Origin of the sequence: Extensimonas perlucida (assembly GCF_007655255.1) — a bacterium.
In the GTDB taxonomy this organism is placed as follows: Bacteria; Pseudomonadota; Gammaproteobacteria; order Burkholderiales; family Burkholderiaceae_C; genus Extensimonas; species Extensimonas perlucida.
In genome coordinates this window covers 1-109,932 of sequence record NZ_VMYE01000010.1, presented here as the reverse complement: position 1 = coordinate 109,932, position 109,932 = coordinate 1, and the positions used below count along the sequence as shown (strand labels likewise).

Sequence of the window (109,932 nt, the reverse complement as noted above, 5' to 3'; positions counted from 1 at the left end):
CTCTACAACCACCACTTGCCCCAATCAGCCCTGCAGAGCAAGACGCCTATGCAGGCTATGAGTGGGTGGTACGATTCATACCCTCATTTGTTCCATCGGCGGCCTTATGATCGTCCGGGACTGGACACCTAGCTGCATTGCTTGCCCTGCAGCGCGCGGAGGAGCCCGAAGTTTTTATGGAATTTAATGAGGTTACGACGAGCGATCTCATTACAGGCCTCTACAAACGGCGCTTCGACGTCGGCCTTTCTCTGAAGCAGGTGAGCGATTCTTCGCTGAAGAGTCTTTCTCTTTGGTTTGAGGCGACAGCTCTTGCCACGCCGCTGGGATACCCACTGCTCCGGCAGCAGTCAATCAGAATAGACGAACTTAAGGAGCACTCCGTGTTTCGATGGAAGGCCGAATATTCTCCTTCGCTGGACCAGTACCTGTCCTCCATGTCATCAACGGAAAGGCCGAATGTCCAGCATGTCAGTTCTTTTGAGATGTTGTTGCTCTGGGTCGCAGCTGGATATGGCGTAGGGATTTCTTCGCGATCACGCATCGAAACCGCTAGCCAGTGCGGAATCTGCACGCGTCCAATAGCCGATGGCCCCTACGAGGTCATTACGCACCTGCAGCGACTCTCGGGACAGACGAATCTTGTAGCTGATCGATTTGAGCTTAGAGCCTTGCGAGTTGCCGAGGCGCGTAAAGCATGACAGCCACGTGCGGTGCCCGCCCTTGCCGGTGGATTTGCAGTGGATGCCGGTTCGGGCCAAGGCGCCGTCCAGACGCATCAATTCATCCTGGAAACTGACCTTGATCAATTCAACTCCCCACAACTTCCAATAGTATGTCCACATGATCGGCTTAAGGCGCCTTCTCGCAAGATGGAGCCGCTGGATTACCAGCGGCCTAGTCGTAACCTTGCTTTTCTCGCAGGTTGCGATGGCGATGTACGTCTGTCCCAAGCCAGACCCGAGGGCATCTGTGGAAACCACGCAAATGCGTGCCACGATCTCGATGCAGCAGGCTGACAAGTTGCCAATGTCGGATTGCACCGGCATGCCTGATTCCATGGACAGCGAAGCGCCACAGTTGTGCCACGCTCATTGCAGTGGCGATCGGGAGTCGGCGCTTTCATGGCAGGGGCTGGACATTCAGTTTCTCGCGGCGCACGTGATGTGGCTCGCCAACTCGCTGCCCGGGTTGGTTCTCGACCGGGTAGCCCTCAGGCGGCACGTTACCTACATTCCTCCCAATCCCCGCGCGGGCTTTCCGCCGATCTACCTCACGTTCCAAGTCCTGCGGAATTGATTTATGTGTCCGTGCTCGCCGCGCACCGATGCGGCAGACCACGTGATTTCGTGAACACCAATTCCGAGGACAACCATGTTTACTCCCTTTTTTGGCGCCCCCGAGGGATGCTCTGAACAATTCCTCGGCGACAATAGCGCAAGGTTCGACGGATGACGACGATGCAGCTGAGCTTCGGGGACGCGGAACACACGGGCAAGCGGAAGAAGACGCGACGCGAGATCTTCCTGGCGGAGATGGAGCAGGTTGTGCCGTGGAACGCATTGCTGGCGCTGATCGCACCGCACTACCCGAAGATGGGCCAGCGTGGCCGGCAGCCGTACGCGCTGGCGACGATGCTGCGCATCCACTTCCTGCAGCAGTGGTACGCGCTCAGTGACCCGGCCATGGAAGAGGCGCTGTACGACACGGCGGTGATGCGCCGCTTCGCCCGCCTCAGCGGGCTGGACAACATTCCGGACGAGACCACGATCTTCAGCTTCCGCCGGCTGCTGGAGACGCATGATCTGGCGCCGCAGCTCCTGGAGCGCGTGAACGCGCACCTGGCGCGCAAGGGCCAGAGCTTGAAGGCCGGCACGATCGTGGACGCCACGATCATCGCGGCGCCGAGTTCGACCAAGAACAGGGACGGCAAGCGCGATCCGGAGATGCACCAGACGAAGAAGGGCAACCAGTGGCACTTCGGGATGAAGGCGCACATTGGCGTGGACGAGGAGTCGGGCCTGGTGCACCACGTGGAGTGCACGGCGGCGAACGTCAACGACGTGACGCAGGTGCACAAGCTGCTGCACGGCAAGGAAGACACAATCTGCGGCGACAGCGGCTACACGGGCGCGGACAAGCGCGAGGAGCTGCAAGGCGTGGAGGCTGCGTTCTGGATCGCGGAGAAGCCGTCGAAGCTTCGTGCGATGAAGAACAAGCGTGATCGCAAATACGCCGAACGCTGGGAGCACTTCAAGGCCAGCCTGCGGGCGAAGGTGGAGCATCCGTTCCGAGTGGTGAAGCGGCAGTTCGGTTACACCAAGGTGCGCTATCGCGGGTTGGCGAAGAACACGGCGCAGGTGTTGACGCTGTTCGCGCTGTCGAATCTGTGGATGGCGCGGCGACGTCTGTTGCTGCCGACGGGGTAAATCCGTCTGTTGGACGGGGAAAGCCGTCGAAAAGCGTCAGAAACGGCGCAAAATCCATCATATCGAGGTCGACTTGGCGCCTTGACGCTGAAATCCAAGCATCAGAGCGCTTTGATCAGACCTTCCCGAGGGGCGCCCGTCAGCGTACGGCCGAGGCACAACGCCGGCCTCGATGCGATTGCATCGTCTGAAAGCTATCAGCATCGCGTTGGCAGGCAGTGCGCTTGTTTCGCCTGTGGCCTACGCCCTCGATTTTGCTGAGGCACGCCTTATCGCGGAGCAGCAGAGCCCGCGCATAAGCGCGCAGCAGTTGCAGGTCAACGTCGCCGAATCCGTGCAGAAGGCAGCAGGCTCGCTGCCCGACCCCAAGCTCTCGCTCGGCATCGAAAACTATCCCATCAGCGGCATGGATCGCTGGAGCATGACGCGCGAATCCATGACGATGCAGCGCCTGGCGCTCATGCAGGAAGTGCCCAACAGGGCCAAGCGCGACGCCCAGGTCGCCAGTGCGCAGGCGCGTGTGGATCGAGAGCGCGCGGCGCTGGTTTTGCAGCGATTGCAGATCCGCCAGGAACTCAGCCTGGCGTGGATCGCCGCGCAGGCGGTGGAGCAACGGGAGATACTGCTGACGGAACTGCTCGCGGAGAACCAGCGCCTGCAAGACAGTCTCCCCGCTCGCGTCGCCGGCGGCACGGCCCAGACTGGCGACCTGTTGGTCGCGCAACAGGAGGCGCTGACACTCACGGACCGCCGTGACGATCTACAGCGGGACCGGGCCAAGGCCAGGGCCGCATTGCGGCGCTGGGTGGGCTCCAGGGCCGACGAAGCACTGCAAGGCGATCCAGGCCCGCTCACTCACCCCGTCGCGCAACTGCGCACAGAACTGGCGAATCACGCGGAGCTTGAACTCTATCCGGCGATGCAAAGCATGGCCCGGGCCGAGTCCCGCGAAGCCCAATCAGAGACCCGCGGCGATTGGGCCTGGGAGATTGCCTATAGCCGGCGGGATCGCCGATGGGGCGACATGGTGTCATTCCAGGTGACATTCGATCTGCCATGGCAGAAGGATCGACGCCAAGTGCCCATGATCGAGGCAAAACGGCACGAGTTGGAGCGTCTGGACGCCGAACGCGAAGACGTGGCGCGGCGTCATTTGCAGGAGCTGGACGACAGCGCCGCCGAACTCCAAGCGTTGAACAGCCAGATCGACCGCCTGCAGACCGCAGGCTTGCAGCTGGTACGGAACCGAGCGGCGCTTGCGTTGAGCAACTACCGATCCGCCAAGGGGGACCTGAGCGCTGTGCTCAGTGCACGCGCCCAGGTACTGGAGACGCGCATGCGTCTGATCGACCTCGGAGCGCAGCGCGACAGCCTCGTCGCCCGACTGAACAGCCTGATCGCGGACTGAGTGGAGACCCTCGCCATGAACACCTCTTCGAGAAACATCCTTGCCGGCTTGACGCTGATTGCTGCCGGTATTGCCGTTGGATGGAGCGTCGCCCAATGGCGCGCCGGCCACCTCAGCGGCTCCCCCGCTGCCACCATTGCAAGTGCTCCGACCGAGCGCAAGGTGCTGTATTGGTACGACCCGATGGTGCCGGCCCAGAAGTTCGACAAGCCCGGCAAATCGCCCTACATGGACATGGCGTTGATGCCGAAGTACGCAGATGAAGACACTCAGGACAGCACGGGCCTGAGCGTGTCGGCGCAAGCGGTGCAAGCCCTGGGCCTGCGTACAACCGAAGTCGTGCAAGGCAAGATCGGCGCAGATGTGAACGTCGTGGGCACCGTGCTGCTCAACGACCGCGACGTCAGCATCGTGCAGGCGCGGACCGCTGGCTTCGTCGAGCGTGTCTACGCACGGGCTGCGGGCGACGTGATCGCAGCAGGGGCACCGCTGCCTGACCTATTGCTGCCGGAGTGGATCGCCGCACAGCGCGAGTTTCTCTCGGTTCGCGCGATGGGCGACGCACCGTTGACCGCAGCTGCCCGCCAACGGCTGCTGCTGCTCGGCATGCCGCAAGCCCTGATCGCCCAGGTGGAGCGCACAGGCGAGCCCAAGGGGCTGTACACGGTCACAACACCTCAAGGCGGCTTGGTGGCCGAACTGATGGTGCGTCAGGGCATGACGGTTTCCGCCGGGGAAAGCCTGGCCCGGGTGAATGGCTTGGCCACGGTGTGGATCGAAGCGGCTGTCCCCGAAGCACAAAGCGGGCCATTGCAGGTCGGCCAAACGGCGCAGGTCCGGCTGGCGGCGTTTCCCGGTGAAGTGCTCCAGGCGCGCATCGTGAGCATCCTGCCCGAAGCCAACCGCGACACCCGTACGGTGCGAGTGCGGCTTGAAATGGCCAATCCCGGCCAGCGCCTGAAGGCCGGCATGTCCGGCCAGATCGCGCTCAAAGGCAACGAACAGCCCGCGCTGCTTGTTCCCAGCGAGGCGGTCATCCGCACCGGCAAGCGCGCACTGGCCTATGTGGTCGATGGACCCGGCAAGTTCCATCCCGTGGAGGTCCAGGTGGGCGCGGAGGTAGGCGATCAACTGGTGGTCAACGGCGGGCTCGCGGCGGGACAGCAGGTGGTGGCCTCGGCGCAGTTCCTGATCGATTCGGAAGCCAGCCTGCGGGGCGTGCTGCCTGCAGGTGCCGCGGCGTCCGCGCCTGCATCGCCGCACAACGGGCACGGCACCTCGTCGCCACCGGCCGCGGCCACCAACGCTTTCGTGGTGCGCGGCGTGATCGAGGAGATGTCGCCCACCGAGCTGACGCTGGCGCACGAGGCCGTGCCAGCCCTCCAATGGCCGGCCATGACCATGGGCTTCAAGCTGAGCAGCCCGCAGCTCGCCGCGGGTCTTTCGGTTCGGCAGCAGGTGCAATTCACCTTCTCCAAGCAAGGTGAGGACTACGTGATCACCGCCATCGAAAAGGTGCAGCCATGATCGCCAAGCTGATTCGATGGTCGGTGGCCAATCGCTTCCTGGTGCTGCTGGCCACCGCCATGCTCACGGCATGGGGCGTGTGGGGCGTTCGCAGCACGCCCGTGGATGCGCTGCCGGACTTGTCAGACGTGCAGGTCATCATTCGCACCAACTACCCAGGACAGGCGCCGCAGATCGTCGAGAACCAGGTCACCTACCCGTTGGCCACCACCATGCTGTCGGTGCCAGGGGCCAAGACCGTGCGCGGCTTCTCGTTCTTTGGCGACTCGTTCGTCTATGTCTTGTTCGAGGACGGAACCGACCTGTACTGGGCCCGCTCACGGGTACTGGAATACCTGAACCAGGTCCAGGGCCGATTGCCCGCCACGGCGAAGCCGGCCCTGGGTCCGGACGCCACAGGCGTCGGCTGGATCTTCCAGTACGCGCTCGTGGATCGCACGGGCAAGAACGATCTGGCGCAACTGCGTGCGTTGCAGGACTGGTTCCTGAAGTTCGAACTCAAGAGCCTGCCCAACGTGGCCGAAGTGGCATCGGTGGGGGGCATGGTCAAGCAGTACCAGGTCGTGCTCGACCCGATCAAGTTGGCGTCCTATGGCCTCAGTCAGGCTCAAGTCCGCGATGCCCTGATGGCGGCCAACCAGGAGACCGGCGGCTCCGTCCTGGAATTGTCAGGCGCGGAGTACATGGTCCGCGCGAGCGGCTACCTCAAGACCCTGGACGAGTTCCGGGAGATCCCCTTGACGGCACGCGGCGGTGTGCCGGTGCGGCTGGGGGATGTTGCGACGCTCCAGATAGGCCCGGAGATGCGGCGTGGCATTGCCGAACTCGACGGAGAAGGCGAGGTCGCCGGCGGCGTGGTGGTGCTGCGCTCCGGCAAGAATGCCCAGGAGACGATCGCTGCCGTCAAGGCCAAGCTCGCGGAGCTGCAGGGCAGCCTGCCGCCGGGCGTCGAGATCGTCACCACCTACGACCGCAGCGCGCTGATCGAGCGGGCCATTCGCAATCTCACGACCAAGCTAGGCGAAGAGTTTCTGGTGGTGGCGCTGGTCTGCGCACTGTTCCTTTGGCATCTTCGTTCTGCGCTGGTGGCCATCATCTCGCTACCTCTGGGCGTGATGACGGCGTTCTTGGTCATGCGCTACCAGGGCATCAACGCCAACATCATGTCGCTGGGGGGGATTGCCATCGCCGTGGGGGCGATGGTGGATGCAGCGGTGGTGATGATCGAGAACGCCCACAAGAAGCTGGAGGCTTGGCAGCACGCGCACCCAGATCAACGGCTGCAGGGCAAGGAACGGTGGGACGTGATCACACAGGCCGCGGAGGAAGTCGGTCCTGCGCTCTTCTTCTCGCTGCTCATCATCACGCTCTCGTTCATCCCGGTCTTCACCCTAGAAGCGCAGGAAGGCCGGCTGTTCGGCCCGCTGGCGTTCACCAAGACCTACGCGATGGCCGCGGCCGCAGGGCTGTCAGTGACGCTGATTCCCGTACTCATGGGCTACTGGATTCGCGGGCGTATCCCGGATGAGCAGAAGAACCCCATCACCCGCATCCTGATTGCAGCCTACCGGCCAGCACTGGAGTGGGTACTGCGCCGGCCCAAGGCGACGCTGCTGATCGCCGTGCTGGCCTTGGCGACCACGGCCTGGCCCTTGGCGCGGCTCGGCGGTGAGTTTCTGCCGAGGTTGGACGAAGGGGACCTGCTCTACATGCCCTCGGCCCTGCCGGGACTCTCGGCGCAGCGCGCCACGGAGTTGCTGCAGCTGAGCAACCGCATGATCAAGACCGTACCTGAAGTGGACAAGGTGTTCGGCAAGGCAGGACGGGCCGAAACTGCGACCGATCCGGCGCCCCTTGAGATGTTCGAGACCACGGTGAAGCTCAAGCCCAGGGAACAATGGCGTCCAGGCATGACGCCCGAGAAGCTCGTGGAAGAGCTGGATCGTGCCGTGAAGATCCCGGGCCTGTCCAATATCTGGATTCCCCCTATCCGCAATCGCATCGACATGCTGGCTACCGGCATCAAGAGCCCGATCGGGGTGAAGGTGACCGGCAACGACCTGGGCGTGATCGATCGCATCGCTGCAGAGGTCGAGCAGGTCGCCAAGGGCATTCCCGGCGTGACGTCATCCCTCGCGGAGCGCTTGACGGGCGGGCGCTACGTGGATGTTCAGATCGACCGCGTAGCCGCCGGTCGCTACGGCCTGAACATCGCCGATGTCCAGGCCGTCATCGCCGGCGCGGTGGGTGGCGAAAACGTCTCGGAAACGGTCGAGGGGCTTGCCCGCTTTCCGATCAATCTGCGCTACGCGCGAGAATGGCGTGATTCACCACAACGGCTGGCAGAACTACCCATCTTCACGCCGATGGGTCAGCAGATCACGTTGGGGACCGTGGCACGCATCGCGATCACCGATGGGCCGCCCATGCTCAAGAGCGAGAACGCACGGCCCTCCGGTTGGGTCTATGTCGATGTGCGCGGCCGTGATCTAGCCTCGGTGGCCAACGAACTGCGCGATGCCATCGGGCAGCAGGTCAAGCTGGAGCCGGGTGTGAGCATCACCTACTCCGGGCAGTTCGAATACATGGAGCGGGCCAATGCACGCCTGAAGGTTGTGGTGCCTGCCACCCTGTTGATCATCTTCGTTCTGTTGTACCTGACCTTCGCGCGTGTGGACGAAGCGGGCTTGATCATGGCGACCTTGCCCTTCGCGCTCACGGGGGGCATCTGGTTCCTGTACCTGCTGAACTACAACCTGTCCATCGCCACCGGCGTGGGATTCATCGCGCTGGCAGGTGTGGCGGCGGAGTTCGGCGTGGTGATGCTCATCTATCTGAAGCAGGCCTTGGCGGAACGTTGCCCCGATGGACGCGACCCGACGCGAGAAGAACTGCTCGATGCGATCCGGGAGGGTGCCGTGCTGCGCGTGCGGCCCAAGGCGATGACCGTCGCCGTCATCCTGGCGGGCCTGGTACCCATTGTCTGGAGCAGCGGTACGGGCTCGGAGGTCATGAGCCGCATCGCAGCCCCGATGCTTGGAGGGATGGTGACCGCTCCGTTGCTGTCGCTCTTCGTGATTCCGGCTGCCTACATGCTGATGCGTAAGCCGCGCTAACGTTGCAACGCGGCAGGGTCTCATAACCAAGGCCCTGCCGTTTCCGGTGCGGCCTATCGGCACCCGAGCGAATAACCATTCGACACATGCGCTTTAGCCGGCGTAAGAACTGGCCGAAGGCGCGGAGGCACGACTAACCGCTTGGCAGTGACGAGCCATATCAGGGAACAAAACCTGACCCCGGCCGTTCAGACAGAATCGTCAGCATTTCTATGACAGCCCGAACCTTGGGCTGCAGGTAACGCGATTGCGGCCACACTGCATGGATAGGCATCTCACCACCTGCCCAGTCCGGCAGCAAGGGGATCAAGCGCCCCTGCCGTATATCTTCGGCCACCAGCCATGTCGGCATCTGCATGATGCCGCAGCCGGCCAGACCCGCCGCCAACATTGCTTCACCATCACTGAATTCATGGCGCGGATAGATTTCCTGCCGACGTACGCGCTGGTCCGATACGCGGAGCAACCAAGTGGGTCTCTGCCGTCCCCGAGGACCAGTGATGCAGTCCCGATGCCTTACCCCATTACTTCTCGGTAATTACTGCGGCGCGCTCACTAATACGACCACTACATTCTGGGACGACGTAGGGGCTGACTCAGTCCGGTTGTAGGCGCTCAGAAGGCTATGGCCTTCAGGATGGCCGCACGCCTCATCGCGCCGCGCCGTATGCGCTGCGGACTGCAAAGGCCCGCATCCTGTAGCTCACTTCCGACGGCCAAAGCATCCATCTTTGGCCGTCGGCCAGCGTCAGGCACTTTCGAGCATTGCCGCATCATTTAGCAACCGTTGAATGCGCTGGCGAATCTCCTCTGGAATACCTTGCGCAGACGAATCAGGTCCGGGCCTGTTTGGCTGCTGCTGGGTGCCCGCGATGACCCGCACGACCATGCCCAAATTTCCGGGTGTCACGATGTCGATGGCCGCGCGATCACCCAGATCCGGGTGTACGCGGGTCAGCATCCGGTACAAGTCCCACGAATCCGCGTGCGGACACTGGTTCATGAGCACCTGGGCCAGTTTGTGCTTGAGCGGCACCAGTTGCCAGTCGGGCACACGTTGCCCGCGATTGCCCAAGCTGATGGACAGCAGTTTGCCCGCCTTCAGCTCGCGGTTTATCTGGTCCTTGGACTTTCCGGCCAGCTTACCGAACAGCGGAACCGGCAAACTGCTCGGCGATTCGTAGATGGCGAGCATTTCCTCGCGCTCGCGCTGGATGGCGGATACTTCCGGCGCCGGCGCCGGCGCACGCGTCGGGGGCGGTGGCACCTGCGACAGCCGCTGGAAGGTGATTCCCGCGTCGTTTGGCGTCACGACAATGGGGGTGACCACCACGGGCGGAGCCGAAGCCGCAGAAGTGCCTGCAACGATGGCGTCGGGGTTGTCCTCCCCTGCGATGGCTGGCACGCCCTCGATATGGATGGTGAGGTGGGCGCTGGCCGCTTCGACCTGGCCCTGTTCGAGTAAGTCGAGGCGATCCGCCCAGTCCTGCATCATCCGACGGCGCGGCTCAACATACTTGGCGTGGTTGTAGGCCGAACTCACCTTGTTCGGGTCCGAGTGCGAAAGCTGCGCGTCCACCCAAATCTTGGGATAGCCGATCTCGTTGAGCGCCGTCGAGATGGTTCCGCGGATGCCGTGCCCGGTCAGTTGATCCTCGTAGCCCATTCGTTTCAAGGCCGCGTTGAGGGTGTTCTCGCTGATGCGCTTCTTGAGTTCGCTGCGGTGCGTGAGCAGATGGACCTGGGCCGGCTTCATCACACCCAACAGGTAGCGCACGATCTCGATGGCCTGCACGGACAACGGCACGATGTAGGGCGGAACGTCCTGCGGGCGCTTGCCGGCCTTGCGCATCTCGTCCTGGAGTTGTTTGACAATCTGCGGCGGGATGATCCACAGGCCACGGTCGAGATCGAACTGGTCCGGGGTCGCCAGCCGCAGCTCGCCGGTACGCACGCCGGTCAGGAACAGCAGCCGGATGCCGAGTTGGGTCTGCCAACCACGAGGGTTGTAGAGCCTGAGCTTGTGCAGGAACTCGGGAAGCTCCCGAAGATGCAGGTAGGGGTTGTGGTTCACCGGGGGCTTGGGCTCGGCCACCACGTCCAGGTCGGAGGCCGGATTGGCTTCCAGCCCCTCCACGATGACGAGGGCATAGCGGAACAACTGCCCCAGCCAGGTGCGGACCTTCTCGGCAGTGGTGAACGCCTTGCGCTCCTCGATCCTCGCCAGGACGCCCAGGAGTTGGGGCCGGCGAATGTCGTAGATCGACATCTGCTTGAGGCTGGGCAGCACGTCCTTGTTGAAGATCCGCAGGATCTGCGACAGCGTGCTGTTCCTGCCCTCCTTGATTTCCTTGCGGCGATGCTCGACCCACGCATCGAAGACGGCCTTGAAGGTGTAGTCGGCCGCAAGCTTGACCGCGTGTCGCTTCTGTTTGCGATCGGTATGGGGGTTGATGCCCTTTGCCAGAAGCGCCCGGGCTTCGTCGCGCAAGGTGCGCGCTTCGCGCAAACCGATCTCGGGGTAGTTCCCCAGGGAGATGCGCTTTTGCTTGCCGAGCCAGTAATAGCGCAAATGCCACGACTTGCCGCCGGTGGGGGCGACCACCAGGCCGAGGCCATCGGTGTCGGGGATGCTGTACGTTTTCTCGGCGGCCTTGGCTTGCCGCACGGTCAGATCAGAGAGTGTCATCATCAAGCTCCTAAGTCTTGGACTTAGGCCCGATGCTGCTTGTCATCCCGATCCAACCCCAGCAACAACCCGGAACCGGCACCACCCGCATTCTTTGGCCTTGTTTTTGGCCTCAAAAACGCTGGCTGTCAGTGGATTTCCGTGGCTTTCGCTGGAATGAAAAAAGGAGCCGAAGCTCCTCTTTTCAACGACTTACAGACGTCAGTGGAAGTCCGTAGATCATAACTTGGAGCGGGAAACGAGGCTCGAACTCGCGACCTCAACCTTGGCAAGGTTGCGCTCTACCAACTGAGCTATTCCCGCATGGCTCCAGATACGCTACGTTTATCATCGTCGCACATCAGGAACTCAAGATTATAACGCCATTTTCGCCACCGCAGCCCATTCGACGGCATCTTTCTGAACACAAATACCAGTGGAGGCGCGGGCCGGAGTCGAACCGACCTACACGGATTTGCAATCCGGTGCATAACCGCTTTGCTACCGCGCCCTGGGGCTCTTGCGCAAAGAGACTTCATCTCTTTTGCAGCATCTGGAGCGGGAAACGAGGCTCGAACTCGCGACCTCAACCTTGGCAAGGTTGCGCTCTACCAACTGAGCTATTCCCGCGTTTGACCGAAGCCTATCATTATATGACGTTTGCTCCGATGAGCTCAATTCTAACGTATTTGACGCCCAAAAAAGAAAAGGGCCGTACTCTCTCGGCCCTTTTCTCTACTGACGGCACTGCTGGCTCAGTGCTTCAAGGCATCCGCTGCAGTGCCCGCCACCGCTGCCGTTCCTGCAGCGGGCGCGATCAACCCGGCCTCCTCATCGGGCAGAGGGCTGGGCTTGCGCTCCAAGGCCACCTCGAGCACCTTGTCGATCCAGCGCACCGGCACGATCTCGAGGCCGCTCTTGACGTTGTCGGGAATTTCCTGCAGGTCCTTCACGTTTTCCTCAGGGATCAGCACCGTCTTGATACCGCCGCGCAAGGCTGCGAGCAGCTTTTCCTTGAGACCACCAATGGCCGTGACTTCGCCGCGCAGGGTGATTTCCCCCGTCATGGCCACGTCACCGCGCACCGGAATACCCGTGAGCGCCGAAACCAGCGCCGTGGTCATGGCGATGCCCGCGCTCGGGCCGTCCTTGGGCGTGGCGCCATCGGGCACGTGGATGTGCACGTCGCGCTTTTCGAAAGCCTCGTCGAGAATGCCGAGCTTGCGCGCACGGCTGCGCACCACGGTGCGCGCGGCCTCGACGGACTCCTTCATCACGTCGCCGAGCGAACCGGTACGGATGATGTTGCCCTTGCCTGGCATGGTTGCGGCCTCTATGGTCAGCAAGTCGCCGCCCACCTCGGTCCAGGCCAGCCCCACGACCTGCCCCACCTGGTTTTGCTCCTCGGCGCGGCCATAGGTGTATTTGCGCACACCCAGATAGTCCGGAAGATCGTCAGGCCCGACCACAACCTGCGGCGCGAGCTTCTTGAGCAACAGGCCCTTGACCACCTTGCGGCAGATTTTCGAGAGCTCACGCTCAAGCGAGCGCACACCGGCTTCGCGCGTGTAGTAACGCACGATGTCGCGCACGGCCGCCTCGGTAATGAGCAACTCCTCTTCCTTGAGGCCATTGTTCTTGAGCTGCTTGGGCAGCAGGTAGCGCATCGCGATGTTGACCTTTTCGTCCTCGGTGTAGCCCGACAGGCGAATCACCTCCATGCGGTCGAGCAAGGCGGGCGGGATGTTCATGGAATTGGAAGTCGCCACGAACATCACGTCGCTCAGGTCGAAATCGACCTCGACATAGTGGTCAGAGAACGCGTGGTTCTGCTCCGGGTCGAGCACCTCGAGCAAGGCACTGGACGGATCCCCGCGGAAGTCCATGCCGAGCTTGTCGATCTCATCGAGCAGAAACAGCGGATTGCGCGTTTTCACCTTGGAAAGGTTTTGCAGCACTTTGCCCGGCAGCGCGCCGATGTAAGTACGGCGGTGGCCACGGATCTCGGCCTCGTCGCGCATGCCGCCCAGCGCCATGCGCACGTATTTGCGCCCCGTTGCCTTGGCGATCGATTGACCGAGTGAGGTCTTGCCCACGCCAGGTGGGCCGACGAGGCACAAAATGGGCGCTTTGACCTTGTCCACGCGCTGCTGCACGGCAAGGTACTCGAGGATGCGATCCTTGACCTTGTCGAGCCCATAATGGTCCTGGTTGAGCACATCTTCCGCGTAGCCGAGATCGTGCTTGATCTTGGTCTTTTTGCTCCAGGGCAGACCAATGAGCACGTCGATGTAATTGCGCACCACCGTGGCCTCGGCAGACATGGGCGACATGAGTTTGAGCTTTTTGAGCTCGCTCTCGGCCTTTTTGCGGGCCTCGGCAGGCATTTTGGCGCTCTTGATTTTTTTCTCGAGCTCCTCGAGGTCGGCACCCTCTTCGCCTTCGCCGAGTTCCTTCTGGATGGCCTTGACCTGTTCGTTGAGGTAGAAGTCGCGCTGGTTTTTCTCCATCTGGCGCTTGACGCGGCCACGGATGCGTTTGTCCACGTTCAGGATTTCGACCTCGCGGTGCAGCTGCTCGAACAGGTTTTCGAGCCGCTCCTTCACATCGGCGAGGTCGAGCACCGCCTGCTTGTTCTCGAGCTTGAGCGGCAGGTGTGCGGCAATCGTGTCGGCCAGGCGACCGGCGTCGTCGATGCTCGCGATCGAGGTCAAAATCTCGGGCGGAATCTTCTTGTTGAGCTTGACGTACTGATCGAACTCTTGCAGCAAGGCACGCCGCAGGGCCTCGAGTTCGCTCGAATCCAGCGTCTCTTGCAGTTCGACCGGGGAGACGGTAGCGACAAAATGGGTTTGCGCATCCGTGATGGCGTCCACCCTTGCCCGCTGCTGCCCCTCCACGAGCACTTTGACGGTGCCATCGGGCAGCTTGAGCATTTGCAAAATGGTGGAAACGGCGCCCATGTCGAACATGTCGCCTACCGCAGGCTCGTCTTTGGCTGCCGCCTTTTGCGCGACCAGCATGATGCGCCGGTCGGACTCCATGGCCAACTCGAGCGCCTTGATGCTCTTGGGGCGGCCCACGAAGAGCGGGATCACCATGTGAGGGAAGACCACCACATCGCGCAAGGGCAGAAGTGGCAGATCCAGGGGAGTGGCGGGTAGCTGTTTGTATCCGGACATATGAATCCTTATCGAATGAGATCGAATATGGCCTGCGCCTGGGGTTTTTCAATCCCCAAGGGCAACCTGTCACTGACCGCAAACCTGCCAAAAGAACCAGAAGTCGCCTGTTTCTCAGCGGCCAGGGCCGCTCTCAGGCCTTTTTCGCAGCCTCGCGATAGACGAGCAGAGGCGGCTTGTTTTCTTCGATCGTATTCTCATCGACCACCACTTTCTCGACGTTGCTCATGTTGGGCAATTCGAACATGGTGTTCATGAGCGCCTGCTCGAGAATGGAGCGCAGGCCACGTGCACCGGTCTTGCGCGCGAGGGCCTTGCGGGCGATGGCCTTGAGGGCGGTGGGGCGCACTTCGAGCTCCACCCCTTCCATGGCAAGCAATTGGCTGTATTGCTTGACCAGCGCATTCTTGGGCTCTGTCAGGATGCGCACGAGCGCGTCCTCATTGAGTTCGGCGAGTGCGGCCACCACGGGCATGCGGCCCACGAGTTCGGGGATCAGGCCGAACTTGATCAGGTCTTCGGGCTCGATTTCGGTGAACACTTCGCTCAGGGAGCGCTGCTTTTTGCTCTTGACCGTGGCACCAAAGCCTATGCCCGAAGCCTCGGTGCGGCTTTCGATGACCTTTTCCAGGCCGGCAAACGCGCCACCGCAAATGAACAGGATGTTGGTCGTGTCGATCTGCAAAAAATCCTGGTTCGGGTGCTTGCGCCCGCCTTGCGGGGGCACGCTCGCCATGGTGCCCTCTATGAGCTTGAGCAGCGCCTGCTGCACGCCTTCGCCCGAAACGTCGCGCGTGATCGAAGGGTTGTCGGATTTGCGCGAAATTTTGTCGATTTCGTCGATATAAACAATACCGCGCTGGGCACGCTCGACGTCGTAATTGCAGCTTTGCAAAAGCTTTTGGATGATGTTTTCCACGTCTTCGCCGACGTAGCCCGCTTCGGTGAGCGTGGTAGCGTCGGCCATCACGAAGGGCACGTCGAGCATGCGCGCGAGCGTCTGCGCAAGCAGCGTCTTTCCAGAACCCGTGGGGCCGATCAGCAGGATGTTGCTCTTGGCCAGTTCCACCTCGTCCTTGCGCGCCTTGTCCTTGTGGCGCAGGCGCTTGTAGTGGTTGTAAACGGCAACGGCCAGGGTGCGCTTGGCGACGTCCTGATCGATGACGTATTGATCCAGGTTGGTTTTGATTTCGGCGGGCGTGGGCAAGTCCTTGCGCCCTTCGCGAGCGAGCTCGCCCACGGGCAATTCATCGCGAATGATCTCGTTGCACAGGTCTATGCACTCGTCGCAGATAAAGACCGACGGGCCGGCAATGAGCTTTTTCACTTCATGCTGACTCTTCCCGCAGAAAGAGCAGTAAAGCGTTTTTTCGCTGGAAGCGCCTTTTTTTTCGGCCATGGATCGATGCCTTGTAACAAAATCTTGGGATGATGATAACCAAAAGGAGGCGGCCCTTCCCAAAGGGAATGCCGCCGTTCAAGCAAATGTCTTGCCCGACTTAGCCGCGCTTGCTGATGACCTGATCAACGAGCCCATAGTCCTTGGCCTCGTCGGCCGTGAGGAAGTAGTCGCGCTCGGTGTCGAGCTGGATTTTTTCGAGCGGCTGGCCGGTGCGCTCGGCCAGGATGTTGTTGAGTTGCTCGCGCGTCTTGAGAATCTCGCGGGCGTGGATCTCGATCTCGGTCGCCTGACCTTGCATGCCACCCAAGGGTTGATGGATCATGATTTTGGAGTTCGGCAACGAAAAGCGCTTACCCTTGGCGCCGGCGGTCAGCAAAAAGGCCCCCATGCTTGCCGCAAGGCCTATGCACAGCGTGGAAACATCGGGCTTGATGAAATTCATGGTGTCGAAAATCGCCAAACCGGCGCTCACCGAGCCTCCCGGGGAATTGATGTAGAGCGAAATATCCTTTTCCGGGTTTTCGCTCTCGAGGAACAGCAACTGTGCCACGACGAGATTGGCCGTCTGGTCGTTCACTGGCCCCACTAAAAAAATGACGCGCTCCTTGAGCAGCCGCGAATAAATGTCGTAGGCGCGCTCGCCCCGGCCCGATTGTTCGATGACCATGGGGACCATGCCCAAGCCTTGTGTGTCCAATGCGCTCATGTGTGCTCCTGTGATAGAGGCATACTGTACCCAGAAAATGAATTGGGGCTTGTGCCAGCTTGCACAAGCCCCACGCAAAAATCAAACCAGGATCAGCCCTGCTGCCCCATCAGGTCGTCGAAGGACAGCGTTTTTTCCGTGACCTGCGCCTTGCCGAGCACGAAGTCCGTCACATTGTTTTCGAGCACCAAAGCCTCGACGTTGGTCATACGGTCAGGGTTCGAGTAATACCAGCGCACGACCTCTTCGGGGTGCTCGTAGCTCGAGGCCAGCTCTTCGACATGGGCCTTGACCTGCTCGGGTTTGGGTTCGAGTTCGTTGGCGCGCACCAGTTCCGCCGCGATCAGCCCCAGGCGCACGCGGCGCTCGGCTTGCTCACGGAAGATGTCGTCGGGCAGTTGGGCCTGGAACTTTTCGACGTCCTTCATGCCGCGCTGTTTGAGGTCGGCCAGCATGTCTTCGCGCAGGCGGGCGATTTCGGCATCTACGCTGGCTTTGGGCAAGTCGAGCTCGGCCTGCGTCACCAGCAGGTCCATCACGGCCTGCTTGTTGCGCGCCTGCAGCCGCGCCTTGACTTCGCGCTCGAGGTTTTTGCGGATGTCTGCGCGCAAACCCTCGATGCTGCCGTCGGCAATGCCCAGCGAACGCACGAAGGCTTCATCGACCTCGGGCAGGTGCCCGGCCTCGATTTTTTTGAGCGTGACCAGAAAGTCCGCCGTCTTGCCGGCCACGTCCTTGCCGTGGTAGTCCTCGGGGAAGGCGAGCGGAAAGGTCTTGCTTTCGCCGACCTTCATGCCGCGCACCGCGTCTTCGAACTCCTTGAGCATCTGGCCTTCGCCAACGATGAACTGGAAGTCTTCGGCCTTGCCGCCTTCGAAAGGCTCGCCGTCGATCTTGCCTTCGAAATCGACCGTGACACGATCGCCATCCTGCGCTGCGGCATCGAGTGCGCGCTCGGCAAAGCTGCGGCGCTGCTTGCGCAGGATGTCTATGGTGCGGTCGATCGCGGCTTCGTCCACTTCGGCGGTGAACTTCTCGAGCTGCGCTGCCGACAGATCGGCGATTTGGACTTCAGGAAACACTTCGAACACGGCGTCGAACGCAACTTCCCCCTCGGGTGCGCCCTCTTTTTCGGTGATGCGCGGCTGGCCGGCGACGCGCAGATTGGCCTCGTTGGCGGCGTTGGCGAAGGCTTCGCCCACCTTGTCGTTGATGACTTCGTACTGCACCGAGTAGCCATAGCGCTGCGACACCACGCTCAGCGGCACTTTGCCGGGGCGAAAGCCGTCCATCTTCACGGTGCGCGCCAGGCGCTTGAGGCGGTTTTCGACTTCGGACTGGATGCTGCGCATGGGCAGGCTGAGCGTGATCTTGCGCTCGAGCTTGTCAAGGGTTTCGACGGTGACGGCCATTTTGGTTCCTCATGGGGCTGTGCAAGTGCAGCGGCGTTGCTGTGCAAGGGCAATGAAAATGCCGCAGATTCACACATAAGTGAAGTGGTGCGCGGGGGGGGACTCGAACCCCCACACCATTGCTGGCGTCAGGACCTAAACCTGGTGCGTCTACCAATTTCGCCACCCGCGCGGTTTACAAACGAACAGGCGGCTGGCAATGCCGGCCGCCTCTGTGAAATCGGTCAACCGTGTATTTTAGCGTGAGCGCTTGCAGGGCTTGGCATCCACCGCGGGCTCCACCAGCTTTGGCAGACAATCGCCGCGTGCAACCTCAACCAGCGCCCATCACCCACTACGAAAACTTTCCCGTCGCCTCGCTGCTGTGCCCGCCGCGGCTGCGGCCGGCGATCGCGGCGATTTACCACTTCGCGCGCACGGCCGACGACATCGCCGACGAGGGCTGTGCAGGCGCCGAGGAGCGGCTTGCCACGCTGGCCGCGTATGGCGCCGAGCTGCACGCCGTGGCCGCTGGCTGGCCGCCGGCGCCACGCTGGGCTGCGGTGTTCGGCCCCTTGCAATGGGCATTGCAGCGCCACCAGCTGCCCGTGCCCCTGCTGGCCGACTTGCTAGCCGCCTTTGGGCAGGACGTGGAAAAGACGCGCGCCGGCGCCGGCTACGCCGACCGCGCCGAACTGCTCGACTATTGCCGCCGCTCCGCCAACCCGATTGGGCGACTGCTGCTGCACCTCTACGGCGTGCACGACGCCACGGCCCAGCAAGAGAGCGACGCCATCTGCACGGCGCTGCAGCTCATCAACTTCTGGCAGGACTTGAGCGTCGATATTCCGCGCGGGCGCTACTACCTTTGCGCCGCAGACTGCGCGCGCCACGGCGTGCAGCAGGCCGATGTGCTCGCCTTGCGCCTGACGCCGGAAATATCGAATTTGATAGCTGATTACGCAGACTGGACGGGCGCTATCATGCAAAAAGGCATGGAACTCGTGCACCGCGTACCGGGGCGTATGGGCTGGGAGCTGCGCTTGGTGGTACAAGGCGGCCTGCGCGTGCTGGGCAAGGTGCAGGCGCTGCGCGGCGCGAGCCTGCATACGCGCCCACGCCTTGGCGCCTGGGACGCCGCGCCGCTGCTGTGGCGCGCGCTGCGCATGTAAGTCTGGACTTACGCAAACAAGGATGCAGCGAGGTGTTTTGCCATGGGGCGAACGCCTGGCCTGACCCCGATTTGCGTAAGTCGTGTAAGTAAATCACACGCCGCCGCGCCGGGGCTGGGTTACTGCAGGCGCGCGTGCTCAGCCCCAGCGTGCAGTTGCGCAGGTGCAGGGGCGGCGGAAATGGCGCCTGCGGCAGGCCGGCCAGACCCCCTGGTCGCCGTACCCACGGCCCAACCCCCGCCCTGCGCTTCGACCTTGAACGCCGCCGCGAGCGCCGCGAGCTGGCGCGCCTGTTCCTGCAGCGCGTTCGACGCGGCAGACGTTTGCTCGACCAGCGCGGCGTTTTGCTGCGTGACGCTGTCGAGGTGCGTCACGGCCTGGTTGATCTGTGCGATGCCACCCGATTGCTCGCGGCTCGCGGCAGCGATTTCGCCCACGATGTCGGCCACACGCTGTATGCCCGCGACGATCTCCTGCATGGTCTGGCCGGCCAGGCTGACCTGCTCATTGCCCGCGCCGACTTTCTCGACCGATTCGGAAATGAGCGTGCGCACCTCCTTGGCTGCCTCGGCGCTGCGGCCCGCCAGGTTGCGCACTTCACTCGCCACCACGGCAAAGCCGCGCCCTTGCTCGCCCGCGCGTGCGGCCTCGACGGCGGCGTTGAGCGCGAGGATGTTGGTCTGGAACGCGATGCCGTCGATCACACCGATGATGTCGGCAATCTTGCGCGAGGAGCCACTAATGGCTTCCATGGTGTCCACCACCTGCGCCACGACCTGGCCGCCGCGCCGCGCCGCATCGGTGGCCGAGGCGGCGAGCTGGCTCGCCTGCTGCGCGTTGTCGGCGTTGTGCTGCACGGTGCTCGCGAGCTCTTCGGTCGCGGCGGCCGTTTGTTCGAGCGAGCTCGCCTGCGCTTCGGTGCGGCTGGACAAGTCCTGCGTGCCCGCCGCGACCTGCGAGGCGGCGCTGGCCACGGCGTCCGAGCCGCTGCGCACCTGGCCGATCACGCCGCCGAGGTTGCGGCGCATGGTCTCCATGTGGCGCAAAAGCACGCCGATTTCGTCCCTGCTGGCGTCGTCCACCGCGTGCGTGAGGTCGTTGCGCGCAATCGCACCGGCCACGTCGCCCGCCTGGCGAAAGCCCGCGCGCAGACGACCGAGCAGCGTGAGCATCAACGCCGTGGCCGCCAGCCCTAGCAGGCCCATCAACGCAAAGAGCCATAGATCGGTTTCATAGCGTTCTTGCGCCAGCTGTGCGGCCTTTTGCGCGCGCGCCACCTCGTAGTCGCGCAAGGCCCGCATGGTTTGCACTACCGCCTCGCCCTCGTTGCGCCCCGCGGCGAGGAACTTGGCCATGACCTGCGGGCTGAAATCGCCCGCGGCGATAGCACGTGTGGCTTCGTCGAGTTTGTCGCGCCAGGCCGTGCGTGCACTCTGTGCTACCTCGAAAAGCTGACGCTCCTGGGCATCGTTGATGCCGGCCTCCAGTGCTTTGAACTCTTCGGTGATCTTGGCGCGCTGCGCCGTGATGGCCTCCAGATGCACGCTCGTAGGATGGTCATGCACAGTGGCCAATGGACTGTCCGGAGCATGCTGAAAAGCAAGCAATACCTGCAGACGATTTTTATCTGTGCCGGCGATCAACTCCTCTGCCAGCAAACCACGCCGCATGGCCTGCTCGTGCACCTCCTTGAGGCTGTCGCGGGCCTGCATCAAACCCCAGGTGCCTACGCCCAAGACCAGAAGAAAAGCGACCCAGAATACCGCCATGTAGAGAACAAAGCGCTTGGTGATACGAATATTGTTGAACATGGTGCCTCAGACGAATTTGTAGCATTTTCTAACAAAAAACGATTTCCTCACATTGCCCTATGTCAAGCATCAGGCGAAGAGAAGGCACGCCGCGCCCTGCGTCACCCGCATGGGACAATCCCCAGCCCATGACGCCGCAGCAATACGTACAACAGCAGGCCCTGGCCTCGGGCAGCAGTTTTTACTACGCTTTTTTGTTTTTGCCCCGCCCGCGGCGCGCCGCGATCACGGCGTTTTATGCGTTTTGCCGCGAAGTCGATGACGTGGTCGATGAGGTCTCGGACGCGGGTGTGGCGCAGACCAAGCTCGCGTGGTGGGAGGGCGAAGTCGCGCGCACTTTTGCGGGCCAGCCCAGCCACCCGGTGATGCAGGCGCTGCTGCCACACTGCAGTGCGTACGGCATAGAACCGCACCACTTGCAGGCCGTGATCGAGGGCTGCCGCATGGACCTGGAGCAAACGCGCTACCTCGACTTTGCGGGGCTGGCGCGCTACTGCCACCTCGTGGCCGGCGTGGTGGGCGAGGTGGCGGCGCGCATCTTCGGCCAGACCGACGCGCGCACGACCGAATACGCGCACAAGCTGGGCCTGGCGCTGCAGCTCACGAACATCATCCGCGACGTGGGCGAGGACGCGCGGCGCGGGCGCATCTACCTGCCCGTGGCCGAGTTGCAGCAGTTCGACGTGAAGGCCCACGAGATTTTGCAGGGCCAATACTCGGAGCGCTTCACGGCGCTGATGCGCTTTCAGGCCGAGCGCGCCGAGCGCTGCTACGACGAGGCGCTGGCGCTGCTGCCTGCGGCCGACCGCGCCACGCAAAAGCCCGGCCTGATGATGGCCAGCATCTACCGCACGCTGCTGCGCGAGATCGCGCACGAGAATTTTCAGGTGCTGCACCAGCGCATCCAGCTCACGCCGCTACGCAAGTTCTGGCTCGCCTGGAAGGTGCAGGCGCTCGGGCGTATGTGAGCCCGATGGCAAACGCAAACGCGACAGCCACGCCCGCGCGCCGCAAAATCGCCATCGTCGGCGCCGGCTGGGCCGGCATGGCCGCAGCGCTGGCCGTGGCGCAGGCCGGGCACGAAGCTATTGTTTTGGAAGCTGCTCACGCAATTGGTGGAAGGGCTAGAGCCTTATTTGACCCCAAAAACACCGACACGCCACTAGACAACGGCCAGCACATTTTGATCGGCGCCTACAGCGAATGCCTGCGCCTCATGCGCCTGGTGGGCGTGGCGCCCGAGTCTGCGCTTTTGCGCCTGCCGCTCGCGCTGCGCTTTGCCGACGGCGGTGGCCTGCAGCTGCCCGATCTGCCGCCACCCTGGGACGCACTCGCGGGCATCGCCACGGCGCGCGGATGGCGCTGGCGCGACAAGTGGGCGCTGCTGCGCCTGGCCTCCGCGTGGCAGCGCAGCGGTTTTGCCTGCGCGCCGGATGCCACGGTGGCGCAACTGTGCGCGAGGCTGCCAGCGCGGCTGGTGGAAGACTTCATCGCGCCGCTGTGCGTGTCGGCGCTCAACACGCCCCTGCACGAGGCCAGCGGCGCAGTGTTTTTGCGCGTGCTGCACGACAGCCTGTTCAGTGGCCGCGGCGGATCGCACCTGCTGCTGCCGCGCACCGACCTCGGCAGCCTGTTCCCCGCGCCCGCAGCGCATTGGCTGCGCGCGCACGGCGGCGCGCTGCACACGGGGCGGCGCGTGCAGCGGCTCGCGCGCGAGGACGGAAGCGGCGAGCGCGAAGGTGCGCCCGCAGGCTGGCTGCTCGACGGCGAACGCTTCGACGCCGTGGTGCTGGCCACCTCGGCGGGCGCGGCGGCGCGGCTCCTAGGCTGTGCGGCAGACACGGCCCCCGGCGCAGAGCGCCCCGCGCTGCACGCCTGGGCAACCTGCGCGCAGGCGCTGCGCCACACGGCGATCGCCACGGTGTATGCGCAATGTGCCCAGCCGGATCGCCTGCCAGCCGCCATCGGCGCCGTGCGCCGCAAGGCGCGTGGTGCTGCTGCGCAAGGCGTGTTGCCGCAGCCGCTGCTCGCTCTGCGCAGCAGCGCCACCCAGCCCGCGCAATTCGTGTTCGACCGCGGCGCGCTTGGCGGCCCGCCGGGCTTGCTGGCTTTCGTCGTGAGCGCGGCGGATACCTTGGCAGGCACGCGCGCGCAGATCGAGCAGCAAGTGCTCGCCCAAGCACACGCGCAACTCGCACACCTTTTGCCGGGCCCGCTGCACGCCGTGCAAACCGTGGTCGAAAAACGCGCCACCTTTGCCTGCACACCCGCCTTGCAGCGCCCGCCCGCATATATCTTGCCGGGGTTGTGGGCCTGCGGCGACTACGTCGCGGGCCCCTACCCCGCGACGCTCGAAGGCGCGGTGCGCAGCGGCACGGCGGCGGGGCAGCAGGCCGCCGAGTGGTTGGCTCAGCGCTGAAACCACCACTGGATGATGAACTTGGCCAAAAAGCCGACGAAGCCCAGGCCCAAGCCCAGAAACAGCACGAACGTGCCAAAGCGCCCGGCCTTGGACTCCCAGGCCAGGTGCCCGATGATGAACAGCATGAACAGGATGAACGCCGCCACCCCGTAGGTGAGGAAGAAGCTCGCGAGCTGCTCCTCGGTATAGCCAAAGATCACGCGCGCACCTCCTGCCCGCCGCACCCAGGGCCGCGTGCGGCGTCGGCCCAAGGGCCGCGCGGCGGCAGGCTGGACGCATCGACCAAATCGCGGTACGCATGCCAGCTCGCATGCCCGAGCATGGGTATGACCGCTATCAGCCCCAGCAGCAGCGAACCCAGCCCGAGCAAGGTAAAGCCCGCGATCAGCACCGCCCACAACGCCATGGGGCCGGGGTTGGCAACCACCACCTGCCAGCTCGTGAGCACGGCCTGCGGCAGCGTCGCGCGGCGGTCGAGCAGCAAGGGCATGGACACCACGCTGGAGGCAAAAATCGGCGCTGCGAGCAGGCTGCCCAGCGCGAGCCAGAGCGCAAACAGCGTGCCGTCGGGCGCGAGCACCACGTGGTGGATGAAGTCCATGGGCGTGCGTATGGGCACGGGCGCCAGCAAAGTGATGAGTGCCGCCGAAACCAGCACCCAGCCCGTGGCCGCGAGCGCCAGCAACAGGCCAAAGCGCACCAGGCACCAGTAGCTGCCGTCCCACACGCCGCGGTGGCTGCGCTGCCAGCTCAGCCAAGTGGCGCGCACGGTGGCAAAGTTGGCCGGCTCGCCACGCTCGAGCGCGCGGCTCAGCGCATACAGGCTGGTCGCGAGCATGGGCGCGACGAGCAAAAACCCCGACAGCGCCCCGGCCAGCAGCCAGAAACGGTCGTGCGCCACGGCCACGATGAGCGCGCCGAACAAAGCCAGCGCGAGGCCGTGCGCAAAGCTCACCCAGCCCGCGCGCGCCATGTCGCGCCAGCCGAGCGCGAGCCAGTGCAGCGGCTGCATCCAGCCGATGGTGCGCACGGCGGGCAAAGGGGGTGGATGGAACAAGAGCATGGCAACCTCATTGCAAACGGGGCAAAGAATCAGGGCAAAGCATCGCGGCGCACGGGCACGGGCACGGGCACGGGCACGGGTGCGGATACGGGTGCGGATACGGGTGCGGATACGGGCGCGAGCAGCCGGCACAGCGCCGTCAAGTCTGGCACGGTGGCGTGCGGCATGTGTTCGGCGCCATGCGGCCAGGGCGCGCCGCTGCGGTTGAGCCACGCGGCCTGCATGCCCGCGCGCAGGGCACCGAGTGCGTCCAGCGTGGCGTCGTCGCCCACGTGCAGCACGGCGGCGGGCGGCACGTCCAGCGCCTGCGCGGCGGCGTGAAAGATGCGCACATCGGGCTTGGCCACACCCACGGCGCCCGCGGCGATGGCCGCGCGAAAGTGCCGGCCCACGCCCGTGCGGTGCACGTCGGCGTTGCCGTTCGAGAGCGCGACGACGGCAAAGCGCGCCGACAAAAACTCCAGCGCCGCGTGCGCATCGTCGTAGAGCTGCACGCGCTGGCGCGCCGCGAAAAACACCTCGAAGGCCGGCTCGGCCAGGGCCGGGTCGTCGCCCGCGGCCAGAAAAGCGCGGCGCAAAGTCTCGCGCCGCAGGCCGCCGAGGTCGTGGCGCAGGTCGGGGCGATCGTGCTCCACCTGCGCACGCAAGGCCTGCACGGCCGCGGGGCGCGCGTGCAGCGCGGCGGTGGCTGGCGCGTGCGCGGCCAGCCAGTCACGCAGCGCGGCCTCGGCACCAGCGATCGTGGGCGCCACGGGCCAGAGGGTGTCGTCGAGATCGAGCGAGACGACGCGGATGCGGGAAAGGTCGAGGGCGGCTGACATGGGCGGACAAGCGGAGGCAGGCGGAGGATAACGCAGCCGCCGGCGCTGCGAATCGCGTGGCGCTTTTACCCTGCCCTGCCCTGCCCTGCCCTGCCCTGCCCTGCCCTGCCCTGCCCTGCCCTGCCCTGCCCTGCCCTGTCCTGCCCTGCCAGGCGCCATTGCCTGCGCAAGCGCTGTCCATAGCGCCACTCATAGCGCGTCCGCAAGCCGCGGGCTCTCTGGTGCAGCTTCAGATTCGCTTCATGCCCGGGGCGTATCCTTTGCCTTGCCGTCAAGGAGTTGCCATGAAAAACGTCCAACGCCTGTACGCCGCCGTGCTGCTGATTTTGCTGGCGCTGTGGCTATTTGCCGACCCGCTGCTCGCGCAGCCCTACAGCTTTTTCGGCCTGCGCGGCTCGCTCGTGCAGGGCACGGGCATCGTGGCCCTGGGCGTGATGAGCGTGGGCATGATGCTTGCGCTGCGCCCCGTGCGCATAGAGCCCTTTCTGGGCGGGCTGGACAAGATGTACCGGCTGCACAAGTGGCTGGGCATCACCGCGCTGGTGGTGGCCGTGCTGCACTGGCTCTGGGCCAAGGCGCCGAAGTGGCTGGTCGGCTGGGGCCTGCTGGAGCGGCCCGCACGCCAGCCGCGGCCTGAGCCGGCCAGCGAGTTGCTGCGCTGGATGCAGGCACAGCGCCACCTGGCCGAGTCGCTGGGCGAATGGGCGTTTTACGCGGCCGTGATCCTGATCGGGCTGGCGCTGGTCAAGCGCTTTCCGTACCGCTATTTCTACCAAACGCACCGGCTGATGGCCGTGGTCTATCTGGTGCTGGTGTTCCACGGCCTCATCTTGCTCGACACGGGCTTTTGGCGCTCGCCGCTCGGGCCTGTGATGGCGCTGCTCATGGCGGGCGGCACGGTGGCCGCCTGCGTCTCGCTGCTGCGCCGCGTGGGGCTACGCCGCCAGGCCGTGGGAGAGGTGGCGCAGCTCGTGCGCCACACCGACAACCAGGTGCTGCAGGTGGTGATCCAGCTCAAAGACCGCTGGGCCGGGCACGAGGCCGGGCAGTTTGCCTTCGTGACCTTCGACGACGCCGAAGGCGCGCACCCCTTCACCATCTCTTCGAGCTGGCGCGGCGACGGCCGGCTGGTGTTCCTCATCAAAGGTCTGGGTGACTACACCAGCAAGCTGCCAGACACCGTGAAAGTGGGCGACGTGGTCAAGGTCGAAGGGCCTTACGGACGCTTCAAATTCGAGTGCAGCCAGCCGCGCCAGATCTGGGTCGCGGGCGGCATAGGCGTCACGCCCTTCATCGCCCGGCTGCTGGCGCTGGCCGACGCGCCCGCGCTGCGCACCAAGACCATCGACCTGTTTTACAGCACCAGCGCGCCCGACGAGAACTTTTTGGCCAAACTGCGCCAGGCCGCAGCAGCCGCCCAGGTGCGGCTGCATATCTTGATAAGCCCGCGCGATGGCCGGCTGGACGCCGAACGCATCTGCCAGACCGTGCCCGACTGGCACAACGCCAGCATCTGGTTCTGCGGCCCTGCGGGCTTCGGCGCAGCGCTGCGCAGCGGCTTCACGGCGCGCGGGCTCGCGCCCGAGGACTTCCACCAGGAATTGTTCGAGCTGCGCTGAACGCTGAGCGCTGCCCACAGCCACCCACCCAGGCCCAAGCAGCGCAAGGCCATTGCGCGCCCGGCGGCCGGGCCAAGCCGGCCATGCCACAAAATACCCGCATGGCATTTTTCCACCCCGAACCCGCTTACACCCACGGCCAGGCCGCGCGCACGGCCGTTTTGCTGTGCAACCTCGGCACGCCAGACGCGCCCACGGCGCCCGCGGTGCGGCGTTACCTCGCGCAATTTCTGAGCGACCCGCGCGTGGTCGAGATTCCGCGCCTCGTCTGGTGGCCCATCCTGCACGGCATCATCCTGCGCACGCGGCCGGCCAAGTCGGCGGCCAAATACGCGAGCATCTGGACGCCCGAGGGCTCGCCGCTGCGCGTGTGGTCAGACAAGCAGGCCACGCTGCTGCGCGGCTGGCTGGGCGAGCGCGGCAGCCAGGTGCTGGTGCGCGCGGCGATGCGCTACGGCAACCCCTCGATTGCCAGCCAGCTCGACGCGCTCAAGGCCGAAGGCGCCACGCGCATCCTGATCTTGCCGCTGTACCCGCAGTACGCCGGCAGCACCACGGCCAGCGTGTTCGACGCCGTGCACGCCTGGGCCGCGCGCACGCGCTGGGTGCCCGAGCTGCGCCTGGTGCAGCACTACCACGACCATCCTGCCTACATCGAAGCGCTCGCGCGTCAGGTCGAAGCGCACTGGAAAAGAGAAGGCCGCGGCGAAAAACTCGTGTTGAGCTTTCACGGCGTGCCCGAGCGCACGCTGCACCTGGGCGACCCCTACCACTGCGAAGCGCGCAAGACCGCGCGGCTGCTGGCCGAGCGGCTGGGGCTGCGCCCTGAGCAGCACCAAGTCACCTTCCAGTCGCGCTTTGGCCGCGCGCGCTGGCTCGAACCCGCCACCGAGCCCACGCTGGTCGCGCTCGCACAAGGCGGCCTGCGCCGCGTCGATGTGCTGTGCCCGGGCTTTACCAGCGACTGCCTCGAGACGCTCGAAGAAATCAACCAGGAAGCGCGCGCCGCCTTCCTGCAGGCCGGCGGCCAGGCGTTCCACTACATCCCCTGCCTCAACGACAGCCCGGCCTGGATCGCCGCCCTGGGCCAGATCGCCGAGCAGCACCTGAGCGGCTGGCCCACGCAAACCGCCAGCGCCGAACAACAAGCCCAGGCCCGCGCCCACGCCATCGCCGGCGGCGCGCCCGAGGGGGCTTGCCCTGCGGTGGGGCGGTGAACAAAAATCGCATGAACAATCCGCGCGTCATCATCATCGCTGGCCCCAATGGCGCGGGCAAAACCACTTTTGCCCGCGCCTTTTTGCCGCATGAAGCGCATTGCCCGCGCTTCATCAACGCCGACCTGATCGCGGCAGGCTTGTCGCCCTTTACACCTGAAGCCGTCGCCATCCGCGCCGGGCGCCTGATGTTGCAGGAAATGGCCGCCTGCGTGCAGCGCGGTGAAAGCTTCGCTTTTGAAACCACTTTGTCCGGCCTGAGCTACGTGCGCCACATCGCCCAATGGCATGCACTCGGCTATCACAGCAGCCTGTTTTTTCTGTCCTTGCCCGATGCCGATACCGCGATCGCGCGTGTAGCCGAGCGCGTGCACCAGGGCGGCCATGACATCCCGCCATCGGTCATCCGCCGCCGCTTCGCCGCTGGCCTGTTCAATTTTCAACAGCATTACCGCGCCTTGGTGCGCAACTGGGCGCTGTACGACAATGCCGGCCCCAGCCCCGTGCTGCGCGAATGGGGAGAAAACATATGAGCACCAAAGACATCACCCAAGCCAAGGACCCGATCCTGGCGGCATCCTTGGCGGCGCTGGAGCGCGCCGCCGAACTCGCACGCCAGACGGCCATGCAAACCAATACTGCCATCGTGCTCGTGCAGGCTGGCCGCATCGTCCGCATACCAGCAGAGGCGCTGCGACAGAGGGATGACACACCCGCCCAAGCCACAGACGCACACTGAGCATTTTTTGATCATGCGTGTGTTGCACACGCAGTTTCACTCGGGCTCGATCCGGCATTGCCCAGAGTGCAATATTTCTTGCTCTTATGCGCAATTGCTATTGTATTAGCAGCTATCAGCGCTTGATGTATAAGCGCAAGGTGCCAATTTCTCTTAAACCCAGATTGTTCATTAGGACGCGGGATGATGGCGAGGCGGGTGGCGAGGCAGTTTGGTTGCGGCTGAGAAGTCCATGGCCGGCGCCATGGACGCCGAAGCCGCGGCCAAAATGACCGTCAGACGTCCGCCAGCGCCCGCGTAGGCGCGAAGCGCCGCCTAATGAACAATTTGGGTTAAAACATTCGGCAAGCGCCTGCGCTGACAGCAGGCCCGCGAGAGAATGCGGGTTCGTGCGCAGGATTCCCTGCGTGAGACTTTGCCGCCGCTGCCTTGATGTTCCGCTTTCCGCCAGCCGGCGACACGGCTATCCGCAAGACGCCGCACGCGCCGGCCGCCCATGCGCCACACTCCCAAAATACTATTTATTACGTAGCTACTTACGCCGTATTTATAAGCGCTACAAGCCGATTTATTCATAATTTCCTACGCCCTGCCACCCCGCAGCCTGCCCCCTCTCCATGCCCACCCGCCTCCTCGCCCCCCACGAACTGCGCCTGCGCATCGCCCCCGAGTCGCTCGGCTTTGCCAGCACTGCCGAGTTGCAAGACCAGCCCCTGCCCTGGATCGGCCAGGAGCGGGCGCGGGCGGCAGCGGCGTTTGGGCTGGCGATGGAGCAGCCCGACTACCACCTGTTCGTGCTCGGCGAGACGGGCAGCGGGCGCAGTACCTTGCTGCGCCAGGCCATGCAGGACGCGGCGGCCAAGCGTCCGGTGCCGCCCGATTTGTGCTACCTGCACGACTTCGACGCGCCCGAGCATCCGCGCGCGCTGCGCCTGCCTGCGGGCCAGGGGCGGCAGTTGCGCCAGGCCATGGCCGAGCTGACCAAGGCGCTGCAGAGCGAAATCCCCAAGCGCCTCGCGGCGCCCGACTACAAGGCCGAGCTGGAACGCATAGAGCGCGACTGGCACGCGCAGGAGGCGCAGGCTTTTGCCGCGCTCGATGCGTTTGCCGAGGCGCGGCACTTTCGCCTCACGCGCGAGGACGGACGCATGGTGTTCACGCTGCTGAGCGCGCGCGGCCAGCCGCTCACCGAGGACGAGGCCCATGCCCTGACGCGCGAGCGCCGCGCCGCGATCGAGGCTGCTGAGCAGGAGCTGCGCGCCGAAATCACGCGCTTTCTCGACACCATGCGCCCGCTCGAGCAAGCGCGCGACGAGGCAATGGCAAAGTTGCGGCGCCAGACCATCGTACCTTTGCTGGAGCGCCACCTGCAAGACATCCGCCGCGAGCTCCAAAAGCAGATCAAGGACGCCGTGAAGCTCGGCCGCTGGTTCGATCAGGTAGAACGCGAGCTGCTGGACCAGCTCGACCTTTTCGAGCCAGCGCAAGCGGGCGCCGAAGCCGGCAGCAGCGAGGAAGAGCGCAAGGCCGCGCTCGAGGACCTGCTCGCGCATTGCCACGTGAACCTTGCCGTGGACAACGCAGGCCGCAGCGGCGCGCCCGTGATCGTCGAAGACAACCCGCAGTTGCGCAGCCTGTTCGGCAGCATCGAATACCAGGCCGAATCGGAAATGCTGGTGGCCGACTTTTCCAACATCCGCGCGGGGAGCCTGCTGCAGGCGCACGGCGGCTTTTTGCTGCTGCACCTGCGCGACCTGCTCGGCGACGAGGGCCTGTGGGAGCGGCTGCGCCGCTTTTTGCGCAGCAGCCGCCTGCAGATCGAGGAAGGCGGCGCGACCGTGCCCGGCCCGCTGGTGGCGATTGCGCTGCAGCCCGAGCCTGTGGATGTCGATGTGAAGATCGTGCTGATCGGCTCGGTCGAGGAGTATTACGCGCTGCAAGAGGGCGACCCCGAGACCTCGCGGCGCTTTCGCGTGAAGGTGGACTTTGCCGAGCGCTTTGCCGCCACGCCCGAGACTTACCGCGCGAGCAGCATCTTCGTCGCGCGCAGCTGCCAAAAGCGCGGCCTGCCGCACTTTGGCGCGCCGGCGGTGGCGCTGCTGCTCGAACAAAGCCACCGCGAGGCCGAAGACCAGCGCTACCAGAGCGCGCTGTTTGCGCACACCGAGGCGCTGGTGCTCGAAAGCGCAGCGCTGTGCCGCGCGCGCGGGGCCAATCTGGTAGAGCCGCCCGACGTGCTGGCCGCGCTGCAGGCGCGCACGCTGCGCCACAACTACCCCGAGCAGCAGATGCACGAGTCGATCGCGGACGGCGAGCGCCTCATCAGCGTGCAGGGCGCGGCACTGGGGCAGATCAACGCGCTCACGCAGATCGACCTGGGCGACTACCGCTTCGGCTTTCCGGTGCGCATCACGGCGCGCACCTACGCGGGCCACGAGGGGCTGCTGAACATCGAGCGCGAGGTGGACATGTCCGGCCCCATCCACGACAAGGGCGTGCTGATCCTGCACAGCTACCTGATGGCGCTGTTCAGCCACATGGCGCCGCTGGCGCTGCACGCCTCCATCGTGTTCGAGCAGGAATACGGCGGCATCGAGGGCGATTCGGCCTCGTGCGCCGAGCTGTACGCGCTGCTGTCGGCGCTCTCGGGCCTGCCGCTGCGCCAGGGCATCGCCGTGACGGGCGCGCTCAACCAGCGCGGCGAAGTGCTGCCCGTGGGCGGCATCAACGAAAAAATCGAGGGCTGGTTTCGCACCTGCGCGCACGCCGGGCTCGACGGCACGCAGGGCGTGCTGATCCCGGCGCGCAACCAGCACCACCTCATGCTCGATCAAGAAGTGCTGCAGGCCGTGGAGCGCGGACAGTTCCACGTCCACACCGTGGAGCACGTGAGCGCCGGCATCGCACTGCTGACCGGCGCACCCTCGGGCATGGAGCCCGGCGTAGGGCCTGGCGTGGAACCCAGCGGCACGGCCTCCGTGCTCGCACGGGCCGAGCAGACTTTGCTCGCCTACCGGCGCGCCTGCCGCCAGGCCATGGCGGCGCTGCGGCCACGGCGGGGCGCGGCAGGACTGCCCCTAGGCGGAAGAGGCATTGAAAAATCTAAGCAAAAAATGCCATAAACCTAGACAGGAAGCGCATGGAAAGCTACTTTTAGGGTAGCAAATGAAGGTTGTATCCCGAGCCATCTGCATAAAACTGGCGCTTGCCGCACAATTCGCACACAACCCTGTGCCCCGTGGCCCTGCGTCCTCATGCAGCGCGCTTCGCACCAAAGCCGCACTGTGGCGAGCAGCTTCGCCCACGAATTGCCCGCCCTTTTTTGCCGATTCGAGAACCTTCCAACATGCCTTTGAGCCCTCCTTCTTCCCCCCGTACCCTGCAACACACCCGCACCGTCGTCTATCACGGCTATCAGCGCGAAGACGGTCTGTGGGACATCGAAGGTGAACTGCAGGACGTCAAACCCATGCCCACGCGCAACCTGCGCACGGGCGGCATGCGCCCTGCGGACACGCCCATACACCACATGTGGCTGCGCGTGACGGTGAATACCCAATTGGTCGTGCAGGCCATCGAAACCTCCATGGACAGCGTGCCGGTCGCCGAATGTCCGCAAGCCGCCGCGGCGCTGCAGAAGATGGTGGGCTGCAGCATGGGGCGCGGCTGGCGCCAGGCGATCCAGCACAACCTTGGTGGCGTGGCCAGTTGCACGCACCTGCGCGAGTTGTTGTTCAACCTCGCCACTGCGACCTTCCAGAGTTTTGGCGAGAGCTTTGCCACCACCCACCCCGACGAGCCACCGCGCTACCTCGACCAGTGCGTGGGCTGGGACCGCCGCGGCAGCACCGTGCGCGAGCACTTTCCGCGCTTTTACATCCAGCCCGAATCGACGGCGCCCAAAACCGCGCAAGAGCACGCCGGGGACGCTGCCGCAGCCGCTGCACAGCCGTGAGAGCCAAGGCAGGCAGCACAGCGGCAATGCGCGGACGGCGCAAGCTGCTCAGCGCTGCAAGTCTGCCGTGAGCTCGCGCAAGGCGGCTTCGTCGAGCGTTTCGCGCTTGAGCAGTTCGTGCGCGCAGCGCTCTAGCACAGGGCGGTTGCGCGTGAGGATCTCGGTGGCCGCATCGAACGCCTGCATCACGATGGCGCGGATCGCCTCGTCGATCTGCTGCAGGGTCGCCTGGCTGGCTTGCGGGCCGCTCGGGCCGTATTGCGGCACATCGAGGAACTGCGCGCGCGGCGGCTCCCAGGCGACGTAGCCCAGCGATTCGACCATGCCGTAGCGCGTGACCATGTCGCGCGCGATGTCGGTGGCCTTGGCAAGGTCATCAGAGGCGCCCGTGGAGAGCTGCCCGAACACCAGCTTTTCTGCCGCGCGCCCGCCCAACAGCACCGAAATTTTGTGCTCGAGCTCGGGCCGCGTCATCAAAAAGCGGTCTTCCGTGGGCCGCTGCATGGTGTAGCCCAAGGCGCCTATGCCGCGCGGGATGATGGATACCTTGTGGATCGCCTGGTCCTGCACCAGCGCCAGCGACACCAGCGCATGGCCCATTTCGTGCCAGGCGACGACCTCGCGCTCGTGCGGGTTGAGCACGCGGTTTTTCTTTTCGAGCCCGGCGACGATGCGCTCGATCGCGGCCGTGAAGTCGGCCAGCGTGACAAGTTCGGCGCCGCGCCGCGTCGCACACAACGCGGCCTCGTTGCACAGATTGGCCAGGTCGGCGCCCGAAAAGCCCGTGGTCAGCGCCGCCACCTGCTCCAGGTCGAGCGCCGGATCGAGCTTGATCTTGCGCACGTGCACCTTGAGGATTTGCACGCGCCCGTTCTTGTCGGGCCGGTCCACGAGCACCTGGCGATCGAAGCGGCCCGCGCGCAGCAGCGCCGGATCGAGAATCTCAGGCCGGTTGGTCGCGGCCAGCAGCACCAGGCCCGAGGAGCTGTCGAAGCCGTCGAGCTCCACGAGCAGTTGATTCAGCGTCTGCTCGCGCTCGTCATGCCCGCCCACGAGGCCCGCGGCGCCGCGCGCGCGCCCCAGCGCGTCGAGCTCGTCGATGAAGATGATGGCCGGCGCCTTGGCCCGTCCCTGCTCGAACAGGTCGCGCACGCGCGCCGCACCCACGCCCACGAACATCTCGACGAACTCCGAGCCCGAGATCGAGAAAAACGGCACGCCGGCTTCGCCCGCGACGGCCTTGGCGAGCAGCGTCTTGCCCGTGCCCGGCGGGCCCACGAGCAAAATGCCCTTGGGCAGGCGCGCGCCCAGCCGGCCGTAGCCCTTGGGGTCTTTGAGAAAGGCCACGACCTCCTGCAGCTCGGCCTTGGCCTCATCGACGCCGGCCACGTCGGCAAAATGCACGCCCGTGTCCTGCTCCACATACACCTTGGCGCGGCTCTTGCCTATGCTCATGAAGCCGCCCATGCCGCCCTGCTTCTCGGCGATGCGCCGGAACACGAAGTACCACAGCGCCAGAAACACCGCCGCGGGCGCGACCCAGCTGATGATGTCGCGCAGCAGCGTGCTCTCGACCACGCGCGTGTAGGGCACGTCGTACTTCGACAGGCGCTCTGCCAGGTCGGGCTCGACGCGCGTGGCCACGAGCACCGTCTTGCCGTTCGCTTCGGGCTGCTTGAGCCGGCCCGTGAGCGTGCGCTCGCCAATCACCACCTCGGCCACCTTGCCGTCGGCGAGCGCCTTTTCAAACTCGCTGTAGGGCACGGGCTCGATCTGGCGCGTCTGCCAGATCGACTGCAGCGCGAATATGGCCAGCAGGGCGATCAGCCAGTACGTCGCATTCCAGCGTTGTTTGGAATCCATGGTCCGCTCCTCTTTTTTGGTTTTTCGCCCCGCAAAACTGGGGGCCGGTCATCGTAACTGCAAGACAAGTCGGCCGTGATGGCGTGCTTCTCCTTCATGGAACAGTATCACGGGCATGCCTCAGCCCCCTACAGAAACATGTGGATATCGGGTTTTTTCATGCGCCCAAGCCACCCGCGTGCTGCTATGGTTCGCCGCCTGCCTTGACCGGCTTGCGCCAAACGCCTCACCTCCACCGCCCCTTGCAATACCACCCATGACAGCCCCCACCACGATCCAGCTCATCGGCGCCGTGCTGTTCGGCCTGGCCGTGCTGCACACGTTTTCGACCAAGCTCTTCGAGCACCTTGCACACACGCAGCCGCGGCATGCGGGCATCTGGCATTTGCTCGGTGAGGTCGAGGTGGTGTTCGGCTTCTGGGCCATGGTGTTGATGCTGTGCATGTATGCCCTGCTGGGCACGCACGAGGCCACGGCCTACCTGGAGTCGCGCAATTTCACCGAATCCATGTTCGTCTTCGCGATCATGGTGATCGCGGGCACGCGGCCGGTGCTGGAGTTGGCCGGGGCCAGCGTGCGCCTGGTGGCGCGTTTTTTGCCGCTGCCGGACGGCATGGCGATGTATTTCCTCGTGCTCGCCTTCGTGCCGCTGCTGGGCTCGTTCATCACCGAGCCCGCCGCCATGACCCTGGCCGCGCTGATGCTGCGCGACCTGCTGTTTTCGCGCCAGGTGTCGTCCAAGCTGAAATACGTCACGGTGGGCGTGCTGTTCGTGAATATTTCCATCGGCGGCACGCTCACGCCGTTTGCCGCGCCGCCCGTGCTCATGGTGGCCACGACCTGGAACTGGGACTTGTGGTTCATGCTGGGCCATTTTGGCTGGAAGGCGGCGCTGGCCGTGGTGTTCAACGCGGCCTCGGCGATGCTGCTGTTTCGCGCCGAAGTTGCCCACATGTCCGCCAAACCTGCGCGCAAGCAAGCCCATGTGCCGCTGTCCGTGGTGCTCGTGCATTTGCTGTTTCTGGCGCTGGTGGTGGTGTTTGCGCACCACCCGACGGTGTTCATGGGCTTGTTTTTGTTCTTTTTGGGCTTTACCGCAGCGTACCCGCAACACCAAAACCCGCTGATCCTGCGCGAGGCCCTGCTCGTGGCCTTTTTCCTGGCGGGGCTGGTGGTGCTGGGCGGCTTGCAGCAATGGTGGCTGCAGCCCGTGCTCACCAGCCTGGACGCGCACACGGTGTTCTTCGCGGCGGCGGCGCTCACGGCCATCACCGACAACGCCGCACTGACCTATCTGGGCACCCTGGTCGAGGGGCTGAGCCTGGACTTCAAAATCTCGCTGGTTGCCGGGGCCGTCACGGGCGGCGGCCTGACGCTGATTGCCAACGCCCCCAACCCCGCGGGCGCCGCCATCCTCAAGGAAAAATTTGCCGACAACGCCATCCACCCGCTGGGCCTGCTGATCGCCGCGCTGCCGCCCACGCTCGTGGCCGTGCTGGCGTTCCAGGTGCTGTGAAGCGCCGCCGCCTCATTGGCCGTGCGAAAACTGCAGCAGGGCGTTGAGCAGGTACAAACCGAGCAGCGCGATGCTGGCCCAGCTGCCCAGGTGCAGCACACGCGAGACGGGCCGGTAAGCCAGCGCCACCACCACGGCGCCGCTCATCACGCAGGCGCACAGCGCGGACAACACGTGGATGGGCGCCACGCGCAGATACAACACGCCGGGCCGAAAGGCGATGTCGTCTATGGCCAGGATCAAAATGTCGAACAGATTGCTGCCCAGCAGATTGCCCACGGCCAGGTCGATGGCGCCTATGCGCACGGCCCCCCAGGTGGTGGCAAGCTCCGGCACCGAGGTGGCCAGCGCCACGAACAAGGTGCCCACGAAAGAATCCGACCAGCCCATGATCCGCGCCAGTTCCACGCCGATCAAGGGCAGCCAGATGCCGCTGCCCACGATCACCATGGCCGCCAGCGCATAGCCGGTCAGCGCCACCTTGAGGGATATGAGGGATACGGCGGGGCGCTGCGCCTCGGCCGCGGGGCGATCGCGCTGCTCTGCGAGGTACAGGGTGCGCATGGCCAGGGCATACAGTGCCAGCAGCACCAGGCTGCCCCAGCTGACATGGCCCACGCTGGGCAGAAAGCCCAGGGTGCTGGCCAGCATTACCAGCGCCGCCATGGCCAGCAGGATGGCGCCAAACCCCGCCGACAAAATATGTCCGCCACTGGCCACGGCGTACACGGCGCCACGGCGATAGACCACATCCACCAGCGCCAGGATGGCCAGGTTGAACACACAGCTGCCCAGGACGTCGCCGACCGCCATGTTGGGCGATTGCGCCACCGTGACCGCACTCAGGCCCGTCACCAGCTCGGGCAGCGAGGTGACGGTGCCCACCAGAATCACGCCCACCCAGCTGCGCGACAGCCCCGTCCACGCCGCGATCGCATCGCCATAGCGGATCAGGCGCACGCCCGCAAAGCCGATCACGACGACGCAAAACGCAAATTGCAGCCACACTTCCAACCATGCAGGCATGACTTCTCCTCTTTCGGCCAGTGCCGGGGGAGTTTAGGACCCGCGCTCTTGCCCGACCGATTCGCTTGCCCATGCGCGCGGCAACGCGATCCGAATCCGCATCGAATTCGGACTTCATGCAGTGGTCAAGTGCGTCATCAGCTATTTGTTCAATAGTGCACCACGAACGCCGCCATGATGCTGCGCTGCACCTGTGTACACCTGCCGCCTTTGCACGCCAAGGCCGCATCGGCAGCGCCGCGCCCCGGCGGCGGGGGTCTAAGATACGCGGCTTCGTTTTTTCGACCTGCCCCATGACCCCAGCCATCGAATTCGCCCCCGGCCTCACCGTGCGCGGCATCCAGCCGCCGCTGCGTCTGGCGGACTACAGGCTCATCGCCTTCGACATGGACTCCACGCTGATCAACATCGAATGCGTGGACGAGATCGCCGACGCCGTGGGCCGCAAGGCCGAGGTCGCAGCGATCACCGAGGCGGCCATGCGCGGCGAGATTGCCGACTTCAAGGAGAGCCTGCGCCGGCGCGTGGCCCTGCTGCGCGGCGTGCGCGTGGCCGACATGGAGCGCATCTACGCCGAGCGCCTGCGCCTGAACCCCGGCGCGCAGGAGCTCATCGCCGTCGCCCGGGCCGCGGGGCTCAAAACCCTGCTGGTGTCGGGCGGCTTCACCTTTTTTGCCGAGCGCGTGGCTGCACGGCTGGGCATGGACTTCGTGCGCGCCAACGTGCTGGAGGTCGAGGACGGCCAGCTCACCGGGCGCATGGTCGATCAGCCCTGGGGCGACATCGTCGATGGCGCGATGAAGCGCGACACCTTGCTGGCCACCTGCGCGCAACTAGGAGCCTGTCGGGCTTTGGGCGTCGAAAGCGAGAATGCGCCCCAGCGAGGCCAGTTTTTGCCGGATTCGCCGCCCCATAGCGGCACTATGGGGCAAGAAGACGGTAAAAAATGGGCCGCTGCGGCGCATTCGCAGCCGACGACTCCAAAGTCCGACAGGCTCCTAGGCTGCACCGGCGCGCAGGCCATTGCCGTGGGCGACGGCGCCAACGACTTGCCCATGATGGCCGCCGCGGGCCTGGCCGTGGCCTACCATGCCAAACCCGTGGTGCGCGCGCAGGCCCATGTGGCCATAAACGAGGGCGGGCTGGACCGGCTGCTCGAAGTCGTGCGGCCTTGAAGAACTTCTCTTTCGATAGCTGCTAGCGCTTGTCCATCAAGCGCTAGCAGCCAATTTCATTCAAATTTCTGGGCAGAGCAAACCTCTGTCTTCCCACCTGCCACGCCAGGCGCGACCGCGAACGGTATCGGCAAGGCTTGCAAGCCCTGCCAGGTTTGCGGCTCGGCCACCAGGTCGGCCAGCGTCACGCCGTCGAGCACGGCCAGGTAGGCGGCCAGCGCCTGCTCTAGCACGCCTTGCAGGCGGCAGCGCCCACGCAGGCGGCACTGGTTGCGCTCTGCATCGAAGCATTCCACGAGCGCAAAGTCCGTCTCGGTGGCGCGCACCACGGCGCCGACCGCGATCGCCTGCGCCGGCTGCAGCAGCCGCACACCACCGCCGCGCCCGCGCGTGGTCTCGAGCAGCCCGCGCGCCGAGAGCTCCTGCACGATCTTCATGAGGTGGCTGCGCGAAATGCCATGCACCTCGGCGATCTCGGTGATGGTCACGGGCTGCGCGCGCTCGGCATGGATCGCGCAATACATGAGCACGCGCAGGCTGTAGTCGGTCCACTGGGTCAGGCGCATGGGAATTTGGACTGCGTCAAGCAAAAGATGAACATTGCATGAATTTTATGGCATAAAATATTCACGTCGAATGCATCTTTAGGAGTTGACCCATGCAAGCCACCCTCTCCAGCGCCACCACCGCAAGCGTCCCTACTTTGAGTGCCGATCTGCCGATCGGCCAGATCGCCGTGCAGTGGCCCGGCGCAACCGCAATTTTTCGCCGGCTCAAGCTCGATTTCTGCTGCGGCGGCCAGCAAAGCCTGCGCAGCGCCGCCGCGGGCAAAGGGTTGGACGCCGAGGCCGTGTTGGCAGAAATCGCCCCGCTGCAGCGCAGCAACGCGCTGCCCGAAGCGACCGCGCCCGGCGCGCTCATAGACCACATCCTCGCGCGCTACCACGAAGTGCACCGCGCGCAGCTGCCCGAGCTGATCCGCATGGCGCGCCGCGTGGAGGCCGTGCACCGGGCGCACCCGCAGGTGCCCGCTGGCCTGGCCGACCTGCTCGAAGCCATGGAGGCAGAATTGCTCTCGCACATGCAAAAAGAAGAGCAAATTCTGTTTCCCATGCTGCGCGCAGGCGGCGCCCCTTTCGTCGTCCAGCCCATCGGCGTGATGCGCAGCGAGCACGTGGAGCACGGCGCGGCGTTGCAAAAGCTCGCCGCCCTCACCGACGACGCCACGCCGCCCGCCGACGCCTGCAACACCTGGCGCGCGCTGTATGCGGGCATCGCCCAGCTCGGCGAAGACCTGGTGGCGCACATCCACCTCGAAAACAACGTGCTGTTCCCGCAGTTCGAAGCCGCCGCCGCGCCGGGCTGCGCCTGCCATTGAGATGCTTCCACCATGTCCGCGATCGCCACACCATCCACCCACCCCACCCAAGCCGCCAACATCCGCGCCCTGGTGCACGGTTTTTACGCCGAGGCGCGCCAAGACCCGCTGCTCGGGCCGGTTTTTGAAAGGATATTGAAAGACCGGTGGGACACGCACCTCGCGCGCATGGTGGATTTCTGGAGCACGGTGCTGCTCGGCAGCAAAAGCTTTCGCGGCGACGTGTTCAAAAAACACATGGCCCTGCCCGGCCTCACGCCTGCGCACTTTGCCGCCTGGACGCGGCTATGGCAGCAGCACACCGAGCGCTGCCTGCCCCCGGCCCTCGCCGAGCAGGCCCAGCGCGCAGCGCACGGCATCGCTTGCCAGATCTATACCGGCTACTTCAACGAGCGCCCGGCCTTCGCCCCGCCGCCGCACAGCCATGGTGGGGACGAGGCTGCACACTCAATCCCGTAACCGCCCCGCCTCCAGCCGCAGCACGCGCGCGCAGCGCGCCGCGAGGCTTTCGTCGTGCGTGACCATGACGAAGGCCGTGCCCTGTTCGCGCGCCAGGCGCAGCATCAGCTCGAACACGGTCTGCGCCGTGGTGCGGTCCAGGTTGCCCGTGGGCTCGTCGGCCAGCACGCAGGCCGGGCGCGTGACCAGGGCGCGCGCGATGGCCACGCGCTGGCGCTCGCCGCCCGACAGCTCTGCGGGCCGATGCCGCAGGCGCTCTTGCAAACCCACGGCGGCAAGCACCTGCGCCGCCTGCTGCTGGCTCGCTGCCACGGGCAGGCGCCGGATGCGCAGCGGCATGGCGACGTTTTCGTGCGCGCTGAATTCGGGCAGCAGGTGGTGGAACTGGTAGATGACGCCCCGGCAGCGGTTGCGCAACTGCCCCTGGCGCGCGGGCCCGAGCGCGGCCAGCTCGTGCCCGAGCAGCTCGACACGGCCGGCCGTGGGCGCATCCAGCCCGCCCAGCAGGTGCAGCAGCGTGCTCTTGCCCGAGCCCGAGGCGCCGACGATGGCCAGCGTCTCGCCCGCGCGCACCGCCAGATCGACGCCCTGCAGCACGCGCACGTCCAGCGGCCCTTCGGTAAAGCGCTTGGCCAGCCCCGTGGCCTGCAGCACGACCTGGCCGGGCACGGGCGGCGTAAACGAAAGAACGTCTGATTTACTCATAGCGCAGCGCCTCGGCCGGGTTCATGCGGCTGGCGCGCCAGCTCGGGTACAGCGTGGCGACGAAGGCCAGCACGAGGGAGATGAGCACGATGGGCACGATGTCGCCGCTTTGCGGGTCGCTCGGCATCTTGCTGATGAGGTAGATGTCCTGCGGCAAAAAGCGCGCGTGGAACAGACGCTCGAGCGCGGGCACGATGACGTCGATGTTCAGCGCCACGGCCAGCCCCAGCACCAGGCCGCTGAACGTGCCAATCACCCCCACCAGCGCCCCCTGCACCATGAAAACGCCCATGATGCTGCGCGGACTTGCGCCCAACGTGCGCAGGATGGCGATGTCGGCGCGCTTGTCGGTCACGGCCATGACCAGCGTGCTCACGAGGTTGAACGCCGCCACAGCCACGATCAGCGTGAGGATGATGAACATCATGCGCTTTTCCATCTGCACGGCGGCGAACCAGGTGCGGTTTTGCTGCGTCCAGTCGCGGATCAGCAAGCTGCCGCTGAGGGTTTGCGCAAGCTCCTGCGCGACTTCGGGCGCGCGATGCAAATCTTGTAGCTTGAGGCGCACGCCCGTCGGCCCTTCGAGCCGAAAAATGCGCTCGGCATCGTCGATATGCAGAAACACCAGCGCCGCATCGTATTCGTAATGCCCCGAAGAAAACGTGCCCGCCACCGTGAGCTGCTTGTAGCGCGGCACCACACCCGCGGGCGTCACTTGGCCCGCGGGCGCGACCAGCGTCACCATATCGCCCACGTCCACGCCCAGCGCGCGCGCAAGCTCGTGCCCCAGCAGCACGCGAAACTGCCCCGGCACGAGCTGCGTGAGCGCACTGTCGCGCAGCGTCTGCGCCAGGTCCGTCACCTGCGGCTCCAGCGCCGGGTCTATGCCGCGCACCATCACGCCTTTCATGTCCTCACCGCGCGCCAGCAGTGCCTGAGACGCCACGAAAGGCGCAGCACCCAAGACTTCGCGGTTGCGCCGCGCCTCGGCCATGGTGCGCGCTGGATCGGGCATGGCGCTGCCGCCCGGGGCAAAAATCTCGATGTGCGGCACCACGCTGAGCATGCGGTCGCGCACGTCGCGCTGAAAGCCGTTCATCACGCTGAGCACGATGATGAGCGCCGCCACGCCGAGCGCAATGCCCAGCATGGAGACGCCTGAAATGAAAGAAATGAAGCCGTTGCGCCGCGTCGCGCGCCCCGCGCGCGTGTAGCGCCAGCCCAGGGCCAACTCGTAGGGAATGTTCATGGTCAGAGCGGATTGTGGCATCCCGTCCCGCACAATATCGCCCCATGCCTGCCGCCTCGCACCTGCTCATTCCTTACGCACTCAGCCCGGCTCCAGGTTGCACGCAGGTTCTGCCAACGCTGGACCTGCCCATGCTGCGAGCACTGCTGCAGCGCCTCGCGCCCGGCCCAAGCATCACCGCCGCGCCCCAGAGCCTTTCGATGCCGCACGAGCGCGCCTTGGCGCAGGCGCTCGGGCTGCCCAGCGCAGACGGGCGCATTCCGTGGGCGGCCTGGCGGCGTGTGGAGCAAGGGCACGCACCCGACGCGCAAGCCTGGGCCTTCGTGAGCCCGTGCCTGTGGCATATAGGCGCAGACCATGTGACGCTCAGCGACCACGCCGCGCTGGGGCTCGACGAAGCCGCCTCGCGCGCGCTGCTGGACATCCTCGCGCCGTGGTTTGCCGAGGACGGCATCACGCTGCACTACGAACAGCCCACGCGCTGGCTCGCGCAAGGCGCGCTGTTTGCCGACCTCGCCACGGCAACATTCGAGCGCGTCATCGGGCGCGACGTGCGCCACTGGCTGCCGCCGCTGGCGAGCGCCGACGCCGCGCGCCGCCTGCAGCGCCTGCACAGCGAAGTGCAGATGCTGCTCTACACCCACCCTTTCAACGCCGCGCGCGAGGCGCAGGGCCTGCCTGCCGTCAACGCCTTCTGGGTGCACGGCGCGGGCGCACTGCCGGCAGACTGGCAAACGCCACGCGCAGACCCTGCCACCACGCCATCCGCCACCGTGACCGTGGCCGAAGACCTGCGCGCGCCCGCGCTGCGCGAAGACTGGCCTGCCTGGACCGCCGCCTGGCAGCGGCTCGACGCCGGCCCGCTGGCCGCATTGCACGCGCAACTGCAGCGCGGCGCGGCCGTGCAGCTGACGCTGTGTGGTGAAAACGGCGCCCTGCACTTCGGCCCGGCACAGCGCCATTGGCTGCAGCGCCTTCAGAGCATTTTTCGGCCTTTGCGCTTATCTGATCTGCATAATGCGCTATGAAAATCATTAACAGAGAAATCCCCCCACGGGCCGTCTGGGCGCTCGAGCAGGCGGGCGTGCATCCGCTGCTCGCGCGCCTGTACGCGGCGCGCGGCGTGCGCAGCAAGGACGAGCTCGACGACGGCCTGGCGCGCCTGCTGCCGCCCGAGGGCCTGCGCGGCATCGCGCAGGCGGCCACGCTGCTGGCCGACGCCATCGCGCAAGACCGGCGCCTGTGCATCGTGGCTGACTACGACTGCGACGGCGCCACCGCCTGCGCCGTGGGCGTGCGCGGCCTGCGCCTTTTGGGCGCGCGGCACGTCGATTACCTCGTGCCCGACCGCGTGAGCGACGGCTACGGCCTCACGCCGCCGATCGCCGAGCGCGTACAGGCGCGCGGCGCCGACGTGCTCATCACCGTGGACAACGGTATCGCGAGCGTCGAAGGCGTGGCGCGCGCCAAGGCGCTGGGCCTTGCCGTGCTCGTCACCGACCACCACCTGCCCGGTCCCACACTGCCGAGCGCGGACGCCATCGTCAACCCCAACCAGCCCGGCTGCAGCTTCGAGAGCAAGGCGCTCGCGGGCGTGGGCGTGATGTTTTACGTGCTGCTCGCGCTGCGCAGCGAGCTGCGCGCGCGCGGGCGCTTCGACGCCACAAACCAGCCGCGGCTCGACGCGCTGCTGCCGCTGGTCGCGCTGGGCACCGTGGCCGACGTGGTGCGGCTAGACGCCAACAACCGGCGCCTCGTGGCGCAGGGCCTCAAGCGCGTGCGCGCGGGCCACATGCCCGTGGGCATGGCGGCGCTGTTTCGCGCCGCGGGGCGGCAGGCGCAGGCGGCCAATACCTTCGACTTCGGCTTTGCGCTCGGGCCACGCATCAACGCCGCGGGGCGCCTGGCCGACATGACGCTGGGCATCGAATGCCTGCTGACCGACGACCCGGCGCGCGCCGAGGAACTCGCGCAGACGCTGGACGCCATCAACCGCGAGCGCCGCGAAATCGAAGGCGACATGCGCACGCAAGCCTTTGCGCTCGCAGAAAACCTGTTCGACGCCGCCGAAGCGCCGCCGCCCGCCGTGAGCGTGTTCGACCCGGACTTTCACGAAGGCGTGGTGGGCATCGTCGCCTCGCGCCTCAAAGACAAGCTGCACCGCCCGACCTTCGTGTTCGCCGCCAGCGCCGCGCCGGGCAAGGCGCACGAGCTCAAGGGCTCGGGCCGCTCCATCCCCGGCTTTCACCTGCGCGACGCGCTGGACCTCGTGGCCAAGCGCCATCCGGGCGTGCTGCTCAAGTTCGGCGGGCACGCCATGGCCGCGGGCTGCACCATCGCCGAAGAGCATTTCGAGCGCTTCGAGCAGGCACTCGCGCAGGTGGCGCAGGAGTGGCTGGAGCCCGCCACGCTCACGCGCCAGCTTGAAACCGACGGCCCGCTCGCGCCCGAATACCGCCGCGCCGAACTCGCCGACGCGCTGCAGCGCGAAGTCTGGGGCCAGGGCTTCGCCGCGCCCGTGTTCAGCGAAGAACTCGAAGTGCTGGGCCAGCGCTTGGTCAAGGACAAGCACCTGTCGCTCAAACTCAAACACCAGGGCGAACCCGTCGATGCCATCTGGTTCGGCCGCACCGAGCCGCTGCCCGCGCGCGCGCTGCTGGCCTACCGGCTCGACGTGAACGAATGGCGCGGCGAGCGGCGCGTGCAGTTCGTCATCGAAGGGGCGCCGGACTGAGCGGCTGCGCTATCCACATAAAAAAACGGGAGCGCGCAGATGGGGCGGAAACAAGCCGGCTCAGAAACTTTCCCACTCGCCCTCGTCCGCTCCCGCAGGAGCAGCCGCAGCCAAGCGCGGCGCAGGTGCCGGCGCGCTGGCGGGCTGCGGCTTTGGCTTGACGGCGCTCTTGGCTGCGGAGCCTTGCGAAGTAGATGACGCTTTCTTTTGAGTACCAAAACTGGCTCTAGAGCCCGAAATACCTACGCTTGAAGCTACTGAGATAGAAGCATTTTGGGCTATTTCGGGCCGCGCCGCCTGGGCAGATGCGGCCCACTGACCTGCAGCGCTCGAACTGCTTGCAGCGCCCACATTGAACACGGCCACCGCCTGCGCCAGGTGCTGTGCCTGCTCGCGCAGCGCACCTGCCGCAGCGGCGGATTCTTCAACCAGCGCGGCGTTTTGCTGCGTCATCTGGTCGAGCTGCATCACCGCCTGGTTGACCTGCGCGATGCCGTCGCGCTGCTCGGTGGCCGAAGCCGTGATCTCGCCGATCAAGTCATTCACGCGCTGCACGCCAGCGACGATTTCAGACATCGCTTGCCCGGCCTGCGCCACCTGCTGCGAGCCGGATTCGACGTTTTCGACCGAATTGCCTATCAATGCCTTGATCTCCTTCGCGGCCTCGGCCGAGCGTCCGGCCAGACTGCGCACCTCGCTCGCCACCACGGCAAAACCGCGGCCCTGCTCGCCCGCGCGTGCGGCTTCGACCGCAGCGTTGAGCGCGAGGATGTTGGTCTGAAACGCGATGCCGTCGATCACGCCGATGATGTCGGCAATCTTGCGCGAGCTGTCGGTGATCTGTTGCATGCTCTGCACCACCTGCCCCACCACCGCGCCGCCGCGCTGCGCCGCCTGCGCGGCCTGGCTTGCGAGCTGGTTGGCCTGGCGCGCCGTGTCCGCCGACTGCGAGACCGTGGCCGTGAGCTGCTCCATGCTCGCCGCCGTTTCTTCAAGGCTGGAGGCCGTCTGCTCGGTGCGCGCGGACAAGTCCTGGTTGCCATGCGCGATTTCGTTCGCCGCGAGTGCCACCGAATCCACCCCCGTGCGCACCTCGGTCACCACGCCGCGCAGATGCTCGACCATGCGCGAGAAGGCCCGCAGCAGGTCGCCGAATTCATCCTTGCGGTGGGTCTGCAGCGTCAAGCTCAAGTCACCTTTGCCGATCGCCTGTGCCGCCTCGACTGCACGGTGCAAAGGCTGCGTGATCGAGCGCACCAGCAGCGCGCACAAAACGCCACCGAGCGCCAGAACCAAGGCTGTGACGCCTAAGCTCGTGAGCATGGTGTTGCGGCGCGCCTGCTCGGATTGCTTTACAGCCGCGTCGCGCTGCGCCTGCTGCACCTTGAGAAAGTCGTCCATGGCCTTGAGCAAGACCTGCGCTGCAGGCATGAATTGCTGCTGCACGAAGGCGGCCGTGGCTTCCCTGTCACCACCCGCCTTGAGCTCGCGCACCTTCTTGAGCAAAGCCAGCGCGTCGGTCCGCGCTTTCGAAGCGTTTTCGTAAGCCTGTTTCTCCGCATCCGAAGCCAGCACCTCACCCACTTTTTTCTGCAGCTGCGTCACGCGCGCCGAGTCGGCAAGGCTTCTTTGCAAAAGGGTTTTTTCGGCTTCGGGGTCATAGACACTCAGCGCGGCCAAGGAGCGTTCCATCACCACCTCGGTCAGGCCCAGCCAGCGCGTGGTCGTCGTGATGGCGGCTTCGTAACGCTCCACGTCCTGCAAAGCCTTGTCGGCAACCGCATTGGCCCTGCTCTGGGCAAAAAAAGTGGCCGCCAGCATGATCGCCAGCAGCCCCATGACCGAGCCCCACAGCTTGTGGGCCACGCGCAAGTCACCGAACTTCATCGTTGTTCCTTTCTATGAACCACACAGCACTGCAGCAACCTTTTTGCACTCGTGTTGCAACACCTTGGCGACCTCGCGATTCTAAAGAACTCCATTTGCAAGTTTTTACAACTTCCCAGCCATCGAATCGAGTACGGCTGCGCCCCGTGCTGTGCCGCCTGATAAGCAGCACAGCCCACACACCGCCGCTCAATAGCGCGCAAACGGATCGACCTTGGACGCCAGCGTCTGCGCCCCGGGCTCGGGCATGGTAGCTGGGCGGCGTTGTGGGTCGGGGGCCTCGTAAACAGGGGCTACAGGCAGCGGCGGCATGCTGCGGCCGTAGATGCGGCGCACCCGCTCCGCGAGCGGCGGGTGCGAATCGAGCCAATGCGCGAGCAGGTGCCTGGAGGGCAGCTCCACCAGCAGCATGTGCTGCACCACGGGATGCGCGAGCCCTATGGGGGCCACGCGCTCGTGTGACACCGATGCGGCCTGCCCGACCTGCCCAGCCTCCCATTGGGCCAGCACCTTGCGCAGCACGCCGCCCAGCCCGTTCTTGCTGCGCGTCCATTGCACCGCGCGCGCATCGGCAAGGTATTCGCGCTGGCGCGAGACGGCGGCCTTGAACACCCGGCCTGCGAGCCAGCCTGCGAAACCGACGACCATCACCAGTGAGCCGAAAAACGTCCCCAGGGCTCCGTAGCCGCGCAAGTGGTCGCCAAAGCCATGCACCAGCTCCAGCCCCTGCACCATGCCCGCGAGCTGCATCTTGAGGTAGGTGTCGCCCTCGTACAAGTGGCTCAGCTCGTGCGCAACCATGCCCTGCAATTCCTCGCGCGTCAGATAGTCGAGCGCGCCCTGGGTCACGGCGACCACGGCGTCGGCGGGCTCCCAGCCCGCGGCAAAGGCATTGATCGCGTCGGCGCGGGGCAGCACCATGGCCTGGGGCCTGGGCATGTGCGCGGCGATGGCCAGTTCGTCGATGATGTTGCACAGGCGCTGTTCGGCGTGCGACACCGCAGGCCGCGCCTCGCGCGCGCCTATGCGCTCGGCCAGCCTGACGCCACCGGCGCGCAGATTGGAAATCTCGAGCAGCCAGCCCCCGAGCACCAGCAGCAGCGTCACCCCCACGTTGACCTGCGCAAAGCCCAGCGGAAAGGGCAAGCGCAGGTGCAGCAGCCAGCCCACGCCCAGCCAGGCCAGCACCAGCGCGCCATGCACGGCCGCGGCCAGCGCAAGCACGGCGAGGGCAAATGCCAGCAGCAGCCGGCGCGTGCGCCTGCGCGCATCGTCCTGGTGTTGCCAGAAATTCATCGCAACGCCGCCGCAGGTGCGCCCGATTCAATGCACATTCTGCGCAAACGCTGCAGGCTCAGAACTGCACCTTGGGCGCCGCGCGCTCTTCCTCGCTGCGTGTGGACTGGAGCATGGGCGCCACCGGAAAGTTCAGCAGCCTGGCGACGATGAGGGCTGGGAACCTGGTGGCCTGGTCGTTGAATTCGAGCACCTGGTCGTTGTAGGCCTGGCGCGCGAAGCCCAGGCGGTTTTCGGTGCTCGTGAGCTCTTCGCTGAGCGACTGCATGGTCGCGTCGGCCTTGAGCTCGGGGTAGTCTTCGGCCACCAGCATGAGGCGCCCCAGGCTGCTGCCCAAGGCGTTTTCGGCCGCGGCCAGCGCGCCCATGGCGGCAGCGCTCGCAGGCGTGGCGTGCACTGCAGCCGCCGCACTTTGCGCCCGCCCCCGCGCCTGGATCACGGCCTCAAGCGTGGCGGCCTCGTGGGCCAGGTAGCGGCGCGCGACCTCGACCAGATTGGGTACCAAATCATGCCGCCGCTTGAGCTGCACGTCGATCTGGGCAAACGCATTGGCGATGCGGTTGCGCGACTGCACCAACCGGTTGTAGATGGCAACCGCCCAAACCCCAAGCACCACCACGATGCTCACGGCAATCATTGCACCTTTTGACATGGCCCCTCCTCATGCATCCCTTGGACTCCAGGGCCCATCATAGGGCAGGCAAAAGTCACATCATGCAGCGGCGCCCGGCGCACGCCGCCGGAACATGATCGAACCCTCCATAGTCAGCACTACTTCATTGTGCTGGTTGAACATTTCCCACTTGGCGCGGGCTAGGCCGACGTCCGGGCGCGATCCCATGGGACGCGCCTCGATGATGTGCAGGCGCAGCGAGAGCGTGTCGCCAGGGAACACCGGCTTGAGCCAGCGCAGATTGTCCAGCCCCGGCGAGCCCAGGCCCGCGGCCTGGCCCAGGAATTGATCGACCGTGAGCCGCATCGCCAGGCTGCAGGTGTGCCAGCCGCTCGCGCAGAGCTTGCCGAACACCGATTGCGCCGCCGCCGCATCGTCGAGGTGAAAGGGCTGCGGGTCGTACTGCCGGGCAAACGCGATGATTTCCGCGCGCGTGGGCACCACGCTGCCAAGCTCCAGCGTGGTGCCCACGGGCAGGTCTTCCCAGTAATACTTGATGCTTCTGGGCGCAGCGGCGGAATCGTTTGTGGGCTGGTTCATGGGCTTGTCTCCTGAAAAAAGCTGAAAAGAGGCACCGAGCTTGCCATAGCGCGGCTGCAGCGCACAAGCACATGCGCGACGCATCACCCGCCCTTGTTGCGCATCCAATCGGCCGTGTTCATGAAGCTCTCGTGCAGGCGCGCGCGCAGCGCCTCGGGCACGCCGGTTTCGCGCATGGCCTGGTCCATGCAGGCTACCCATTGGTCACGCTCCTTGATGCCGATGGCAAAAGGCAGGTGGCGCGCGCGCAGGCGCGGGTGGCCGAAGCGCTCGGTGTAATACGCCGGCCCGCCAAGCCAGCCGCACAAAAACCAGAACAGTTTTTGCCGCGCGCCGTCCAGGTCGCTGCCGTGCACGGCGCGCAGCTCGGCATAGGCTGGCTCCAGGTCCATGAGGTCGTAAAAGCGCTCGACCAGCGCGCGCACCTTGTCCTCACCGCCCAGCCATTCGAAGGCCGTCGTGACGTTTTCGGGAATTGTGTTTTCCATAAAAAAGGCCTCTACCGCCGCTGCAGTCTGCACAGTAAGCTATCAAAAATGGGGGCAGTTTGCGCGCCAGACACCGGCTATGACCTACACTTGCCGCGCATGCCGTCAGCCCCACTACCACCATCGAACACAACCACCGACCCGCGCGTCTGCCCCTGCTGCGGCCGCCATAACCAGTGTGCGCAGGCCGCACGAACGGACGCCCAAGACTGCTGGTGCATGACGGCAAGCATCGCGCCCGAGGCGCTGGCAGCGGTTCCCGCCGAACAGCGCGGGCAAGTCTGTCTGTGCCCCGCGTGTGCGGCAGGCCGTTTTTCTTGACGGCGTCCCGACTTTCCAATCAAAGAGTTGCATACAAAATGCAGCGTTCAACTGCCGAGCTTAGGATCATAGCCCGCACTTTCCTGGCTTCGGTGCCATCGCCTTGCGCCACGCCCTTTCTTCGGTTTTGGTTTTTTCCACCCCGCCGCCCATGTGCCAGCTGCTCGGCATGAATGCCAATACGCCCACCGACTTGAACTTCAGCTTCACCGGCTTCACCCAGCGTGGCGGGCGCACCGACCAGCATGCGGACGGCTGGGGCATCGCTTTTTTCGAGAACAAGGGCCTGCGCCACTTCGTGGACCCGCAGCGCGCCGTCGATTCGCCGCTGGCCGACTTGCTGCGGCGCTACCCCATTCATAGCTGCAACGTCATTGCCCACATCCGCAAGGCCACGCAGGGCCACGTCGCGCTGGAAAACTGCCACCCCTTCGTGCGCGAGCTCTGGGGGCGCTACTGGGTGTTCGCGCACAACGGCGACCTTAAGGACTTTCGCCCGCGCCTGCACGCGCACTTCCATCCCGTGGGCAGCACCGACAGCGAGCATGTGTTCTGCTGGATCATGCAAGAGCTCGCCAAATCACACGCCGGCGTGCCCAGCATCGCCGAGCTCACGCTCACCCTGCGCGAGCTGGCGGCGCACGTGGCGCCGCACGGCACTTTCAATTTTTTGCTCTCGAACGGCCAGGCGCTGTGGGCGCACGCCTCCACGCAGCTGCACTACCTCGAGCGCCGCCACCCCTTCACCGAGGCGCACCTGAGCGACGAAGACCTGAGCGTGGACTTTTCCGCGCACACCCAGCCCAACGACCGCGTGGCCCTCGTGGTCACGGCCCCGCTCACCACCGACGAGGCCTGGACGTCCATGGCGCCCGGTGAATTGCGTGTTTTCGTCGATGGTGCGAGCGCATGACAGCCCGTTTCGGCAGGGAACATGCCCCCGCACTGCCGCCGCTTCGTTGACAAATTCCGCCCCGCATCCCATATATGGCGCTGCAAGGCGATTTCAGCCGCGCGAAGCGCCCCGTGCCAAGATGGCACACATGGACGCGCCCAGCCCGTTCCCCGCAGGCTGCCTTGCAGCCCCCCTTTCTCAGGAGCTTATGCATGGAGTTCAAAGACTATTACAAGATCCTTGGCGTCGAACCGACGGCCACGGCCGATGAAGTCAAAAAGGCCTATCGCAAGCTTGCGCGCAAGTACCACCCCGACGTAAGCAAGGAACCCGACGCCGCGCAGCGCATGAGCGAGGTGAACGAGGCCAATACCGTGCTCTCCGACCCAGAAAAGCGCGCCGCCTACGACGCCTTGCGCCAGCAGGCCGCCCAAGGGCCGGGGCACGACTTCCGCCCGCCGCCGAACTGGGATGCGGGCTACGAGTTCTCCGACTTCGGCGGGGGCGACGGCTACGGGGGCGACTTCAGCGACTTCTTCGAGCAGCTCTTTGGCCGCGCGGCACGCCAGGGGCGCACGGGCCACGGCGCACACGGCGCGCGCCATGGTTTCGGCAGCGCCGCGCAGCGCGGCAGCGACCACCACGCCAAGATCGAGCTCGACCTGCTCGACGCCTACCAGGGCGCCGAGCGCATGCTCACGCTGCATGGCGGCCGGCTCGACGCCCAGGGTCACCTGGTGCAGGAAGAACGCACGCTGCAGGTCAAAATCCCCAAGGGCGTGCGCGAAGGCCAGCTCATCCGCGTACCGGGCCAGGGTGCGCCTGGCGCAGGCGGCGGACCGGCGGGCGACCTGTTCCTCGAAGTGCACTTCAAGCCCGACCCGCGCTGGCGCGCCGAAGGCCGCGACGTCTACCAGCCAGTGCCCGTGGCGCCATGGGAGGCCGAACTCGGCGCGAGCATCGAAGTCGCCACACCCTCGGGCACGGTCGAAGTCAAGGTGCCCGCGGGCTCCAAGCCAGGGCGCAAGCTGCGGCTCAAAGGGCGCGGCATCCCAGGCAACCCGCCGGGCGACTTGTACCTGGAGCTGAACGTCGCGCTGCCGCCCGCACGCACCGAGTCCGAGCGCGCCGCCTACACGGCCTTCGCCCAAGCCTTTCCCCGCTTCAACCCCCGGCAAGGAGCCTGAACATGAACACGACTTCCCGCCTGTCCAGCCACGCCACCGTGTTGCAAGCCCTGTCGGCAGAACTGCTCGATGATGGCGTCTGGCTGAGCCTCGAAGAGCTCGCACGCAGCTGCCGCATGGGCCCCGACTGGGTTCTGGAGCGCCTCCAAGCCGGCCTGCTGCCCGCGCACGAGCAGCAAGGCCAGTGGCACTTCGCCGGCGCCGCGCTGGTGCGCGCACGCCGCCTTGCACAGCTCGAGCGCGCCTTCGACGCCGACCCGCAGCTGGCCGCGCTCACCGTGGACCTGATCGAAGAAGTCGCCGACCTGCGCCAGCGCCTGCAGCGGATGCAGGCGCAGATGCAAGCGCTGCTCGAGACGGTGGACGCGGGCTGAGCGGCGCCGACGCGGCTTCATCGAGCACTCGGAAAACAGCACTCAAGATGAGTCGCCGCCAAGGCGGGCCATCACCTTCCCTTGCCCGAGCGGCTCGCGTTGTGTGCCGATTGCTGGCCGCGCTATCCTCAAGCCGTGAACTATGCGCAACTGCTTTTCCCCGATTTTTCGCTGATTCTGTTTGGCTACCTGCTGTGCCGCTTCACGGCGCTCGACCGCTCCATCTGGCAGCCCGTGGAGAGCCTGGTGTATTACCTGCTGTTTCCGGTGCTGCTGTTTCACTCCATCCTCAAAAGCCCGATCGACCTGCACACCACCTCGAATTTGCTCGCGGCGGGCGTGCTTTCGGGGCTCGCGGGCATCGCGCTGGCCTGCAGCCTGCCGCACTGGCCCTGGCTGGGGCGCCATATCGCCGCGCGCGACCATGCGGCGAGTGCGCAGGTGGCGTTTCGCTTCAACTCCTTCATCGGGCTGGCCCTGGCCGAGCGCCTGGCCGGGGCGCAAGGGGTGCTGCTGATTGCCGTGCTGATCGGCGTGTGCGTGCCAATCTTCAACGTCGCGGCCGTCTGGCCCATGGCGCGGCACGGCGAGCGCGGCTTCGTGCGCGAGCTGCTGCGCAACCCGCTGATCGTCGCCACCGTCACGGGGCTCACGGCCAATCTGCTGGGGTTGCGCATTCCCACTTGGCTGGAGCCCGCCGTAGGCCGCGTCGGTGCGGCCTCGCTCGCGCTTGGGCTGATGTCGGCAGGCGCGGGCATGCAGCTGGGCTTGCTGCACCGCGGCAAGCTGCTCGCCGTCGGTGTGCTGGGCATACGCCACCTGCTGCAACCGCTGATAGCGAGCGTGCTCGCGCGCCTGTGGGGGCTGGACGCGCTGCAAACCACGATATTGCTCGCCTTCACGGCCCTGCCCACGGCCTCCACGTGTTACGTGCTGGCCGCGCGCATGGGCTACAACGGCGCCTATGTGGCTGGGCTGGTGACTTTGTCCACCCTGCTCGGCATGCTGAGCCTGCCGTTTGCCCTTGGCGTGCTGCGCGGGGCCTGAGAAAGTGTGAGCGAATCCGGCGCGCACGCCTCAATCGCCCTGCGCGAGCGCCCAGACCACGTGTTCGCGCACCAGCGGGCTGGTGTGCCCAGCGCGCGCTTGCAGCGCAGCGCGCAGCACGGCCCGCTCCTCCTCTGTCAATAGGGCATGGCCACTGCGCAGCGCATTGCCCAGCGCCACCGCGATGTTGCGCAGCCAGCGCTCATGGCCTATGCGGCGGATCGGCGCGCCCTCGGTGTGGCGCAAGAACGTGGCTTCGTCCCAGGCAAAGAGCTGTACCAGCGGCTGGCCCGTGAGTTCGGCGCGCGCGTCGAAGTCGGGCAGGCTGCTGCGCTGGGCAAACTTGTTCCAGGGGCACACGAGCTGGCAATCGTCGCAACCGTAGATGCGGTTGCCCAGCAACGGGCGCAGCTCGGGCGGGATCGCGCCCGGGTGTTCGATGGTCAGGTAGGAAATGCAGCGCCGCGCATCGAGCCGGTAGGGCGCGACGATTGCCCCCGTGGGGCAGGCGCTCAGGCAGGCGCTACAAGTTCCGCAGTGCTCGTGGACGGGCTGCGTGGGCGGCAGGGCCAGATCGGTATAAATCTCGCCGAGGAAAAACATCGAGCCCACGGCGCGGTCGATGACGAGCGTGTGCTTGCCGCGCCAGCCCAGGCCGCTGCGCTCGGCAAGCGCAGCCTCGAGCACCGGCGCCGAATCGGTGAACACGCGGTGCCCGAACGGCCCGATGGCCGCGGCTATGCGGTCGCAGAGCTTTTGCAGGCGCGCGCGCAGCACCTTGTGGTAGTCGCGCCCCCGCGCATAGAGCGAGACCACGCCCTCCTGCGGGCGTGCCAGCCGCGCCCATTCGACGGCGCGCCAGTCCTGCTCGCCCTCATTGCCGCCCTCACCCTGCGCAGGCAGCCCGCCCGCGTCCATGCGCGGCAGATAATCCATGCGCGCGGTGATCACGCTCACCGTGCCCGGCACCAGTTCGGCCGGGCGGGCGCGCTTCAGGCCGTGCGCCGCCATATAGTCCATCGCGCCGTGAAACCCTTGCGCGAGCCACTGCACTAACCCGGACTCGCACGCGGACAAATCGACGCCAGCCACGCCGATTTGGGAAAATCCCAGCTCGCGGCCCCACGCCTGGATTCGAGGAACGAGTTGACTGTCACACCCCATACCGACCGGATTGTAGAAAGCGAAGAAAGCAGCGCGGCGCCGAGCGGCGCCCTCGCCTGCCTCTGGCGCACCGAGGACGACACCGCCGCCTTCGCGCAACAGCTCGCGGCGCAGCTGCAGGCGCTGCCGCCCGGCTCCAGCGTGTTCATCACGCTGCACGGTGAGCTCGGCGCGGGCAAGACCACGCTGGTGCGCCACCTGCTGCGCGCGCTGGGCGTGCGCGGGCGCATCAAGAGCCCGACTTACGCCGTGGTCGAGCCTTATGAATTGCCGGGCTTGGCGGTGTGGCACTTCGACTTTTACCGCTTCAGCGACCCGCGCGAGTGGGAAGATGCGGGCTTTCGTGATGTCTTCGCGGCCCCCGGGCTCAAACTCGCCGAATGGCCAGAAAAGGCTGCAGCGCTCATCCCAGCAGCTGATATAGCTATCAATATAGAAGCAATCGATGACACCAGCAGGCGCGCCACGCTGCAGGCCGCGAGCGCCACGGGCCAGCGGCTGCTACAAGCCCTGCGTACATCGCCATGACGCCTTCGCAAGCTCCATCCCCCTTCACGCCCCCCCGATTGCCACGGCGCACGCTGCTGCAGGCCGGTAGCCTGGTGCTGCTGCTGGGCGTGCAACAGATCGCACGCGGCGCCACCATCGTGGCCGTGCGCGTGTGGCCTGCACCCGAGTATTCGCGCGTCACCATCGAATCCGATGCGCCGCTCGTGACCCGGCAGACCTTCGTCACCGCGCCACCGCGCCTCGCGGTGGACATCGAGGGCATAGAGCTGAACCCGGCGCTGCGCGAGCTCGTGGCCAAGGTCAAGGCCGACGACCCCAACATCGCGGGCATCCGCGTGGGCCAGTACGCACCCAACGTGGTGCGCCTGGTCATAGACCTCAAGCAAGAAGCCCAGCCGCAGGTGTTCACGCTCACGCCGGTGGCCGCGTACCAGCACCGCTTGGTGCTCGACCTGTACCCGGCGCGCGCCGTCGATCCGCTCGCAGCGCTGATCGCCGAGCGCCTGCGCGATGCACCGGCGGCAGACCAGCGACAAGGACAGGCGCCGACCTCCATCGCCGCGGCCAAACCTGCCACGGCCGCCACTGCCTCCGCTACCACACCTGCGGCTTCGCCCTCTGCACCGCTGCAGCCCGCCACCCCCGCCAGCGCAGCACGCCCCGCCGCTGCCACGACGGCGCACGCCGCCTCGGACCCGCTCGGCGAGCTCATCAGCCAGCGCACGGCCCGCCCCGCAGCAGCGACCACACCCGCCGCGCCGCCCGTCACCGTGGCAGCGGCCCCCGCGCCCGCCACGGCCCCGCCCGCTGCGCCCACGGCCACACCGGCGCCCACGCCCGCCCCCGCGCGCAGCAGCACGGGCGCGACGGCGCGCCAGACCGACCGCATCATCATCGTGGCGCTAGACCCGGGCCACGGCGGCGAAGACCCGGGCGCCACCGGCCCCGCGGGCACGCACGAGAAAGACGTGGTGCTGCGCATCGCCTTCTTGCTGCGTGATCGCATCAACGCCACGAGCGTGAATGGCAACCCGATGCGCGCCTTTCTCACGCGCGACGCGGACTTTTTCGTGCCGCTGGGCACGCGCGTGGAAAAAGCGCGGCGCGTGCAGGCCGACCTGTTCATGAGCATCCACGCCGACGCCTTCACGACGCCAGCCGCGCGCGGCGCGAGCGTATTTGCCCTGAGCCAGAGCGGCGCCTCGAGCACCGCCGCGCGCTGGCTCGCCAACAAAGAGAACCAGGCCGACCTGGTCGGCGGCCTGAACGTGCGTGCGCAAGACCAGCATGTGCAGCGCGCCCTGCTCGACATGAGCACCACGGCGCAGATCAACGACAGCCTCAAGCTCGGCAGCGCGCTGCTGGGCGAAATCGGCAACGTGGGCCAGCTGCACAAGCCGCGCGTGGAGCAAGCCGGCTTTGCCGTGCTCAAGGCGCCCGACATTCCCAGCGTGCTCGTCGAAACCGCCTTCATCAGCAACCCCGACGAAGAGGCGCGCCTGCGCAGCCGCGACTACCAGGAGCGCCTGGCCGACGCCCTGATGCGCGGCATCCAGCGCTACTTCGCCAAAAATCCGCCGCTCGCGCGCAGCCGCTCGGTGTGAGGTGGGCAGTAGAGCGCTCGCCAGGGCCGCTGCCACACCGCCAATCCCCCCCCCCCCGCCAGCCATGGCCTCATGTCATCCCCTCGTCATGAAAACACGATGCAATGGGTCTTTAACATGTGATTACATTCGCCATGTTCCTGCGCAAAACCGAGAAAGCACGTCTCGAGCTCTCCCCGGGCGTGCGCACCCTGAGTCTGCGTGAGCGCTCCCTGCTGCTGCTGGCCGAAGGCAAGCGCGCCGCCGAATTGCACGCCTTGCACAATGGCATGGGCGCACAGCTGCTGGACAAGCTCATCGCCGAAGGCTATCTGATCGTCGAAAAGATCGTCGAAACTGTCGAAGCCGTCGAAGTCCAACTGCAGCCGGCGCCCGCCGTGGCGCAGCCAACGGCCAAGCCGGCAAATTCAGCGCAAGCACTGCGCTCGCTGCCGGCGGCGCGCATGTACCTGTTCGACATGTGCGAGCGCATGTTTGCGCGGCGCGACCCGGCATTGGCCGACACCTTCCGCGAGGCCCTGCGCAATGCGCGCGACGTCGAAAGCATGCTCCACGTAGGCGCCGCCTTGATCGAAGAAGTGGTGCAGATGGCCGGCCACGAACGCGCGCAAACGATACGCGAACGCCTCAAGGAGCTGCTGCCCGAGGAACACGCTGACCCTTTGGGCGCTTGAATCTGCGCATCACCACCGAAACCGCCTTCAGCTCACTCCACCGCGCGGCGCAAGGTCTCCATCACCGGGCGGCGCAGCACCTCACGCAAGCTCCACCAGCCCGCCGCCAGCGCGAGCAGCGCACCGGCCAAGGCGCCCGCCAGCGGCACCCAGACGGGCGCCGTCCAGGCAAAGTCGAACACGTAGTGCGCAAGCGCCCAACCCACGGCGAGCGCCGCCACGCTCGCCAGCAGCCCGGCGAGCAGCCCCACCCCGAGCAGCTCAGCGCGCTGCACCGCACGCAGCAGGCGCGCGCTCGCCCCCAGCGCGCGCAAGATGGCGAATTCGCGCGCCCGTTCCTCGCGCGTGGCCGAGACTGCGGCAAACAGCACCACGAGCCCGGCTGCGAGCGTGAAAACGAACAAAAACTCCACCGCGGCGATCACCTGGTCGAGCACGCGCTGCACCTGGCCTAGCGTCTGGCTCAGGTCCACGGCGGTGATGTTCGGAAACTCGCGCACGAGCGCGTTGTCCAAGCCCGCCAGCGCTGGCGCGCGAAAAGCGGCCAGATAGGTCGCGGCCACGCCTTCCAGCTGATCGAGCGGGTAGAGCACGAAAAAATTCGCGCGCATCGAACTCCAATCGACCTTGCGCACGCTCGTGATGCGCGCCTCATTCTGCACGCCGGCCATGTCGAAGCGCAGCCGGTCGCCCAACTGCAGCCCCAGGGTCTTGGCGAGTCCTTCCTCCACGCTGATCGCGCCCGCCTCCTGCGCCACCCAGCGGCCCGCGACCAAGACGTTGTGCGCGGGCAAGCGGCTCGTGTACGAGAGGTTGAACTCGCGCTCGACGAGCTGCCTGGCGCGGTCTTCGGTGAAGCTGTCCGAGCCCACGGGCTGGCCGTTGATGGCCACGAGCCGCCCGCGCACCATGGGGTACCAGTCGTACTGGCGCACGCCGGCCGCATGCAGCCGCGCGCGAAACGCCTGCGCCTGCTCGGGCAGGATGTTGATCACGAAGCGGTTGGGCGCATCGGGCGGCGTGGCCTGACGCCAGCTGCTGATGAGGTCGGTGCGCAACAACACCAGCAGCACCAGCGCCAGCAGCCCCACCGCCAAACTGCTGATTTGCACCACCGTATAAGCGGGGCGCGCCGCGAGCTGGCGCACGGCCAAAATCCACCAGCGCGGCGCTGTGGCCGTGCGCACCCACGCGCGCAAAAGCCGCACCGCCCCCCAGCCCAGCACGGCAAACAGCAACACCGCGCCGGCAAAACCGCCCACGGCGATCAGCCCGAGCTTCAGGTCGCGCCCCACGGCCAGCAGCAGCGCGGCAAAGCCCAGCGTGCCCACGCCCAGCACACCCAGCGACGCCGGCCTCAAGCCCCCCACGTCGCGCCGCAGCACGCGCAGCGGCGGCACCTGCGCCAGTTGCAGCACCGGCGGCAGCCCGAAAGCCAGCAGCAGCGTGAGCCCCATGCCCAGCCCAAACGCCACGGGCCACCAGCTCGGCGCGGGCAGGCCCGATTCCACCAGCCCCGCGAGCAACTGCACAAAACCCAGGTGCACCGCGTAACCGAGCGCCACGCCCAGGCCGCTCGCAAACAGGCCCAGCAGCGCAAATTCCATGCAATAAGCGCCCGCGATGCTGCGCTGGCTCTGGCCGAGCACGCGCAGCAGCGCCGCCGTGTCCAGGTGCGCAGCGGCAAAACTGCGCGCCGCCAGCGCCACCGCCACGGCCGAGAGCAAGGCCGCGAGCAGCGCCACGAGGTTGAGGAACTTGTCCGCGCGCTCAAGCGTCTGGCGCATCTCGGGGCGGCCCGTCTCCAGCGTCTCCAGACGCACGCCGCGCACACCGGGCTGCTTCAGCGCGGCCTCGGCCCAGCGCACGAAGTTGCGCACCGCAGCGGGCGGCCCGGCCACGGCAAAGCGGTACGTGAGGCGGCTCGCGGGCTGCACCAGGCCCGTCGCGGGAAGATCGGCCGCCGCGATCATGGCGCGCGGCGCGAAGTTGATGAAACCGGCCCCGCGGTCGGGCTCGAAGGCGATGGTGTGCGTGATGCGAAAGCGCGCATCGCCCAGCAGCAGCGCGTCCCCAAGGCGCAGCCCGAGTGCTTCGAGCAGCGCCGCATCCACCCACACCGTGCCGCGCGCGGGAATTTCGCGCGTGCTGCGCTCCGGCCCACCCTCTTGCGCCACCACGCGCAGGCTGCCGCGCAGCGGGTAGCCAGGCTCCACGCTCTTGAGCGCCACGAGCTTGCTCGCCCCGCCCTGCGCATCGTCGGCGCGCGCCATGGTGGCAAAGCTGATGCTGGTGACCGAGCGCAAACCCAGCGCCCGCGCGCGCTCGGCGAACGCGGCAGGCGTAGGGTTGTCGCTCACCACCACGGCGTCGCCGCCGAGCAGCTGCAAGGCATCGCGCTGCAGGCCGCGCTGCAGCCGGTCCGAAAAAAAGCCCACGGCACAAAGCGCCGCCACGGCCAGCGTCACGGCCACCACCAACAGCCGCAGCGAACCCGCACGCATATCGCGCCACAAGGTGCGCCAGCCCAAACGCAGAAAAGACCAGTCCATGGCGCGCAACGATAGCGCAAAGGGGTTTCGGAACGGGCGCCTGCGGGCATTCGGGCCTGCAAAAGCGCGCCGCATAATGCCGCACATGAAGCAACTTTCTTCCTCCGAAGCCGGCAGCATCACCCGCGTGGCCGGCATCGAAGTGGGCCACTTCACCGACCCGCGCCGCCCCACGGGCTGCACCGTGGTGCTCGCGCGCGCTGGGGCCGTGGGCGGTGTGGACGTGCGCGGTGCGGCGCCGGGCACACGCGAGACCGATTTGCTCGAACCCGGCAACCTGGTCGAGCAGGTGCACGCGGTGCTGCTCACGGGCGGCAGCGCCTGGGGGCTGGACGCCGCCAGCGGCGTGATGCGCTGGCTCGAAGCGCAAGGCATAGGTTACGACGTGGGCGTGGGCCGCGTGCCGCTGGTGCCCGCGGCCGTGCTGTTCGACCTGCCCGTGGGCGACATGCGCATCCGCCCCGACGCCGCCGCGGGCTACGCCGCCTGCGCCGCGGCCAGCGCGCAAGACCCGTCCGAGGGCAACGTGGGCGCGGGCGCGGGCGCCACCGTGGGCAAGCTGTTCGGCCTTGCGCGCGCGATGAAGGGCGGCGTGGGCACGGCCTCGGTCACGGTCGATGGCGTGACGGTGGGCGCACTGATCGCGTGCAACGCGCTCGGCGACGTGCTCGACCCAGGCAGCGCGCAGATCCTGGCCGGCGCACGCACGCCCGACGGCCGGCATCTGCAGGACACGCGCCGCACCTTGCTGCAAGGGGCGCTGCACCAGCCGCCGCTGGGCGGCAGCAACACCACCATAGGCGTCGTCGCCACCGATGCCCAAATTACCAAGGTGCAGGGCCGGCGCCTCGCCCTGACTGCGCACGACGGCTTGGCGCGCTGTATTTACCCAGTGCACACGCCGTTCGATGGCGACACCTTGTTCGCGCTGGGCACGGGCCTGGCCGGCAAAAGCTTGGACATGCTGACCCTGTGCACCCTCGCCGCCGAAGCCACGGCCCGCGCCACCGTGCGCGCCGTGCTCGCGGCGCAGGCGTTGACCATTGCGGACTTGCACCTGCCCAGCGCGCGTGACTTGACGCGGCCTGGCTGAGGGAATGAGGGGCGGATTCCAACGTGCCCACATTCGCCTTCCTGCGGCCTCCCCAAACACGCTGCGCAAAGGCTGCTCCTAGCCACACCCCGCAAGCTGCGAAAATCCTCCCTCTCGCAAGCCAGAAAGCAGCATGTCATACGCAGTCAAAGAGATTTTCTTCACCCTCCAAGGCGAGGGCGCCCAGTCCGGCAGGGCAGCGGTGTTTTGCCGCTTTGCGGGCTGCAATCTCTGGAGCGGGCGCGAGGAAGACCGCGCCAGCGCGGTGTGCCGCTTCTGCGATACCGACTTCGTCGGCACCGACGGCACCGGCGGCGGCAAGTTCGCCACCGCCGACGCTTTGGCCGATGCCATTGCCGCCGCGTGGGAAGCGCCGGGGATGGCGCGGCGCTATGTGGTGCTGACCGGTGGTGAGCCGCTGCTGCAGGTGGACGAGGCGCTGACCAGCGCCCTGCATGCGCGCGGCTTCACCATCGCCGTGGAGACCAACGGTACGCTGCCTGCGCCGCCCGGGCTGGACTGGGTCTGCGTGAGCCCCAAAGACCAGGCCGAAGTGGTGCTGCGGCAGGGCAACGAGCTCAAGCTGGTGTACCCACAGCCTGGCGTGGACCCGGCGCAATTCGAGGGCTGGGCCTTCGAACACTTTTTCCTGCAGCCCATGGACGGGCCGCAACGCGCACAAAACACTGCGCGGGCCATCGCCTATTGCCTGCGCCACCCCCAATGGCGGCTGGGCCTGCAGTCGCACAAGATGATCGGAATTCGATGATGCATGAGATCAGCCAGCGTTTTTTCTTTGATGCCGCACACACCTTGCGCCGCGACATCGAGGCCGAGGGCAGCCGCCGCGTGCACGGCCACACCTACTACGCCGAAGTCGCAGTGCGCGGCGAACCCGCAGCGCACAACGGCATGGTGATGGACCTGGGCTATGTGCGGCGCGAAGTCAATCTGCTGCGCGAGAAGCTGGACCACCACTTCCTCGACGACGTGCCGGGCCTGGGCATCCCCACGCTGGAAAACCTCTGCACCTTCATCTGGAACGAACTCCAACCCAGGATTCCCGGCCTCGCGGCCGTGACGGTGGAGCGCCACGCGATCGGCGACCGCTGCGTCTATCGGCCCTGACCTGCACGGCAGGAATTGGGATCACAAAATTGGGGTCAGATTCCAATTTTCCGCGCCCCAACCGGACGGCCGATCATCGGAATCCGGCCCCAATTACCCCACAGCCGCAGGAATCGGCGCGAGCGGCGGCGTCACGTCGCCGCATTGGGCGCGATGGCGCAGGGCGTGGTCTATGAGCACGAGCGCGAGCAGGGCTTCGGCGATGGGGGCGGCGCGTATGCCTACGCAGGGGTCGTGGCGGCCTTTGGTGATGACTTCGGTGCTGTGGCCGTGGATGTCTATGGACTCGCGCGGCGTGAGGATGGAGCTCGTGGGCTTGATGGCCAGGCTGACTTCGATGTCCTGCCCCGTGCTGATGCCGCCGAGCACGCCGCCCGCGTTGTTGCCGCGAAAGCCCTGCGGCGTGAGCGCGTCGCCGTGCGTGCTGCCGCGCTGCGCCACGCTGGCAAAGCCCGCGCCGATTTCCACACCCTTGACGGCGTTCAGGCCCATCATGGCGTAGGCGATGTCGGCGTCGAGCTTGTCGTAGATCGGCGCGCCCAGGCCCACGGGCACGCCGCTGGCCTGCACGCGGATGCGCGCGCCGCACGAGTCGCCGGCCTTGCGCAGCGCGTCCATATATTCTTCATAGCGCGCAACGTCGGCCACGGGCGCGAAAAACGGGTTGTGCGGCACGTATTCCCAGCCCTCGAACGGGATCGGCAGTTCGCCGAGTTGCGTCATGCAGGCGCGGATGCGGGTGCCGTAGCGCAGCGCGAGCCATTTTTTGGCCACGGCGCCGGCGGCCACGGTGGGCGCCGTGAGGCGCGCCGACGAGCGCCCGCCGCCGCGCGGGTCGCGGATGCCGTACTTTTGCCAATAGCTGTAGTCGGCGTGGCCGGGGCGAAAGCTCTGCGCGATCTCGTGGTAGTCCTTGCTGCGCTGGTCGGTGTTGCGGATCAGGAGCGCGATCGGCGTGCCCGTGGTCTGGCCCTCGTACACGCCCGAGAGGATTTCGACGCGGTCGGGCTCGTTGCGCTGCGTGACGTGGCGGCTCGTGCCGGGGCGGCGCCGGTCCAGATCGGCCTGGATGTCGGCCTCGGTGAGCGGCATGCCGGGCGGGCAGCCGTCGATCACGCAGCCTATGGCCGGGCCGTGGGATTCGCCGAAGTTGGTGACGCAAAAAAGGGTGCCTAGGGTGTTGCCGCTCATGGGCTGCGATTATCCGCGAGCCCGGCGGCCCTGCGCAGCGCGCCGGCAACTATCACAAAAAGAGCTGCTCACGCTCTATGGACGGGCGCCAGAGGCCAATTTGGCTTATGAAAATGCTCAAGCCGCAGGACGCGAATCGTCCTCGGGCCAGTCGCGGATGTAGGCCTTGAGCATCTTGTTTTCGAAGTTCTGGCTGTCCACCACGGCCTTGGCCACGTCGTAAAAGCTGATCACGCCCATGAGCATGCCGCGCTCCATCACGGGCATGTAGCGCGCGTGGCGGTCGAGCATCATGCGGCGCACTTCGTCCATGTCGGTTTCGAGCGTGCAGGTCAAGGGGTGGTCGTCCATGGCCGTGCGCACGCGCATCTGGCCCAGGCTGCCGGCATTGTTCGCGAGCGTCTGGATGACTTCGCGAAAGGTGAGCATGCCCACGAGGTCGCCATGCTCCATCACCACGAGCGAGCCTATGTCTTTCTCGGCCATCACGGCCACGGCCTGGGCCAGCGGTTCGTCGGGGTGGATGGTGTAGAGCGCATTGCCTTTGAGGCGCAGGATGTCGCTGACTTTCATGGTGTGTGTCTCCGCAAGGCGCGGCTGCCGCCGTGCTGCAGCCCGTGCCGCTGCGAATGTTAGCCCATTAGCCCACAAATCGACCACAATCGCAGTCACCCTTTCCGATTACCACCCTCTCGCGGAGACTTGCATGCCCGGATATTCCGACCCCGGCTTTGACACGCTGGCGCTGCACGCGGGGGCCGCGCCCGATGCGGCCACCGGCGCGCGCGCCGTGCCCATCCACCTGAGCACCTCGTTCGTCTTCGAGTCCAGCGACCAGGCCGCTTCGCTCTTTAACTTGGAGCGCGCCGGCCATGTCTATAGCCGCATCAGCAACCCCACGAACGCCGTGCTCGAAGAGCGCGTGGCGGCGCTCGAAGGCGGCGTGGGCGCGATCAGCGTGGCCAGCGGCCAGGCCGCGCTGCACCTCGCCGTGGCCACGCTGATGGGTGCGGGCAGCCACATCGTGGCGAGCACGGCGCTCTATGGCGGCTCGCAGAACCTGCTGCACTACACGCTGCGGCGCTTCGGCATCGAGACCACTTTCGTGCAACCCGGCGACATCGACGGCTGGCGCGCCGCCGTGCGCCCGAACACCAAGCTGTTTTTCGGCGAGACGGTGGGCAACCCGGGTCTGGACGTGCTCGACATCCCCACGGTGAGCGCGATCGCGCACGAGGCGGGCGTGCCGCTGCTGGTCGATTCCACGCTCACCACGCCCTGGCTCATGCAGCCGCTCGCGCTCGGCGCCGATCTGGTCTATCACTCGGCCACCAAATTCCTTTCGGGCCACGGTACGGTGGTGGGCGGCATCGTGGTCGATGGCGGCAGCTTCGACTCGGACAACCCCCGCGCGGCGGGCAAGTTTGCCGAGCTCACGCAGCCCTACGACGGCTTTCACGGCATGGTGTTCAGCGAAGAGAGCACCGTGGGCGCCTTTTTGCTGCGCGCGCGCCGCGAAGGCCTGCGCGACTTCGGCGCCTGCATGAGCCCGCACACCGCGTGGCTGATCCTGCAAGGCATAGAAACGCTGCCGCTGCGCATGGAGCGCCACATGCGCAACACCGAAAAAGTGGTCGAATTCCTTGCCGCACACCCCTTCGTCGCGCGCGTGGGGCACCCGCTGCTGCCCAGCCACCCGAGCCACGCGCTCGCGCAAAAGCTGCTGCCGCGCGGCGCGGGCGCGGTGTTCAGCTTCGACCTCAAGGGCAGCCGCGCACAGGGCAAGAAGTTCATCGAAACGCTCAAGCTCTTCAGCCACCTGGCCAACGTGGGCGACTGCCGCAGCCTGGTGATCCACCCCGCGAGCACCACGCACTTTCGCATGAGCGACGAAGCGCTCGCGCAGGCCGGCATCGCGCAAGGCACGATCCGCCTGTCGATCGGTCTCGAAGACCCCGCCGACCTCATCGACGACCTGCAGCGCGCCTTGAAGGCCGCTGAAAAAGCCGGAGCCTGAGCATGTACCTGCAAGTCCAAGGCCACCAAACCTATTGCTACACCGGGGGCAAGGCCTTCAACCCCGCGCAGCCCACGGCCGTGCTGATCCACGGCGTGCTCAACGACCACAGCGTCTGGCCGCTGCAAAGCCGCTACCTCGCGCACCACGGATGGAACGTGCTCGCCGTCGATCTGCCGGGCCACTGCCGCAGCGCGGGCGAGGCGCCCGCGAGCGTGGAGCAGGCAGCAGAGTTCATCATCGCGCTGCTCGATGCCGTGGGCGCGCCGCGCGCTGCACTCGTGGGCCACAGCTGGGGCTCGCTGATCGCGCTCGAAGCCGCCGCGCGCCTGCAAGAGCGCGCGAGCCACCTGGTGCTCGTGGGCACGGCTTACCCGATGAAGGTGTCGAGCGCGCTCATCGAAGCCTCGCTGCACGAGCCCGAAAAGGCCCTGCGCATGGTCAACGTGTTCTCGCGCAGCACGCTCGCGCCGCCCCCCTCAGTGCTAGGCCCCGGCACCTGGATCTTCGGCGCCGGCATGGCGCTCGGGCGGCGCGTGCTGCAAAGCAACCCGCAGGTCAACGTCTTCCACCGCGGCTTCGTCGCGTGCGACAGCTACACCGGCGGCGAACAAGCCATGGCGCAGGTGCGCTGCCCCGTGCTGTTCCTGCTCGGCGCGCTCGACCAGATGACCTCGCCCAAAGCCGCGCAAAGCCTGATCGCCGCCGCACGCCAAACCAGCCAGCCCGTGCAAGTGGTCAACCTGCCCGTAGGCCACCACCAGATGACCGAAGCCCCCGACCAGACGCTGGACGCGCTGCGTGGGTTTTTGGGGTGTTGAGGTTTATGAATCGAATTGGCCTCTGGCGCTGATGTAGCAAGCGCCAGGCGCTATTCTTTTAATTGGGGTCAGATTTCAATTATTGCAGCTATGTGGGTGTTGTCGTTGCCCCGCGTGAGCAGGGTGATCAATACACCCTCAAGCTGGCATCACCTGTCGCACTGTCTGGTGATGCAGATTGCGGCCAGCAGCAAAAGGATGAAATCGAACTGTGGGATGAACCCAGCAAGCTCAAGCCTTACGCAGGCAAAATGGTCGCAGTCGGTGGGCAGTTGGATTGCCCTCGCGGTGGTTACGTCCTGCGTTCGGTTACGCTGTCGGTCAAATGATGCTGGGGAGCACAACAATGAAACGCAGCATGGCTGCAATGCTGATGGTCATGGCCACGGCGCAGGTACTTGCAGATGATGAAGTTCAATCGTCAGCACCTGTGCCCAAGCACCTTGAACTGGCACGCGAGTTGGTTGCGACGGTCAAGCCTGAGAACAACAAGTACGTTATTCGCGGCCCGGAAGGTGTGCGCTGGAAAGGTGATCTATTCACCAGTGAAAACACGGTCAACACCATGTGTACCGGCTTTGTCAGCGCCATGCTTGAAAAGGCGAAGAACCCAACGGTCAAAGAAATAGAGTCCAAAACCTACTGGAAAAAGCACCTGCGGTTGGACAGCTATTGGGAGGCAGTTCAAAAGGACTATGGCCTCCAGAAGGTTCCAACCCTTGATGCGGCCAAGCCCGGTGACTTGTTCATGTTCTGGTGCGCTGATGGTGTCTGCCGCACCCGAGAGGGGTACGACGCATATGGGCACATCACCATCATTGATGCCATATCCAAACGTAAGCAGCCCACACCACCGCTGATCGAGAACACCACTCAGTGGCTTGTGACAGTCATTGACTCGGCAGACGGCCCACATGGGCGGGAAGATACGCGCTGGAGGCCCAAGGGCGAGCCGATAGCAACTGGTGTTGGGCGGGGTACATATCGCGTCTACACCGATCTGGCTGGAATCCCTGTGGGGTATACCAACGGCCCCAATGATCCCAAATACCATGACAGTAAGGAGCGGCCAATCAACATTGGACGTCCTTTGCCCTACTGACATGGTACCCATCGGGCCTTCGCAGGTTTTCGATTCCTTGGCGAATCTAGCCTACTTGGTGCGTGACCGGATCGATCCTCTCCGCTTCGATCTGCAAACAATGTGAGGGCGTGATTGCCTGACAAGGTGAAATCGCAGCTAGAAGGGTTGAACGGCAATGCCTTCAACCTGCTGGCACACTTTCGATAGGCAGCAGAAATTGGGGTCAGATTCCAATTATTTCCGCGCCAAAGGCATCTCCATAAACCCATAAAACCCACTCCAACGCCTACCCAGCAATCATCTTCAGCTATTCTTTCAAAAGCACATCCCCCAGCATCAACCCGTCCAGCCGCGCGCGCTGCCAAAGGGGGTCCACGCTGGCCGTGCGCTCCAGCAGCAGGCGCTGCAGCAGAGGTGCGAGCGGGGTGCTCTGCGCGTCGGCGAGCAACACGTAGCGCAGTTCCACGAGGCTGGGGGCGCCGCCGCCGTCAGGGGTGGGGTCGCTGACCTGGCCGACCCAGTCGAGCGCCTGCAAGGTTTCGAGCACAGGCTCCAGTTGCAGCGCGTCCACGCGCAGGCGGCGAGCGAGCTCGCTCAGGCGCAGGCCCTTGGCGGGCTGCCAGCGCACTGCATGCAGAGCCTGCAGCACCTCCACCGCGAGCTGAAACGGCCAGCCCGGGCCGCCGCCGTGCCGCGCCACGCCCATGAGCACCACGGGCAGGTACGCCGCGACCACGGCGCCAAACAGCACGATGAGCCAGGCCACGTAGATCCAAAGCAAAAAAATCGGCAGCGTGGCAAACGCGCCGTAGATCAGCGAATACGTGGGCACCTTGCTCAGATAAAGCGCCAGCAGCTTTTTGGCCAGCTCCATACTGACCGCGACGAACAGGCCGCCGGCCCAGGCGTCGCGCCACTTCACGGGCGTGTTGGGCACATAGCGGTACAGCGCCGCCATGCCCGCCGCAAGCATGAAGAACTGGATCGAATCGAACAGCAAGCGCAAGCCCGCGGGCAAGGACTTGGCCAGCCCGCCCGAGGCCGACATCACGTAGGAGGTAAGCGCCAGACTCGCGCCGAGCGCCAGCGGCCCGAGCGTGAGGCCGGCCCAGTAGATGAGCAGGCGCTGCGTGAGCGGGCGCAGGCGCCGCACGCGCCAGATGGCGTTGAGCGTGCCGTCTATGGTCAACATCAGCGCGAGCGCCGTAACCAGCAGCGCGCTGAAGCCCATCACCCCCAGGCGGCTGGCCTTGGCAGAAAACTGGGTGACATAGCCCAGCACCTGGCGCGCGATGCTCTCGGGCACCAGACTCTCGACGAGCCAGCGCTGCAGCACTTTCTGCAGCTCGGCAAACATCGGAAAGGCCGTGAACACCGCGAGCGCCACGGTGACGAAGGGCACCAGCGCGAGCACGGAGGTAAAGGTCAAACTGCCCGCAGTGAGCGCAAGGTGGTCTTCGTGAAAGCGCTCGCGCAGCGTCTGCAGCGTGTTGCGCCACGGAAAATGCGCGAGCCCGCTCGAAATGGCACGCATGCGCGCCAGCACCGCCTGGAAGGACAAGTTCATGCCCGATATGATGCCAGCCCGATGACTGCGCCCGCCCCCTCCTCTACGCCATCTTCTACGGCCTCCGCTATTCCGCCTGCCCCGCCTGCAGCCGCATCGCCCGTCGCGCCCGACCCCGCCGTGGCCGCGACGCGCTGGCTCGCCGTGGGCAGCCTGCTCGCGCTGATCGTGCTGTGTCTGGCCTGGGAGCTGCTGCTCGCGCCGCTGCGCCCGGGCGGCTCGTGGCTCGCGCTCAAGGCGCTGCCGCTGTGCGTGCCGCTCGCCGGGCTGCTGAAACACCGCATGTACACCTACCGCTGGCTGAGCCTGGGGCTGTGGCTTTATTTCATCGAAGGCGTGGTGCGCGCCTGGAGCGACCGCCCGCCGGGCAACTGGCTCGCGCTCGGCGAGGTGGCGCTGTGCCTGCTGCTCTTTGCCGCCTGCGCGCTGCATGTGCGTCTGCGTCTGCGCAAAGCCAGGCGCGCGGCTGCGGGCTCCATTTCTTGATTTTTTGCTGCCGCAGGATGATCCATGTCTGAATTGCTCCCCACGTTGCGCCAGATCGTCGGCCCCGCCGAAGTGCATACCGAAGGCGACCTGAGCGCCTGGGAGCAGGACTGGCGCCGGCGCGCGCGCGGCAAGGCGCTGGCCGTGGTGCGCCCGGCCAACGCGCAGGAAGTGGCCGCCGTGGTGCGCGCCTGCGCGGCTGCGGGCGCGCCCATCGTGCCGCAGGGCGGCAACACCGGCCTCTCGCTGGGCGCCACGCCCGACGCCTCGGGGCGCGAAATCGTGTTGAGCCTCGCGCGCCTGAACGCCGTGCGCGCCATCGATGCGGCCAACCTCACCCTCACGGCTGAAGCCGGCTGCCTGTTGCACGCCGTGCAGGCCGCGGCCGCACAGGCCGGGCTGCTGTTTCCGCTCTCGCTGGCCTCGGAAGGCAGCTGCACCATAGGCGGCAACCTGGCCACGAACGCGGGCGGCACGCAGGTGCTGCGCTACGGCAACGCACGCGAGCTGTGCCTGGGCCTCGAAGTGGTGACCGCGCAGGGCGAGGTCTGGAGCGGCCTGCGCGGCCTGCGCAAGGACAACACCGGCTACGACCTGCGCGACCTGTTCATCGGCAGCGAGGGCACGCTGGGCATCATCACTGCGGCCACGCTCAAGCTCTACCCGCGGCCCGCAGCCCAGCTCACCGCCTGGGCCGCCGTGCCTTCGCTCGCGCACGCCGTCACGCTGCTCGCGCTCGCGCACCAGCACCTGGACGCGGGGCTCACGGCGTTCGAGGCCATGGGCCGTTTTGCGCTGCAACTGGTGCAGCAGCACCTGCCGCAGCTGCGCGTGCCTTTCATCGAGCGCGCCGACGCGCCCTGGTGTGTGCTGCTTGAAAACTCCGACAGCGAATCTGCGGCCCACGCTCGCGCGCGCTTCGAGGCGCTAATGGAGGCCGCGCTGGCGCAGGGCTGCATCAGCGACGCCGTGGTTGCCGAAAACTTAACGCAGGCGCAGCAGCTGTGGCAGATCCGCGAGAGCATCCCGCTCGCGCAGGCCAAGGAGGGGCTCAACATCAAGCACGACATCGCCGTGCCGACATCGCGCATCGCAGACTTCGTCGCGCACACCGATGCACTGCTCCCGCGGGAATTGCCCGGTGTGCGCCTGGTCACCTTCGGGCACCTGGGCGACGGCAACCTGCACTACAACGTGCAGGCACCGCAAGGCTGCGACGCGCAAGCCTTTTTGCAGGCGCACGAAGCGCGCGTCAACGCGCTCGTCTATGACGCGGTGGCGCAGTTCGGCGGCTCGTTTTCAGCCGAGCACGGCGTGGGCGCGCTCAAGGTGCGCCAACTGCAGCAATACCAGTCGCCTGTGGCGCTAGGGCTGATGCGCACGCTCAAACGCGCGCTCGATCCGCAGAATGTGCTGAATCCGGGGCGGGTATTGGGATAGCACCCCGCTTCGGCCTCCAACGTCGCCGGCGATAATCGCGGGCTCGCCATGCCTACCGCTTCTTCATTGCCCAACACCGGCACTTTTGCGGCCCCCGACGGCCGCGCCATTTTTTGGCTGATCGCCGGCTTCACGCTGTTGCGCCTGCTCATGGCGGCCACCGTGCCGCTGCTGCCGCAGGAGGCCTACTACTGGACCTGGAGCCGCTTTCCCGATCTCTCGTACTTCGACCATCCGCCGCTCGCCAGCTACATGATCGGGCTGAGCACGGCCGTGGTCGGCTCCACGGTGTTTGGCGTCAAGCTGGCCGCCGTGGTGTGGTCGCTGGGCTGGAATCTGCTGTGGGCCAAGCTGCTGCAAGACCTCTGGGGCGACCGGCGGCTGACCTTCTGGTCGCTGCTCGCGCTCAACCTGAGCCTGCTGTACGAGTTCTACGGCTTCGGCCCCTCGCCCGACGGGCCGCTGATGTTCTTCTGGCTCGCCACGCTGTGGGCCCTCTGGCGCCTGAGCGCCACAGGCCAGGCGCGCTGGTGGTACTTGGCCGGCCTGTGCCTGGGGCTGTCGTGGCTGGGCAAATACGCGGGCGCGCTGCTCGTGCCCGTCACGGTGCTGTACCTGCTGGCCGTGCCACGCCAGCGCCACTGGCTGGCCACGCCACACCCGTATCTGGCGCTGCTGCTGGCCCTGGCTGTGTTCTCGCCCGTGATTCTGTGGAATATGCAGCACGACTGGGCTTCGATCGCGTTCCAAAGCAGCCGCCGCGTGGGCGAGATGGACCGCTTCAAGCCGCGCTTTTTCCTGCTGCTGGTGTTTACCCAGTTCGTGGTGCTCACCCCCTACCTGTTCTGGGTCGCGCTGCGCGGGCTCGGTAGCGGCGTGCGTGCGGCGCTGCGGCGCACGCTCGATGCGCAGGGCTGGCTGCTGCTGCTAAGCGCGCTGCTGCCGCTGCTGCTGTTCACGGCAGTGAGCTTTCGCGCCAATTCCAAGGTCAACTGGCTCATGCCCGCCTGGTGGGCGCTGGTCGTGCTGGGCCTGCGCGCGCTGCTTGCGCAACTGTCCACACAGCCGGCCAAGCTGCGCCAGTTGCGCTGGGGGCTGGGCTCGTCGGCGGCGCTGCTGCTCGCGCTGGGCGCGGCCGCGCAGGTGCCAAATCTGCCGCTGCCGGGTGATCTCAACATCTGGAGCGGCTGGAAGGAAGCCGCCGCGCGCATCGACCAGATCGAGGCCGAGCTGCACGCGCAGGGACAAAAGACCTTCGTGTTTTCGCCCTCGTACAAGTCGAGCTCGCTGCTGTGGTTTTACAACGCGGGGCAGGATCGCACCTATGCGCAAGACATTTACGGCGAGCGCGCCCTGCAGTACGACTACTTCCCGCGCCCCGACGACTTGCGCGGCGCCACGGGCCTGCTCGTCACCTCCGACATGCCACAAACTGGCATAGACATCGCCAAACTGCGGCCCTATTTCACGCATATCGAGCGCATTGCAGTGGTCGAATCCACCCAGCTGCAGCAGGACACCCGCCGCATCGAAATTTACCGCTGCACCGGCTACCGCGGCCACCCCAAAGGCCCGCGCTGAGCCGCAGAGCGAGAGCGCCTCCCACCATGCCACAGCTTTCCATCGTCGTCCCCACCTTCAACGAAGCCAGCAACGTCGTCGAACTGCGCGACCGCGTTGCCCAGGCGCTCGAAGGCGTGGACTGGGAAATGATCTTCGTCGATGACGACTCGCCCGACGGCACCGCCGACAAGGTGCGCGCGCTGGCGCAGTCCGACGCGCGCGTGCGCTGCCTGCAGCGCATCGGACGGCGCGGCCTGGCTTCGGCCTGCATCGAAGGCATGCTGGCTTCGTCCGCCCCGGTGGTCGCGGTGATGGACGCCGATTTGCAACACGATGAACGCCTGCTGCGCGCCATGTTCGAGACGCTGCAAAAAGACGCGAACCTCGACGTGGTGGTCGGCAGCCGCTATGTCGAAGGCGGTGGCATTGGCGCCTGGAAGCAGTCGCGCGCCTTCCTGAGCCGGCTGGCCACGCGCCTGAGCCGCAGCGTGCTCAAGGCCGAGCTCAAAGACCCTATGAGCGGCTTTTTCATGATCCGCCACGCGGCGGCGCTGGGCTGCATCCGCCAGGGCATGTCGGGCGTGGGCTTCAAAATTCTGCTCGACCTGTTCGCGAGCTCGCCCACGCCGCTGCGCTATCTGGAGCTGCCTTACCAGTTCCGCCAGCGCTTTTCGGGCGAGAGCAAGCTCGACACCACGGTCGCGTGGGAATACTTCATCATGCTGCTGGACCGTTTTTTTGGCCGCGTGGTGCCCATACGCTTCATCGCGTTCACGCTGGTGGGCGGCTTCGGACTGCTGGTGCACCTGCTGGTGCTGTCGATCTGCTTCAAGCTGCTCGCGATGCCGTTTTTGTGGGCGCAGACCGCTGCCACGCTGGTCGCGATGACCAGCAATTTCGTGCTCAACAACCTGCTCACCTACCGCGACATGCGCCTGCGCGGCTGGCAACTGCTGCGCGGCTGGATCAGCTTCACGCTCGCGTGCAGCGTGGGCGCGCTCGCCAACGTGGGCATCGCGGCCTGGCTGTTCAGCCAGCAGGCCTCGTGGGTGCTCTCGGCCTTTGCGGGCGTGGCCGTGGGCGCGGTGTGGAACTACGCCATCACCGCCATCTACACCTGGAACAAACCCAAGGGCGGCTGAGCCGGCAAGGTGTGGGCGGGCCCGGGCCTGCAAGCCGCGCCCGCTGCGCCCGCACACGCGCTGCCCCAAAGTGCCGCAGCCCTGGCGGCAACGAGCCGGCACACCCAGCACATGGCCGCAGGCACCATAAGTTCATGCGCAAACGTTCTTTCTGCACCGTGCAAACGGCGGTAAAAATGCGCTTTCTTCCCTCATTTGATCCCACGCAACCATGAAACTCGAAACCCTCGCCGTCCACGCCGGCTACAACCCCGACCCGACGACCAAGTCCGTCGCTGTGCCCATCTACCAGACCGTGGCCTACGCCTTCGACAGCGCGCAGCATGGTGCGGATCTGTTCGACCTCAAGGTGCCGGGCAACATCTACACGCGCATGATGAACCCGACCAACGACGTGCTCGAAAAGCGTATTGCGGCGCTCGAAGGCGGCATAGGCGCGCTGGCCGTGGCCTCGGGCATGGCGGCCATCACCTACGCGATCCAGACGCTGGCCGAAGCGGGCGACAACATCGTCTCGGCCAGCACCATTTATGGCGGCACCTACAACCTGTTTGCGCATACCTTTCCACAGCAAGGCATCACCACGCGCTTTGCCGACCCGCGCGATCCGGCCAGCTTTGCGCGCCACATCGACGCGCGCACCAAGGCGATCTTCGTCGAGTCGATCGGCAACCCGCTGGGCAACGTGCCCGACATCGGCGCGCTGGCCGCGTTGGCGCACGCCCACGGCGTGCCGCTGATCGTGGACAACACCGTGCCCAGCCCCTACCTGCTGCGCCCCATAGAGCATGGCGCCGACATCGTCGTGCACTCGCTCACCAAATACCTCGGCGGCCACGGCAACAGCCTGGGCGGCGCGATCGTGGACAGTGGCAAGTTCCCCTGGGGCGAGCACCGGGAGCGCTTCGCGCGCTTCAGCCAGCCCGACCCGAGCTACCACGGCGTGGTCTACACCGAAGCCCTTGGCCCGGCCGCCTTCATTGGCCGTGCGCGCGTGGTGCCGCTGCGCAACATGGGTGCGGCGCTGGCGCCGCTCAACGCCTTCCTGATCCTGCAAGGCATAGAGACGCTCGCGCTGCGCATGGAGCGCATCTGCGACAACGCGCTCGCGCTCGCGCGCTACCTGCAAGCGCATCCCAAGATCGAATGGGTGCGCTACGCGGGCCTGCCCGAGCACCCTGACCACGCCATCGTGCAGCGCCTCATGGGCGGGCGCGCCTCGGGCATCCTGTCGTTCAGCCTCAAGGCCCAGGGCGGCGACGCGCGTGCGGCCGGCGCGCGCTTTCTCGACGCGCTGCAGCTGTTCACGCGCCTCGTGAACATCGGTGACGCCAAATCGCTGGCCACGCACCCGGCCTCGACCACGCACCGCCAGCTCAGCCCCGGCGAGCTCGAGCAGGCCGGCGTGAGCGAGGGCATGGTGCGCCTGTCGATCGGCATAGAGCACGTGGACGACCTGCAGGCCGACCTCGCGCAGGCGCTCGACAAGGTATGAAAAAGTGAGCTGCCAGCGCTTGTCAGATCTTCTTAAAAGCTCAATTTGGCTTTATACCGTCTTGACAAGCGACTTGGTATATACCCGGTAGGTGCCTATGCCGCGCGCGACGAGTTCGCCGTCGAGCGCGTCGCGCGTGACCTTGACCGAGACGTAGGCCAGCGTTTTGCCGATGAAGTCGGGCGTGCCGCTCGCGTACAGCACGCCGCTGTCGATCGCGCGCATGAAGTCCACCGTGAGCGTCGCGGTCACGGTGGAGCGGATCAACAGCTCGCTGCCCGGAATCTGCCGGTCGATCAGCACACGCCCACCGATCGCATCGAGCAAGGTCAACGGCACGCCGCCGTGCAGCACGCCGTGCGGATTCAGGTGGTCGCGCCGTATCGGCAGCATGAAGTACGGCCCGCGCTCGCCCTTCAAAATGTCGTAGCCCACGAGCTGCTGGAACGGCCCGTGGAAATACGCAGCCGAAGTTGCTGGGCTGTTGCTTGCGCTCATGCGCCGTTGACCTTGAAGTAGTCGGGCTTGCCGGCGGGCCAGAAATCGCCCCACAACAGCATGCCCCCCTCGACGTTGAGCACCTCGCCCGTGATGAATTTGCCCGAGGGCCCGGCCAGATAGACCACGGCCTCGGCGATGTCCTGCACGTCTCCAGGGCGCATCATGGGGTTGCACTGGTAGAAGGTAGGGACGTTTTCGTCGCGGTAGTTGTTGAAGCCGTTGCTCTCTATCGCGCCAGCGCCTATGCAGTTGAGGCGGATGTTGTGCTCGGCCCATTCGATGGCCAACGTGCGCGAGAGCGCGATCACGCCCGCGCGCGAGGCGGCGGTGTGCGCCATGCCCGTGAGGCCGCGGTCTATCGCCGCGGTGATGTTGATGATGTTGCCGGGTTTGCCCTGCTCCACCCAGCGCTTGGCGGCGCTTTGCATCATGAACCAGCTGCCGTTGAGATTGGTGTCTATGACCGCGTTCCAGCCCTTGACGGGGAAGTCCATCGCATGTGCGGCAAACTGCCCGCCCGCGTTGTTGACCAGAATGTCCAGGCCGCCGAAATGCTCCCACACGGCGCCCATCAAAGCATCGACCTGCTCGGGGTCGCGGATGGTCATGGGGTAGGTGAACACCTCGCGCCCCGAGAGCGCGCGCAGCTTTTGTGCACTGTCTTCGAGCTTTTCGGCATTGCGCCCGCAGATTGCGAGCGTCGCGCCAAGGCGCGCAAACAAAAAGGCGATGGCCTTGCCTATGCCGCTGCCCGCGCCCGACACCAGCACCACCTTGCCGGCAAACAAGTCATCGCGGTACACCGTGGGCAACGCGGCAAGGGCCTCGTCGCCGGGGCCGAATTTGGGTTGAGTCGTGTCTTGCGTGTTCATGCGGTCACCTTGAAATATTCGGGTTTGGGGATGGTCCAGACCTCGCCCCAGAGGACGCCGCCACCATCGACGGTGAGCAGTTCGCCCGTGATGAACTTGCCGCTGGGCGCGCTCAAATAGACCACGGCCTCGGCAATGTCGTGCACGTCGCCCACGCGCTTCATCGGATTGGCGGCCGAGAAGGACTTGACGGCTTCCTCGGAATACTGGCGAAAGCCCGTGCTCGCGATCGCGCCGGGCGCGACGCAGTTGATGCGGATGCCGTACTGCGCCCACTCCACCGCCACGGTCTTGGAAAGGTAGGTCACGGCCGCGCGCGCCGCGCAGGTGTGTGCCACCCCCGGCATGCCGCGCTGGAAGGTGGCGACGATGTTCACGATGTTGCCCTGCGTGCCCGTGTCGCGCCAGCGCTTGGCCATGGCGTGCATCATGTACCAGGTGCCGTTGAGGTTGGTGTCTATCACCGCCTTCCAGCCCTTGGTGCTGAAATCCAGCGCACGCTGCGGAAACTGGCCGCCGGCGTTGTTGACCAGCACATCGACGCGCCCGAAGTGCTGCCACGCCGCATCCATCAACTGCTCGACCTGCTCGGGGTCGCGGATGCTCATGGGATGCACGAACACGTCGGGGCTGCCGAGCTTGCGCAGCCATTCGGCGCTGGCCTCGAGCTTGGCCACGTCGCGCCCGCAGATCGCGAGCCTGGCGCCCAGGCGCGCGTACAAAAAGGCGATGGCCTTGCCAATGCCGCTGCCCGCGCCCGAAACGAGCACGACTTTGTCGTCGAAAAGCCCAGGGTGATAGACCGTGGGCTGCTGGGCCAGGACGTCATCGTCGAAGCCGAAGGTAGAGGGTGCTGTCATGAATAACCTCAGAAATCTCAGAAGCGGAAAATTCCATAGGGGGTCGGCAATGGGGGCATTGGCATGGATGCGCCGCGCATTATCCAACTCTAACTAGCGTTTGATTACCCACCCCTGCGGGATAACCCTAGCTTGCCGACGAAAAGTGCCTATGCCGGCGCACGAATGCCGCCCATCCAGCGAACGACATAACTAATTTGTCTTATATCTTGTGTCTTAAGCATTGACTTGGTATGAATTGCATTTCAGAATCCGCGCCTCTTCAGACGGGGGTCAGTGAGACTCGCTTCCGCTGCCCCACTCGGCTCTTTGGTGCATGTATCGCGGCACCGTGATGCCTCGCCCGCCCTGCGCATGCAAGGCACATGGCGCCCGCTTCATCTAGGAAAGGAATAGTGATGACAGCGTTCCCTCGTTTCATCTCCGGCACCAAGACCTTCGTCAATGACGTGGTCGAAGGATTCTTTGCCATCACCCACAACGGTCTTGCGCTGCTTGGCTTGGCCGTGGCCTGCGTGGCCATGGTCGCTGCGAGCCGGCCCGATCTGCGCTTGAGCGCCGAGGCTCAGCTGTTCGACTGGCTGCGCACCCGCCATGTCGTGGCGCAGGAGCAGGAGGCCCCAACCGTGGCCGACACGGGCGACCGCGCCCTCGCCATCCATCCCCAGACCCTGCCCAAGGAGCAGGCGGCCATTGCTTTTTGGCTCAGCAAAAAATACCGCGTGGCGCCTGAGCCCGTCAGCGCGCTGGTGGCCGAGGCTTATGACCTGGGCCTGCGCACCAAGATCGAGCCCACTTTGCTGCTCGCCGTGATGGCCGTCGAGTCGAGCTTCAACCCCTTTGCCCAAAGCGCCGTCGGCGCGCAGGGCTTGATGCAGGTGATGACGCGAACGCACACCGACAAATACGAAAACGTTGGCGGCCACCTCGCGGCTTTCGATCCGCTGACAAACCTGCGCGTGGGCGCCAAGGTGCTGCAGGAGTGCATACAGCGCGCCGGCTCGGTCGAAGGCGGGCTGCGCTATTACGTGGGCGCGGCAAACCAGGAAGACGACGGCGGCTACGCGGCCAAAGTCCTGGCCGAGCAGGCGCGCCTGCGCCAGATCGCCGGTCGGCGCGGGACGCTTGCAGCACGTGCACAAGCGCAGCCCGCGCCGGTGCGCCCCGCGGGGGATGCCACGGCACGCAACGATGAAGGCGTTGCAGCATCGCCTGCGCAGTCCTGAGCGCGCCTTCACAGCGCACAACGGCGGCTCTCCGACGGGCAAGCAAAGAAGCGCAGGCGCCCCGCTCGGCTACACTCGCGGCGTACGCAACTGGCGATAGGCGCGGCCGCCGGCGCACTGGCAGCCGCCGCCGACGTGGAAACCGGCAAGGATGGCTCCTTGTAAACCACGGGGAAGCGTACCGCCGGGCAAGTCCCGGTGCCAAGCCGTTCGCCTGGGCAGCCCTTGTCAGCGCCGCAAAACGCCGTTTCGTGGCGCAAAGTGCAAGGAAGCAGCTTTCACCCTAGGACTGCCATGTACCACCGCAACATCCTCGTCGAACAAACCGACCCCGAAGTCTTTGCCGCCATCCTGGCCGAAAACCGCCGCCAGGAAGAGCACATCGAGCTGATCGCCAGCGAAAACTACGCCTCGCCCGCCGTGATGTGGGCGCAAGGCACGCAACTGACCAACAAATACGCCGAGGGCTATCCTGGCCGACGCTACTACGGCGGCTGCGAATACGTCGATGTGGTCGAACAGCTGGCCATAGACCGGCTCAAGCAGCTTTTCGGCGCTGAAGCCGCGAACGTGCAGCCGCACTGCGGCGCCTCGGCCAACGAGGCCGTGTTCCTCGCGTTTCTCAAGCCCGGCGACACCGTCATGGGCATGAGTCTGGCCGAAGGCGGCCACCTCACGCACGGCATGCCGCTCAACATCAGCGGCAAGTGGTTCAATGTAGTCTCCTACGGCCTCGACGCCAAGGAGGCCATCGACTACGACGCGATGGAAAAGAAGGCCCACGAAACGCGGCCCAAGCTCATCATCGCGGGTGCCTCGGCCTACAGCCTGCACATCGACTTTGCGCGCTTTGCCAAGGTGGCCAAGGACGTGGGCGCTATCTTCATGGTCGATATGGCGCACTATGCGGGTCTGATCGCCGCGGGCGTGTATCCCAACCCCGTGCCACACGCCGACGTGGTCACCTCGACCACGCACAAGAGCCTGCGCGGCCCGCGCGGCGGCGTCATCCTGATGAAGGCCGAGCACGAAAAGGCCATCAACAGCGCCGTCTTCCCCGGTCTGCAGGGCGGCCCGCTGATGCACGTGATCGCGGCCAAGGCCGTAGCCTTCAAAGAGGCGTTGCAACCCGAGTTCAAGACCTACCAGCAGCAGGTGGTGACGAACGCGCGCATCGTTGCCGAAACGCTGACCGAGCGCGGCCTGCGCATCGTGAGCGGCGGCACGCAAAGCCATGTGATGCTGGTCGATCTGCGCTCCAAGGGCATCACCGGCAAGGAAGCCGAGGCCGTGCTCGGCGCCGCGCACATGACGATCAACAAAAACGCCATCCCCAACGACCCTGAAAAGCCCATGGTCACAAGCGGCGTGCGCATAGGCACCCCCGCGATGACCACGCGCGGCTTCAAGGACGAAGAGGCGCGCCTCACGGCCCACCTGATCGCCGACGTGCTCGACAAGCCGCGCGACACCGAGCATATCGCCGCGGTACGCGCCAAGGTGCACGCGCTCACGGCACGCTTTCCGGTCTATGGCTGAACGCGGCGCAGCGCAAGCATGAAATGCCCTTTCTGCGGCCACCAGGAGACGCAAGTCGTCGAAACCCGCGTGGCCGAGGACGGCGGCTTGGTACGCCGCAGGCGCCAGTGCGCAGCCTGTGAGCGACGCTTTACCACCTACGAGCGCCCCGAGGTGACGCTGCCCACCATCATCAAAAAGGACGGGCGGCGCACCGAGTACGAGCGCGCCAAGCTGCTCGCCTCGTTCAAACTCGCGCTGCGCAAGCGCCCCGTGAGCACCGAGCAGATCGACAGCGCGATCGAACGCATCGAAGAAAAGCTGCTGAGCCTGGGCCAGCGCGAGCTGCCCTCGGCCCAGCTTGGCGAGCTCGTGATGCGCGAACTCAAAAAACTCGACAAGGTTGCCTACGTGCGCTTTGCGAGCGTGTATCGCAACTTCGAAGACGTGGACGCATTCCGCGCCGTTGTCGATGAAGTGGACAAATAACTCACAAAATAATAGCTACTAGCGCTTGATACACAAGCACTAGAGGCCAAAAGTACCTAAATTTTCGCCACCTTTGGCGCCCTCACAGCGCCTGCGCGAGCCGGCGCACGCCTTCCTCGATCTTGGGCAGGTCCGCGGTCGCGAACGACAGGCGCAGCGTGGCGCGGTCGGGGTTGGCGCAGTAAAACGGCGCGCCCGGCACGAAGGCCACGCCTTTTTCGATCGCACGCGGCGACAACTCCTGCGCGTCGGCAATCTTGCCGCCGGCCCCGGTCAGGCGCGCCCAGATGAACAGCCCCCCCTGCGGCGGCACGAAGTCGATCGCAGCGCCGAGCTCACGGCGCAACGCCCGCCCCATGGTGGCGGCGCGCTCGGCATAGACCTTGCGCACATGGGCCAGCGTGGCGGGCATGCGGCCCGCGCGCAGATAGTGCGCAGCCGTGGCCTGGGCAAAGGTGCTGGTGTTGGCGTCGCTGAACTGCTTGCACATCACGGCCTTGGCGAGCAACTCCGGCGGCGCGATCAGCCAGCCCAGGCGCAGGCCCGCGCTCAGCACCTTGCTGAGGCTGCCGCAGTGCGCGAGCCAGTCGCGACTGCCCGGCACCTGCGCCGAAAGCGCAAGCAGGCTGGGCGGCGGCGGCGCATCGAAATACAGGTCGCCATAAGGGTCGTCCTCGACGACCAGGCACTGGTACTGCAGCGCGAGCTCCAGCACCCTTTTGCGCCGCGCAAGGCTCAGCGTGGCGCCGCTGGGGTTGCCGTAGGTCGGGATCAAATACACCATTTTGGGCCGATGCTGCGCCATCAGCTGCTCCAGCACGTCGGTCTGCACGCCCTGCGCGTCTATGGGCGCGCTCACGAGCTGCGCGCCAAACAGCCGAAAGCACTGGATGGTCGCCAAAAACGTCGGCCCCTCGACGATCACCTTGTCGCCGGGGCTGATCATGGTCTTGGCGAGCAGGTCAAGCGCCTGCTGGCTGCCCGTGGTGACGATGAGCTGCTCGGACGTCACGTCCTGCGCGCCCTTGCCCGCCATGAAGCGGGCCAGCTGCTCGCGCAGCGCCGGATAGCCCTCGGTCGCGCCATATTGCAAGGCGCCGCCGCCGTCTTCGCTCAAGGCCGCATTCACCGCAGTGCGAATGCCCTCGACGTCGCACATCGCGCTGTCGGGAAAGCCCCCCGCAAAGCTGACGATGCCGGGCTTGCCCAGCAGCTTGAAAAGATCGCGGATGGCGGAAGTCTCCACCTGGTTCAGACGGTCGGCAAATTGCATGGCAAAAACACTCCAACGAACAGGAAAGCGCCATTGTCGCAGCGCCTCAGGCCACACGGTGCCGTGCCGGGAGCCTGCCGGACTTTGGGCGTCGATAGCGAGAATGCGCCCCGGCGAGGCCAGTTTTTGCCGGATTCGCAGCCCCATAGTGGTGCTATGGGGCAAGAAGACGGTAAAAAATGGGCCGCTGCGGCGCACTCGCAGCCGACGATTCCAAAGTCCGACAGGCTCCTAGGCCCGTGGGCTCCGCAGCCTTCACCGCGCACCTTCTGGGCCACGAGCGCCCGCGCGTTCGCGCTCGTGGCGGCGCTGTTTCTGGCGCTGCTGCGGCGCACGCTTACAGAGAATGCTCGGGCACCTCAGCGCTGCGCAGGCGGATTGCCGGAAAGATGACCGAAAAGGTCGAGCCCTTGCCCACCGTGCTCGTGATGCGCAGCGCAGCACCATGGCGCTGCAGCACGTGCTTGACGATCGCCAGCCCCAGCCCCGTGCCGCCCGTTTCGCGCGAGCGGCTGCGATCGACACGGTAAAAACGCTCGGTGATGCGCGGAATGTGTTCGGGCGCAATACCCACGCCGGTGTCGCGCACGCTGAAAACCGCCGTGCCATCGGCCTGCGGCTGCCACTCGACCGTGATGCTGCCGCCCCCGGGGGTGTAGCGCACGGCGTTGCTGATGAGGTTGGACAGCGCACTTTGCAGTTCGGACTGCGACCCGGCGATCTCCCCTGCCTGCTGCAATACGTCTGCGGGCGGAAATTGCAGGGTATGCGGTCGCTGCTGGTGCCTGGTGAGCAGACTAGACAGGGCCCGGGCCTCTTCTTCGCAGCGCCGCAGCAGCGTTTTCACTGGTGTCCACTCTCCCAGACCGGGGAAGGGGCTGCCTTCCAGACGCGAGAGCGTCAGCAGGTCTTCCACCACGTGCTGCATGCGGGTCGCCTGCTGCGCCATCATGCTCAGATAGCGCGCACGCTCCTGCGCATTCAGTGGCAGCGTCTGCAAAGTCTCCACGAAGCCCGAGAGCACGGTCAAAGGGGTGCGCATTTCGTGCGACACATTCGCCACGAAGTCGCGCCGCATCGCATCGGCCTGCTCGAGCGCCGTCACATCGCGCGCCAGCAGCAGCATGCGTCCATCGGCATAAGGAAAGAGTTGCACCGAAAGACGCACAGGATGTGCAGGCGTGCTGTCGCGCCCTTGCAGGATCACGTCGTGACTGAAGTCGTGCGCGGCCCAGTAGGCACTGAATTCGGGGTCACGCACCAGATTGCCGATGAATTGCATGAGGTCGCGCTGCACGTCAAAGCCAAAATGGCCTGCGGCAATCTGGTTGCACCATTCGATGCGCCCCTGGGCATCAAGCAACACGACGCCATTGGGCGTAGCCTGCAGCGCCGCCAGTATCTCCTGCAGTCGCGCCTGGTTCTTTTCGACCTGTGCCTGCGCCAGGCGCAGCAGACGGCGCGCGCGATCGGCGGCCTCGCCCCACATGCCGCGCAACTGCGGCACCGCAGACAAGTCGCCCGTGCGCAACCACCGCAGCACTCGACTGCCGCGCCACAAGTCCAGCGCAAACCAGCCCCAGGCGGCAAAGCCCGCACCCACCAACGCCCCCCACACCCCTTCCTGCCACCAGCCTATCGCACCACCGATCAGTTGGAAAAACAAGAAATACGCCGAACGCGAAAACATGCCAGGGTCGTGACTCGAAAAAAGGGGCGCGTTCAGGCCTGCATCAAAGCCGGCGGCTGGCTCGTGAAGCGGTATCCCGCGCCGCGCACGGTCTCGACCATCACGCCTGCGGCACCCAAGGCCTCGCGCAGGCGCTTGACGTGCACATCGACCGTGCGTTCCTCGATGAACACATGGTCGCCCCACACCTTGTCGAGCAACTGGGCCCGGCTGTGCACGCGCTCGGCATGCTTCATAAAAAAGTGCAGCAGTTTGAACTCTGTCGGCCCGATCTTGAGCGCACGCCCCTGGTAGGTTACGCGGTGCGTGCCGGCGTCGAGCACCAGATCGCCCTGCGCCACGCTGTCATTGACCTGCTCGGGCGCGCGGCGGCGCAGCACGGCGCGGATGCGCGCAAGCAGTTCCTGCGTGGAAAAGGGCTTGGTGATGTAGTCGTCGGCACCGGCGTCCAGCCCCGCGACCTTGTCGGGCTCGTCGCCGCGCGCGGTGAGCATGATGATGGGCACGGCTTTGGTGCGGCCATCGGCACGCCATTTGCGCGCCAGGGCCAGCCCGCTTTGCCCCGGCAGCATCCAGTCGAGCAGGATCACGTCGGGCAGCACCGCATCGATCTCCCGCTGTGCCGAATCACCATCTTCCGCCCAGATGGGCTGCAAACCGTTGTGACGCAGATTCACCGCAATGAGCTCGGCAATGGCTGGCTCATCCTCGACGATCAACACCTGTGGCATTTTTTTCATCAGAACTCCCACTCATTGCATCAAAGTGGATTCGATTTCGTCCATGGTTCTGTGGCGCACATCCTTGCCCTCGACCAAATAGATGATCAGCTCGGCCAGGTTCTTGGAGTGGTCGCCAATGCGCTCTATGGCCTTGGCCAGGAACAGCAGGTCGAGGCTGGGCGAGATCGTGCGCGGGTCTTCCATCATGTAGGTGATGAGTTTGCGCACGAAGCCGTCGAACTCCTGATCGATCAGATCGTCCTCCTTGAGAATGGCGACCGCCGCCTTGGTGTCGAGGCGCGCGAGCGCATCGAGCGCCTTGCGCAACTGCGCCGAAGCCAAGTCGGCCGCCACGCGCAGTTCACCCGCAGGCAAGGAGCGCGCAGAGCCGCTCTCGATGATGGACTTGACCATGCGCGCCATGCGGTTGGCTTCATCCCCCATGCGCTCGAGATTGGTCGTGGCCTTGGAAAAGGCAATCAGCAGGCGCAGATCCCGCGCCGTGGGCTGGCGCCGGGCGATGATCGTGGTCAACTCCTGGTCCACCTCGACCTCCATGGCGTTGACGCGGTGCTCGATCGCCATCACCTGCAGTGCCGCATCGATATTGAACTGCGAAAGCGCATAGATCGCCTGGCGGATCTGCGCCTCGACGAGCCCGCCCATTTCCATGAGACGCGCAGACACCGTATTGAGCTCGTTGTCGAATTGCGACGAGAGATGCTTTTCTGTCATGGTTCGTCTCCTTGCCTCAGCCGAAGCGGCCGGTGATGTAGTCCTCGGTCTCCTTGCGCTGGGGCTTGAAGAACATCTGTTCCGTCTCGCCGAACTCGACCAGGTCTCCGAGGTACATATAGGCCGTGTAATCGCTGACACGCGCTGCCTGCTGCATGTTGTGCGTGACGATCACCACCGTGTATTCGTCCTTGAGTTCGGCGATCAATTCCTCGACTTTGCCCGTGGAAATCGGGTCGAGCGCGGAACAGGGCTCGTCGAGCAGCAACACCTCAGGCTTCACCGCGATGCCACGCGCGATGCACAAGCGCTGCTGCTGGCCGCCCGAAAGGCTGGCGCCGCTTTGCTGAAGCTTGTCCTTCACTTCGCTCCACAGCGCAGCCTTGCGCAGCGCCCATTCGACGCGATCGTCCATCTCGGAGGCGCTGAGGTTTTCGAACAGCTTCACGCCGAATGCGATGTTGTCGTAGATGGACATGGGAAACGGCGTAGGCTTTTGAAACACCATGCCCACCCTTGCGCGCAGCAAGGCAACGTCTTGCTTGCTCGTGAGCAGGTCTTCACCGTCGAGCAATATTTGCCCTTGCGCGCGCTGCTCGGGGTAGAGCTCGTACATGCGGTTGAAAGTACGCAGCAAGGTGGACTTGCCACAGCCCGAAGGCCCAATGAAGGCCGTGACCTTGTGTTCTGGAATATCCAGCTGAATATTTTTCAGGGCGTGGAATTTGCCGTAATAAAAATTCAAGTCGCGCACTGAAAGCTTGGGACGGGTGGCTGTCGGAGCTGCGGCGGTAGATGCGATGGACACGTTTGAATCCCTTCTTGCTTTGTTCACTTTTGGCGCGTCAGCACACGGGCCAGGATGTTGAGGCCCAGCACCGCGAGCGTGGTCAAAAATACCCCAGCCCAGGCGAGATGCTGCCAATTTTCATAGGGGCTCATGGCGAATTTGAAAATCGTCACAGGCAGGCTTGCCATGGGCTTGGACAGGTCGGCACTCCAGAACTGGTTGTTGAGCGAGGTGAACAGCAAGGGCGCCGTCTCGCCCGCGATGCGCGCCACTGCCAACAGCACACCCGTGATCACGCCCGCGCGCGCGGCGCGCAAAGTCACCAGGGTGATGACCTTCCACTTGGGCGTACCCAGCGCATAGGCGGCCTCGCGCAGACTGGAAGGCACCAGCAAAAGCATGTTTTCGGTCGTGCGAATCACCACGGGGATCACGATCAGGGCCAAGGCAAACACCCCCGCATACGCGGAAAAACTCCTGAAGCGCGCCACCACTGCGGCATAGACGAAAAGGCCAATGACGATACTGGGCGCCGACAGCAAAATGTCGTTGACGAAGCGCGTGACCGAAGCCAGCCAGCTGTTACCTCTGTCATATTCCGCCAGAAACACGCCTGCCATGATGCCTATGGGCGTACCGACGAAGGTCGCCAGCATCACCATCATGAACGACCCGAAGATCGCGTTTGCCAAACCACCGCCATCTTCATTGGGCGGAGGAGTCATTTGCGTGAACAAACTCAGGCTGAAGCCGCCCAGGCCAAGCCGTAAAGTCTCCCACAAGATCCAGAGAAGCCAAAAAACCCCGAATACCATGGCGAGCAACGACAAGGTCAAGGCAAAGTAATTGACACCCTTGCGTTGGCGATAGAGCGCCATGCGTTGTGCGGCGGTGCTCATGTGCGTGCTCCTTCATTTTTTTGCAGGCGCATCAGCAGCACCTTGGACAAGGCGAGTACCACAAAAGTCACGAAGAACAGCACCAAGCCAAGGTAAATCAGCGAAGCCTGGTGCAGCCCTTCGCCTGCCTCGGCAAACTCGTTGGCCAGCGCTGAGGTGATGCTGTTGGCCGCCTCGAAGAGCGAAAAAGTCTTGAGCTGGTTCATGTTGCCGATGACGAAGGTCACGGCCATGGTTTCGCCCAGCGCGCGCCCCAACCCCAGCATGATGCCGCCCAGCACGCCGGTCTTGGTGTAAGGCAGCACGACCTTCCACACCACTTCCCAGGTCGTGGAGCCCAGCGCATAGGCCGATTCCTTGAGCATGGGTGGCGTCACCTCGAACACGTCACGCATCACGGAGGCGATGAACGGGATGATCATGATGGCCAGAATGATCCCGGCCGACAAAATGCCTATCCCTACAGGCGGCCCCGACACCAAGTCTCCGAAGAAAGGCACCCCTTGGAAAAGGGACTGCAGAGGTTGCTGCACGAAGCGCGAAAGAATGGGGGCGAACACCAACAACCCCCACATGCCATAAACGATGGACGGCACCGCCGCAAGCAATTCAATCGCCGTGCCCAGAGGGCGCTTGAGCCACGCGGGCGACAGTTCTGTCAAAAACAAGGCGATGCCGAAACTCACCGGCACCGCAATCAGCAAGGCGATGAAAGAGGTCGCGAGCGTGCCATAGATCATGACCAGCCCGCCGTACTCATCCTGCACTGGATCCCATACGCTGCGCCCCAAAAAACTCAGGCCGTAGCGCGCAATGGAAGGCCATGCCCCGATCACCAAGGACAGCAAAATGCCCACCAGCAGCAACAAAGTCAGTGTGGCTGCCGCGCGCGCAAGCCAGCCAAAAATCTGATCGGCCAGCACATTCGACACCCCCGGCGGACGGGACGGCGGCGTGCTTCTCTCGGCACGAGCGACCGCTTTGGCAGACGGCGCCTGGCTCACGGGTAAGGTAGTGGACACGTCAGCAACCTCTGGACATCAACAAAAATTTAATCCGCACGAATTGCCTTTGCAGGGCAAAAATCCCGGCGGACCGCTCCAGCTTTGCGCTCGGCAGCCCGCCAGAGGATGCTTACTTCAACGAAACCGGATGGCCCGAGGCATCCTTGATCTCAGCCCAAGATTTCACAACCATGTCCTTCACGCTTGCGGGCAGCGGCACATAGTCCAAGTCCGTGGCGGTCTTGTCGCCATTTTTGTACGTCCACTCAAAGAATTTGAGCGATGCAGTCGCTTCGGCAGGCTTTTCCTGCACCTTGTGCATCAGGATGAACGTAGGGTTCGTGATCGGCCAGGTTGCATTGCCAGGCTGGTTCGTCAAGATCAGGTAAAAACTCTTGGGCCACACCGCGCCGGCGGCGGCAGCCTTGAAAGCATCATCGTCGGGCGAGACGAAACGGCCGGCAGCGTTCTGCATTTGCACGTAGGCCATTTTGTTTTGCTTGACGTAGGCGTACTCGACATAGCCAATCGAATTCGGCAGGCGCCCCACGAAGGCGGCAACGCCCTCATTCCCCTTGCCGCCCGCACCTACGGGCCAGTTCACTGCGGTGCCCTCACCCACCTTGCTCTTCCACTCGGCATTGACCTTGGAGAGGTAGTTGGTGAACACGAACGTGGTGCCAGAGCCATCGGCACGGCGCACCGGCGAAATGGCCGCATCAGGAAGCTCCACGCCGGGGTTCAGCGCTGCAATGGCAGGGTCATTCCACTTGGTGATCTTGCCCAGGTAAATGTCACCGAGCACCTGGCCATTGAGCTTAAGCTTGCCAGGCTCCATGCCCTTGATATTGACCACGGGAACCACGCCACCGATCACGGTCGGGAACTGCACCAAGCCCTTTTTCTCGAGCTCATCTTCCTTCAAGGGCATGTCGGACGCGCCAAAAGCCACGGTCTTGGCCTCGATCTGTTTGAGTCCGGCGCCGGAACCCACAGACTGGTAGTTGACCTTCACACCCGTCGCCTTGTAGTAATCGGCCGCCCACTTGGAATACAACGGAGCAGGGAAGCTTGCGCCTGCACCGGTAATTTCCTTCACTTCCTGCGCATAAGCGGCAGAAAACACACCAGCAGCTGCGACACCAGCCGCCAAAACGCGAGACAAAGACATCTGCATGGAAAGACCTCTTGAGAGTGAGTAGGGACGCACGAATGTAGTTGCGCCTCATGACAATTGCATGACTATCGAAAATTACATCGCACGCAGCCCGCTTCCTACGTCACCTTTTTGTCATACACGTAACCTAGCATAGATTGCGCTCGCGCAGCCCAGGCCAAGGGTCTGCAGGCTTTCCCTGTCTGTTATGCTGCCCGGCTGGAATTGGCGCGACCTGCGCAAGAAAATGCACAACGGAACCCTGCTTGCCGCCGTGGATCTAGGATCCAACAGCTTTCGTCTCGAAATCGGCCGCTTCGCCTACGGTCACATCCAGCGCACCGAATACCGCAAAGAAACCGTCCGCCTGGGCAGCGGTCTCGACGAAAACCGCAATCTCACGCCCGAGGCCATGCAGCGCGGCTGGGATTGCCTGGCGCGTTTCGGGGAGCGTCTGGCAGATTTTGCGCCCTCGCAGGTACGTGCCGTCGCCACGCAGACGCTGCGTGAAGCGCGCAACCGGCAGGAGTTCCTGGCGCGCGCCAGCGAAGCCCTCGGCTACCCCATAGAGGTCATTTCCGGCCCCGAAGAGGCCCGGTTGATCTACCAAGGCGTCTCGCGTCTGCTGCCGCAGTCCGATGAGCGCCGGCTCGTGGTGGACATCGGCGGGCGCTCCACCGAGTTCATCATTGGCCAGCAATTCACCCCCCACGCCATGGCATCGTTTCGCGTGGGCAGCGTCGCGTGGTCCATGCGTTACTTTGCTGACGGCGCCTTCACACCTGAGGCCTTTCGCGCTGCAGAGATTGCCGCCAAGGCAGTGCTCGATGAAGCGCTGGACACCTTCCACCCGGGCGCCTGGAGCATTGCCTACGGTTCCTCGGGAACGGTGGGCGCCATTGGCGACATCCTGGCGCAGGCCCAGGTCTGCCCCTCCGACGTCGTGACCCTCGAGGGGCTGCACTGGCTGCACGAGCGCCTGTTGCGCGCACAGAGCGCCGAACGAGTGCGCCTCGAAGGGCTCAAGGACGACCGCCGGGCGGTGATTGGCGGTGGCCTCAGCGTGCTCAGGGCCATTTTTGAACTGCTGCAGATCGAGCAAATACAGGTAGCCCAAGGCGCGCTGCGCCAAGGGGCGCTGTATGACCTGCTCGACCGCGAACAACCAGACACCGATCTGCGCGCCACTACGGTGCGGGGGCTGATGCAGCGCTTCGCCGTGGATGCCGCCCAGGCCGAGCGCGTGGCACGCACGGCCCAGGCGCTATTCCTCCAGGCGATACCCGAGGGCCAAGCCAGCGCGGCACGCGAGCTCGAATGGGCAGCACGCCTGCATGAAATCGGCAGCCTGATCTCACACAGCGAAGCGCACCGGCATGGCGCCTACATCCTGGACAACACCGACGTGCCTGGTTTCACCGTGCCAGAGTTGCACCGGCTGGGCCTATTGGTGCTGGGGCAGCGCGGCAAGGTCCGCAAAATCGAGGCCGAGCTGCACAATGACCCCCATCTCGCCCGCCAGCTGTTGTGCTTGCGGCTGGCCGTGGCGCTGTGCCACGCGCGCCGGGAGCCAGACATGCTCGGCTTGACCCTGCAAGCGCACAGCTCCAGCCACCACCTCAGCACCCGTCCGGGCTGGGCTGCAGCCTACCCACAATCGGCCTATTTGCTGCGGGAAGAAGCCCTGGCCTGGCAAAAAACTCCGTGGGAGCTGCTGCTAGAGTTGAGTTGAGCACCCAACGTGCAGGAGCTGCCATGCCTTCCTCTCAGAGCCCCGCATCACCCGTTCCTGCCTCTGCTGACGCCGCCAGCGCTACCCCTGCTGCACCGTCCCTCCCGCGCGGCCTGAGCAGCGCCGAAGCAGCGCGGCGCCTCGCCGCCGACGGCCCCAACCTGTTGCCTGGCAGCGCACCCAAGTCCACCTGGGCGATCGTGCGCGAGGTGCTTACCGAGCCGATGTTCCTGATGCTGCTGGCTGCGGGCGGCATCTATCTGGCGCTGGGCGACCGGGGCGAGGCCATGTTCCTGCTGGGCTTCGTGTTTGTGGTCATCGGCATCACGCTGGTGCAGGAGCGCCGCACGCAGCGCGCGCTGGAATCGCTGCGCGACCTGTCGGCTCCGCGTGCGCTGGTGCTGCGCGACGGGCAGGAGCAGCGCATCCCCGGCCGTGACGTGGTGTGCGGCGACCTGCTGGTGTTGCACGAGGGCGACCGCGTTGCCGCCGATGCCGTGCTGCTGGACGGCCAGCTCGAGGTCGATGAATCGCTGCTCACGGGCGAATCCGTCCCCGTGGCCAAGCTGCCGCGCCCGTCCGCGCCCGGCTCCGCACACGCCAACGCAGGCGCGCAGGACGAGGAAGCGCACCAGTTGTACGCCAGCACCGTGGTGACGCGCGGTGTAGGCATCGCTCAGGTCTGCGCCACGGCGGCCAAGACAGCCGTGGGGCGCATAGGCGCCGACCTGGCCGCGACCATCGAACCCCCTTCGGCGCTGCAACAGGATTCGCGCACCCTGGTGCGTCGCATCGGCCTGCTGGCCAGCCTGCTGGCCATGGCCCAGGTGCTGCTGGGCTGGTGGTGGGATGGCAGGCCCCTGCTCGAAAGCCTGCTGTCCGGCATCGCGCTCGCCATGGCCATCCTGCCGGAAGAAATCCCCGTGATCCTCACCGTGTTCCTTGCGCTCGGCGCCTGGCGCATCGCACAGCAGAAGGTGCTGACGCGGCGCGTCGCCGCGGTCGAGGCGCTGGGTGCGATCACCGTGCTCGCGGTGGACAAGACCGGCACGCTCACCGTCAACCGCATGGCCGTGGCCGAGCTCGCTATCCCCGAGGCGCATTTCCGCCCCGAAAATGCGCAAAGCCTGCCCGAGCCATTTCACCCGCTGACCGAATTCGCCATGCTGGCCACGCCGGGCGATCCGTTCGACCCCATGGAAAAAGCCATCCAGGCTTTCGGCCACCACTGGCTCGCGGGCACCGAGCATGTGCACGATGGGCGCGAGCCCGAGTTCGAATACGCGCTCTCGGGCGAAATCCTGGCCATGACGCGCGTCTATGCGAGCAGCGACCCGACGCAGCACCTACTCGCCACCAAGGGCGCACCCGAAGCCGTTGCCGATCTGTGCCACCTGGCTCCTGCGCAGCGCGAAGCCATCCAGCGCCAGACGCAAGCCATGGCCGAGCGCGGGCTGCGCGTGCTGGGCGTGGCGCGTGGGCGCTGGACGGATACCGCGCCTGCGACAGACGGCGCGCCGCCCTGGCCGGCCAGCCAGCACGACTTCGAGTTCGAATTCCTGGGCTTGGTGGCGCTGGCCGACCCGCCGCGCGCCGACGTCCCTGCCGCGCTGGCCGAATGCCGTGCCGCCGGCGTGCGCGTGATCATGATGACGGGCGACCACCCGGCGACGGCGCGCGCCATTGCGCAGCAGGTGGGTCTGTCGGAGCGCCCCGACGTCATCACCGGCGCCGAGATCGAGGTACTCGACGACGCGGCACTGCGCGCGCGCCTGCAGCACGTGGACTTGTGCGCGCGCCTCAAGCCACAGCACAAGCTGCGCCTGGTGCAAGCGCTGCGCGCGGACGGCGAGGTCGTGGCCATGACCGGCGATGGCGTCAACGATGCACCGGCACTCAAGGCGGCGGACGTGGGCATCGCGATGGGCGAGCGTGGCACCGACGTGGCGCGCGAGGCCGCCGCGCTGGTGCTGCTCGACGACAGCTTTGCCCGCATCGTCGCGGCGATTCGCCAGGGGCGGCGCATAGACGACAACATCCGCAAGGCCACGCGCTTCGTCTTTGCCGTGCATGTACCCATCATTGCGCTGGCGCTCGTACCCACGCTGCTGCACTGGCCGGTGCTGCTGCTGCCCGTGCACATCGTGCTGCTGGAACTGCTGATAGACCCGATCTGCTCCATCGTCTTCGAGGCCGAACCCGAAGACGACGACCTGATGCAGCGCCCTCCGCGGCCCGTGACGGATTCGCCCTTTGCCGCCGCGCCGCTGTTGCTCGGCGCCGCGCAAGGGCTGGGCATGGGCGCCGCACTGCTGGCAGGGCAAGCCTGGCTGGTGGCTGCGGGCTGGAGCGCCGCACAAGGCCGCGCCGTGGTGTTCTGCACGCTGGTGCTGGGCGTGATGCTATTGATTCTGGCAAACCGCGACCTCGCGCATCCACCCTGGCATGGCATTACCGACCCCAACCCCTGGCTGCGGCGCATGGCCGGCGTGATGGCGCTGTTGCTGCTCGCAGTGCTGGGCATCCCGTGGCTGCGCGAACTCATGGGGCTGACCCTGCCGGGCACGCAAGGATGGCTGGCCGGCGCCGCCCTGCTGGCGCTCTGCCTGGCCTGGCTGGAGCTGTTGCGCTGGGCCAGCCGGCGCTGGCAGGGCCGCCGCGGCAGCCGCTGACGGCAGTCTCAGCCAGGCAGCTGGTCACGTCCGCCCTCGGCAATGCGGGGCAGCGGCGCATGGTCCAGGTCCGGACGGCTCCAGGGGTCGATGTGGGTCATGAGGTTGAGCACGCGATGGCGCTGCAGCACACGGCGCCGGGCCTCTACGGCGATGTCGTGCCCTGCCTCTACGCTCAGACTGGCGCCGACTTCCAGATGCGCATCGACCAGCATCATGTCGCCCATCTTGCGCGTGCGCACGTCGTGTACGCCGCGCACGCCAGGCGTCTCGAGCAAGGTCTGGCGGATCGCCTGCACCTCCTGTTCGTCGGCGGCGCGATCCATCAGGTCGTGCAGCGCATCCCAGGCAAAATTCCAGCCCATGCGCGCCACCATCAGGCCCACGATCAGCGCCGCGATCGGATCGAGCAGCGGATAGCCTGCCAGATTGCCCGCAATGCCTATACCCACCACCAGCGAAGAAGCCGCATCCGAGCGCGCATGCCAGGCATTGGCCACCAGCATGCTCGACTTCACACGTTTGGCCACGGCAAGCATGTAGCGGAACAACAGCTCCTTGCCGAGCAAGGCAGCGCCCGCGACCCACAGCGCCGCCACATGCACCTGCGGCAACTCATGCGGATTTTCGAGCTTGGTCAGTGCCGCCCACAGCATCCCTAAACCCACGCCCAGCAGCAGCAGCCCCAGTGCCAGCGAGGCCGCCGTCTCGAAACGCTGGTGACCGTAGGGGTGGTCGGCATCGGCATCTTTTTGGGCGTGGTGGTTCGCCAGCAGCACCACGAAGTCGGCCACGAGGTCGGACAGCGAATGAATGCCATCCGCCACCAAACCCTGCGACTTCGACAAGATGCCCACGACGATCTGCACCGCCGTGAGCACCAGATTGACCGCCACGCTGACCCAGGTGCTGCGCGCCGCCGCCGCCGCGCGCTCCTCAGGCGTGTGCAGCGTGTCTTCGGAATCGTCTTCGGGGGTGATCAACATGAGAAGCAGGAGGTGGATGGCTGAACCCCGATTGTGCATGGCGCACGCGCTGCGATGGTGCCCACGGCATGTCCATAGACCAAGCACTTCATAACATAAATAAACCAGCACTACCCATCGTGCCGGTGCGTGTGGTGCAGGTCCGGCGCATGCGCATGGCGGTGCGCCATGGACGCATGCCGGTGCCAGTGGCTGTGACTGTCCTGCGGCATGGATTCGTGTGTGTGCGCGTGGTGGCCGTCGTCGTGCCGGTGCGCGTGCTCGTGCTCCAGCACTTCATGCACATGCCAATGCACATGGCGCTCGGTCAGGTGCAGCACCACACCCAAGCCCATCAGCAGACCACCCGGCACGGCCAGCGCACCCACAGCGCGCTCCCCCCAGGCCCAGGCCCACAGCGCGCCAATAAAGGGCGCAAAGGCAAACACCGAAGCGGTGCGCGCCGCACCGAAAGCACGCTGCGCCAGCAGGTAAAAGCGCAGACTCAGCCCGTAGCCCGACGCCCCCACAACCAGCAGCCCCAAGGCCACGCCTGGCGCGGGCCAGGGTTCATGCCAGGCCCAGGCCAGCGCGAACGAAGCCGTGGCCCCCAGGGCGGCCTTGCACCACACCACTTGTGCAGGGTCGCGCTGCGCCAGCGCACGCGACAAGCTGTTGTCCACCCCCCAGGCCACGGTCGCCAACAGCACGGCAAGCAAGCCCGCCACCTGCGTGTGTCCCTGCAGTCCCTGGTCGAGCACCAGCAGCGCACCCCCGGCCAGCAGCATGACCATGGCGACGCCGGCGCGGTGGCCCAAGCTCTCGCGGTACAACACCCAGGCCAGCAGCGCGGTGAACAAGGCCTCGAGCGTGAGCATCAAGGAGGCGCTGGTGCCGCTGGTGCGCTGCAAGCCCCAGGCAAGCGCCACCGGCCCCAGCACCGCCCCGAAACCGGCCATGGCCAGCAGACGGGGCAGGTCCGCACGGCGCAAGCGCGCCTCTTTTTCCACGGGCTGGCGTAACGCCAGGCCCAACAGGGCCGCACCGGCATACAGACAGGCCGCCGTGCCAAAAGCGCCCAGATCCTGCCCCAGGCGCTGCACCAGCGGCGTGCTCGCCCCAAACAATACCGCCGCGAGCAAGGCCAGCAGCGCGCCCTGCCATAGACCTTCGTTTTTCATACCGGCTCCGCCCTGCTCCCCATGGTCTTGCACAAGCTTTTACCCACGCCCGTCTGCCGCCGTCGCCGCCGGGCGCATGCGCACAAAAACCCCCATGGCCGCCAGCGACAGCAGCGCCGCGACGCCAAACGCCCAGCCCGGCGCAACTGCCCAGAGCGCCCCGGCCACAAGCGAGGCCGGCAGGTACAGCACACCCGTGACCGAGTTGTAGATGCCCATTGCCGTAGCGCGGCGCTCGGGCTCGAGGTCGGCGATGAAGGCCTTGCTCTGCGACTCTTCCACGGCGTAAAACAAACCGTACACGGCCATCGCTGCAGCCATCTCCCAGCGGCTGGCCACCACGATCATCCACAGGTTCACGAGGGCATACAGCGCATAGCCCAGCAGCACCACCCGGCTGCGTCCCACCAGGTCACCGAGCCGGCCCATGAACGGTGCGGCCAGCACGCAGGTGACGTTGAACAGTGCGTAAAGCAGCACCACGTCGCGCATGCCAAAACCCAGTGCGTGGGCCTTGAGCAAAAAGAAGCCCAGGCTGAAATACGCGAGCGCAAACACTCCCGCCGGCACCAGAAAGCGCTTGAAGCCGGGGCTCAGCTCGCGCCAGTTCTGGCGCAAACCCTCGCGCGCATGCGGCACGCCGCGCTGGTCGGGTACGCGCATGAGCACCAGCACGCTGAGCACCGCAGGAACGAAAGCCACCCAGAACAAAATGCGATAGGTGTCGGCCGATTCGCCGAGCCAGCTCAGCAGCGCGTAGGCCAGCAGCGGCCCTAGCACGGCACCAGCCTTGTCGAGCGCCTTGTGCACGCCAAAAGCGTAGCCGCGCTTGTCCGCCGCGGCGATCGAGGACAGCCAGGCATCGCGCGGTGGCCCGCGAAAGCCTTTGCCCAGACGTTCGATGACGCGAAACACCGCCAGCCCCGTGACGGACGAAGTCACGAGCAAAATCATCTTCGCGAGCGTGGAAAAGGCGTAGCCCGCCGTCGCAAACCACTTGCGCTGCCCGCTGCGGTCCGACAGCCAGCCCGAGAGGTAGTTGAGCGATGAGGCCGAAAAATCCGCGAGCCCCTCGATCAGCCCGAGCAGCGCGCTCGAGGCCCCGGCCACGGTGGTAAAAAACACCGCAAACACCGAAAAAATCATCTCCGAGCTCACGTCGGTGAGAAAGCTCACGAAGCCGAGCTTGAGCACATCGGGGTGCAGCCGCGCACGCAGCGCAGTCGGCTCAGAAGGGGGCTGGGGCGAAGGAGGAGCGGACATCGAATGCCCTCAAGGGAAATTGAAAAAGCGCCGCAGTCACGCACCGGCAGCAACGTACCGATAGCAAAAGACCGCGTAGGCATAACCCTACCGGCAGAATATAGCATGGGGGCCGGCGCGCCCGCGGTCACGATAATCCCTGTCATGCCAGAACGCACCATTCCCGTGCTCGATTGGCGCCGCAGAGCACGGCCTGCCACCATTCCACCCGTCCCCGCAGCACCGACGGGCGTGTTGCACGACGCCCTGGGCCGCCCACTGCGCGACCTGCGCATCAGCGTCACCGATCGCTGCAACTTCCGCTGCAGCTACTGCATGCCCAAGGAGGTGTTCGGCAAGGACTACCCTTACCTGCCACACAGCGCACTGCTGCGCTTCGAGGAGATCACGCGGCTGGCGCGCCTGTTCCTTGCGCACGGCGTGCGCAAGATCCGCCTCACGGGCGGCGAGCCGCTGCTGCGCAAGGACATCGAAGCGCTCATCGCCCAGCTCGCCGCGCTGCGCACCGTCGATGGCCGCACGCCCGAAGTCACCCTGACCACGAACGGCGCGCTGCTCGCGCGCAAGGCTCAGGCGCTGAAGGACGCGGGGCTCGACCGCCTCACCGTGAGTCTGGACGCGCTCGACGACGCCATATTCCGGCGCATGAACGATGTGGACTTTCCCGTAGCCGAAGTGCTTGCGGGGATTGCGGCTGCACAGCAAGCGGGTTTTACGCGCATCAAGGTGAACATGGTGGTCAAACGCGGCACCAATGACGCGCAAATCCTGCCCATGGCGCGCCACTTTCGCGGCAGCGGCGTGACGCTGCGCTTCATTGAATACATGGACGTGGGCAACAGCAACGGCTGGCGCATGGACGAGGTTCTGCCATCCGACGAAGTGCTCACGCGCCTGCGCGCCGAGCTGCCGCTGGTAGCGCTGCCGCCCAGCACCCCCGGCGAAACCGCCGAACGCTGGGGCTACGCCGATGCGCAAGGCCGCCACGACCCGGCGCTGGGCGAGATCGGCCTCATCAGCAGCGTCACGCGCGCTTTCTGCCGCGACTGCAACCGCGCGCGCCTTTCGACGGAAGGCCAGCTCTTTCTGTGCCTCTTTGCCCACGAAGGTTGGGACTTGCGCAGCCTGCTGCGCTCGGGCGCCGACGACGCCGCCCTCGCTGCGGCCATCGCTACCATCTGGCAAGGCCGCACCGAACGTTACTCCGAACTGCGCAGCACCTTGCCAGCTGCGCCAGCCCAGGGCGCACGGCGCGTCGAGATGAGCTATATCGGCGGCTGAGCCAGGATAGTGCGCTTTGAACGGTGTCCCCATCGCCCACGGAGTCGATAAAAGCGCACGCCATGAAAATTCGAACCCCGGATATCACCGGCCTGGTGCTCGCGGGCGGCCAGGGGGCACGCATGGGCGGTCTGGACAAAGGCTTACAGCCATTTCGCGGCACGCCGCTGGCGCGGCATGCGCTGCGGCGCCTGCAGCCGCAGGTAGGCACGTGCATGCTCAGCGCCAACCGCAACCTCGCGGCCTACGCCGCGTTCGGCGTGCCAGTCTGGCCTGATGCCCAGCCCAATGGTCAGATAGGCCAAACAGGCCAGCCCGATCATGCCGGCCCCCTTGCGGGATTCCTGAGCGGGCTTGCGCATTGCCGCACGCCCTGGCTGCTCACCGTGCCCTGCGACACGCCACTGTTTCCCATCGACCTCGCGGCACGCCTGGCCGCGGCAATCGAATGTTCGGGCGCCGACGTTGCCATGGCCGCTGCGCCCGAATTTCCGCCGAGCGACAGCCGCGTCGCGCCCCGATTGCGCGCCCAGCCCGTGTTCTGCATGCTGCCCACGCGCGTGCACGCCAGCCTGGAAGACTACGTGCGCCGCGGCGGCCGCAAGATCGCGGCCTGGGCCGAGCGCCAGCACTGCATCCTCGTGCCCTTCGACCAGCCCGGCGACGACCCGCGCGCATTTGCCAATGCCAACACCTTGGCCGAGCTGCACGCGCTCGAGCACGCACCATGACCCCGTCCATGCTGACCCTCGGAGGAAAATTCTCTGCCGCATGAATCAACCGCCCCCCATCGTTTCCAGCAAGAGGGCCAAGGTGTGCAGACCCCATGGATATGACCTGAATCAAGACAAACATTTGCCAACAGTTCACGATGCAAAAAAGAGGAGGAAATGAAATGCCTTACAGCGCCCGCCATTTGACCCATCCCCCGACGCGCGCAGAGGTCGATGCGTTGCCCGGCTCCGTGCTGCTCGAATTCGGCGCCCCCTGGTGCGGCCACTGCCAGGCGGCCCAGCCCCTGATCGAAGAAGTGTTACAGGAACACCCCGAAGTCGAGCACCTGAAAATCGAGGACGGACGCGGCCAGCCGCTGGGGCGCAGCTTCGGCGTCAAGCTCTGGCCCACACTGATTTATCTGCGTGCGGGGGCTGAACTGGCACGCGTCGTTCGCCCACACGATGCCCAGGCCCTGCGCACCGCTTTGCAAGGCTGAACGAAAACGACCCTCTGCATCGTGTCTATGCACCTCGAATACGAACCCCTGATCCGCGCGCTCGACGAGGCGCTCAATGCACACCTCGCCTGGGGACGAAAGGTTTTCCGCACCGCCCTGATGCACACCGCACCCGCGGCGGACGTGCTGGATCCGGCAGCGCACGAAATTTGCCAACTCGGACTATGGCTGCGCTCCCACTCAGGAATGCTTCAGGGCATCAACGCACACAAGGCGAAAGCACTGGAGGCCGCGCACCACCGCATGCACGATGCGATCCGTGCCGTCATGGAGCAGGCGCAGGCAGGGCAAACCGTGCCTGCCGCGCAGATGGATGCGTTCGAGCAGGCGCAAGACGAGTTGATGCACCTGCTGACCGCACTCAAGGCGCGGCTCATCACCGATGCGATCCGGCACGATCCGCTCACCGGGCTGCCGCTGCGCTATGGCCTGGAACACGATTTTTCCGACTTTCAGAAAGCCTGCCGGCGTAACCAGACATTTTTCTACCTGGCGATGGTGGACGCCGACCATTTCAAGGAGGTCAACGACCGCCTCGGGCACCAGGTGGGCGATCAGGCGCTGCGTCATTTGGCGCGTACGCTACGGAAAAACATGCGGGGGAATGAGCCGATCTACCGCTTTGGCGGCGAGGAGTTCGTCGTCCTGCTGCAGACGCACAGCACCGAAGATGCGCGCCGGGCTGCGCAACGGCTGGTCGATGCGGTGCGTGCTGCGCTGCTACCACTGGAACAGAAAGAGCCCCTGGGTCTGAGCGTCACAATCGGTCTGACCCAGGTGCAGGACGAGGACGACCTGAGTTCCGCGCTGCAGCGCGCCGACCAGGCCATGTACGCAGGCAAGCAGGCAGGACGCAACCGCTTCGTGCTGCGGAATGCTCCAGCGCAGCCCCCTCTGGCTGAACGAGCCGGCTAATTGCCCTCGCTGGCGCCGGGCATGGTGGCCGCACCCGACAGATTTTGCGGTGCGGCACACCCCACGATGCGGCAGGCCTTGCCACTGCGCCCGCGTGGCATGGCCTGGCCCAGTTCACCACGCACGCGCAGCCGCTCCACCCCTTGCATCTTTGCAAAGGCCTCGAGCGCGGCGCGGCAGCGCGCCAGTGCTGCCTGCCCGTCCGCACCCTGCAGCCCCAGGCGCAGCACCAGCGTGTGCGCGTCCTGCTGGCGCAAGTGAAAGTCGAACACGCCGGCCTCTTCTTCGAGCACGGTGGAAACCGCCATCGGCAGCAAAGTCACGGGTTGGCCGTCGCGCCCCGCCATGACCAGCGGATCGTCCTGGCGCCCCTGCACCGTGAGCGCGGGCAGCGGCGAGCCGCAGGCGCAGGGCCCAGCATGCAGCATGACCTGGTCACCGAGGTCGCAGCGAACCAGCGGTTGCACGTGGTTCGCAAGGTTGGTCAACAGCACGCTGCATGAGGGCTGACCCGCAGGCACGGGACGGAAATGCTCGTCCACCGGCTCCAGGATCACCCAGTCGGCATTCAGATGCAGTTGCCCGTGCGCGCATTCCCAGGCCATGGAGAGAAATTCCGAAGCGCCATAGCTGCAGCGCACCGCGCCGCCCAAGGCTTGGGCAATGTGCGCGCGCGCCGCTGCGCCCAGGGTTTCACCGCCGAGCCATATTTCCCGCGGCGCAATGCGCAAGCGACCCTGCTCGGCCTCGTCGGCCAGCACGCTCGCCACCGTAGGGTAGGTGGCGAGCACCGTGGGCGCGAAATCATTGAGCGCGCGCACCAGCTCAGCCAAGGGCTGCTGGATCGGAAAGCTGCGCATGGTGGCCGCGAGCCAGGGGTTGAGCGCGCACAGGCGCCGAAACGACACATAGCTCGCGAAATGCCCGCTCGTCGCGCCGATGAAGGCGCTGCGCTCGCTCAAGTACCAGGGGTCGAACCAGCGCCGCAGCGCCTGCGGGGGGGCGCGGCGCAGGGCTTCGAGCGCGTCGTACACCGCCATCGCCTGCGCGTCCTGCACGAAAATACCGGGCTCGCCGCTGGTGCCTGAACTCTCCCACACCAGGTAGCGCCCGAGCCAAGGCTCGGCAATGCGTTGCGGGTCCGCCGTGAACGCGCGCAGTGCCGCAAGCTCCAGTTGCGGATCGGTCACCCAGTCGGAAAAGCTCCCCATCAACTGCCCGCGCGAAACCATGGGCAGCGCAGACAAGGACGTAGCGGCCGTTGCACCCTGAGGCCAGTGCGCACGGTAAAGGCGCGAACCATGCAACGCGGCATCGAGCACACGCGCGAGCCGCAGACGCCGGCGCTCCTCTATGCCCTGCGCCGAGCCGCGCTGAGCGGCCAGCACATCAAGCGCCACCGCCGACAGGCTCAGCGGATCAAAGAGAGTGGGCATTGCGGCACCCCTGCGCACCCCTTTGAAGGAAAAGACAAAGGTGCGACGAAAACATGACGGTAAATCCGTCTGGCCTGCCCGGAGGGACTCGAACCCCCGACCTATAGCTTAGAAGGCTATTGCTCTATCCGGTTGAGCTACGGGCAGATGGACCGCATCGGGCGCGCAGGCCGTGCGCCAAGCGGTATGCAGCGATCATACCCGTGGCTGCGCTCGCCATGCTCCATCGATACGCCGTGGCCTTGGATGAAATTTTTCCCGGTCTATAGAATGATCTCGTCTGCACACAACACCGCAAAACCATCGCTGCAGACGGACCCTCGATCCACCGTTTCAAGGAGACAAACCCCATGAGCATCACCGCGCTCGAAATGAACCTGCTGCGCCGCCAGAACCTCGGCGATGGCCTGCGCCGCTCGGCCCTCGCGGCGCCGAACAAACCCGCCATCATCTACTACACCACCGATGGTGCAAGCCGCAGCGTCACCTACGCCGAGCTCAACAGCATGGCCAACGCCGTGGCGCACAATCTCACACAGCGCGGCGTCGCCAAGGGCGACAAAGTGGCCGCGCTTTCGCGCAACTGCATCGAATTCCTCGTGCTCGGCTATGCGCTGCACAAGATCGGTGCCTGGCTGGTACCGATCAATTTCATGTTGCAGCCGCCCGACGTGCAGCACCTGATCGACTTTTCTGAGGCCAAGTGGTTCTTCGTCGAAGATGCCTTGCTGGGCAATGTGTCCCCCGTGCTCGACAAGCTCAGCGGCGTGCAGCAGTTCGTGCAATTCGGCCCGAGCCCAAGCCGCCCGGCGGGCTGGATGGCCTTCGACGAATTGCTGCCAGGCCCCACGCACGAACCCGAGGTGCTCATCGAAAGCGACGACGTGGCCACGCTGCTGTTCACGAGCGGCACCGAATCCGCGCCCAAGGGCGTGCTCTCCAGCCATGCCAACTACTATGCCGCGCATATGGGCTGGTCGATGAACATTGGCTACTCCAAGGACGATCGCTTTCTGGTCAGCATTCCCTTGATCCACATGGCTGCGTACCTTTTTTGCACGCTGTGCCTGACCCACCAAATCACCATCGTGATGACGCAGTCGCCCCAGCCCGTGCAGATGATCGAGCTGATCGAGCGCCACCGCATTACAGCCACCGCGCTGCCTCCCACGCTGTATGTGGCGCTGATCGCCTGCCCCAACTTCAAGACCTGCGACCTCAGCAGCGCCAGCAAGTTTGTGAGCTGGGCTTCGACCATCCCCAAAGCCATGATCGATGGCTGGAAGCAGGTGGCGCCGAATCTGCGTTTTTACTCTGGCCAGGGCATGAGCGAAACCACCGCAGCACCACAGACGGTCGGCAGCATCGCCAGCTGGGACGAAATGCCCAACGGCGACGGCCGCTGGGTCGGCTGGCCCGCAGCCTATTGCGTGGAGCTGCGCCTGGTCGATGACGAGGACAAGGATGTGCCCATAGGCACAGCAGGCGAGCAGATCGTGCGCGGCCCGGCCGTGATGAAGGGCTACTACAAAAATGAAGAAACCAACCAGCGCGTGTTCCGCGGCGGCTGGTTCCACACCGGCGACGTCATGTTCCGCGATGCCGAGGGCAATTATTTCTTTGCCGACCGCAAGAAGGACATGATCAAGAGCGGCGGCGAAAACGTCTATTGCCAGGAGGTCGAAAGCGTGCTCGGCACGCACCCCGCCGTCATGCAGTGCGCCGTGTTCGGCCTGCCCGACGAGCGCTGGGGCGAGGCCGTCGCCGCAGCCGTGATTGCGCGCGCCGGCAGCACCGCCACCGAAGCCGAGCTGATCGAATATTGCCGCGAACGCCTGGCCGGCTTCAAGACGCCCAAGCGCATCTTCTTCCGCACCTCCATGCCCATCAGCGCCGCGAACAAGCTGCTCAAGCGCGAACTCAAGGCCGAATACGCACGTGAGCTGAAAGCCTGACCTGGCAATCACCATGAACCACCACGAATAAAGGGGACAAACCATGGCAAACGCCCTCGAAATGAACCTGCTGCGCCGCCAGAACCTCGGCGATGGCCTGCGCCGTGCGGCCCTCGCAACGCCGGACAAGCCCGCGATCATCTACTACGCCGTCGACGGCGCGAGCCGCACGGTCACCTACGCCGAGCTCAACCGCATGGCCAACGCCGTAGCGCACAACCTCACGCAGCGCGGCATCGCCAAGGGCGACAAGGTGGCCGCACTTTCGCGCAACTGCATCGAATTCCTCGTGCTTGGCTACGCGCTGCACAAGATCGGCGCCTGGCTGGTGCCGATCAACTTCATGCTGCAGCCGCCAGACGTGCAACACTTGATCGACTTTTCTGAGGCCAAGTGGTTCTTCGTCGAAAATGCCTTGCTGGGCAATGTGACGCCCGTCATGGGTGAACTGCGAGGCGTGCGGCAGTTCGTTCAATTGGGCTCCGGCGCAAACCGCCCTGCGGGCTGGATGGCCTTCGAAGAATTGCTGCCCGGCCCCACGCACGAGCCGGAAGTGCTCATCGAAAGCGACGACGTGGCCACGCTGCTCTTCACGAGCGGTACCGAATCCGCGCCCAAGGGCGTGCTCTCCACGCATGCCAATTACTGTGCGGCGCAGCTGAGCTGGTCGCTGAATATGGGTGTTGCGCAGGACGACGTCTTCGTGCTGAGCATCCCGCTGATCCACATGGCGGGCTACCTGCTGTCCACGCTGTGCCTGACGAACCACGCCACCATCGTGATGACGCAGTCGCCCCAGCCCGTGCAGATGATCGAGCTGATGGCGCGCCACCGTGCCACGGCCATTGCACTGCCGCCCACGCTCTACGTGGCCATGGTCGCCTGCCCCAACTTCAAGACCTGCGACCTCAGCAGTGCCACCAAGCTGATGACCTGGGCCTCCACTATCCCGCGCGCCATGGTCGACGGCTGGAAAGAAGTGGCACCGAACGCACGCTTCTACTCGGGCCAGGGCATGAGCGAAACCACCGCCGCCGTGCTGACCGGCGGCTTCGTCTCGAGCTGGGCCGAAATGCCCAACGGGGACGGCCGCTGGGTCGGCACCGCCATCGCCTACGGTGCCGACGTGCGCCTGGTCGATGACGAGGACAAGGATGTTCCCGTCGGGATGGCCGGCGAGCAAATCATCCGCGGCCCCGTGGTCATGAAAGGCTATTACAAAAACGAGGAGACCAACCAGCGCGTGTTCCGCGGCGGCTGGTTCCACACCGGCGATGTCATGTTCCGCGACGCCGAGGGCAATTACTTCTTTGCCGACCGCAAGAAGGACATGATCAAGAGCGGCGGCGAGAACGTCTATTGCCAGGAGGTCGAAAGCGTGCTCGGCACGCACCCCGCCGTCATGCAGTGCGCCGTGTTCGGCCTGCCCGACGAGCGCTGGGGCGAGGCCGTTGCTGCGGCCGTGATTGCGCGCGCGGGCAGCACTGCCACCGAAGCCGAGCTGATCGAATATTGCCGCGAACGCCTGGCCGGCTTCAAGACGCCCAAGCGCATCTTCTTCCGTACCTCCATGCCCATCAGCGCAGCGAACAAGCTGCTCAAGCGCGAGCTCAAGGCTGAGTACGCAAAGGCTTTAGCATAAGTTGAATTGGCCTGCGCCGGTCTCGCTGTCATGGGCGGGGCCGGCGTTTTTGCGCCGCCTTGCGCGCCGCGCGCTGCGCATCTTCGAGCACGGCAGCGGCCTGCCAGGCGGTAAATTCTTCGGGCGTCTCGAGCGTGATGCGGCCCAGCACGCCGCTGCGAAAGTCGTTGAGCACGATCTCGGCGGCCTTTTGCCGACTCACGCGCCCGCCCGCCATCACGGCGCCGCGCTTGCGGCCTATGGCTTCGAGCAGTTCTTCGTCGGGCAGCACCGCGAGCGCCGCCGGCGTGAGCCCGAGCCGGTAGCGCGCTTCGAGCAGTGGGGCGTAGTGCTGCTGCAGACGGCGCAGCAGCTCCAGCGCCACCAGTTCCTCGTCGTAGGCGTTGCGGCCCACGGCGCCGCTTGCGGCCAGATGAAAGCCACTTTGCGGCACGGCGATGCGCGGCCAGAGCATTCCCGGGGTGTCCCACAGATAAAAGTCGTCGGCCAGCGTGATGCGCTGCTCCTGCTTCGTGATGCCGGCCTCGTCGCCCGTCTTTGCCTGGCGTTTGGCTTTCAAGGTATTGATCAGGGTGGACTTACCCACGTTGGGCACACCGCATACCAGCACGCGCAGGGGCTTGGCCAAGCCGCCGCGCTGCGGCGCAAGCGCGCGGCAGCCTTCGATCAGGCGCCTTGCCGGCGCCGCGTCCGAGGCGTCAAGCGCGAGCGCGCGTGTGCCGGGTTGGGCACCGTACCACCCGAGCCACTGCTGCGTGCGTTCAGGGTCGGCGAGGTCCTGCTTGTTGAGCACCTTGAGCGTCGGCCTGTGGCCCGTGAGCTCGGCGAGCAAAGGGTTCGCGCTCGAACCCGGCAGGCGCGCGTCGAGCAGCTCGATCACCACGTCGATGTCCGCAATGCGCGCAGCGATCGCCTTTTGCGTGCTGCGCATGTGGCCGGGGAACCATTGGATCGCCATGCAAAAAGAGTCTTTCGTGTAAAAACCTGGAGGTTGAGAAGCTGCCATGCTCGAGGCATGCGAGCCGCGGTCGTGAGCCAGCTACGCGCTCGTGTGGCTTGCACGAATTTTGCATGTCTTTGCGCGGTGGCGCGCAGGCGATTTTCGCCCAGCATTGCATTGCGCCCGCACAACCAGGATTTAGACGACGAGGCCATCATGCCCCCCGCATTCCTGCCCACCTCCGCTGCCGATCGCTTGCGCGACGCGATCGCCGCAGCCACACGCACGCCAGAGCCCGACTGCGTGCCGGCGCGCATCGCAGAAAGCGCCTGGCCGCCCGGTCTTTTGCCGCACATCGAGCATTTCGCCGCCGAACTCGCGCAGGCGCTGCGCGACAAGCAGCGCAAGGAGGGTGGCGTGGCCGCGCTGATGGCCGAATTCAGCCTTTCGAGCCGCGAAGGCGTGGCGCTCATGTGCCTGGCCGAGGCACTGCTGCGCATCCCCGACGTCGCCACGCGCGACGCCCTCATCCGCGACAAGCTCGCGCATGGCCAGTGGCGCGAGCACCTGGGCCACAGCCGTTCGCTCTTCGTCAATGCCGCCGCCTGGGGCCTGCTCGTCACCGGCAAGCTCGCCGCGCTCGTCGAGGAAAGGACGCTGTCCTCCGCCCTCACGCGCATGCTCGCGCACGGCGGCGAGCCGCTGGTGCGCAAGGGGCTGGACCTGGCCATGCGCCTGCTGGGCGAGACCTTCGTCACCGGCCGCACGATCGAAGAAGCACTCGCGCGCGTGCAGCCGCTCGAAAAGCAAGGCTTTCGCTACTCCTTCGACATGCTGGGCGAAGCGGCGATGACGGCCGAAGACGCGGCGCGTTACCTGGCCGATTACGAGCACGCCATCCACGCCATCGGCCGGCGCGACGCCGGGCGTGGCGTGGTGGGCGGCAACGGCATCTCGGTGAAACTGAGCGCCCTGCATCCGCGCTACCACTGGTCTCAGCCAGAGCGCGTGCGCGCCGAGCTGCTGCCGCGCCTGCTGCGACTGTGCCGGCTCGCCAAGCGCTACGACATCGGCCTCAACATCGACGCCGAGGAAGCCGACCGGCTCGAGCTCTCGCTCGACCTGCTCGACGCGGCGCTCGCCGACCCTGAACTCGCCGGATGGGACGGGCTCGGCTTCGTCGTGCAGGCTTACCAAAAGCGCGCCCCCTTCGTGATCGACTGGCTCGTGGCGCAGGCGCGGGCCCGGGGGCGGCGCCTGATGGTGCGCCTCGTCAAGGGCGCCTACTGGGACAGCGAGATCAAGCGCGCCCAAATCGACGGGCTCCCCGGCTACCCCGTCTATACGCGCAAGGTCTATACCGACGTCTCCTACCTCGCCTGCGCGAGAAGGCTGCTGGCCGCGCGCGACGTGGTCTACCCCCAATTCGCCACGCACAACGCGCACACGCTCGCGGCGATCTTTCATCTGGCTGGCGAGCGCTGGCAGCCCGGCGATTACGAATTCCAATGCCTGCACGGCATGGGCGAGCCGCTCTACGCATCGCTCGTCGGACACCCCGAACGCCACCGCCAGGTGCGCATCTACGCCCCGGTGGGCAGCCACGAGGCGCTGCTACCCTACCTCGTGCGGCGCCTGCTGGAAAACGGCGCCAACACCAGTTTCGTGAACCGCATCGCCGCCGACATGCCACTCGAAGCGCTGCTTGCCGACCCGGTGGCACGCGCCCGGACGCTCGGTGGCGCGCCGCACCCCAACATCCTCGTGCCGCCCGAGCTCTTTGCGCCGCAGCGGCGCAATGCGCTGGGGCTGGACCTCGCCGATCGTCCCACCCAGCGCCGGCTCGCGGCCCGCATCGCCGCCGAGGACACGATCCAGCGCACGGCCGCCCCGCTCGTGGGGGGAACGGCGCGAGAAGGAACCCTCGAGCTGCCCTGCCGCAACCCGGCCGACAGGTCCGACCTGCTCGGCGAGGCGATCGAAGCCGACGAACCGGCGATCGCGCAAGCGCTGGAGATCGCCGCCCGTGCGCGCTGGGGCGAAACCCCGCTGCCAGAGCGTGCGCAACGGCTCGAAGCGGCGGCCGATACGCTCGAAGCCCACACTGACACCCTGTTGGCACTCATCGTGCGCGAGGCCGGCAAGACGTGGGCCGACGCGGTGGGCGAGATCCGCGAGGCGGTCGATTTCTGCCGCTATTACGCCGCCGAGATGCGCCGCCTCGCCGCCGAAGACCCGAACCTACGGCCGCTGGGGCCGGTGGTGTGCATCAGCCCGTGGAACTTCCCCTTGTCGATTTTCGTCGGCCAGATCGCGGCGGCGCTCGCGGCGGGCAACGCCGTGCTCGCCAAACCGGCCGAACAGACCCCACTCACTGCCTTCGAGGCCGTGCGCCTGCTGCACGCATCGGGTATCCCGAGTGAAGCGCTGCAACTACTGCCGGGAGGCGGCGAGACGGTGGGCGCGCGCCTCGTGGCCGACGCGCGCATCCGCGGCGTGATGCTCACCGGTTCCACCGCCGTGGCGCGTGCCATCCAGCGCACGCTCGCCGCACGCGAGGAAAAAGTGCCGCTGATCGCCGAGACCGGCGGGCTCAACGCCATGATCGTCGATTCGAGCGCGCTCACCGAGCAGGTGGTGGCCGATGCGCTCACCGCGGCCTTCAACTCGGCCGGACAGCGCTGCTCGGCGCTGCGCGTGCTGTGCCTGCAGGAAGAAATCGCCGACAAAACCCTGGGCATGTTGCTCGGGGCGCTGCGCGAGCTATGCCTGGGCGACCCGCGCGAACTGCGCACCGACGTCGGCCCGGTGATCGATGCCGAGGCCAAAGCTGCGCTCGAAGCGCACGTCGCACGCATGGCCCGCGCCGGCTCCCGCGTGCACAGGCTGGTGCCGCCGCCCGCCTGCGCCGCCGGCACCTTCGTCGCCCCCACAGTTATCGAAATTAATAGCATCGAGTCCATAGGCGGAGAGCACTTCGGCCCCATCCTGCACGTAAAGCGCTTTCGCACCGAGGCCCTAGCGGCGCTGATTGAAGAGATCAACGCCACCGGCTTTGGCCTCACCCTGGGCGTGCACAGCCGCATAGCCGCCACCGTGGAATACGTCACGCAGCACGCCCAGGTCGGCAACCTTTACGTCAACCGCAACATCATCGGCGCAGTGGTGGGCGTGCAGCCTTTCGGCGGCGAGGGGCTCTCGGGCACCGGCCCCAAGGCGGGCGGGCCGCTGCACCTGCTGCGGCTGCTCGCATGCGCCCCTGAGCCGCGTTTTGCCCAGGCCCGTCTCGTGGGGGAGCCGATAGATGCGGCGCCGCTGCGCGACTGGCTCGAAGCTCAGGGCGAGGCACTTTTCGGCACCGAGGCGAAGCAGCGGCTGCTTGCCGCGCTCGATGCCTGGCGCGAGCGCTCGCTCGCCGGCAAGGAGCTCACGCTGCCCGGTCCCACGGGCGAAGACAACCGGCTGCGCTTCCTGCCGCGCCGTTTGCTCGGCGGTATCGCAGCGACGCCCGCGGGCTACGCCGCGCAGTTCATAGCCGCCGTCGCAAACGGCGCGCCGCTCGTCTGGCCGGCCGAGGCGCAGACAGAAAGGCTCTGGCGCACCCTGCCCGCAGCGCTGCAGGCGTGCTGCCGCCTGCGCGAAGACCTGCTCGTCGAACCCATAGACCTGCTGCTCTTCGAGGGCGAGGCCGCGCTCGGCATGGCGTGGCGCGAGCGGCTCGCCGCACGCCCCGGCGCCATCGTGCCGCTGCTCACCCCGCCCTACCGCCCCGAGCGGCTGGTGCGCGAGCGCAGCATCAGCGTCAACACCGCCGCGGTGGGCGGCAACGCGAGCCTGATGATGCTGGAGGATTGACAGGCATAGTCTTTTCCAAATCAGGTATGAGCCTGAAGCCCCCGCAAAAAGCAGCGAGGCGCAACGAGTCGAATCGTTGTAGACGTCGGCAGTGTATTGGAGATTTTTCTCACCATCGTGGAGGGCTGTGGGCA

The 109,932-nt window shown here is 65.7% G+C and carries 93 protein-coding genes, 5 tRNA genes and 3 pseudogenes; 55 read left to right on the top strand and 46 right to left on the bottom strand.

Annotated features, from left to right (window positions below):
* The 7 genes and pseudogenes from FK527_RS10465 to FK527_RS10435 form a co-directional block, all read left to right on the top strand.
* Positions 1-132, top strand: a pseudogene (locus FK527_RS10465) (IS481 family transposase); the annotation flags it as partial.
* 5 nt (positions 133-137) lie between these two features.
* Positions 138-701 carry a LysR substrate-binding domain-containing protein gene (locus FK527_RS10460; protein WP_144733227.1) on the top strand — a complete coding sequence of 188 codons (564 nt, stop codon included), beginning with the start codon at positions 138-140 and terminating at the stop codon, positions 699-701.
* A 286-nt stretch (positions 702-987) separates the two neighbouring features.
* The gene (locus tag FK527_RS10455; RefSeq protein ID WP_006226245.1) at positions 988-1,299 is read left to right on the top strand and encodes a hypothetical protein; all 312 of its coding nucleotides are present in this window, start codon (positions 988-990) and stop codon (positions 1,297-1,299) included.
* Positions 1,300-1,460: 161 nt separating this feature from the next.
* Entirely contained in the window at positions 1,461-2,429 is a 969-nt protein-coding gene (locus FK527_RS10450) for an IS5 family transposase (protein WP_016445093.1), read from the top strand.
* A 172-nt stretch (positions 2,430-2,601) separates the two neighbouring features.
* Positions 2,602-3,837, top strand: a complete 1,236-nt coding sequence (locus FK527_RS10445) for a TolC family protein (protein WP_013391831.1) — start codon at positions 2,602-2,604, stop codon at positions 3,835-3,837.
* 15 nt (positions 3,838-3,852) lie between these two features.
* A complete protein-coding gene (locus tag FK527_RS10440; RefSeq protein ID WP_144733223.1) occupies positions 3,853-5,364 on the top strand; it encodes an efflux RND transporter periplasmic adaptor subunit in 1,512 nt (503 codons plus the stop codon).
* Positions 5,361-8,480 (top strand): efflux RND transporter permease subunit, encoded by a 3,120-nt coding sequence (locus tag FK527_RS10435; RefSeq protein WP_073651970.1) that lies wholly within the window; start codon positions 5,361-5,363, stop codon positions 8,478-8,480. Before FK527_RS10440 ends, FK527_RS10435 begins: the two co-directional genes overlap by 4 nt.
* 160 nt (positions 8,481-8,640) lie before the next feature.
* Here the strand turns inward: FK527_RS10435 and FK527_RS10430 are convergent.
* The 10 genes and pseudogenes from FK527_RS10430 to FK527_RS10385 form a co-directional block, all read right to left on the bottom strand.
* Positions 8,641-8,985: pseudogene (locus tag FK527_RS10430) on the bottom strand (LysR substrate-binding domain-containing protein); the annotation flags it as partial.
* A gap of 243 nt (positions 8,986-9,228) precedes the next feature.
* Positions 9,229-11,169 carry a tyrosine-type recombinase/integrase gene (locus tag FK527_RS10425; protein WP_016445090.1) on the bottom strand — a complete coding sequence of 647 codons (1,941 nt, stop codon included), beginning with the start codon at positions 11,167-11,169 and terminating at the stop codon, positions 9,229-9,231.
* Between the two features lie 227 nt (positions 11,170-11,396).
* Positions 11,397-11,472, bottom strand: a tRNA-Gly gene (locus FK527_RS10420).
* A gap of 113 nt (positions 11,473-11,585) precedes the next feature.
* Positions 11,586-11,659: transfer RNA gene (locus tag FK527_RS10415), tRNA-Cys, on the bottom strand.
* 43 nt (positions 11,660-11,702) lie between these two features.
* Positions 11,703-11,778 (bottom strand) — tRNA-Gly (locus FK527_RS10410).
* Between the two features lie 125 nt (positions 11,779-11,903).
* Positions 11,904-14,330 carry an endopeptidase La gene (gene lon / locus FK527_RS10405; RefSeq protein WP_144733221.1) on the bottom strand — a complete coding sequence of 809 codons (2,427 nt, stop codon included), beginning with the start codon at positions 14,328-14,330 and terminating at the stop codon, positions 11,904-11,906.
* A gap of 133 nt (positions 14,331-14,463) precedes the next feature.
* Complete coding sequence (gene clpX, locus FK527_RS10400; RefSeq protein WP_144733218.1) at positions 14,464-15,729, bottom strand: ATP-dependent Clp protease ATP-binding subunit ClpX; 1,266 nt, start codon at positions 15,727-15,729, stop codon at positions 14,464-14,466.
* A gap of 100 nt (positions 15,730-15,829) precedes the next feature.
* On the bottom strand, positions 15,830-16,438 hold the full coding sequence (gene clpP, locus FK527_RS10395) for an ATP-dependent Clp endopeptidase proteolytic subunit ClpP (RefSeq protein WP_144733215.1): 609 nt from the start codon (positions 16,436-16,438) through the stop codon (positions 15,830-15,832).
* Positions 16,439-16,530: 92 nt separating this feature from the next.
* Positions 16,531-17,850 carry a trigger factor gene (gene tig, locus FK527_RS10390; RefSeq protein WP_144733212.1) on the bottom strand — a complete coding sequence of 440 codons (1,320 nt, stop codon included), beginning with the start codon at positions 17,848-17,850 and terminating at the stop codon, positions 16,531-16,533.
* Positions 17,851-17,935: 85 nt separating this feature from the next.
* A tRNA-Leu gene (locus tag FK527_RS10385) sits at positions 17,936-18,022 on the bottom strand.
* A gap of 133 nt (positions 18,023-18,155) precedes the next feature.
* Between FK527_RS10385 and hpnC the strand changes: the two genes are divergently transcribed.
* Positions 18,156-19,001 carry a squalene synthase HpnC gene (gene hpnC, locus FK527_RS10380; RefSeq protein ID WP_246072743.1) on the top strand — a complete coding sequence of 282 codons (846 nt, stop codon included), beginning with the start codon at positions 18,156-18,158 and terminating at the stop codon, positions 18,999-19,001.
* Between the two features lie 119 nt (positions 19,002-19,120).
* Here the strand turns inward: hpnC and FK527_RS10375 are convergent, their stop codons facing one another.
* A complete protein-coding gene (locus FK527_RS10375; RefSeq protein WP_246072746.1) occupies positions 19,121-20,770 on the bottom strand; it encodes a methyl-accepting chemotaxis protein in 1,650 nt (549 codons plus the stop codon).
* A gap of 170 nt (positions 20,771-20,940) precedes the next feature.
* Between FK527_RS10375 and hpnD the strand changes: the two genes are divergently transcribed.
* Positions 20,941-21,780, top strand: coding sequence for a presqualene diphosphate synthase HpnD (hpnD, locus tag FK527_RS10370; RefSeq protein WP_144733206.1), 840 nt, complete (start codon positions 20,941-20,943; stop codon positions 21,778-21,780).
* A gap of 5 nt (positions 21,781-21,785) precedes the next feature.
* Entirely contained in the window at positions 21,786-23,231 is a 1,446-nt protein-coding gene (gene hpnE / locus FK527_RS10365) for a hydroxysqualene dehydroxylase HpnE (protein WP_144733203.1), read from the top strand.
* Here the strand turns inward: hpnE and FK527_RS10360 are convergent.
* The 3 genes from FK527_RS10360 to FK527_RS10350 are packed head-to-tail and all read right to left on the bottom strand — an operon-like array spanning position 23,222 to position 25,118.
* Positions 23,222-23,434 (bottom strand): DUF2788 domain-containing protein, encoded by a 213-nt coding sequence (locus FK527_RS10360; protein WP_114482155.1) that lies wholly within the window; start codon positions 23,432-23,434, stop codon positions 23,222-23,224. The two genes, hpnE and FK527_RS10360, sit on opposite strands and share 10 nt — an antisense overlap.
* Positions 23,431-24,297 carry a DUF2189 domain-containing protein gene (locus FK527_RS10355; RefSeq protein ID WP_144733200.1) on the bottom strand — a complete coding sequence of 289 codons (867 nt, stop codon included), beginning with the start codon at positions 24,295-24,297 and terminating at the stop codon, positions 23,431-23,433. Before FK527_RS10355 ends, FK527_RS10360 begins: the two co-directional genes overlap by 4 nt.
* Before the next feature lie 29 nt (positions 24,298-24,326).
* Positions 24,327-25,118: an HAD family hydrolase gene (locus FK527_RS10350; protein WP_144733197.1), complete on the bottom strand. Its 792-nt coding sequence runs from the start codon at positions 25,116-25,118 to the stop codon at positions 24,327-24,329.
* A 284-nt stretch (positions 25,119-25,402) separates the two neighbouring features.
* On the opposite strand from FK527_RS10350, the gene FK527_RS10340 reads away from it, so the two are divergent.
* From FK527_RS10340 to FK527_RS10315, 6 genes are all read left to right on the top strand, one after another.
* Positions 25,403-26,737 (top strand): ferredoxin reductase family protein, encoded by a 1,335-nt coding sequence (locus FK527_RS10340; RefSeq protein WP_144733192.1) that lies wholly within the window; start codon positions 25,403-25,405, stop codon positions 26,735-26,737.
* An 83-nt stretch (positions 26,738-26,820) separates the two neighbouring features.
* Positions 26,821-27,954 (top strand): ferrochelatase, encoded by a 1,134-nt coding sequence (gene hemH / locus FK527_RS10335; protein ID WP_246072742.1) that lies wholly within the window; start codon positions 26,821-26,823, stop codon positions 27,952-27,954.
* 11 nt (positions 27,955-27,965) lie between these two features.
* Positions 27,966-28,487 carry an ATPase gene (locus FK527_RS10330; protein WP_144733189.1) on the top strand — a complete coding sequence of 174 codons (522 nt, stop codon included), beginning with the start codon at positions 27,966-27,968 and terminating at the stop codon, positions 28,485-28,487.
* Entirely contained in the window at positions 28,484-28,693 is a 210-nt protein-coding gene (locus tag FK527_RS10325; protein WP_144733187.1) for a hypothetical protein, read from the top strand. Before FK527_RS10330 ends, FK527_RS10325 begins: the two co-directional genes overlap by 4 nt.
* A gap of 617 nt (positions 28,694-29,310) precedes the next feature.
* Positions 29,311-31,815, top strand: coding sequence for a Lon protease family protein (locus FK527_RS10320; protein WP_144733184.1), 2,505 nt, complete (start codon positions 29,311-29,313; stop codon positions 31,813-31,815).
* A gap of 224 nt (positions 31,816-32,039) precedes the next feature.
* Complete coding sequence (locus FK527_RS10315) at positions 32,040-32,648, top strand: DUF2889 domain-containing protein (protein WP_144733181.1); 609 nt, start codon at positions 32,040-32,042, stop codon at positions 32,646-32,648.
* A 48-nt stretch (positions 32,649-32,696) separates the two neighbouring features.
* Here the strand turns inward: FK527_RS10315 and ftsH are convergent, their stop codons facing one another.
* A complete protein-coding gene (gene ftsH, locus FK527_RS10310) occupies positions 32,697-34,511 on the bottom strand; it encodes an ATP-dependent zinc metalloprotease FtsH (protein WP_144733178.1) in 1,815 nt (604 codons plus the stop codon).
* A gap of 256 nt (positions 34,512-34,767) precedes the next feature.
* On the opposite strand from ftsH, the gene FK527_RS10305 reads away from it, so the two are divergent.
* The gene (locus tag FK527_RS10305; RefSeq protein WP_144733175.1) at positions 34,768-36,027 is read left to right on the top strand and encodes a putative Na+/H+ antiporter; all 1,260 of its coding nucleotides are present in this window, start codon (positions 34,768-34,770) and stop codon (positions 36,025-36,027) included.
* A gap of 12 nt (positions 36,028-36,039) precedes the next feature.
* Here FK527_RS10305 and FK527_RS10300 read toward each other — a convergent pair whose 3' ends face one another.
* On the bottom strand, positions 36,040-37,053 hold the full coding sequence (locus FK527_RS10300) for a sodium:calcium antiporter (RefSeq protein ID WP_144733173.1): 1,014 nt from the start codon (positions 37,051-37,053) through the stop codon (positions 36,040-36,042).
* 293 nt (positions 37,054-37,346) lie between these two features.
* Here FK527_RS10300 and serB point away from each other — a divergent pair, with 293 nt between their 5' ends.
* Entirely contained in the window at positions 37,347-38,228 is an 882-nt protein-coding gene (serB, locus tag FK527_RS17555; RefSeq protein WP_246072741.1) for a phosphoserine phosphatase SerB, read from the top strand.
* Positions 38,229-38,284: 56 nt separating this feature from the next.
* Here the strand turns inward: serB and FK527_RS10285 are convergent, their stop codons facing one another.
* Entirely contained in the window at positions 38,285-38,794 is a 510-nt protein-coding gene (locus FK527_RS10285) for an RrF2 family transcriptional regulator (RefSeq protein ID WP_144733170.1), read from the bottom strand.
* A 92-nt stretch (positions 38,795-38,886) separates the two neighbouring features.
* Between FK527_RS10285 and ytfE the strand changes: the two genes are divergently transcribed.
* Together ytfE and FK527_RS10275 are read left to right on the top strand one after the other, a co-directional pair.
* Complete coding sequence (gene ytfE / locus FK527_RS10280) at positions 38,887-39,606, top strand: iron-sulfur cluster repair protein YtfE (RefSeq protein WP_144733167.1); 720 nt, start codon at positions 38,887-38,889, stop codon at positions 39,604-39,606.
* 12 nt (positions 39,607-39,618) lie between these two features.
* Positions 39,619-40,065 (top strand): group III truncated hemoglobin, encoded by a 447-nt coding sequence (locus FK527_RS10275; protein WP_144733164.1) that lies wholly within the window; start codon positions 39,619-39,621, stop codon positions 40,063-40,065.
* Here FK527_RS10275 and FK527_RS10270 read toward each other — a convergent pair.
* Both FK527_RS10270 and FK527_RS10265 read right to left on the bottom strand, forming a co-directional pair.
* Positions 40,054-40,770 (bottom strand): ABC transporter ATP-binding protein, encoded by a 717-nt coding sequence (locus FK527_RS10270; RefSeq protein WP_144733161.1) that lies wholly within the window; start codon positions 40,768-40,770, stop codon positions 40,054-40,056. The two genes, FK527_RS10275 and FK527_RS10270, sit on opposite strands and share 12 nt — an antisense overlap.
* A complete protein-coding gene (locus tag FK527_RS10265; protein WP_144733158.1) occupies positions 40,763-42,019 on the bottom strand; it encodes a lipoprotein-releasing ABC transporter permease subunit in 1,257 nt (418 codons plus the stop codon). The genes FK527_RS10270 and FK527_RS10265 overlap by 8 nt, the downstream gene beginning before the upstream one ends.
* 44 nt (positions 42,020-42,063) lie before the next feature.
* Here FK527_RS10265 and FK527_RS10260 point away from each other — a divergent pair, with 44 nt between their 5' ends.
* Both FK527_RS10260 and recJ read left to right on the top strand, forming a co-directional pair.
* Positions 42,064-43,047 (top strand): phosphoglycerate mutase, encoded by a 984-nt coding sequence (locus tag FK527_RS10260; protein WP_144733155.1) that lies wholly within the window; start codon positions 42,064-42,066, stop codon positions 43,045-43,047.
* Entirely contained in the window at positions 43,044-44,753 is a 1,710-nt protein-coding gene (gene recJ / locus FK527_RS10255) for a single-stranded-DNA-specific exonuclease RecJ (RefSeq protein WP_144733152.1), read from the top strand. Before FK527_RS10260 ends, recJ begins: the two co-directional genes overlap by 4 nt.
* Positions 44,754-44,813: 60 nt before the next feature.
* Here recJ and FK527_RS10250 read toward each other — a convergent pair whose 3' ends face one another.
* From FK527_RS10250 to FK527_RS10230, 5 genes are all read right to left on the bottom strand, one after another.
* Positions 44,814-46,640 (bottom strand): methyl-accepting chemotaxis protein, encoded by a 1,827-nt coding sequence (locus tag FK527_RS10250; RefSeq protein ID WP_144733149.1) that lies wholly within the window; start codon positions 46,638-46,640, stop codon positions 44,814-44,816.
* Between the two features lie 189 nt (positions 46,641-46,829).
* A complete protein-coding gene (locus tag FK527_RS10245; RefSeq protein WP_144733146.1) occupies positions 46,830-47,936 on the bottom strand; it encodes a M48 family metalloprotease in 1,107 nt (368 codons plus the stop codon).
* Positions 47,937-47,994: 58 nt separating this feature from the next.
* Positions 47,995-48,588 carry a LemA family protein gene (locus FK527_RS10240; RefSeq protein WP_144733143.1) on the bottom strand — a complete coding sequence of 198 codons (594 nt, stop codon included), beginning with the start codon at positions 48,586-48,588 and terminating at the stop codon, positions 47,995-47,997.
* Between the two features lie 60 nt (positions 48,589-48,648).
* Positions 48,649-49,149, bottom strand: a complete 501-nt coding sequence (locus tag FK527_RS10235) for a MaoC family dehydratase (protein WP_144733140.1) — start codon at positions 49,147-49,149, stop codon at positions 48,649-48,651.
* An 83-nt stretch (positions 49,150-49,232) separates the two neighbouring features.
* The gene (locus FK527_RS10230) at positions 49,233-49,637 is read right to left on the bottom strand and encodes a group II truncated hemoglobin (RefSeq protein ID WP_144733137.1); all 405 of its coding nucleotides are present in this window, start codon (positions 49,635-49,637) and stop codon (positions 49,233-49,235) included.
* A gap of 48 nt (positions 49,638-49,685) precedes the next feature.
* Between FK527_RS10230 and FK527_RS10225 the strand changes: the two genes are divergently transcribed.
* The 5 genes from FK527_RS10225 (at position 49,686) to FK527_RS10205 (ending at position 53,461) form a co-directional block, all read left to right on the top strand.
* Positions 49,686-49,958 (top strand): cysteine-rich CWC family protein, encoded by a 273-nt coding sequence (locus FK527_RS10225; RefSeq protein ID WP_342778968.1) that lies wholly within the window; start codon positions 49,686-49,688, stop codon positions 49,956-49,958.
* Positions 49,959-50,109: 151 nt separating this feature from the next.
* Positions 50,110-50,871: a class II glutamine amidotransferase gene (locus tag FK527_RS10220; protein ID WP_144733130.1), complete on the top strand. Its 762-nt coding sequence runs from the start codon at positions 50,110-50,112 to the stop codon at positions 50,869-50,871.
* Positions 50,872-51,065: 194 nt separating this feature from the next.
* Entirely contained in the window at positions 51,066-52,040 is a 975-nt protein-coding gene (locus tag FK527_RS10215; RefSeq protein ID WP_144733127.1) for a DnaJ C-terminal domain-containing protein, read from the top strand.
* 2 nt (positions 52,041-52,042) lie between these two features.
* Entirely contained in the window at positions 52,043-52,414 is a 372-nt protein-coding gene (locus FK527_RS10210; protein WP_144733125.1) for a chaperone modulator CbpM, read from the top strand.
* A 135-nt stretch (positions 52,415-52,549) separates the two neighbouring features.
* A complete protein-coding gene (locus FK527_RS10205; RefSeq protein ID WP_144733122.1) occupies positions 52,550-53,461 on the top strand; it encodes an AEC family transporter in 912 nt (303 codons plus the stop codon).
* A 30-nt stretch (positions 53,462-53,491) separates the two neighbouring features.
* Here the strand turns inward: FK527_RS10205 and queG are convergent, their stop codons facing one another.
* Complete coding sequence (gene queG / locus FK527_RS10200) at positions 53,492-54,625, bottom strand: tRNA epoxyqueuosine(34) reductase QueG (protein ID WP_186298428.1); 1,134 nt, start codon at positions 54,623-54,625, stop codon at positions 53,492-53,494.
* Between queG and tsaE the strand changes: the two genes are divergently transcribed.
* The 3 genes from tsaE to FK527_RS10185 all read left to right on the top strand — a co-directional run bounded on the left by tsaE (position 54,608) and on the right by FK527_RS10185 (position 57,413).
* On the top strand, positions 54,608-55,153 hold the full coding sequence (gene tsaE, locus FK527_RS10195) for a tRNA (adenosine(37)-N6)-threonylcarbamoyltransferase complex ATPase subunit type 1 TsaE (protein ID WP_144733117.1): 546 nt from the start codon (positions 54,608-54,610) through the stop codon (positions 55,151-55,153). The two genes, queG and tsaE, sit on opposite strands and share 18 nt — an antisense overlap.
* Positions 55,150-56,739 carry an N-acetylmuramoyl-L-alanine amidase gene (locus FK527_RS10190; RefSeq protein ID WP_144733114.1) on the top strand — a complete coding sequence of 530 codons (1,590 nt, stop codon included), beginning with the start codon at positions 55,150-55,152 and terminating at the stop codon, positions 56,737-56,739. The genes tsaE and FK527_RS10190 overlap by 4 nt, the downstream gene beginning before the upstream one ends.
* 134 nt (positions 56,740-56,873) lie before the next feature.
* Positions 56,874-57,413, top strand: a complete 540-nt coding sequence (locus FK527_RS10185) for a hypothetical protein (RefSeq protein ID WP_144733111.1) — start codon at positions 56,874-56,876, stop codon at positions 57,411-57,413.
* Between the two features lie 32 nt (positions 57,414-57,445).
* Here the strand turns inward: FK527_RS10185 and FK527_RS10180 are convergent, their stop codons facing one another.
* Positions 57,446-59,965 carry an ABC transporter permease gene (locus FK527_RS10180; protein ID WP_144733098.1) on the bottom strand — a complete coding sequence of 840 codons (2,520 nt, stop codon included), beginning with the start codon at positions 59,963-59,965 and terminating at the stop codon, positions 57,446-57,448.
* A gap of 85 nt (positions 59,966-60,050) precedes the next feature.
* Between FK527_RS10180 and FK527_RS10175 the strand changes: the two genes are divergently transcribed.
* The 3 genes from FK527_RS10175 to FK527_RS10165 all read left to right on the top strand — a co-directional run bounded on the left by FK527_RS10175 (position 60,051) and on the right by FK527_RS10165 (position 62,186).
* Positions 60,051-61,058, top strand: a complete 1,008-nt coding sequence (locus FK527_RS10175; protein WP_144733095.1) for a P1 family peptidase — start codon at positions 60,051-60,053, stop codon at positions 61,056-61,058.
* 133 nt (positions 61,059-61,191) lie between these two features.
* Complete coding sequence (gene queE, locus FK527_RS10170) at positions 61,192-61,827, top strand: 7-carboxy-7-deazaguanine synthase (RefSeq protein WP_144733092.1); 636 nt, start codon at positions 61,192-61,194, stop codon at positions 61,825-61,827.
* Positions 61,824-62,186, top strand: coding sequence for a 6-pyruvoyl trahydropterin synthase family protein (locus tag FK527_RS10165; RefSeq protein WP_144733089.1), 363 nt, complete (start codon positions 61,824-61,826; stop codon positions 62,184-62,186). Before queE ends, FK527_RS10165 begins: the two co-directional genes overlap by 4 nt.
* Before the next feature lie 93 nt (positions 62,187-62,279).
* Here FK527_RS10165 and aroC read toward each other — a convergent pair whose 3' ends face one another.
* Entirely contained in the window at positions 62,280-63,377 is a 1,098-nt protein-coding gene (aroC, locus tag FK527_RS10160) for a chorismate synthase (RefSeq protein ID WP_144733087.1), read from the bottom strand.
* 117 nt (positions 63,378-63,494) lie between these two features.
* Positions 63,495-63,950: a CBS domain-containing protein gene (locus tag FK527_RS10155; RefSeq protein ID WP_144733085.1), complete on the bottom strand. Its 456-nt coding sequence runs from the start codon at positions 63,948-63,950 to the stop codon at positions 63,495-63,497.
* A 133-nt stretch (positions 63,951-64,083) separates the two neighbouring features.
* Here FK527_RS10155 and FK527_RS10150 point away from each other — a divergent pair, with 133 nt between their 5' ends.
* The 4 genes from FK527_RS10150 to FK527_RS10135 all read left to right on the top strand — a co-directional run bounded on the left by FK527_RS10150 (position 64,084) and on the right by FK527_RS10135 (position 67,317).
* A complete protein-coding gene (locus FK527_RS10150; RefSeq protein ID WP_144733082.1) occupies positions 64,084-65,394 on the top strand; it encodes an O-acetylhomoserine aminocarboxypropyltransferase in 1,311 nt (436 codons plus the stop codon).
* A gap of 2 nt (positions 65,395-65,396) precedes the next feature.
* Positions 65,397-66,215 (top strand): alpha/beta fold hydrolase, encoded by an 819-nt coding sequence (locus FK527_RS10145; RefSeq protein WP_144733079.1) that lies wholly within the window; start codon positions 65,397-65,399, stop codon positions 66,213-66,215.
* Between the two features lie 62 nt (positions 66,216-66,277).
* Positions 66,278-66,544 (top strand): hypothetical protein, encoded by a 267-nt coding sequence (locus FK527_RS10140; protein WP_144733076.1) that lies wholly within the window; start codon positions 66,278-66,280, stop codon positions 66,542-66,544.
* A gap of 29 nt (positions 66,545-66,573) precedes the next feature.
* A complete protein-coding gene (locus FK527_RS10135; RefSeq protein ID WP_144733073.1) occupies positions 66,574-67,317 on the top strand; it encodes a hypothetical protein in 744 nt (247 codons plus the stop codon).
* 289 nt (positions 67,318-67,606) lie between these two features.
* Here FK527_RS10135 and FK527_RS10130 read toward each other — a convergent pair whose 3' ends face one another.
* Positions 67,607-68,866: a YihY family inner membrane protein gene (locus FK527_RS10130; RefSeq protein ID WP_144733070.1), complete on the bottom strand. Its 1,260-nt coding sequence runs from the start codon at positions 68,864-68,866 to the stop codon at positions 67,607-67,609.
* A 21-nt stretch (positions 68,867-68,887) separates the two neighbouring features.
* Here FK527_RS10130 and FK527_RS10125 point away from each other — a divergent pair, with 21 nt between their 5' ends.
* From FK527_RS10125 to FK527_RS10105, 5 genes are all read left to right on the top strand, one after another.
* Entirely contained in the window at positions 68,888-69,352 is a 465-nt protein-coding gene (locus tag FK527_RS10125; RefSeq protein WP_144733067.1) for a DUF2069 domain-containing protein, read from the top strand.
* Positions 69,353-69,376: 24 nt separating this feature from the next.
* Entirely contained in the window at positions 69,377-70,792 is a 1,416-nt protein-coding gene (locus FK527_RS10120; protein ID WP_144733064.1) for an FAD-binding oxidoreductase, read from the top strand.
* A gap of 48 nt (positions 70,793-70,840) precedes the next feature.
* Complete coding sequence (locus FK527_RS10115) at positions 70,841-72,373, top strand: ArnT family glycosyltransferase (protein WP_144733061.1); 1,533 nt, start codon at positions 70,841-70,843, stop codon at positions 72,371-72,373.
* A 26-nt stretch (positions 72,374-72,399) separates the two neighbouring features.
* Positions 72,400-73,497 carry a glycosyltransferase gene (locus tag FK527_RS10110; RefSeq protein ID WP_144733058.1) on the top strand — a complete coding sequence of 366 codons (1,098 nt, stop codon included), beginning with the start codon at positions 72,400-72,402 and terminating at the stop codon, positions 73,495-73,497.
* A gap of 211 nt (positions 73,498-73,708) precedes the next feature.
* Positions 73,709-74,992, top strand: a complete 1,284-nt coding sequence (locus FK527_RS10105) for an O-acetylhomoserine aminocarboxypropyltransferase/cysteine synthase family protein (RefSeq protein ID WP_144733055.1) — start codon at positions 73,709-73,711, stop codon at positions 74,990-74,992.
* Between the two features lie 51 nt (positions 74,993-75,043).
* Here FK527_RS10105 and FK527_RS10100 read toward each other — a convergent pair whose 3' ends face one another.
* From FK527_RS10100 to FK527_RS10090, 3 genes are read right to left on the bottom strand one after another with little or no spacing between them, the layout of a single operon-like run.
* Positions 75,044-75,490 (bottom strand): PaaI family thioesterase, encoded by a 447-nt coding sequence (locus tag FK527_RS10100; RefSeq protein ID WP_144733052.1) that lies wholly within the window; start codon positions 75,488-75,490, stop codon positions 75,044-75,046.
* Positions 75,487-76,365, bottom strand: a complete 879-nt coding sequence (locus FK527_RS10095) for an SDR family oxidoreductase (RefSeq protein WP_144733048.1) — start codon at positions 76,363-76,365, stop codon at positions 75,487-75,489. The genes FK527_RS10100 and FK527_RS10095 overlap by 4 nt, the downstream gene beginning before the upstream one ends.
* Positions 76,362-77,225: an SDR family oxidoreductase gene (locus FK527_RS10090; protein ID WP_144733045.1), complete on the bottom strand. Its 864-nt coding sequence runs from the start codon at positions 77,223-77,225 to the stop codon at positions 76,362-76,364. Before FK527_RS10090 ends, FK527_RS10095 begins: the two co-directional genes overlap by 4 nt.
* Before the next feature lie 398 nt (positions 77,226-77,623).
* On the opposite strand from FK527_RS10090, the gene FK527_RS10085 reads away from it, so the two are divergent.
* The 3 genes from FK527_RS10085 to nrdR all read left to right on the top strand — a co-directional run bounded on the left by FK527_RS10085 (position 77,624) and on the right by nrdR (position 80,458).
* The gene (locus FK527_RS10085) at positions 77,624-78,451 is read left to right on the top strand and encodes a lytic transglycosylase domain-containing protein (RefSeq protein ID WP_144733042.1); all 828 of its coding nucleotides are present in this window, start codon (positions 77,624-77,626) and stop codon (positions 78,449-78,451) included.
* A gap of 294 nt (positions 78,452-78,745) precedes the next feature.
* Positions 78,746-79,990 carry a serine hydroxymethyltransferase gene (glyA, locus tag FK527_RS10080; RefSeq protein WP_144733039.1) on the top strand — a complete coding sequence of 415 codons (1,245 nt, stop codon included), beginning with the start codon at positions 78,746-78,748 and terminating at the stop codon, positions 79,988-79,990.
* An 18-nt stretch (positions 79,991-80,008) separates the two neighbouring features.
* Positions 80,009-80,458, top strand: a complete 450-nt coding sequence (gene nrdR / locus FK527_RS10075) for a transcriptional regulator NrdR (protein ID WP_144733036.1) — start codon at positions 80,009-80,011, stop codon at positions 80,456-80,458.
* Between the two features lie 82 nt (positions 80,459-80,540).
* On the opposite strand, the gene FK527_RS10070 is transcribed toward nrdR, so the two are convergent.
* The gene (locus FK527_RS10070; RefSeq protein WP_144733033.1) at positions 80,541-81,731 is read right to left on the bottom strand and encodes an aminotransferase-like domain-containing protein; all 1,191 of its coding nucleotides are present in this window, start codon (positions 81,729-81,731) and stop codon (positions 80,541-80,543) included.
* A 33-nt stretch (positions 81,732-81,764) separates the two neighbouring features.
* Here FK527_RS10070 and FK527_RS10065 point away from each other — a divergent pair, with 33 nt between their 5' ends.
* A complete protein-coding gene (locus tag FK527_RS10065; RefSeq protein ID WP_144733030.1) occupies positions 81,765-82,124 on the top strand; it encodes a hypothetical protein in 360 nt (119 codons plus the stop codon).
* Here FK527_RS10065 and phoR read toward each other — a convergent pair.
* The 7 genes from phoR to pstS all read right to left on the bottom strand — a co-directional run bounded on the left by phoR (position 82,069) and on the right by pstS (position 88,748).
* A complete protein-coding gene (gene phoR / locus FK527_RS10060) occupies positions 82,069-83,421 on the bottom strand; it encodes a phosphate regulon sensor histidine kinase PhoR (protein ID WP_144733027.1) in 1,353 nt (450 codons plus the stop codon). The genes FK527_RS10065 and phoR overlap by 56 nt on opposite strands.
* Positions 83,422-83,453: 32 nt before the next feature.
* Positions 83,454-84,161 (bottom strand): phosphate regulon transcriptional regulator PhoB, encoded by a 708-nt coding sequence (gene phoB, locus FK527_RS10055; RefSeq protein ID WP_144733024.1) that lies wholly within the window; start codon positions 84,159-84,161, stop codon positions 83,454-83,456.
* Positions 84,162-84,173: 12 nt separating this feature from the next.
* Positions 84,174-84,878, bottom strand: a complete 705-nt coding sequence (phoU, locus tag FK527_RS10050; protein WP_144733021.1) for a phosphate signaling complex protein PhoU — start codon at positions 84,876-84,878, stop codon at positions 84,174-84,176.
* A gap of 16 nt (positions 84,879-84,894) precedes the next feature.
* On the bottom strand, positions 84,895-85,686 hold the full coding sequence (pstB, locus tag FK527_RS10045; RefSeq protein WP_425460435.1) for a phosphate ABC transporter ATP-binding protein PstB: 792 nt from the start codon (positions 85,684-85,686) through the stop codon (positions 84,895-84,897).
* 23 nt (positions 85,687-85,709) lie between these two features.
* Positions 85,710-86,567 carry a phosphate ABC transporter permease PstA gene (gene pstA / locus FK527_RS10040; protein WP_144733018.1) on the bottom strand — a complete coding sequence of 286 codons (858 nt, stop codon included), beginning with the start codon at positions 86,565-86,567 and terminating at the stop codon, positions 85,710-85,712.
* Positions 86,564-87,487, bottom strand: a complete 924-nt coding sequence (pstC, locus tag FK527_RS10035; RefSeq protein WP_144733229.1) for a phosphate ABC transporter permease PstC — start codon at positions 87,485-87,487, stop codon at positions 86,564-86,566. The genes pstA and pstC overlap by 4 nt, the downstream gene beginning before the upstream one ends.
* Positions 87,488-87,701: 214 nt before the next feature.
* A complete protein-coding gene (pstS, locus tag FK527_RS10030) occupies positions 87,702-88,748 on the bottom strand; it encodes a phosphate ABC transporter substrate-binding protein PstS (RefSeq protein WP_144733015.1) in 1,047 nt (348 codons plus the stop codon).
* A 226-nt stretch (positions 88,749-88,974) separates the two neighbouring features.
* On the opposite strand from pstS, the gene ppx reads away from it, so the two are divergent.
* On the top strand, positions 88,975-90,459 hold the full coding sequence (gene ppx / locus FK527_RS10025; RefSeq protein WP_144733012.1) for an exopolyphosphatase: 1,485 nt from the start codon (positions 88,975-88,977) through the stop codon (positions 90,457-90,459).
* A 23-nt stretch (positions 90,460-90,482) separates the two neighbouring features.
* Positions 90,483-93,131 carry a cation-translocating P-type ATPase gene (locus tag FK527_RS10020; protein WP_144733009.1) on the top strand — a complete coding sequence of 883 codons (2,649 nt, stop codon included), beginning with the start codon at positions 90,483-90,485 and terminating at the stop codon, positions 93,129-93,131.
* 8 nt (positions 93,132-93,139) lie between these two features.
* Here the strand turns inward: FK527_RS10020 and FK527_RS10015 are convergent, their stop codons facing one another.
* The 3 genes from FK527_RS10015 to FK527_RS10005 all read right to left on the bottom strand — a co-directional run bounded on the left by FK527_RS10015 (position 93,140) and on the right by FK527_RS10005 (position 96,540).
* The gene (locus FK527_RS10015; protein ID WP_144733006.1) at positions 93,140-94,117 is read right to left on the bottom strand and encodes a cation diffusion facilitator family transporter; all 978 of its coding nucleotides are present in this window, start codon (positions 94,115-94,117) and stop codon (positions 93,140-93,142) included.
* 110 nt (positions 94,118-94,227) lie between these two features.
* Complete coding sequence (locus tag FK527_RS10010; RefSeq protein ID WP_144733003.1) at positions 94,228-95,277, bottom strand: DMT family transporter; 1,050 nt, start codon at positions 95,275-95,277, stop codon at positions 94,228-94,230.
* Between the two features lie 39 nt (positions 95,278-95,316).
* Positions 95,317-96,540, bottom strand: a complete 1,224-nt coding sequence (locus FK527_RS10005) for an MFS transporter (protein ID WP_144733000.1) — start codon at positions 96,538-96,540, stop codon at positions 95,317-95,319.
* 144 nt (positions 96,541-96,684) lie between these two features.
* Here FK527_RS10005 and moaA point away from each other — a divergent pair, with 144 nt between their 5' ends.
* The 4 genes from moaA to FK527_RS09985 all read left to right on the top strand — a co-directional run bounded on the left by moaA (position 96,685) and on the right by FK527_RS09985 (position 99,970).
* Positions 96,685-97,821 carry a GTP 3',8-cyclase MoaA gene (gene moaA, locus FK527_RS10000; protein WP_144732997.1) on the top strand — a complete coding sequence of 379 codons (1,137 nt, stop codon included), beginning with the start codon at positions 96,685-96,687 and terminating at the stop codon, positions 97,819-97,821.
* Between the two features lie 62 nt (positions 97,822-97,883).
* The gene (gene mobA, locus FK527_RS09995; protein WP_144732995.1) at positions 97,884-98,552 is read left to right on the top strand and encodes a molybdenum cofactor guanylyltransferase MobA; all 669 of its coding nucleotides are present in this window, start codon (positions 97,884-97,886) and stop codon (positions 98,550-98,552) included.
* 164 nt (positions 98,553-98,716) lie between these two features.
* Positions 98,717-99,034 (top strand): thioredoxin family protein, encoded by a 318-nt coding sequence (locus FK527_RS09990; protein WP_144732992.1) that lies wholly within the window; start codon positions 98,717-98,719, stop codon positions 99,032-99,034.
* A gap of 27 nt (positions 99,035-99,061) precedes the next feature.
* Positions 99,062-99,970, top strand: a complete 909-nt coding sequence (locus FK527_RS09985; RefSeq protein WP_144732989.1) for a diguanylate cyclase — start codon at positions 99,062-99,064, stop codon at positions 99,968-99,970.
* Here FK527_RS09985 and FK527_RS09980 read toward each other — a convergent pair.
* Together FK527_RS09980 and FK527_RS09975 are read right to left on the bottom strand one after the other, a co-directional pair.
* On the bottom strand, positions 99,967-101,406 hold the full coding sequence (locus FK527_RS09980) for a phenylacetate--CoA ligase family protein (protein WP_144732987.1): 1,440 nt from the start codon (positions 101,404-101,406) through the stop codon (positions 99,967-99,969). The genes FK527_RS09985 and FK527_RS09980 overlap by 4 nt on opposite strands.
* Positions 101,407-101,476: 70 nt before the next feature.
* A tRNA-Arg gene (locus tag FK527_RS09975) sits at positions 101,477-101,553 on the bottom strand.
* A gap of 203 nt (positions 101,554-101,756) precedes the next feature.
* Between FK527_RS09975 and FK527_RS09970 the strand changes: the two genes are divergently transcribed.
* Positions 101,757-103,361, top strand: coding sequence for an AMP-binding protein (locus FK527_RS09970; protein ID WP_144732984.1), 1,605 nt, complete (start codon positions 101,757-101,759; stop codon positions 103,359-103,361).
* A 43-nt stretch (positions 103,362-103,404) separates the two neighbouring features.
* A complete protein-coding gene (locus FK527_RS09965; protein WP_144732981.1) occupies positions 103,405-105,003 on the top strand; it encodes an AMP-binding protein in 1,599 nt (532 codons plus the stop codon).
* A 28-nt stretch (positions 105,004-105,031) separates the two neighbouring features.
* Here the strand turns inward: FK527_RS09965 and ylqF are convergent, their stop codons facing one another.
* On the bottom strand, positions 105,032-105,961 hold the full coding sequence (gene ylqF / locus FK527_RS09960; protein WP_144732978.1) for a ribosome biogenesis GTPase YlqF: 930 nt from the start codon (positions 105,959-105,961) through the stop codon (positions 105,032-105,034).
* Positions 105,962-106,198: 237 nt separating this feature from the next.
* On the opposite strand from ylqF, the pseudogene putA reads away from it, so the two are divergent.
* A pseudogene (putA, locus tag FK527_RS09955) lies at positions 106,199-109,798 on the top strand (bifunctional proline dehydrogenase/L-glutamate gamma-semialdehyde dehydrogenase PutA); the annotation flags it as partial.
* Between the last annotated feature and the right edge of the window lie 134 nt (positions 109,799-109,932).

Bases quoted from the DNA above. Each gene is read 5' to 3' on its own strand.
- FK527_RS10455 (WP_006226245.1), top strand. From the start codon at position 988: ATGCGTGCCACGATCTCGATGCAGCAGGCTGACAAGTTGCCAATGTCG.
- FK527_RS10450 (WP_016445093.1), top strand. From the start codon at position 1,461: ATGCAGCTGAGCTTCGGGGACGCGGAACACACGGGCAAGCGGAAGAAG.
- FK527_RS10445 (WP_013391831.1), top strand. From the start codon at position 2,602: ATGCGATTGCATCGTCTGAAAGCTATCAGCATCGCGTTGGCAGGCAGT.
- FK527_RS10440 (WP_144733223.1), top strand. From the start codon at position 3,853: ATGAACACCTCTTCGAGAAACATCCTTGCCGGCTTGACGCTGATTGCT.
- FK527_RS10435 (WP_073651970.1), top strand. From the start codon at position 5,361: ATGATCGCCAAGCTGATTCGATGGTCGGTGGCCAATCGCTTCCTGGTG.
- FK527_RS10425 (WP_016445090.1), bottom strand. From the start codon at position 11,169: ATGACACTCTCTGATCTGACCGTGCGGCAAGCCAAGGCCGCCGAGAAA.
- lon (WP_144733221.1), bottom strand. From the start codon at position 14,330: ATGTCCGGATACAAACAGCTACCCGCCACTCCCCTGGATCTGCCACTT.
- clpX (WP_144733218.1), bottom strand. From the start codon at position 15,729: ATGGCCGAAAAAAAAGGCGCTTCCAGCGAAAAAACGCTTTACTGCTCT.
- clpP (WP_144733215.1), bottom strand. From the start codon at position 16,438: ATGAGCGCATTGGACACACAAGGCTTGGGCATGGTCCCCATGGTCATC.
- tig (WP_144733212.1), bottom strand. From the start codon at position 17,850: ATGGCCGTCACCGTCGAAACCCTTGACAAGCTCGAGCGCAAGATCACG.
- FK527_RS10375 (WP_246072746.1), bottom strand. From the start codon at position 20,770: ATGGCGGTATTCTGGGTCGCTTTTCTTCTGGTCTTGGGCGTAGGCACC.
- hpnD (WP_144733206.1), top strand. From the start codon at position 20,941: ATGACGCCGCAGCAATACGTACAACAGCAGGCCCTGGCCTCGGGCAGC.
- hpnE (WP_144733203.1), top strand. From the start codon at position 21,786: ATGGCAAACGCAAACGCGACAGCCACGCCCGCGCGCCGCAAAATCGCC.
- FK527_RS10355 (WP_144733200.1), bottom strand. From the start codon at position 24,297: ATGCTCTTGTTCCATCCACCCCCTTTGCCCGCCGTGCGCACCATCGGC.
- FK527_RS10350 (WP_144733197.1), bottom strand. From the start codon at position 25,118: ATGTCAGCCGCCCTCGACCTTTCCCGCATCCGCGTCGTCTCGCTCGAT.
- FK527_RS10340 (WP_144733192.1), top strand. From the start codon at position 25,403: ATGAAAAACGTCCAACGCCTGTACGCCGCCGTGCTGCTGATTTTGCTG.
- hemH (WP_246072742.1), top strand. From the start codon at position 26,821: ATGCCACAAAATACCCGCATGGCATTTTTCCACCCCGAACCCGCTTAC.
- FK527_RS10330 (WP_144733189.1), top strand. From the start codon at position 27,966: ATGAACAATCCGCGCGTCATCATCATCGCTGGCCCCAATGGCGCGGGC.
- FK527_RS10325 (WP_144733187.1), top strand. From the start codon at position 28,484: ATGAGCACCAAAGACATCACCCAAGCCAAGGACCCGATCCTGGCGGCA.
- FK527_RS10320 (WP_144733184.1), top strand. From the start codon at position 29,311: ATGCCCACCCGCCTCCTCGCCCCCCACGAACTGCGCCTGCGCATCGCC.
- FK527_RS10315 (WP_144733181.1), top strand. From the start codon at position 32,040: ATGCCTTTGAGCCCTCCTTCTTCCCCCCGTACCCTGCAACACACCCGC.
- ftsH (WP_144733178.1), bottom strand. From the start codon at position 34,511: ATGGATTCCAAACAACGCTGGAATGCGACGTACTGGCTGATCGCCCTG.
- FK527_RS10305 (WP_144733175.1), top strand. From the start codon at position 34,768: ATGACAGCCCCCACCACGATCCAGCTCATCGGCGCCGTGCTGTTCGGC.
- FK527_RS10300 (WP_144733173.1), bottom strand. From the start codon at position 37,053: ATGCCTGCATGGTTGGAAGTGTGGCTGCAATTTGCGTTTTGCGTCGTC.
- serB (WP_246072741.1), top strand. From the start codon at position 37,347: ATGACCCCAGCCATCGAATTCGCCCCCGGCCTCACCGTGCGCGGCATC.
- FK527_RS10285 (WP_144733170.1), bottom strand. From the start codon at position 38,794: ATGCGCCTGACCCAGTGGACCGACTACAGCCTGCGCGTGCTCATGTAT.
- ytfE (WP_144733167.1), top strand. From the start codon at position 38,887: ATGCAAGCCACCCTCTCCAGCGCCACCACCGCAAGCGTCCCTACTTTG.
- FK527_RS10275 (WP_144733164.1), top strand. From the start codon at position 39,619: ATGTCCGCGATCGCCACACCATCCACCCACCCCACCCAAGCCGCCAAC.
- FK527_RS10270 (WP_144733161.1), bottom strand. From the start codon at position 40,770: ATGAGTAAATCAGACGTTCTTTCGTTTACGCCGCCCGTGCCCGGCCAG.
- FK527_RS10265 (WP_144733158.1), bottom strand. From the start codon at position 42,019: ATGAACATTCCCTACGAGTTGGCCCTGGGCTGGCGCTACACGCGCGCG.
- FK527_RS10260 (WP_144733155.1), top strand. From the start codon at position 42,064: ATGCCTGCCGCCTCGCACCTGCTCATTCCTTACGCACTCAGCCCGGCT.
- recJ (WP_144733152.1), top strand. From the start codon at position 43,044: ATGAAAATCATTAACAGAGAAATCCCCCCACGGGCCGTCTGGGCGCTC.
- FK527_RS10250 (WP_144733149.1), bottom strand. From the start codon at position 46,640: ATGAAGTTCGGTGACTTGCGCGTGGCCCACAAGCTGTGGGGCTCGGTC.
- FK527_RS10245 (WP_144733146.1), bottom strand. From the start codon at position 47,936: ATGAATTTCTGGCAACACCAGGACGATGCGCGCAGGCGCACGCGCCGG.
- FK527_RS10240 (WP_144733143.1), bottom strand. From the start codon at position 48,588: ATGTCAAAAGGTGCAATGATTGCCGTGAGCATCGTGGTGGTGCTTGGG.
- FK527_RS10235 (WP_144733140.1), bottom strand. From the start codon at position 49,149: ATGAACCAGCCCACAAACGATTCCGCCGCTGCGCCCAGAAGCATCAAG.
- FK527_RS10230 (WP_144733137.1), bottom strand. From the start codon at position 49,637: ATGGAAAACACAATTCCCGAAAACGTCACGACGGCCTTCGAATGGCTG.
- FK527_RS10225 (WP_342778968.1), top strand. From the start codon at position 49,686: ATGGGGGCAGTTTGCGCGCCAGACACCGGCTATGACCTACACTTGCCG.
- FK527_RS10220 (WP_144733130.1), top strand. From the start codon at position 50,110: ATGTGCCAGCTGCTCGGCATGAATGCCAATACGCCCACCGACTTGAAC.
- FK527_RS10215 (WP_144733127.1), top strand. From the start codon at position 51,066: ATGGAGTTCAAAGACTATTACAAGATCCTTGGCGTCGAACCGACGGCC.
- FK527_RS10210 (WP_144733125.1), top strand. From the start codon at position 52,043: ATGAACACGACTTCCCGCCTGTCCAGCCACGCCACCGTGTTGCAAGCC.
- queG (WP_186298428.1), bottom strand. From the start codon at position 54,625: ATGGGGTGTGACAGTCAACTCGTTCCTCGAATCCAGGCGTGGGGCCGC.
- FK527_RS10190 (WP_144733114.1), top strand. From the start codon at position 55,150: ATGACGCCTTCGCAAGCTCCATCCCCCTTCACGCCCCCCCGATTGCCA.
- FK527_RS10185 (WP_144733111.1), top strand. From the start codon at position 56,874: ATGTTCCTGCGCAAAACCGAGAAAGCACGTCTCGAGCTCTCCCCGGGC.
- FK527_RS10180 (WP_144733098.1), bottom strand. From the start codon at position 59,965: ATGGACTGGTCTTTTCTGCGTTTGGGCTGGCGCACCTTGTGGCGCGAT.
- FK527_RS10175 (WP_144733095.1), top strand. From the start codon at position 60,051: ATGAAGCAACTTTCTTCCTCCGAAGCCGGCAGCATCACCCGCGTGGCC.
- queE (WP_144733092.1), top strand. From the start codon at position 61,192: ATGTCATACGCAGTCAAAGAGATTTTCTTCACCCTCCAAGGCGAGGGC.
- FK527_RS10165 (WP_144733089.1), top strand. From the start codon at position 61,824: ATGATGCATGAGATCAGCCAGCGTTTTTTCTTTGATGCCGCACACACC.
- aroC (WP_144733087.1), bottom strand. From the start codon at position 63,377: ATGAGCGGCAACACCCTAGGCACCCTTTTTTGCGTCACCAACTTCGGC.
- FK527_RS10155 (WP_144733085.1), bottom strand. From the start codon at position 63,950: ATGAAAGTCAGCGACATCCTGCGCCTCAAAGGCAATGCGCTCTACACC.
- FK527_RS10150 (WP_144733082.1), top strand. From the start codon at position 64,084: ATGCCCGGATATTCCGACCCCGGCTTTGACACGCTGGCGCTGCACGCG.
- FK527_RS10145 (WP_144733079.1), top strand. From the start codon at position 65,397: ATGTACCTGCAAGTCCAAGGCCACCAAACCTATTGCTACACCGGGGGC.
- FK527_RS10135 (WP_144733073.1), top strand. From the start codon at position 66,574: ATGGCTGCAATGCTGATGGTCATGGCCACGGCGCAGGTACTTGCAGAT.
- FK527_RS10130 (WP_144733070.1), bottom strand. From the start codon at position 68,866: ATGAACTTGTCCTTCCAGGCGGTGCTGGCGCGCATGCGTGCCATTTCG.
- FK527_RS10125 (WP_144733067.1), top strand. From the start codon at position 68,888: ATGACTGCGCCCGCCCCCTCCTCTACGCCATCTTCTACGGCCTCCGCT.
- FK527_RS10120 (WP_144733064.1), top strand. From the start codon at position 69,377: ATGTCTGAATTGCTCCCCACGTTGCGCCAGATCGTCGGCCCCGCCGAA.
- FK527_RS10115 (WP_144733061.1), top strand. From the start codon at position 70,841: ATGCCTACCGCTTCTTCATTGCCCAACACCGGCACTTTTGCGGCCCCC.
- FK527_RS10110 (WP_144733058.1), top strand. From the start codon at position 72,400: ATGCCACAGCTTTCCATCGTCGTCCCCACCTTCAACGAAGCCAGCAAC.
- FK527_RS10105 (WP_144733055.1), top strand. From the start codon at position 73,709: ATGAAACTCGAAACCCTCGCCGTCCACGCCGGCTACAACCCCGACCCG.
- FK527_RS10100 (WP_144733052.1), bottom strand. From the start codon at position 75,490: ATGAGCGCAAGCAACAGCCCAGCAACTTCGGCTGCGTATTTCCACGGG.
- FK527_RS10095 (WP_144733048.1), bottom strand. From the start codon at position 76,365: ATGAACACGCAAGACACGACTCAACCCAAATTCGGCCCCGGCGACGAG.
- FK527_RS10090 (WP_144733045.1), bottom strand. From the start codon at position 77,225: ATGACAGCACCCTCTACCTTCGGCTTCGACGATGACGTCCTGGCCCAG.
- FK527_RS10085 (WP_144733042.1), top strand. From the start codon at position 77,624: ATGACAGCGTTCCCTCGTTTCATCTCCGGCACCAAGACCTTCGTCAAT.
- glyA (WP_144733039.1), top strand. From the start codon at position 78,746: ATGTACCACCGCAACATCCTCGTCGAACAAACCGACCCCGAAGTCTTT.
- nrdR (WP_144733036.1), top strand. From the start codon at position 80,009: ATGAAATGCCCTTTCTGCGGCCACCAGGAGACGCAAGTCGTCGAAACC.
- FK527_RS10070 (WP_144733033.1), bottom strand. From the start codon at position 81,731: ATGCAATTTGCCGACCGTCTGAACCAGGTGGAGACTTCCGCCATCCGC.
- phoR (WP_144733027.1), bottom strand. From the start codon at position 83,421: ATGTTTTCGCGTTCGGCGTATTTCTTGTTTTTCCAACTGATCGGTGGT.
- phoB (WP_144733024.1), bottom strand. From the start codon at position 84,161: ATGAAAAAAATGCCACAGGTGTTGATCGTCGAGGATGAGCCAGCCATT.
- phoU (WP_144733021.1), bottom strand. From the start codon at position 84,878: ATGACAGAAAAGCATCTCTCGTCGCAATTCGACAACGAGCTCAATACG.
- pstA (WP_144733018.1), bottom strand. From the start codon at position 86,567: ATGAGCACCGCCGCACAACGCATGGCGCTCTATCGCCAACGCAAGGGT.
- pstS (WP_144733015.1), bottom strand. From the start codon at position 88,748: ATGCAGATGTCTTTGTCTCGCGTTTTGGCGGCTGGTGTCGCAGCTGCT.
- ppx (WP_144733012.1), top strand. From the start codon at position 88,975: ATGCACAACGGAACCCTGCTTGCCGCCGTGGATCTAGGATCCAACAGC.
- FK527_RS10020 (WP_144733009.1), top strand. From the start codon at position 90,483: ATGCCTTCCTCTCAGAGCCCCGCATCACCCGTTCCTGCCTCTGCTGAC.
- FK527_RS10015 (WP_144733006.1), bottom strand. From the start codon at position 94,117: ATGTTGATCACCCCCGAAGACGATTCCGAAGACACGCTGCACACGCCT.
- FK527_RS10010 (WP_144733003.1), bottom strand. From the start codon at position 95,277: ATGAAAAACGAAGGTCTATGGCAGGGCGCGCTGCTGGCCTTGCTCGCG.
- FK527_RS10005 (WP_144733000.1), bottom strand. From the start codon at position 96,540: ATGTCCGCTCCTCCTTCGCCCCAGCCCCCTTCTGAGCCGACTGCGCTG.
- moaA (WP_144732997.1), top strand. From the start codon at position 96,685: ATGCCAGAACGCACCATTCCCGTGCTCGATTGGCGCCGCAGAGCACGG.
- mobA (WP_144732995.1), top strand. From the start codon at position 97,884: ATGAAAATTCGAACCCCGGATATCACCGGCCTGGTGCTCGCGGGCGGC.
- FK527_RS09990 (WP_144732992.1), top strand. From the start codon at position 98,717: ATGCCTTACAGCGCCCGCCATTTGACCCATCCCCCGACGCGCGCAGAG.
- FK527_RS09985 (WP_144732989.1), top strand. From the start codon at position 99,062: ATGCACCTCGAATACGAACCCCTGATCCGCGCGCTCGACGAGGCGCTC.
- FK527_RS09980 (WP_144732987.1), bottom strand. From the start codon at position 101,406: ATGCCCACTCTCTTTGATCCGCTGAGCCTGTCGGCGGTGGCGCTTGAT.
- FK527_RS09970 (WP_144732984.1), top strand. From the start codon at position 101,757: ATGAGCATCACCGCGCTCGAAATGAACCTGCTGCGCCGCCAGAACCTC.
- FK527_RS09965 (WP_144732981.1), top strand. From the start codon at position 103,405: ATGGCAAACGCCCTCGAAATGAACCTGCTGCGCCGCCAGAACCTCGGC.
- ylqF (WP_144732978.1), bottom strand. From the start codon at position 105,961: ATGGCGATCCAATGGTTCCCCGGCCACATGCGCAGCACGCAAAAGGCG.